This window comes from Paraburkholderia sp. EB58 (assembly GCF_050436665.1).
Lineage (GTDB): Bacteria > Pseudomonadota > Gammaproteobacteria > Burkholderiales > Burkholderiaceae > Paraburkholderia.
Genome location: NZ_JBNDMQ010000012.1, coordinates 1 through 115,343, shown reverse-complemented (window position 1 = coordinate 115,343; position 115,343 = coordinate 1). Strand labels below are relative to the sequence as shown.

General features: G+C 62.2%; 100 protein-coding genes and 3 tRNA genes (1 of these 103 running past the window's edge). 55 read left to right on the top strand and 48 right to left on the bottom strand.

What is annotated here, in order from left to right:
• Positions 1-800, top strand: partial view of a hypothetical protein gene (locus P3T40_RS19305; protein WP_429269330.1) — the 3' portion only. It extends 67 nt beyond the left edge of the window; the window shows 800 of its 867 coding nt (coding positions 68-867); the start codon falls outside the window, past its left edge; its stop codon occupies positions 798-800.
• 34 nt (positions 801-834) lie between these two features.
• Here the strand turns inward: P3T40_RS19305 and P3T40_RS19300 are convergent, their stop codons facing one another.
• From P3T40_RS19300 to P3T40_RS19275, 6 genes are all read right to left on the bottom strand, one after another.
• Positions 835-1,110: a hypothetical protein gene (locus P3T40_RS19300; protein WP_429269329.1), complete on the bottom strand. Its 276-nt coding sequence runs from the start codon at positions 1,108-1,110 to the stop codon at positions 835-837.
• A gap of 124 nt (positions 1,111-1,234) precedes the next feature.
• Positions 1,235-2,263, bottom strand: a complete 1,029-nt coding sequence (locus tag P3T40_RS19295; protein WP_429269328.1) for an alpha/beta hydrolase — start codon at positions 2,261-2,263, stop codon at positions 1,235-1,237.
• A gap of 34 nt (positions 2,264-2,297) precedes the next feature.
• On the bottom strand, positions 2,298-2,723 hold the full coding sequence (locus P3T40_RS19290) for an organic hydroperoxide resistance protein (RefSeq protein WP_429269327.1): 426 nt from the start codon (positions 2,721-2,723) through the stop codon (positions 2,298-2,300).
• Between the two features lie 174 nt (positions 2,724-2,897).
• Positions 2,898-3,470: a TetR/AcrR family transcriptional regulator gene (locus P3T40_RS19285; protein ID WP_429269326.1), complete on the bottom strand. Its 573-nt coding sequence runs from the start codon at positions 3,468-3,470 to the stop codon at positions 2,898-2,900.
• A 228-nt stretch (positions 3,471-3,698) separates the two neighbouring features.
• Positions 3,699-5,594, bottom strand: coding sequence for an ABC transporter ATP-binding protein (locus P3T40_RS19280; RefSeq protein ID WP_429269325.1), 1,896 nt, complete (start codon positions 5,592-5,594; stop codon positions 3,699-3,701).
• Between the two features lie 373 nt (positions 5,595-5,967).
• Positions 5,968-6,975, bottom strand: coding sequence for a zinc-binding alcohol dehydrogenase family protein (locus P3T40_RS19275; protein ID WP_429269324.1), 1,008 nt, complete (start codon positions 6,973-6,975; stop codon positions 5,968-5,970).
• Between the two features lie 126 nt (positions 6,976-7,101).
• Here P3T40_RS19275 and P3T40_RS19270 point away from each other — a divergent pair, with 126 nt between their 5' ends.
• From P3T40_RS19270 to P3T40_RS19260, 3 genes are all read left to right on the top strand, one after another.
• Positions 7,102-8,031 carry a LysR substrate-binding domain-containing protein gene (locus P3T40_RS19270; protein WP_429269323.1) on the top strand — a complete coding sequence of 310 codons (930 nt, stop codon included), beginning with the start codon at positions 7,102-7,104 and terminating at the stop codon, positions 8,029-8,031.
• Positions 8,032-8,070: 39 nt separating this feature from the next.
• Positions 8,071-8,256, top strand: a complete 186-nt coding sequence (locus tag P3T40_RS19265) for a tautomerase family protein (protein ID WP_429269322.1) — start codon at positions 8,071-8,073, stop codon at positions 8,254-8,256.
• Between the two features lie 129 nt (positions 8,257-8,385).
• Positions 8,386-9,333: an oxidoreductase gene (locus P3T40_RS19260; protein ID WP_429269321.1), complete on the top strand. Its 948-nt coding sequence runs from the start codon at positions 8,386-8,388 to the stop codon at positions 9,331-9,333.
• A gap of 109 nt (positions 9,334-9,442) precedes the next feature.
• Here the strand turns inward: P3T40_RS19260 and P3T40_RS19255 are convergent.
• From P3T40_RS19255 to P3T40_RS19240, 4 genes are all read right to left on the bottom strand, one after another.
• Positions 9,443-9,517: transfer RNA gene (locus P3T40_RS19255), tRNA-Val, on the bottom strand.
• A gap of 48 nt (positions 9,518-9,565) precedes the next feature.
• Complete coding sequence (dnaQ, locus tag P3T40_RS19250; protein ID WP_429269320.1) at positions 9,566-10,300, bottom strand: DNA polymerase III subunit epsilon; 735 nt, start codon at positions 10,298-10,300, stop codon at positions 9,566-9,568.
• A 93-nt stretch (positions 10,301-10,393) separates the two neighbouring features.
• Positions 10,394-10,840, bottom strand: a complete 447-nt coding sequence (rnhA, locus tag P3T40_RS19245) for a ribonuclease HI (RefSeq protein ID WP_429269319.1) — start codon at positions 10,838-10,840, stop codon at positions 10,394-10,396.
• A complete protein-coding gene (locus tag P3T40_RS19240; protein ID WP_429269318.1) occupies positions 10,837-11,652 on the bottom strand; it encodes a class I SAM-dependent methyltransferase in 816 nt (271 codons plus the stop codon). Before P3T40_RS19240 ends, rnhA begins: the two co-directional genes overlap by 4 nt.
• Positions 11,653-11,671: 19 nt before the next feature.
• Between P3T40_RS19240 and gloB the strand changes: the two genes are divergently transcribed.
• From gloB to P3T40_RS19205, 7 genes are all read left to right on the top strand, one after another.
• Positions 11,672-12,463, top strand: coding sequence for a hydroxyacylglutathione hydrolase (gloB, locus tag P3T40_RS19235; RefSeq protein WP_429269317.1), 792 nt, complete (start codon positions 11,672-11,674; stop codon positions 12,461-12,463).
• A gap of 155 nt (positions 12,464-12,618) precedes the next feature.
• Positions 12,619-14,325, top strand: a complete 1,707-nt coding sequence (locus P3T40_RS19230; protein WP_429269316.1) for a transglycosylase SLT domain-containing protein — start codon at positions 12,619-12,621, stop codon at positions 14,323-14,325.
• A 191-nt stretch (positions 14,326-14,516) separates the two neighbouring features.
• Entirely contained in the window at positions 14,517-15,758 is a 1,242-nt protein-coding gene (locus tag P3T40_RS19225) for an MFS transporter (RefSeq protein ID WP_429269315.1), read from the top strand.
• Between the two features lie 356 nt (positions 15,759-16,114).
• Positions 16,115-17,278 (top strand): glutamine-hydrolyzing carbamoyl-phosphate synthase small subunit, encoded by a 1,164-nt coding sequence (gene carA, locus P3T40_RS19220; RefSeq protein ID WP_429269314.1) that lies wholly within the window; start codon positions 16,115-16,117, stop codon positions 17,276-17,278.
• Between the two features lie 215 nt (positions 17,279-17,493).
• Positions 17,494-20,748, top strand: coding sequence for a carbamoyl-phosphate synthase large subunit (carB, locus tag P3T40_RS19215; protein WP_429269313.1), 3,255 nt, complete (start codon positions 17,494-17,496; stop codon positions 20,746-20,748).
• 152 nt (positions 20,749-20,900) lie between these two features.
• The gene (greA, locus tag P3T40_RS19210) at positions 20,901-21,377 is read left to right on the top strand and encodes a transcription elongation factor GreA (protein ID WP_429269312.1); all 477 of its coding nucleotides are present in this window, start codon (positions 20,901-20,903) and stop codon (positions 21,375-21,377) included.
• A gap of 32 nt (positions 21,378-21,409) precedes the next feature.
• Entirely contained in the window at positions 21,410-21,922 is a 513-nt protein-coding gene (locus tag P3T40_RS19205) for a DUF4149 domain-containing protein (protein WP_429269424.1), read from the top strand.
• Positions 21,923-22,000: 78 nt separating this feature from the next.
• Here P3T40_RS19205 and P3T40_RS19200 read toward each other — a convergent pair whose 3' ends face one another.
• The gene (locus tag P3T40_RS19200; protein ID WP_429269311.1) at positions 22,001-22,558 is read right to left on the bottom strand and encodes a YhbY family RNA-binding protein; all 558 of its coding nucleotides are present in this window, start codon (positions 22,556-22,558) and stop codon (positions 22,001-22,003) included.
• A 212-nt stretch (positions 22,559-22,770) separates the two neighbouring features.
• Here P3T40_RS19200 and P3T40_RS19195 point away from each other — a divergent pair, with 212 nt between their 5' ends.
• The 11 genes from P3T40_RS19195 (at position 22,771) to phoR (ending at position 35,066) form a co-directional block, all read left to right on the top strand.
• On the top strand, positions 22,771-23,433 hold the full coding sequence (locus tag P3T40_RS19195) for an RlmE family RNA methyltransferase (protein ID WP_429269310.1): 663 nt from the start codon (positions 22,771-22,773) through the stop codon (positions 23,431-23,433).
• A 193-nt stretch (positions 23,434-23,626) separates the two neighbouring features.
• Complete coding sequence (gene ftsH, locus P3T40_RS19190; RefSeq protein ID WP_429269309.1) at positions 23,627-25,516, top strand: ATP-dependent zinc metalloprotease FtsH; 1,890 nt, start codon at positions 23,627-23,629, stop codon at positions 25,514-25,516.
• Positions 25,517-25,594: 78 nt separating this feature from the next.
• A complete protein-coding gene (gene folP / locus P3T40_RS19185) occupies positions 25,595-26,494 on the top strand; it encodes a dihydropteroate synthase (protein WP_429269308.1) in 900 nt (299 codons plus the stop codon).
• Positions 26,495-26,524: 30 nt separating this feature from the next.
• A complete protein-coding gene (glmM, locus tag P3T40_RS19180) occupies positions 26,525-27,883 on the top strand; it encodes a phosphoglucosamine mutase (protein WP_429269307.1) in 1,359 nt (452 codons plus the stop codon).
• 375 nt (positions 27,884-28,258) lie between these two features.
• The gene (pstS, locus tag P3T40_RS19175) at positions 28,259-29,290 is read left to right on the top strand and encodes a phosphate ABC transporter substrate-binding protein PstS (RefSeq protein WP_429269306.1); all 1,032 of its coding nucleotides are present in this window, start codon (positions 28,259-28,261) and stop codon (positions 29,288-29,290) included.
• 111 nt (positions 29,291-29,401) lie between these two features.
• The gene (gene pstC, locus P3T40_RS19170) at positions 29,402-30,388 is read left to right on the top strand and encodes a phosphate ABC transporter permease PstC (protein WP_429269305.1); all 987 of its coding nucleotides are present in this window, start codon (positions 29,402-29,404) and stop codon (positions 30,386-30,388) included.
• On the top strand, positions 30,385-31,281 hold the full coding sequence (pstA, locus tag P3T40_RS19165) for a phosphate ABC transporter permease PstA (protein WP_429269304.1): 897 nt from the start codon (positions 30,385-30,387) through the stop codon (positions 31,279-31,281). Before pstC ends, pstA begins: the two co-directional genes overlap by 4 nt.
• Before the next feature lie 16 nt (positions 31,282-31,297).
• Positions 31,298-32,146 (top strand): phosphate ABC transporter ATP-binding protein PstB, encoded by an 849-nt coding sequence (gene pstB, locus P3T40_RS19160; protein WP_429269303.1) that lies wholly within the window; start codon positions 31,298-31,300, stop codon positions 32,144-32,146.
• A gap of 29 nt (positions 32,147-32,175) precedes the next feature.
• Positions 32,176-32,880 carry a phosphate signaling complex protein PhoU gene (gene phoU / locus P3T40_RS19155; RefSeq protein ID WP_074300240.1) on the top strand — a complete coding sequence of 235 codons (705 nt, stop codon included), beginning with the start codon at positions 32,176-32,178 and terminating at the stop codon, positions 32,878-32,880.
• Between the two features lie 28 nt (positions 32,881-32,908).
• A complete protein-coding gene (phoB, locus tag P3T40_RS19150; protein WP_006051991.1) occupies positions 32,909-33,610 on the top strand; it encodes a phosphate regulon transcriptional regulator PhoB in 702 nt (233 codons plus the stop codon).
• A 142-nt stretch (positions 33,611-33,752) separates the two neighbouring features.
• Positions 33,753-35,066, top strand: coding sequence for a phosphate regulon sensor histidine kinase PhoR (gene phoR / locus P3T40_RS19145; RefSeq protein ID WP_429269302.1), 1,314 nt, complete (start codon positions 33,753-33,755; stop codon positions 35,064-35,066).
• A gap of 119 nt (positions 35,067-35,185) precedes the next feature.
• Here phoR and ppk1 read toward each other — a convergent pair whose 3' ends face one another.
• Positions 35,186-37,249 carry a polyphosphate kinase 1 gene (gene ppk1, locus P3T40_RS19140; protein WP_429269301.1) on the bottom strand — a complete coding sequence of 688 codons (2,064 nt, stop codon included), beginning with the start codon at positions 37,247-37,249 and terminating at the stop codon, positions 35,186-35,188.
• A gap of 202 nt (positions 37,250-37,451) precedes the next feature.
• On the opposite strand from ppk1, the gene ppx reads away from it, so the two are divergent.
• Complete coding sequence (gene ppx, locus P3T40_RS19135) at positions 37,452-39,032, top strand: exopolyphosphatase (RefSeq protein ID WP_429269300.1); 1,581 nt, start codon at positions 37,452-37,454, stop codon at positions 39,030-39,032.
• A 138-nt stretch (positions 39,033-39,170) separates the two neighbouring features.
• On the opposite strand, the gene P3T40_RS19130 is transcribed toward ppx, so the two are convergent.
• The gene (locus P3T40_RS19130; protein ID WP_429269299.1) at positions 39,171-39,986 is read right to left on the bottom strand and encodes a GNAT family N-acetyltransferase; all 816 of its coding nucleotides are present in this window, start codon (positions 39,984-39,986) and stop codon (positions 39,171-39,173) included.
• A 134-nt stretch (positions 39,987-40,120) separates the two neighbouring features.
• A complete protein-coding gene (gene sixA / locus P3T40_RS19125) occupies positions 40,121-40,579 on the bottom strand; it encodes a phosphohistidine phosphatase SixA (protein WP_429269298.1) in 459 nt (152 codons plus the stop codon).
• Positions 40,580-41,359: 780 nt separating this feature from the next.
• Between sixA and P3T40_RS19120 the strand changes: the two genes are divergently transcribed.
• Together P3T40_RS19120 and P3T40_RS19115 are read left to right on the top strand one after the other, a co-directional pair.
• Positions 41,360-41,650, top strand: coding sequence for a DUF4148 domain-containing protein (locus P3T40_RS19120; RefSeq protein ID WP_429269297.1), 291 nt, complete (start codon positions 41,360-41,362; stop codon positions 41,648-41,650).
• Positions 41,651-42,031: 381 nt separating this feature from the next.
• The gene (locus P3T40_RS19115; RefSeq protein ID WP_429269296.1) at positions 42,032-42,190 is read left to right on the top strand and encodes a hypothetical protein; all 159 of its coding nucleotides are present in this window, start codon (positions 42,032-42,034) and stop codon (positions 42,188-42,190) included.
• A gap of 54 nt (positions 42,191-42,244) precedes the next feature.
• Here the strand turns inward: P3T40_RS19115 and P3T40_RS19110 are convergent, their stop codons facing one another.
• Positions 42,245-43,024: an SDR family NAD(P)-dependent oxidoreductase gene (locus P3T40_RS19110; RefSeq protein ID WP_429269295.1), complete on the bottom strand. Its 780-nt coding sequence runs from the start codon at positions 43,022-43,024 to the stop codon at positions 42,245-42,247.
• A gap of 171 nt (positions 43,025-43,195) precedes the next feature.
• Here P3T40_RS19110 and P3T40_RS19105 point away from each other — a divergent pair, with 171 nt between their 5' ends.
• From P3T40_RS19105 to P3T40_RS19095, 3 genes are all read left to right on the top strand, one after another.
• Positions 43,196-44,077 (top strand): AraC family transcriptional regulator N-terminal domain-containing protein, encoded by an 882-nt coding sequence (locus P3T40_RS19105; protein WP_429269294.1) that lies wholly within the window; start codon positions 43,196-43,198, stop codon positions 44,075-44,077.
• A gap of 180 nt (positions 44,078-44,257) precedes the next feature.
• Positions 44,258-44,578, top strand: coding sequence for a DUF4148 domain-containing protein (locus tag P3T40_RS19100; RefSeq protein ID WP_429269293.1), 321 nt, complete (start codon positions 44,258-44,260; stop codon positions 44,576-44,578).
• 189 nt (positions 44,579-44,767) lie between these two features.
• A complete protein-coding gene (locus tag P3T40_RS19095) occupies positions 44,768-45,268 on the top strand; it encodes a hypothetical protein (protein WP_429269292.1) in 501 nt (166 codons plus the stop codon).
• A 487-nt stretch (positions 45,269-45,755) separates the two neighbouring features.
• On the opposite strand, the gene P3T40_RS19090 is transcribed toward P3T40_RS19095, so the two are convergent.
• Positions 45,756-45,893 carry a hypothetical protein gene (locus P3T40_RS19090; protein ID WP_429269291.1) on the bottom strand — a complete coding sequence of 46 codons (138 nt, stop codon included), beginning with the start codon at positions 45,891-45,893 and terminating at the stop codon, positions 45,756-45,758.
• Between the two features lie 226 nt (positions 45,894-46,119).
• Here P3T40_RS19090 and P3T40_RS19085 point away from each other — a divergent pair, with 226 nt between their 5' ends.
• Positions 46,120-46,437 (top strand): DUF4148 domain-containing protein, encoded by a 318-nt coding sequence (locus P3T40_RS19085; protein WP_429269290.1) that lies wholly within the window; start codon positions 46,120-46,122, stop codon positions 46,435-46,437.
• A gap of 157 nt (positions 46,438-46,594) precedes the next feature.
• Here P3T40_RS19085 and P3T40_RS19080 read toward each other — a convergent pair whose 3' ends face one another.
• The gene (locus P3T40_RS19080) at positions 46,595-46,966 is read right to left on the bottom strand and encodes a Rap1a/Tai family immunity protein (RefSeq protein ID WP_429269289.1); all 372 of its coding nucleotides are present in this window, start codon (positions 46,964-46,966) and stop codon (positions 46,595-46,597) included.
• A 383-nt stretch (positions 46,967-47,349) separates the two neighbouring features.
• Between P3T40_RS19080 and P3T40_RS19075 the strand changes: the two genes are divergently transcribed.
• Positions 47,350-48,516 carry an acyltransferase family protein gene (locus P3T40_RS19075; protein WP_429269288.1) on the top strand — a complete coding sequence of 389 codons (1,167 nt, stop codon included), beginning with the start codon at positions 47,350-47,352 and terminating at the stop codon, positions 48,514-48,516.
• 130 nt (positions 48,517-48,646) lie between these two features.
• Here P3T40_RS19075 and P3T40_RS19070 read toward each other — a convergent pair whose 3' ends face one another.
• Together P3T40_RS19070 and P3T40_RS19065 are read right to left on the bottom strand one after the other, a co-directional pair.
• Entirely contained in the window at positions 48,647-49,123 is a 477-nt protein-coding gene (locus tag P3T40_RS19070) for a hypothetical protein (protein WP_429269287.1), read from the bottom strand.
• Between the two features lie 66 nt (positions 49,124-49,189).
• Positions 49,190-49,516 carry a hypothetical protein gene (locus P3T40_RS19065; RefSeq protein WP_429269286.1) on the bottom strand — a complete coding sequence of 109 codons (327 nt, stop codon included), beginning with the start codon at positions 49,514-49,516 and terminating at the stop codon, positions 49,190-49,192.
• 686 nt (positions 49,517-50,202) lie between these two features.
• Here P3T40_RS19065 and P3T40_RS19060 point away from each other — a divergent pair.
• Positions 50,203-52,230 (top strand): acyltransferase family protein, encoded by a 2,028-nt coding sequence (locus tag P3T40_RS19060; protein ID WP_429269285.1) that lies wholly within the window; start codon positions 50,203-50,205, stop codon positions 52,228-52,230.
• 73 nt (positions 52,231-52,303) lie between these two features.
• On the opposite strand, the gene P3T40_RS19055 is transcribed toward P3T40_RS19060, so the two are convergent.
• The 4 genes from P3T40_RS19055 to P3T40_RS19040 all read right to left on the bottom strand — a co-directional run bounded on the left by P3T40_RS19055 (position 52,304) and on the right by P3T40_RS19040 (position 54,697).
• Positions 52,304-52,501, bottom strand: coding sequence for a hypothetical protein (locus P3T40_RS19055; RefSeq protein WP_429269284.1), 198 nt, complete (start codon positions 52,499-52,501; stop codon positions 52,304-52,306).
• Positions 52,502-52,683: 182 nt separating this feature from the next.
• Positions 52,684-52,760: transfer RNA gene (locus tag P3T40_RS19050), tRNA-Pro, on the bottom strand.
• Positions 52,761-52,844: 84 nt separating this feature from the next.
• Complete coding sequence (locus P3T40_RS19045; protein ID WP_429269283.1) at positions 52,845-53,954, bottom strand: S-adenosylmethionine:tRNA ribosyltransferase-isomerase; 1,110 nt, start codon at positions 53,952-53,954, stop codon at positions 52,845-52,847.
• Positions 53,951-54,697 (bottom strand): SDR family NAD(P)-dependent oxidoreductase, encoded by a 747-nt coding sequence (locus P3T40_RS19040; protein ID WP_429269282.1) that lies wholly within the window; start codon positions 54,695-54,697, stop codon positions 53,951-53,953. The genes P3T40_RS19045 and P3T40_RS19040 overlap by 4 nt, the downstream gene beginning before the upstream one ends.
• Before the next feature lie 123 nt (positions 54,698-54,820).
• On the opposite strand from P3T40_RS19040, the gene P3T40_RS19035 reads away from it, so the two are divergent.
• Positions 54,821-55,426 (top strand): helix-turn-helix domain-containing protein, encoded by a 606-nt coding sequence (locus tag P3T40_RS19035; protein WP_429269281.1) that lies wholly within the window; start codon positions 54,821-54,823, stop codon positions 55,424-55,426.
• Between the two features lie 193 nt (positions 55,427-55,619).
• On the opposite strand, the gene P3T40_RS19030 is transcribed toward P3T40_RS19035, so the two are convergent.
• Together P3T40_RS19030 and P3T40_RS19025 are read right to left on the bottom strand one after the other, a co-directional pair.
• Positions 55,620-55,793, bottom strand: coding sequence for a hypothetical protein (locus tag P3T40_RS19030; protein WP_429269280.1), 174 nt, complete (start codon positions 55,791-55,793; stop codon positions 55,620-55,622).
• Positions 55,794-56,474: 681 nt separating this feature from the next.
• A complete protein-coding gene (locus P3T40_RS19025) occupies positions 56,475-56,783 on the bottom strand; it encodes a DUF2288 domain-containing protein (RefSeq protein ID WP_429269423.1) in 309 nt (102 codons plus the stop codon).
• Between the two features lie 184 nt (positions 56,784-56,967).
• Here P3T40_RS19025 and P3T40_RS19020 point away from each other — a divergent pair, with 184 nt between their 5' ends.
• Positions 56,968-57,678 (top strand): pentapeptide repeat-containing protein, encoded by a 711-nt coding sequence (locus P3T40_RS19020; RefSeq protein ID WP_429269279.1) that lies wholly within the window; start codon positions 56,968-56,970, stop codon positions 57,676-57,678.
• A 703-nt stretch (positions 57,679-58,381) separates the two neighbouring features.
• On the opposite strand, the gene P3T40_RS19015 is transcribed toward P3T40_RS19020, so the two are convergent.
• The 3 genes from P3T40_RS19015 to P3T40_RS19005 all read right to left on the bottom strand — a co-directional run bounded on the left by P3T40_RS19015 (position 58,382) and on the right by P3T40_RS19005 (position 60,670).
• Entirely contained in the window at positions 58,382-58,708 is a 327-nt protein-coding gene (locus tag P3T40_RS19015) for a hypothetical protein (protein ID WP_429269278.1), read from the bottom strand.
• A gap of 120 nt (positions 58,709-58,828) precedes the next feature.
• The gene (locus tag P3T40_RS19010) at positions 58,829-59,557 is read right to left on the bottom strand and encodes a peptidoglycan DD-metalloendopeptidase family protein (RefSeq protein WP_429269277.1); all 729 of its coding nucleotides are present in this window, start codon (positions 59,555-59,557) and stop codon (positions 58,829-58,831) included.
• A 180-nt stretch (positions 59,558-59,737) separates the two neighbouring features.
• Positions 59,738-60,670, bottom strand: a complete 933-nt coding sequence (locus tag P3T40_RS19005) for an aldose epimerase (protein WP_429269276.1) — start codon at positions 60,668-60,670, stop codon at positions 59,738-59,740.
• Positions 60,671-61,244: 574 nt separating this feature from the next.
• On the opposite strand from P3T40_RS19005, the gene P3T40_RS19000 reads away from it, so the two are divergent.
• The 3 genes from P3T40_RS19000 (at position 61,245) to P3T40_RS18990 (ending at position 62,769) form a co-directional block, all read left to right on the top strand.
• Positions 61,245-62,075 (top strand): undecaprenyl-diphosphate phosphatase, encoded by an 831-nt coding sequence (locus tag P3T40_RS19000; protein ID WP_429269275.1) that lies wholly within the window; start codon positions 61,245-61,247, stop codon positions 62,073-62,075.
• Between the two features lie 261 nt (positions 62,076-62,336).
• A tRNA-Arg gene (locus P3T40_RS18995) sits at positions 62,337-62,413 on the top strand.
• Positions 62,414-62,529: 116 nt separating this feature from the next.
• Positions 62,530-62,769: a hypothetical protein gene (locus tag P3T40_RS18990; protein WP_429269274.1), complete on the top strand. Its 240-nt coding sequence runs from the start codon at positions 62,530-62,532 to the stop codon at positions 62,767-62,769.
• On the opposite strand, the gene P3T40_RS18985 is transcribed toward P3T40_RS18990, so the two are convergent.
• Positions 62,725-63,273, bottom strand: coding sequence for a M48 metallopeptidase family protein (locus P3T40_RS18985; protein WP_429269273.1), 549 nt, complete (start codon positions 63,271-63,273; stop codon positions 62,725-62,727). The two genes, P3T40_RS18990 and P3T40_RS18985, sit on opposite strands and share 45 nt — an antisense overlap.
• Positions 63,274-63,413: 140 nt before the next feature.
• Positions 63,414-65,384 carry an AI-2E family transporter gene (locus P3T40_RS18980; protein ID WP_429269272.1) on the bottom strand — a complete coding sequence of 657 codons (1,971 nt, stop codon included), beginning with the start codon at positions 65,382-65,384 and terminating at the stop codon, positions 63,414-63,416.
• A 192-nt stretch (positions 65,385-65,576) separates the two neighbouring features.
• Between P3T40_RS18980 and P3T40_RS18975 the strand changes: the two genes are divergently transcribed.
• Both P3T40_RS18975 and P3T40_RS18970 read left to right on the top strand, forming a co-directional pair.
• The gene (locus P3T40_RS18975) at positions 65,577-66,068 is read left to right on the top strand and encodes a MarR family winged helix-turn-helix transcriptional regulator (RefSeq protein WP_429269271.1); all 492 of its coding nucleotides are present in this window, start codon (positions 65,577-65,579) and stop codon (positions 66,066-66,068) included.
• An 85-nt stretch (positions 66,069-66,153) separates the two neighbouring features.
• Positions 66,154-67,689 (top strand): MFS transporter, encoded by a 1,536-nt coding sequence (locus P3T40_RS18970; RefSeq protein WP_429269270.1) that lies wholly within the window; start codon positions 66,154-66,156, stop codon positions 67,687-67,689.
• Positions 67,690-67,699: 10 nt separating this feature from the next.
• Here the strand turns inward: P3T40_RS18970 and P3T40_RS18965 are convergent, their stop codons facing one another.
• Positions 67,700-68,323 (bottom strand): glutathione S-transferase family protein, encoded by a 624-nt coding sequence (locus tag P3T40_RS18965; protein WP_429269422.1) that lies wholly within the window; start codon positions 68,321-68,323, stop codon positions 67,700-67,702.
• Between the two features lie 139 nt (positions 68,324-68,462).
• Positions 68,463-68,693, bottom strand: coding sequence for a hypothetical protein (locus P3T40_RS18960; RefSeq protein ID WP_429269269.1), 231 nt, complete (start codon positions 68,691-68,693; stop codon positions 68,463-68,465).
• A 298-nt stretch (positions 68,694-68,991) separates the two neighbouring features.
• Here P3T40_RS18960 and P3T40_RS18955 point away from each other — a divergent pair, with 298 nt between their 5' ends.
• Positions 68,992-69,381, top strand: a complete 390-nt coding sequence (locus tag P3T40_RS18955; RefSeq protein WP_429269268.1) for an RT0821/Lpp0805 family surface protein — start codon at positions 68,992-68,994, stop codon at positions 69,379-69,381.
• 82 nt (positions 69,382-69,463) lie between these two features.
• A complete protein-coding gene (locus P3T40_RS18950) occupies positions 69,464-69,913 on the top strand; it encodes an NUDIX hydrolase (protein WP_429269267.1) in 450 nt (149 codons plus the stop codon).
• A gap of 117 nt (positions 69,914-70,030) precedes the next feature.
• Here the strand turns inward: P3T40_RS18950 and P3T40_RS18945 are convergent, their stop codons facing one another.
• Both P3T40_RS18945 and P3T40_RS18940 read right to left on the bottom strand, forming a co-directional pair.
• Complete coding sequence (locus tag P3T40_RS18945; RefSeq protein ID WP_429269421.1) at positions 70,031-70,942, bottom strand: transporter substrate-binding domain-containing protein; 912 nt, start codon at positions 70,940-70,942, stop codon at positions 70,031-70,033.
• A 151-nt stretch (positions 70,943-71,093) separates the two neighbouring features.
• On the bottom strand, positions 71,094-72,803 hold the full coding sequence (locus P3T40_RS18940) for a glutamine--tRNA ligase/YqeY domain fusion protein (protein WP_429269266.1): 1,710 nt from the start codon (positions 72,801-72,803) through the stop codon (positions 71,094-71,096).
• A 251-nt stretch (positions 72,804-73,054) separates the two neighbouring features.
• Here P3T40_RS18940 and ggt point away from each other — a divergent pair, with 251 nt between their 5' ends.
• On the top strand, positions 73,055-74,785 hold the full coding sequence (gene ggt / locus P3T40_RS18935; protein ID WP_429269265.1) for a gamma-glutamyltransferase: 1,731 nt from the start codon (positions 73,055-73,057) through the stop codon (positions 74,783-74,785).
• A gap of 37 nt (positions 74,786-74,822) precedes the next feature.
• Positions 74,823-75,386: an RBBP9/YdeN family alpha/beta hydrolase gene (locus tag P3T40_RS18930; protein WP_429269264.1), complete on the top strand. Its 564-nt coding sequence runs from the start codon at positions 74,823-74,825 to the stop codon at positions 75,384-75,386.
• A 143-nt stretch (positions 75,387-75,529) separates the two neighbouring features.
• Here P3T40_RS18930 and P3T40_RS18925 read toward each other — a convergent pair whose 3' ends face one another.
• Positions 75,530-76,750 (bottom strand): CaiB/BaiF CoA transferase family protein, encoded by a 1,221-nt coding sequence (locus tag P3T40_RS18925; RefSeq protein WP_429269263.1) that lies wholly within the window; start codon positions 76,748-76,750, stop codon positions 75,530-75,532.
• Positions 76,751-77,098: 348 nt separating this feature from the next.
• Between P3T40_RS18925 and alaS the strand changes: the two genes are divergently transcribed.
• Positions 77,099-79,723 carry an alanine--tRNA ligase gene (gene alaS / locus P3T40_RS18920; protein ID WP_429269262.1) on the top strand — a complete coding sequence of 875 codons (2,625 nt, stop codon included), beginning with the start codon at positions 77,099-77,101 and terminating at the stop codon, positions 79,721-79,723.
• 83 nt (positions 79,724-79,806) lie between these two features.
• On the opposite strand, the gene P3T40_RS18915 is transcribed toward alaS, so the two are convergent.
• Entirely contained in the window at positions 79,807-80,727 is a 921-nt protein-coding gene (locus tag P3T40_RS18915) for a LysR family transcriptional regulator (RefSeq protein ID WP_429269261.1), read from the bottom strand.
• Positions 80,728-80,878: 151 nt separating this feature from the next.
• Here P3T40_RS18915 and P3T40_RS18910 point away from each other — a divergent pair, with 151 nt between their 5' ends.
• The 5 genes from P3T40_RS18910 (at position 80,879) to P3T40_RS18890 (ending at position 85,668) form a co-directional block, all read left to right on the top strand.
• On the top strand, positions 80,879-82,123 hold the full coding sequence (locus tag P3T40_RS18910) for a YbfB/YjiJ family MFS transporter (protein ID WP_429269260.1): 1,245 nt from the start codon (positions 80,879-80,881) through the stop codon (positions 82,121-82,123).
• A gap of 95 nt (positions 82,124-82,218) precedes the next feature.
• Positions 82,219-83,250, top strand: coding sequence for a threonine aldolase family protein (locus tag P3T40_RS18905; RefSeq protein ID WP_429269259.1), 1,032 nt, complete (start codon positions 82,219-82,221; stop codon positions 83,248-83,250).
• Positions 83,251-83,371: 121 nt separating this feature from the next.
• On the top strand, positions 83,372-83,902 hold the full coding sequence (locus tag P3T40_RS18900) for an NUDIX domain-containing protein (RefSeq protein WP_429269258.1): 531 nt from the start codon (positions 83,372-83,374) through the stop codon (positions 83,900-83,902).
• Positions 83,903-84,037: 135 nt separating this feature from the next.
• The gene (locus P3T40_RS18895; protein ID WP_429269257.1) at positions 84,038-85,186 is read left to right on the top strand and encodes an iron-containing alcohol dehydrogenase; all 1,149 of its coding nucleotides are present in this window, start codon (positions 84,038-84,040) and stop codon (positions 85,184-85,186) included.
• A 38-nt stretch (positions 85,187-85,224) separates the two neighbouring features.
• Positions 85,225-85,668: an acyl-CoA thioesterase gene (locus tag P3T40_RS18890; protein WP_429269256.1), complete on the top strand. Its 444-nt coding sequence runs from the start codon at positions 85,225-85,227 to the stop codon at positions 85,666-85,668.
• 870 nt (positions 85,669-86,538) lie between these two features.
• Here P3T40_RS18890 and iolB read toward each other — a convergent pair.
• The 7 genes from iolB to P3T40_RS18855 form a co-directional block, all read right to left on the bottom strand.
• Positions 86,539-87,336, bottom strand: coding sequence for a 5-deoxy-glucuronate isomerase (gene iolB / locus P3T40_RS18885; RefSeq protein ID WP_429269255.1), 798 nt, complete (start codon positions 87,334-87,336; stop codon positions 86,539-86,541).
• Entirely contained in the window at positions 87,333-88,259 is a 927-nt protein-coding gene (gene iolE / locus P3T40_RS18880) for a myo-inosose-2 dehydratase (protein WP_429269254.1), read from the bottom strand. The genes iolB and iolE overlap by 4 nt, the downstream gene beginning before the upstream one ends.
• A gap of 10 nt (positions 88,260-88,269) precedes the next feature.
• Complete coding sequence (gene iolD, locus P3T40_RS18875; RefSeq protein WP_429269253.1) at positions 88,270-90,231, bottom strand: 3D-(3,5/4)-trihydroxycyclohexane-1,2-dione acylhydrolase (decyclizing); 1,962 nt, start codon at positions 90,229-90,231, stop codon at positions 88,270-88,272.
• Complete coding sequence (locus P3T40_RS18870) at positions 90,228-92,246, bottom strand: bifunctional 5-dehydro-2-deoxygluconokinase/5-dehydro-2-deoxyphosphogluconate aldolase (RefSeq protein WP_429269252.1); 2,019 nt, start codon at positions 92,244-92,246, stop codon at positions 90,228-90,230. Before P3T40_RS18870 ends, iolD begins: the two co-directional genes overlap by 4 nt.
• 93 nt (positions 92,247-92,339) lie before the next feature.
• Complete coding sequence (locus P3T40_RS18865) at positions 92,340-93,170, bottom strand: ATP-binding cassette domain-containing protein (protein WP_429269251.1); 831 nt, start codon at positions 93,168-93,170, stop codon at positions 92,340-92,342.
• A gap of 14 nt (positions 93,171-93,184) precedes the next feature.
• Positions 93,185-94,357 (bottom strand): ABC transporter permease, encoded by a 1,173-nt coding sequence (locus P3T40_RS18860; protein ID WP_429269250.1) that lies wholly within the window; start codon positions 94,355-94,357, stop codon positions 93,185-93,187.
• Between the two features lie 197 nt (positions 94,358-94,554).
• Positions 94,555-95,601, bottom strand: a complete 1,047-nt coding sequence (locus P3T40_RS18855; protein ID WP_429269249.1) for a sugar ABC transporter substrate-binding protein — start codon at positions 95,599-95,601, stop codon at positions 94,555-94,557.
• 280 nt (positions 95,602-95,881) lie between these two features.
• Between P3T40_RS18855 and P3T40_RS18850 the strand changes: the two genes are divergently transcribed.
• The 4 genes from P3T40_RS18850 (at position 95,882) to P3T40_RS18835 (ending at position 99,186) form a co-directional block, all read left to right on the top strand.
• The gene (locus tag P3T40_RS18850; RefSeq protein ID WP_429269248.1) at positions 95,882-96,763 is read left to right on the top strand and encodes a MurR/RpiR family transcriptional regulator; all 882 of its coding nucleotides are present in this window, start codon (positions 95,882-95,884) and stop codon (positions 96,761-96,763) included.
• Entirely contained in the window at positions 96,756-97,778 is a 1,023-nt protein-coding gene (iolG, locus tag P3T40_RS18845; protein ID WP_429269247.1) for an inositol 2-dehydrogenase, read from the top strand. The genes P3T40_RS18850 and iolG overlap by 8 nt, the downstream gene beginning before the upstream one ends.
• Positions 97,778-98,812 (top strand): Gfo/Idh/MocA family oxidoreductase, encoded by a 1,035-nt coding sequence (locus P3T40_RS18840; protein WP_429269246.1) that lies wholly within the window; start codon positions 97,778-97,780, stop codon positions 98,810-98,812. The genes iolG and P3T40_RS18840 overlap by 1 nt, the downstream gene beginning before the upstream one ends.
• 146 nt (positions 98,813-98,958) lie before the next feature.
• Positions 98,959-99,186, top strand: a complete 228-nt coding sequence (locus tag P3T40_RS18835) for a sulfurtransferase TusA family protein (RefSeq protein WP_074265982.1) — start codon at positions 98,959-98,961, stop codon at positions 99,184-99,186.
• Positions 99,187-99,205: 19 nt separating this feature from the next.
• On the opposite strand, the gene P3T40_RS18830 is transcribed toward P3T40_RS18835, so the two are convergent.
• From P3T40_RS18830 to P3T40_RS18820, 3 genes are all read right to left on the bottom strand, one after another.
• On the bottom strand, positions 99,206-101,554 hold the full coding sequence (locus P3T40_RS18830) for a PAS domain S-box protein (RefSeq protein ID WP_429269245.1): 2,349 nt from the start codon (positions 101,552-101,554) through the stop codon (positions 99,206-99,208).
• Positions 101,555-101,730: 176 nt separating this feature from the next.
• Positions 101,731-102,612 carry a UTP--glucose-1-phosphate uridylyltransferase GalU gene (galU, locus tag P3T40_RS18825; protein WP_429269244.1) on the bottom strand — a complete coding sequence of 294 codons (882 nt, stop codon included), beginning with the start codon at positions 102,610-102,612 and terminating at the stop codon, positions 101,731-101,733.
• A gap of 62 nt (positions 102,613-102,674) precedes the next feature.
• A complete protein-coding gene (locus P3T40_RS18820; protein ID WP_429269243.1) occupies positions 102,675-105,554 on the bottom strand; it encodes a valine--tRNA ligase in 2,880 nt (959 codons plus the stop codon).
• Between the two features lie 983 nt (positions 105,555-106,537).
• On the opposite strand from P3T40_RS18820, the gene P3T40_RS18815 reads away from it, so the two are divergent.
• Positions 106,538-108,889, top strand: coding sequence for a UvrD-helicase domain-containing protein (locus P3T40_RS18815; RefSeq protein ID WP_429269420.1), 2,352 nt, complete (start codon positions 106,538-106,540; stop codon positions 108,887-108,889).
• Positions 108,886-109,671: a 5'-methylthioadenosine/adenosylhomocysteine nucleosidase gene (locus P3T40_RS18810; RefSeq protein WP_429269242.1), complete on the top strand. Its 786-nt coding sequence runs from the start codon at positions 108,886-108,888 to the stop codon at positions 109,669-109,671. Before P3T40_RS18815 ends, P3T40_RS18810 begins: the two co-directional genes overlap by 4 nt.
• 36 nt (positions 109,672-109,707) lie before the next feature.
• Here P3T40_RS18810 and P3T40_RS18805 read toward each other — a convergent pair whose 3' ends face one another.
• Together P3T40_RS18805 and P3T40_RS18800 are read right to left on the bottom strand one after the other, a co-directional pair.
• Complete coding sequence (locus P3T40_RS18805; RefSeq protein WP_429269241.1) at positions 109,708-111,612, bottom strand: propionate--CoA ligase; 1,905 nt, start codon at positions 111,610-111,612, stop codon at positions 109,708-109,710.
• 223 nt (positions 111,613-111,835) lie between these two features.
• Positions 111,836-113,086 (bottom strand): MFS transporter, encoded by a 1,251-nt coding sequence (locus P3T40_RS18800; RefSeq protein ID WP_429269240.1) that lies wholly within the window; start codon positions 113,084-113,086, stop codon positions 111,836-111,838.
• Between the two features lie 424 nt (positions 113,087-113,510).
• Between P3T40_RS18800 and P3T40_RS18795 the strand changes: the two genes are divergently transcribed.
• Positions 113,511-115,181 carry a methyl-accepting chemotaxis protein gene (locus P3T40_RS18795; protein WP_429269239.1) on the top strand — a complete coding sequence of 557 codons (1,671 nt, stop codon included), beginning with the start codon at positions 113,511-113,513 and terminating at the stop codon, positions 115,179-115,181.
• The last annotated feature ends 162 nt before the right edge of the window (positions 115,182-115,343 follow it).

The window sequence follows — 115,343 nt, the reverse complement described above, 5'->3', positions numbered from 1 at the left end:
CCATCGGTCTCGTGATTCTGGCTCGGTGGCTGTTTTCGATGTCGGGAATGGACATCGTCTCATCGCTCTCCGCGATGGCCTCGTCGCCATGGGCCTGCATCAACCTGGTCTTTCTGTTCCTGCTGATTTTTTTGCCGGGCGCGCGCGCCCAGGCCGAGCGTCCGTTTCATCCGCTGCCGCAATGGCTGCGGCAGGCGTTGCGGCTGTTCGCTTTCCTTGGATTCCTGTTCGCGGTTTTTTCGGTGGGCGCCTTTGTCTGGAGCGCAGGCGGCCGGCGCGCGATTCATGCGGTGGCCGCCACCAACGGGTGGTTGGTGGCGGCGCCGGCCCTGTACGCGGCGGTGCTGTGGATCTGCCGTCCGCGTGCGCTGTGGCGCACCAACGTGGCGGCGCGCCGCTTCGCGATAGGCCGTTACGCGATTTCCGTCGACGTGGCGACGCGCACCGTGGTCGTCTGGGTGGAAAGCCGCAAGCTCGGTCAGTACGATGCCCGCGAACTGTCGGTGCACTGGCCGGATGGACAGGGCGATGCGAATGCGGCGCTGGTTGCAGCACCTGCGGCAGTGCTCGACACGGCGGAGGTGGTGACTGCGGCGAGTATCGGTTCGGCTTCGGCTGCGGCGGTGCCGGGGGCTGCGGCGCACGCCGGCTGGCTGCACCGGCGGCCCAAGGTGGAGTTGCATTGGGACTCCCCCGCGGCTGCGGGACATAACCATCAGACCGTATTTCGCGCGGCGCTTGTTACGGAGGGCGACCGTGTCGCTGCACGGGCGCTCGATACATCGCTGCGCCAGGCCTGATGTTCGAGCATCTGTTTCCGGTCAAGGGTGCCGCTTAGTGACGGGCGTAGTACGCTTGCCCGCTCACGCTCTGAGCGCGATTGCCCGACTCCGAAACTACACTCGCGACGCCGCCGTATGCGTTGCCATTCGCGCCGTACGCGGCCTGCTCAACTGCGACCGTCTGCACGCTCGGGCCACGTTGCGATGCCGGGGCGCCGGCGATCGGGTTATACGACGGTGCCGGGCCGTAGCCGCTGCTGGCAAATGCGGGGGCGGCCACTGCTGCGGTAACGGCGACCAGAAGGGTTGCGATGAGATTGCGGTTCATGAGGTTCACTCCAATGTAGATTAAATGTCTTGTGAGTCCGGCAGTTCTCCGTTGCGCGGAGACGGCGGCGCAGTGCTGCTCGGCGACTGCGCCGCTGTCGGACTAACAGGTTCTTGCAAGGGTCTTACTTCAGGCGCGACTGCAACTCGTTGGCGAGCTGTTTGATCGCGGCCTTTGTCGGTGCGTCTTCGGCGAGCGCGTTGAGCAAACCGAAGTCGTGGATCGTGCCGTTGTAGCGCACCGTGGTCGCTTCATCGCCCGCTTCGTCGAGCTTGTGGCCGTACGCTTCGCCTTCGTCGCGCAGCACATCGGACTGCGCCACCTGAATCAGCGCTGGCGGCAGGCCCTTCAACTCATCCAGAGAAGCACGCAACGGCGACGCGTAAATCTCGTTACGCTGTTTCGGGTCCTTGGTGTACGCGTCCCAGAACCACTTCATCATCGGGCGGGTCAGGAAGTGGCCTTCCGGATAGGCGTTGTACGAACCGTCATTGAAATTGTTGTCCGTGACGGGCCACATCAGACCTTGAAAGCGGATCGCGGGGCCTTGCTTGTCCTTCGCCATCAGCGAGACCACCGCGGCCATGTTGCCGCCCACGCTATTACCGACCACTGCGAGACGGCTGCCATCCACCCCGATCTCGTTACCATGCGCTGCGACCCATTTGGTGGCCGCGTACGCCTGGTTGATCGCCACCGGATAGCGCGCTTCGGGCGATGGCGTGTAGTTGACGAACACCGCCACCGCGCCGGATTGCACCACGAGGTCGCGAACGAGGCGCTCGTGAGTCGGGAAGTCGCCGAGGATCCAGCCGCCACCATGGAAGAACATGAAGACCGGCGGCGTACCCGTGATGCCTTGCGGCCGCACGATGGTGATCGGCACCGTGATGCCGTCCTGCTCGATGGTCTTGTTCGACACATCGATGCCCGACAGATCGACCTTGACGCTGTTCTGCGCACCTACCAGCACCGCCCGTGCTTGCGCCGGGGGCAAGGTGTTGATTGCCGGTCCCGTGCCGCTGTTGAGCGCCTGCAGGAAGTGGCTCGTCACCTGATCGGGCGTGGCGGGTGCCGCCGGGGTCGCGGCGGCGGCGAAGGTCGTGCTGGCGGCGAGAGCAGTGGCGAGCAGCAGGGGCTTGATGGTCTTCATGATGGCTTCGGTCTGTGTGGTTGACGTTTGGGACTTAGGCGATCGTCAGCGTGACGTCGATGTTGCCGCGGGTTGCGTTCGAGTACGGGCAGACGATGTGCGCCTTGTCGACGAGGGACTGCGCCGCTTCGCGCGCCATGCCGGGCAGCGAAATCTTCAGTTCGACTTCGATGCCGAAGCCGTTCGGAATCACGCCGATACCGACGCTGCCGTCAATCGAGACGTCCGCCGGAATGGCGATCTTGTCGCGTGCGGCGACGAACTTCATCGCGCCGAGGAAACACGCGCTGTAGCCGGCAGCAAACAGTTGTTCCGGATTCGCGCCTTCGCCGCCTGCGCCGCCGAGTTCTTTGGGCGTAGTCAGCTTGAAGTCGAGGTTGCCTGCAGGCACAACGGCACGACCGTCACGGCCGCCAGTGGCGTGGGCTTGGGCGCGATAGAGAACTTTTTCGAGGGACATGGTGAAGCTCCTTTAAGTAGGTTGGGTTGCCAGATTTGTGCTATCTACTACTAGATAGATTCAACTGCGAAAACAACAGCGACTTCTCTTTTACATCTATGTGTTATCTATCTACTCAAAGGTAGATAACACGGCCAAACAAAGAGGCGGACTAACCACCTCGTATTCAATGCCTTACCGTAACCGCGCAATTCTCACCGAAGCCTCGACATCTTCAAGCCGGGCCTTGGTGTGAAACAACCGGGCCGCCAACACGCTGCCCTGAAAAGACGCGAAGAGCGCGCGTGCCGCATTTTCCGGTTTGCCGTTCACCGCCAGCGTCCCTTCCTGCGCGCCTTGCGCGAGAACTTTCGCGAGCCAGTTTTCGTTTGCCTTGAAAAACGCCTGCACAGCTTGCCGGATGTTGTCGGGCAGTGACTCGATGTCTGCAGCCAGCATGCCGCACAGGCAGATCTGGTTGCCGTCACCGAGAGTCCTGCCGAACAGCTTCGCGTACTTGCTGAGCTTTGCATCGGCCGGCAACGAAGCGTCCACAGCGTGGAGGGCGTTGAGTACTTCCTTGCTGTACTCGTTGACCGCTTCCATTACCAGATCGTCTTTCGACGGGAAGTAGTAGTGGATGCTGGAGGTCTTTACGCCGACCAGACTGGACAGATCCCGGTAACTAAAACCGTTGTAACCGCGCAGCATGATGAGCGTGATTGCGTGGTCGAGAATCTGTTCGCGGACTGTCGTTGTCGTTTCCATGGAGTGAACTTTATCTACTGGTAGATAGATTGTCAAGCGTCGGTGCCCAAAATTTTTCGAGAACAAAGAGGGGAGGGTCTGCGGGGTAAAAAGGCCGGCGTATGGGCATACGCCGGCATGAGTGATTCCTGATGCTTGTGGATTGTGGCGGAACTCAAATCGGCGAAGCCGCCGGTTTCAGGAGCCTTCAGATGCGGGCGCCACGCGACCCCCGCATCCTCCGGCCGGTTACTCTCCTACCAGCATTTCCGAGTCGTCGATCTGCCTCGCGCTGGCGCTCACGCTTGCGTTAGCACCAAGCGCCGCACGCCTGACGTCCGGCTCGGACAGGCCCTTGATCAACTCGAGCGCCTGGCGTTCGAACAGCCGGCGGTACAAGCCTTTCTCGAGCTGGATCAGCGCTTCGTGACTGCCTTCTTCGATGACCTTGCCCTTGTCGAGCACCAGCAACCGGTCGAGCGCGCGCACGGTAGACAGCCGGTGCGCGACGACGAGCGTCGTACGACCCACCATCAGCCGTTCCATGGCCTGTTGGATCAGCACTTCACTTTCACTGTCGAGGCTCGAGGTGGCTTCGTCCAGAATCAGGATCGGGGCGTCAGCGAGGAACGCCCGCGCAATCGCGACCCGCTGGCGCTCGCCGCCCGAGAGCTTGACGCCGCGCTCACCCACCAGCGTGTCGTAGCCGCTAGGCAGCGTCACGATAAAGTCGTGGGCGCTGGCGAGCTTCGCCGCACGCTCGATCTCGGCGCGAGTGGCGCCGGGACGCGCATAGGCGATGTTCTCGGCCAGTGTGCGGTGAAACAGCACTGGCTCCTGCTGCACGATCGCGATCTGGCTGCGCAACGACGCCTGACTGACTAGAGCGATGTCTTGCCCATCGATCGTGATGCGGCCGCCCGAGACGTCATAGAGCCGCTGGATCAGCTTGATGAACGTCGTCTTGCCCGAGCCCGAATGCCCCACCAACCCGACGCGCTCACCCGGCGCAATACGAACGGAAAAGTTGTCGTAGAGCGGCGTAGCAAGCGAGCCATAGTGGAACGTCACATGCTCGAAGCGGATCTCGCCCTTACCGATGGCGATCGGACGAGCACCGGGCTTGTCCTCGATACCGAGCTGCTGCTTTTCGAGCGCCACCAGTTCTTCCATGTCGTTGACCGAGCGCTGCAGGTTGCGGATGTGCATGCCCACTTCGCGCAGGTAGCCCTGCAACATGAAGAACATCGTCAACGCGAACGTGATGTCGCCTACGCTCGCTTCGCCGCGCGCCCACAGGAGCAGCGCCGCGCCAAGGATCGAGGCCTGGATCAACACCAGCATGCCGCCTTGCACGCCGCCATTGAGCGTACCGCGCACCCACGTGCGTTTCGTGCGATGACGCCACTTGCTGATGATGCGGGCGAGCAGCACTTCTTCGCGCACTTCGGCACCAAACGCCTTGACGACCGTGTTGCAGCTCACGGCATCAGCCAGCGCGCCGCCCATCTTCGTGTCCCAGGCATTGGCGAGACGCGCAGCGGGCGCGACGAAGCCGAGCGACAGCATCGCCGTGACCGAGATGTAGATCAGCGAGCTGATGCCCACGACCGCACCCATCAGCGGCCAGCGCACGCCGAGCAGCACGGTGGAGCCCACCAGCATCACGAGCGACGGAAACAGCGCGATCAGCAGCGTGTCGTTGAGGATGTCGAGCGCCCACATGCCGCGCGTGATCTTGCGCACGGTCGAACCGGCGAAGCTATTGGCATGCCAGTCCGTCGAAAAGCGCTGCACCCGCTGAAACGCATTGGCGGCGATCTTGCTCATCATCTCGAGCGTCAGCGGGATGATGTTCATGAAGACGCCTTGACGTAGTAGCGTGGCGCCGAGTCCGAGTCCGGCCAGAATGCAGAACGCCGTGACGGCGGCGTGCCACGCGGCTGGGTTGCCGGCTGAGCCTGAGGCAATCGCGTCGACGAGGTGCCCTGCAAACATCGGCGTGAGCACGTCGGCCAATGCCGAGAGCAGCACCAGCGAGGTGACGGCGAAGATACGCCAGGGTTGTTCGCGCCAGTGGCGAAAGGTGAAGCCCAGGACGTCCTTAAAGGCTTGTCCGCGAAAGTCGAGTTTTTTAGTAGTCATTGGTCACGGCCTGGGGACGCAGAGACCCCGGGATTCCAGTCAGGAGCAATAGGAATAGACAGCCGCAGCGGGCCAGAATGAACTGGCGTACTGACTTTGGACCGTCTGGAAAATGCGCAGGCTTGCCAAAATGGCTGACCTGCGTAGGCGACTAGTTAAGGTCGCGAGGCCACGTAAAGAGTGGCAATGTGCACGCTGAACAACATGTGATGCCTCCCTTTAGTGTTGAGTGAAGTGAAGAAGATGTTGATCGGAGCTAATGTCCGAGGTTCGAATATATAGCGGGTTTATGGCGGTTGCAAGAGCGCGTTGCCTGGATGTGGTTGATTTGATACGAGGAATGAGGCGGGGCGTGTGGCCCCGCCTTGGCGACTCAAAACCCTTCGAGAACAATCTTGCCACGCGCGCGATTGCTTTCAATGAGCGCGTGGGCGCGCCGCAGGTTTTCCGCGTTGATCGTGCCGAAGTGCTCGCCAACCGTCGTGCGCAGCGTGCCGGCATCGACCAGCGCGGCAACGCGCTCGAGGATCTCGTGCTGGCGAATCATATCCGGCGTTTCGAATAAAGGCCGCGTGAACATGAGTTCCCAGTGCAGCGAAATCGCCTTCAACTTGAGCGGCATTGCGTCGAGCGTTTTCGGATCGTCGATGAGACCAAGCTTGCCTTGCGGCGCGAGCACCTCGATGATCTGGGCATAGCGCTCCTCGGTATGCGTGAGGCTCGCAACATAGCGCACCTGCGCAACGCCGATCCGGCGCAGTTCTTCTTGCAGCGGGCGGGTGTGGTCGATGACGTCGTGCGCTCCCAGATCGCGAACCCATTCTTGTGTCTCCGGTCGTGATGCCGTGCCGATCACGCGCAACTTCGTCAGCTGCCGCGCGAGCTGAACGAGAATCGAGCCGACGCCGCCAGCCGCGCCGATGACCAGCAGCGCATCGCCGTCGCCTCCGCCCTCGGCAACGCCGAGACGATCAAAGAGCAGCTCCCAGGCCGTGACTGAGGTGAGCGGCAACGCAGCGGCGTGCGCGTCATCGAGCGTGGTGGGTTGATGACCGGCGATACGCTCGTCGACGACGCCGTACTCAGCATAGGCGCCCGGACGGGTGACCGAGCCGGCGTAAAACACGTTGTCGCCAACCTTGAACAGCGTGACGGCCGCACCGACGGCCTCGACTATCCCCGCGGCATCCCAACCTAGCAGTTGCGGCGTCTCGCCGAACAGTCCCGCGCGGACTTTGGTGTCGACGGGGTTCACTGCGATGGCGCGGATTTTCACGAGCAGATCGTGCGGTCCCGGCGCGGGCTTCGGCAATTCCGTTTCGTAGAGTGCGCGCGGATTTTCGATCGGCAGCCCGATCTGGTCGTAAACGATGGTTTTCATCTATTTTGCTGGCGTGGTGTTCGGGACGAGCCGCTGTGGGCGACTCGGACAGCCTTCGATGATGCGCCGCACCAGCCACTCGAAAAACAGGGAGAATCGGGTAGAACTTTCACTACGGGAATGAAAATGATCCGGTTCGACGACCTGGCGCTGTTCGTGCGCACCGCCGCGCTCGGCAGCTTCTCGAACGCAGCCCGCGAAGCGGACCTGCTGCCGGGCCAGGTCAGCGCGGCAATTCAGAGGCTCGAGCGCGAACTCGACATACGTTTGTTCGCGCGCTCGACGCGCAGCCTGCGTCTGACTGCCCAGGGCGAGGAATATCTGCCGTACGCGAAGCAAGTGCTCGCGACCTTGCAGGAGGGGCGCGAGCGTCTGCGTGGTGAGGCGGACGCGCTGCAGGGGCTGCTACAGATTGCCGCGCCGTCGGATCTGGGTCGCAATGTTCTGCTGCCCTGGATCACGGCGTTTCGCGAGGCGCATCCGAAGCTGTCGGTGCGGCTGTTTCTGTCCGATCAGCTGACCGACATGTTTCGCGATCCGGTCGAGGTCGCCATCCGCTACGGGCGTGCCGAAAACGCGAGCTACGTCGCGTTGCCGCTTGCCAGCGACAACCGGCGTGTGCTCGTCGCGTCGCCCGCTTATCTGCAACGGCATGGGCGGCCGCGCACGCTGGACGAACTGGCAGCACACCACTGCCTGCTCTACGTGGTGGGCGGCCGCATCTACGATAAATGGGTATTTCCAGTGGCGGGCGAACTCCGCCAGGTCGCCGTCGCCGGGTCACTCGTTTGCGACGACGCGGACGTGGCACGACGCTGGGCGATCGAGGGGCAGGGGATTGCATATAAATCGTGGCTCGACGTGTGCGCCGACGTGCGGGCGGGCCGACTCGAAGTGCTGATGCCTGGGCAGCCCGGCGAGGCGGCACCTCTGAATCTGATCTGCACTCATCGAAAGCAGTTCTTTCCCGCGATCCGGCAGTTGCATGAAGTGCTGAAGGAGCGTATCGGGGCTTACGGTGCTGTTGCCAACGTAGAAACCTTGGCGCCGCTATGATTGCGGCTGCAAGTCCTTGCCAATCCGTTGGAGAACGTTATGCCGGAAGTCATTGTTTATGCAGTAGCAGGACGCTCAGCCGAGCAAAAGAAAGCGCTGATGACGGGGATCACCAAAGCGGTGGTCGACAGCTTTGGTGTCGAAGCAGAGCGGGTCGTCGTGCAGATTGTGGAGTCTTCACCAGACTCCAAGTCACGCGGCGGGATTCCGTTCAGCGAGCGCTAGCGCGCAAATCTTGAACCCGTATGGCGGACGCGGCTCTACTCATCCGGAGACGTTCGCCATGCGGCTGCTCAGGACCGTTTGTGGTGGTGGTCCGCCTATCGCCTTTACCCCTCACGACCGGCAACGAACATGAGCAAACCGTGGAGTCCCGACGACATCGCGCCCCAGACCGGCCGGCGCGTCGTCGTCACAGGCGCGAACAGCGGCATCGGCTATCACGCGGCCGCAATCCTGGCGAGCCATGGCGCTGAGGTTGTGTTCGCGTGTCGCGACGAACAACGTGGCGCAGAAGCACTCGCCCGCCTGCGGGCGCGAGTGCCTGAGGCCCGGGTGCGGCTTGCTCAGCTCGACCTGGCGAGCCTCGCCTCGGTGCGCGCCTTTGCCGATTGTGAGCTTGCCCTACGCCAGCCGCTCGACCTTCTCATCAATAACGCAGGCGTCATGGCGCCCCCGCGACGCCTCGAAACTGCCGACGGCTTCGAGCTGCAATTCGGCACCAACGTGCTTGGGCATTTTGCGCTGACCGGCCTCCTGCTGCCCGCGCTCGAGATGGCCGCGGACAGCTCGCCCGAACGACCTCGCGTGGTAACGGTCGCCTCAATCGCACACAAGCAGGGCAGGCTCGACTTCGACGACCTTCAGGCAACGCGACACTACGGACCGATGCCTTCCTACCGGCAGTCGAAACTGGCCAACCTCATGTTCGCGTTCGAACTCGACCGGCGTCTGCGCGCGGTCCGATCGCGGGTAATGTCGGTTGCCGCGCATCCTGGTGTCGCCAACACGAATCTGTTTCGCAGCGGCGACCATTCGGCGCTTAGCCGGGCTGCGCGGGCCGCCCTCAGCGGCTTCATCGGCGCCTTGCTGAACAGCGACCAGGCTGGCGCGCTGCCGACGCTCTACGCGGCGACCGCGCGCGATGTCGTCGACGGCGGTTACTACGGCCCGCTCGGCCTGTTCGAGATGCGTGGCGAGCAGGTGGGACCTGCAAAGGTCGCGTCTCAGGCAACGGACGAAGCCGATGCCCGGCGACTCTGGCAGATCTGCGAGACACTGACGGGAACGGCGTTCAGATAACTGCTCGTTGTCCCGGGTACGCAGGCCCGGGCAAGCTATGTTTGGTGCAAATAAAAAGGCCCTGAGACTTTCGTCTGAGGGCCTTTATCTCTTGCGGGTCACGCGAATCTGGTGGGTGGTACAGGGATTGAACCTGTGACCCCTGCCGTGTGAAGGCAGTGCTCTACCGCTGAGCTAACCACCCGAAGAGATTCGAATTATGTCAGAGGATCTTGGACTCGTAAAGTACTTTTTAAGCAGTTTGCTCATCGGCGGTTGCAACGGGTTGAAGACGCCAAACGCTCGTCCCTTTGACCGCCTTGTCGAGGCCATCGAGCACGGCCTGATGCGCAGCAATCTCCTCTTCGCTCGCGACGATCACCGGCAGTTCGAGCGAGTTGAGCGCCACACGCGGTGCACCTTCGTCACCACCCCGCGATGTCTCGCCCAGCATATCGATGACGAGGCTCTCCTGGCCGCGCGTCATCGCCAGATAAACTTCCGCGAGCAATTCCGAGTCAAGCAACGCGCCGTGCAGCGTACGGTGCGCATTGCTGATGCCGAAGCGGTCGCACAGCGCATCCAGTGAATTGCGCTTGCCAGGGAACATCGACTTGGCCCGCACCAGCGTATCGATCACTTCACCGCAATGCGAGCTGAACGGCGGCAGCCCAAGCAGTCCGAACTCGACGTCGAGAAAGCCGATATCGAACGGTGCGTTGTGGATGATCAGATCCGCGCCCTGGACGAAATCGCGCAACTCGTTGGCGATCTCCACGAACTTCGGCTTGTCGCTCAAAAATTCGGTGGTGAGCCCGTGGACGGCGAGTGCGCCCGGATCGCTGTCGCGTTCCGGATTGATATAGAAGTGCAGGTTGTTGCCCGTGAGCCGGCGGTTCACCAGCTCGACGCAGCCGATTTCAATAATGCGGTCGCCGGTGCGCGCATTCAGGCCGGTGGTTTCGGTATCGAGGATGAGTTGACGCATGTCGGATTAGCCCGCTCTAAAAATTGGCGTGGGGAAAACATAAAAGCATAAGCGCGGCAGCAGACTGCCAACGCGGGAGAGCACAAGCGCGCCTCAAATCTCCGCCAGCGACGCGACACCGCGATTGGCCAGCGCATCGGCGCGCTCGTTCTCGGGATGCCCCGCGTGACCTTTCACCCAGCGCCACTCGATCTCGTGCTGCTGGACGGCGATATCGAGCCGCTTCCACAGGTCGGCGTTCTTCACCGGCGTCTTCGCGGCAGTTATCCAGTTTTTCTTCTTCCAGCCGTGGATCCACTCGCTGATGCCTTTCTGAACATATTGCGAGTCGGTGTGCACGACAGCTTTGACCGGACGCTTCAACGCTTCGAGCGCGGCGATCACCGCCATCAGCTCCATGCGGTTGTTGGTGGTGTTGGGTTCGCCGCCGAACATTTCCTTTTCCTGCGCGCCGAAGCGCAGCAGTGCGCCCCAGCCGCCGGGGCCAGGGTTGCCCTTGCAGGCGCCGTCGGTATAAATCTCGATGAGTTCGGACGTCATTTTCTCTGATTGCGTGTGTTCGGGGTGGCGGCGGGGGCGAGGCCCGCTGCGAGGACGGGCTTTTTCACCTTCAGTGGCCCGATGAGACGCATGCCGCGCACGCGCTTGATCGCCTTCACCATGTAAGTGGCGCCGAAGATCGGCCACCAGCGGTCGCCGGCGGCTTCCATGAAGCCGTAGCGCGCGAGCCACTGGTCGCTCATGAGGGGCGGACGATAGCAGCCGAAGCGTCCGCGTTCAAGATCGAAGCCGAGCAGTTTAATCCAGTCCTTCAGGCGAGTGAACGCGATCAGGTCGTGCGTCGCCGGTACGAACGGGCGGCCCGTGACCTTGCCGACCGATTGCCGGGCGCCCCACAGCGATAGCGAATTAAAGCCGAGAATGATCAACTGGCCTTCCGGCATCAGCACGCGTTCGGCCTCGCGCAACAGCCGGTGCGGGTCGCGGGTGAATTCGAGCGTATGGGGCATGACGATCAGGTCGACGCTCTGCGCCTCGAACGGCAAGTCCAGCAAGTCGCACCATACCGCGCTGCGGCCCAGCGGTGCATGTTGTTCGGGCGTGGCAGCGCCTGCCGCGCGCGGAAAACGATACGGCGCGCTAGCTCCGCTGGCGGCGTCCAGCACCAGACCGCGGCATGGCATACGGTTCTCGCGCAGCGCGTCGAGCTGCGGCAGGCCGAGCTGCAGCGCGTGATAGCCGAACACGTCCGACACCACTCGGTCGAGCTGCGCCTGTTCCCACTCCAGCACGTAACGCCCGGGTGGCGAATGGGTCCAGGCGGGCCAGTCTATAATGGTTCGGTTAGACATATTAAAGATTGCGTCGCCTATGAATGCGCTCGAGTACGTACCCGTCCCGGCGTTTGAAGACAATTACATCTGGCTCGTGTCGGACGGTCACCATGCGGTGGTCGTCGATCCGGGTGAGGCCGCTCCGGTTCGCGCCTATCTAGCGAAACGGGGCTGGCAGTTGAGCGCTATTTTACTCACGCACCATCACCAAGACCACGTCGGCGGGGTGGCCGATCTGCTGAATGGCCAGGCCGTGCCCGTCTACGGTCCGGCCGGCGAGTCGATCGAGCATCTGACCTACCGCCTGAAGAGCGGCGATCACGTGAGCATCGCCGCGCCGGCGCTCGAGCTAAGCGTGCTCGACGTGCCCGGCCATACGAGCGGCCATATTGCCTACTTCCAGGCGGCCGATCCCGGCGGAACACCCCATGTGTTTTGCGGCGACACGCTGTTTGCGTGCGGCTGCGGCCGGCTGTTCGAGGGCACGCCGGCGCAGATGCTCAAGTCGCTGGACGAACTCGCCGCGCTGCCTGGCGCGACCCAGGTCCACTGTGCGCACGAGTACACGCTGTCGAACATCCGCTTCGCGCTGGCGTGCGAGCCGGACAATCCCGATCTGCAGGCGTGGCGCGATAAGGCGACGGCGCTGCGCGAGCGCGGCGTGCCGACCCTGCCCACGACGATCGAGCACGAGAGGGCGGTCAACCCGTTTTTGCGGGCAGACAGTCCGGCAATCCAGACTACGCTCGCCGAACAGTTGCATGAAACGACGTCCGATCGTTTGACAGCCTTCACACTGTTGCGAGAATGGAAGAATAGGTTCCGCTGACCCGCGGCTTCATGGGGCCATGTTCACCTTAAATTTCGGCAAAATCTGCCAAGCCTAAGATTTACCTAGGTTTTTCGTATATTTCCGATTGACGTAAACGTTTCGCTTTCGTACTATCGGCTGCAAATTCCAGCACTGTGGAAGCCGAGACGTTCATGAGATTTATCTTTAGTGCGTTGTTGGTCCTGATGCTCGCCGCGTGCGCGAGCCAGGGGCCGACGACGAGTAGCAATATCACCACTCCTAATCCTGCCAGCCAGCAAGCCGTAGCCGACGCCCTTCGCAATACAGCCGCTGCCAAAGAAACGATCGATGTCGATCAAGGTTCAGTCGATCAGTTGACGAGCCCGGACGCCGATCTGTGGGCACGGATTCGCCGTGGTTTTCAGATGCCTGACCTGCAAAGCGACCTCGTCGACATGCAGGCCAACTGGTACGCCCAGCGCCCGGAATACGTTCAGCGTATGACCGAGCGATCGCAAAAATACCTGTATCACATCGTCGAAGAACTCGAGCAGCGGCATATGCCGACCGAGCTCGCGTTGCTGCCGTTCATCGAGTCGGCCTACAACCCGCAGGCGCTGTCAGTCGCGAAGGCGGCCGGCATGTGGCAGTTCGTGCCGGACACGGGCCGTACCTACAACCTCAAGCAGAACATGTGGCAGGACGAGCGTCGCGACGTGCTCGCTTCCACCAGCGCCGCGCTCGACTATCTCTCGCGCCTGCACGACATGTTCGGCGACTGGCAGCTTGCGCTGGCGGCGTACAACTGGGGCGAGGGCAACGTGCAGCGCGCGATCGCGCGCAACGAAGCGGCGGGCTTGCCCACTGACTATCAGGACCTTCGCATGCCGAACGAGACGCGTAACTACGTCCCGAAGCTGCAGGCGGTCAAGAACATCGTGATGAATCCGCAGGCCTTTGGTCTGACGCTGCCGTCCATTCCGAACCACCCGTATTTCGTGACGGTAACTACCGCGCACGATATCGACGTGGAAGTGGCGGCCAAGCTCGCCAACATGACGCCTGACGAATTCCGTTCGCTCAACCCGTCGTTCAAGAAGCCGGTCATCCTGGGCGCGACGCAGCCGCAGATTCTGCTGCCGTTCGATAATGCGAGCGCTTTCGAACACAACCTGAAGGCCTACACCGGTAATCTGTCGTCGTGGACGACTTACACGGTGACCGAGCGCGCTGCGCCGGCGGCGATTGCGCAGAAGATTGGCGTCGACGCGGACACACTGATGGAAGTCAACAAGATTCCCGTCGGCATGCGCCTGAAGCCGGGTTCGACGATCGTCGTGCCGCGTAGTGACGACGGCAACGACGACGAAGACATCAGCGCCGACGTCGCCGAAAGCGCCGTCCTCGCGATGGAGCCGGACGTTCCCGACACACGCAAGATGCTGATTCGCGTGCGTCGCAAGCAGACCATGGCGGCGCTGGCGGTTCGCTACGGTGTATCGGTTGGGCAATTGAAGGGATGGAATCGCACGCATCGCGACCAGGTGAACCCGGGTCAGGTGATCGTGCTGCACGTGCCGGTTGGCAAGGCCATGCCGAGCGAACCCGGTCCGGAGCGGATCGCGACCAGCGTGCAGGGCGGCGGCGTCGAGCGGATCGGGACCCAGGTCACAGACACGAAGAACGATTCGCGCTACGATAAAAGATCAGGTCGTGGCCGCACCGCTGTCGTAAAGGTGTCGGATCCGGCGGGCAAGGCCAGCAAACCGTCAGCGTCGAGCGCCGCTCCCAAGGGCAAGATGGTGAAAGTGGCGGCGCCGGTCACGTCCAGCAAGGCGTCGAAGGCTGCGGCAGTAAGCCGCCCGAAGACTGCGGCCAAGACGAAGAAGGGAAATTAAAGCAAAGCGGCTCCCACGGAAGTGGCCACATGCGTTGCGGGGGCAGCGCATGAATTGCGCTCCGATCACTTCTCGTTTTTCAACGCCGTCACCTCTGGTGACGGCGTTTTCGTTTCAGGGTCTTTGTGCCCAGTCCTTGCGTTTTCCTTTATCGTTCCACCTTTCGTCTGACCTGAATCTGCTGCCCGCCTATGTCGCCCACCCAGCTTCGCGTGTTCCTGCTGTTTTCCGCGGGCTACTTCGTCTCGTACGTGTTTCGCGGCGTCAATCTGGGCTTTGCGCCGCTCATTACCCATGATCTGGGACTATCGGCGGCCGATCTCGGGCTGTTGACGAGTCTCTATTTCCTTGGTTTCGCGGGCGCGCAGCTTCCGGCGGGCGTACTGCTCGACCACTTCGGCTCGCGTCGCGTCACGGCCGGCACGCTGTTGTTTGCGGCCACGGGGATCTGGGTATTCGGGGCGGCGCACAGCATCGCCATGATGATGCTCGGGCGGCTGTTGATCGGTGTGGGCGTGTCGGTCTGTCTGGGCGCGGCGTTCAAGGCGCTGGCGCAGCATTTCGAAGCCGCCCGGCTGCCGTTGATGAACGGGTTCGTCATGGCGGTTGGCGGACTGGGCGGCGTAGCCGTGGGTTCGCCGCTGACCTGGGTGCTCACTTTCGCGAGCTGGCGGGCGGTGTGCGGTGCGCTCGGCGTGCTGACGATCCTTGTGGCGCTCGCCTTGTGGACGCTCGCGCCGGAGACCCGCGACAGTCACCGCCAGGCGAGCCTCGGCACGCAGTTCAAAGGCACGTGGCATATCCTCAAAAGCCCGGCGTTCTGGAAGATTGCGTCGTTTTCGGTGGTCACGCAGGGCGTGTTCTACGCCATGCAATCGCTGTGGGTGGGCGCGTGGATGCGCGATGTCATGGGCCTCGCGCCTCGCGAGGCGGCGGCTCAGGTGTCGATTCTCGGCTTTGCGATGATGGCCGGTTGTGTTGGTTTCGGCGCCGCGGCGCGCGGTCTGGAAAAGCGCGGCGTATCGCTATATGCCTTTTGCGGGATCGGGATGGCGCTTTTCGTCGTCACCCAGTTGCTCATCATGTTGGGCGCCCCGTTGCCTGCGGGACTGCTGTGGGCCGCGTACGGCGTCTTCGGCGGTACGGGCATCCTCAGCTACGCAGTGCTGGCGCGGCATTTCCCGGCGCATCTGATCGGCAGGGGCAACACCACGCTCACGCTGATTATCTTTCTCCTGATTTTCGGCTTCCAGATCGGCGTCGGCGCGGTGCTTTCGCTGTGGCCGGCGACGGCCGGCCACTATCCGGCCGCTGCACACCTCACCGCGTGGGGCATACTGGTCGCGTTACAGATTGCCAGCGCGATCTGGTACGTATTGCCAAGCCGAGTGCTGGCAAAACCCGTCCATCTTCAAACTGAGCATCATTCTTGATGCCGGCGGCGTGAGAGCCAAGCTGGCAAAGGCGCCGAGGCGTCGCGCGCGGTCTTGCACCCCGTTCTGCTGCCATCTCGGATTTGGAGAGAAGGGCATTTTCGGGCTATAATTACAAGGTTTGAGCTTATCAACCCGCACCCTAGCGCCTACCTCTCCCACACCGTTCATCCGCCGCGCGCCGCCGACGCACCGCACCCAGCCGATCAGTCCACACAATGGATCCATCGCGCCCTTGCGACGTCAGCCGCGGTACGCGAGCGAGCCTGCGCGCGCATCCACTGATGCGCCTCGCTGCGGCTCGCACGGCTCGGATAGACAGGTCGGCATCAGGGTGTTCCCCCAAGGAGTCTCCCGTGTTGCCGTCTTTTTCTCCCGCTCTGCTCGCGCTCGCCGACGGCACGGTCTTTCGTGGCTACTCGATCGGCGCCCCCGGCCATACGATTGGCGAAGTCGTTTTCAACACCGCTATCACCGGTTATCAGGAAATCCTGACTGACCCGAGCTACGCGCGTCAGATCGTGACCCTCACGTATCCGCACATCGGCAACGTCGGCGTGAACGCCGAAGATGTCGAAGCCACCAAAGTCCATGCCGCCGGCCTCATCATCCGCGACCTGCCGGTTCTCGCGTCGAACTTCCGCATGGAGCGCACGCTCTCCCAATACCTGCAGGACGAAGGCGTGGTCGCCATCGCCGGTCTGGACACCCGCAAGCTGACGCGCGTGCTGCGCGACAGGGGTGCGCAAAACGGCGCGATCCTGGCCGGCTCGGATGACCAAGCCCGTGCCATCGAACTCGCGCGCTCGTTCCCGGGCCTCGCCGGCATGGATCTGGCGAAGGTCGTGTCGACGAAAGAATCGTTCGAATGGACGCAGACCGAGTGGCGTCTGGGCGAAGGCTACGGCACGCAGAAAGCGCCGAAGTACCGCGTGGTCGCGTTCGATTACGGCGTCAAGTACAACATCCTGCGCATGCTGGCCGAACGCGGCTGCCACGTCACCGTGCTGCCGGCGCAAGCTACCGCGGCTGACGCGCTCGCGCTCAATCCGGACGGCGTGTTCCTGTCGAACGGCCCCGGCGACCCGGAGCCTTGCGACTACGCGATCGCGGCCACCAAGGAACTGATCGAGCGCGGCGTGCCGACCTTCGGCATTTGCCTCGGTCACCAGATCATGGGCCTCGCGGTGGGCGCGAAGACCATGAAGATGAAGACGGGCCATCACGGCGCGAACCATCCTGTGAAAGATCTGGACGACGGCCGTGTGGTGATCACGTCGCAGAACCACGGCTTCGCGGTCGACGCCGCCACGCTGCCTGCCAACGCGCGTGCCACGCACGTGTCGCTGTTCGACGGCACGCTGCAAGGCTTCGCGCTGACTGACAAGCCGGCCTTCTGCTTCCAGGGTCACCCGGAAGCGTCGCCTGGCCCGCACGACATCGCTTATCTGTTCGACCGCTTCACCGGCTTGATGGACCAGAAAAAGGCCGGTACGACGGCAGCCGCAGCGGCGGCTTAAGGCGTCAGCTTATGTGGTCGCCTAAGAAGGTGTCCACATATGACGCACACGCCAAGCGGAGCCCCGGAGGGTGTAACACCGGGCCGCTCGCGCAGGCGAACAGAACAGAGCGCGCCGCCGCAGGCGCATCGGGAGGCCACCAGCAGCAACGGCCCCGGCAGCAGCGGCGAAGCGCGCCAACGGAAAGAATTCAGGAATACATTAGCGAGAGCGTTATGCCCAAGCGGACAGACATTAAGAGCATCCTCATCATCGGCGCGGGTCCGATCATCATCGGCCAGGCGTGCGAGTTCGACTACTCGGGCGCACAGGCTTGCAAGGCGCTGCGTGAGGAAGGCTACAAGGTCATTCTCGTCAACAGCAATCCGGCGACGATCATGACCGACCCGAACACGGCTGACGTGACCTACATCGAGCCGATCACGTGGGAAGTGGTGGAGCGCATCATCGCCAAGGAGCGCCCGGACGCGATCCTGCCGACGATGGGCGGCCAGACCGCGCTGAACTGCGCGCTGGATCTCCACGCACACGGCGTGCTGGAAAAGTACAAGGTCGAGCTCATCGGCGCGTCGCCGGAAGCCATCGACAAGGCCGAAGACCGTCAGAAGTTCAAGGACGCGATGACCAAGATCGGTCTCGGTTCGGCTAAGTCGGGCACCGCGCATTCGATGGAAGAAGCGCTGCAGGTGCAGGCGCAGATCGCCGTCGAAACCGGTAGCGGCGGCTATCCGGTGGTAATCCGTCCGTCGTTCACGCTCGGCGGTTCGGGCGGCGGCATTGCGTATAACCGTGACGAATTCGAAGAGATCTGCAAGCGCGGCCTGGACCTGTCGCCTACGCGCGAACTGCTGATCGAAGAATCGCTGCTCGGCTGGAAAGAGTACGAGATGGAAGTGGTCCGCGACAAGAAGGACAACTGCATCATCGTCTGCTCGATCGAAAACCTGGACCCGATGGGCATCCACACCGGCGACTCGATCACCGTCGCACCGGCGCAGACGCTCACCGACAAGGAATACCAGATCCTTCGTAACGCATCGCTCGCGGTGCTGCGCGAGATCGGTGTGGACACGGGCGGCTCGAACGTGCAGTTCTCGATCAATCCGAAGGACGGCCGGATGATCGTGATCGAAATGAACCCTCGCGTGTCGCGTTCGTCGGCATTGGCCTCGAAGGCGACCGGCTTCCCGATCGCCAAGGTCGCGGCCAAGCTCGCCTGCGGCTACACGCTCGATGAGTTGAAGAACGAAATCACCGGCGGCCAGACCCCGGCATCGTTCGAACCGACGATCGACTACGTCGTCACCAAGATTCCGCGTTTCGCGTTCGAGAAGTTCCGCGAAGCCGATCCGCGTCTGACGACGCAGATGAAATCAGTGGGCGAAGTCATGGCCATTGGCCGCACCTTCCAGGAATCGTTCCAGAAGGCGCTGCGCGGTCTCGAAGTCGGCGTGGACGGTCTGGACGAAAAGACCACCAGCCGCGACGAGATCATCCGCGAGATCGGCGAAGCCGGTCCGGACCGCATCTGGTACGTGGGCGATGCATTCCGTATCGGCATGACCCAGCAGGAAATCTTCGAAGAGACCTCGATCGACCCGTGGTTCCTCGCGCAGATCGAGCAGATCGTGCTGAAGGAAAAGGCGCTGGCCGGTCGCACGCTCGCTAGCCTGTCGAAGGAAGAACTGAAGTATCTGAAGCAAAGCGGTTTCTCGGACCGGCGTCTCGCAAAGCTGCTGGGCGCGAAGCCGGATGAGGTGCGTGCTCGCCGTATCGAGCTGAACGTGCGCCCGGTCTACAAGCGCGTCGACACCTGCGCGGCCGAGTTCGCCACGAAAACCGCCTACATGTACTCGACCTACGAGGAAGAGTGCGAAGCGAACCCGACCAACAACAAGAAGATCATGGTGCTGGGCGGCGGCCCGAACCGGATCGGTCAGGGCATCGAGTTCGACTACTGCTGCGTGCACGCCGCGCTCGCCATGCGCGAAGACGGCTACGAAACGATCATGGTCAACTGCAACCCTGAAACTGTTTCGACCGACTACGACACGTCCGATCGTCTGTACTTCGAATCGCTGACGCTCGAAGATGTGCTGGAAATCGTCGACAAGGAAAAGCCGGTCGGTGTAATCGTTCAGTACGGCGGCCAGACGCCGCTGAAGCTCGCGCTCGATCTCGAAGCGAACGGTGTGCCGATCATCGGCACGTCGCCGGACATGATCGACGCCGCCGAAGACCGCGAGCGTTTCCAGAAGCTGCTGCAGGACCTCGGCCTGCGCCAGCCGCCGAACCGTACCGCACGCGCTGAAGACGAAGCGCTCAAGCTCGCTGAAGAAATCGGCTATCCGCTGGTGGTGCGTCCTTCATACGTGCTGGGCGGCCGCGCCATGGAAATCGTCCACGAGCCGCGCGATCTCGAGCGCTATATGCGCGAGGCCGTGAAGGTATCGAACGATTCGCCGGTGCTGCTCGACCGCTTCCTGAACGACGCAATCGAATGCGACGTGGATTGCATCTCCGATGGCGAAGCCGTATTTATCGGCGGCGTGATGGAGCACATCGAACAGGCGGGCGTGCACTCGGGCGACTCGGCGTGCTCGCTGCCGCCGTACTCGTTGTCGAAGGAAACCATCGCTGAACTGAAGCGTCAGACCGGCGCAATGGCCAAGGCGCTGAACGTGATCGGCCTGATGAACGTGCAGTTCGCAATCCAGCAAGTGCCGCAGGCAGATGGTTCGAAAGAGGATGTGATCTACGTGCTCGAAGTGAACCCGCGTGCTTCGCGTACGGTGCCGTACGTGTCGAAGGCGACCAGCCTGCCGCTCGCGAAGATCGCGGCGCGTGCGATGGTCGGCCAGACCCTGGCGCAGCAGGGCGTGACCAAGGAAATCGATCCGCCGTACTTCAGCGTGAAGGAAGCGGTGTTCCCGTTCGTCAAGTTCCCGACCGTCGACCCAGTGCTCGGACCTGAAATGCGTTCGACCGGCGAAGTGATGGGCGTGGGCCAAACCTTTGGCGAAGCGCTGTTCAAGTCACAGCTTGCCGCAGGTTCGCGTCTGCCGGAGTCGGGCACAGTGCTTTTGACCGTGATGGACGCCGACAAGCCGAAGGCTGTCGAAGTCGCCCGCATGCTGCACGAACTGGGCTATCCGATCGTCGCGACCAAGGGCACGGCTGCCGCAATCGAAGCGGCCGGCGTGCCGGTGAAGGTGGTCAACAAGGTGAAGGACGGTCGTCCGCACATTGTCGACATGATCAAGAACGGCGAAATTGCCCTGGTCTTCACGACCGTCGACGAAACCCGGGCTGCGATCGCCGATTCGCGTTCGATCCGCATGAGCGCTCAGGCCAACAAGGTCACGTATTACACGACCATGTCGGGCGCGCGTGCCGCGGTGGAAGGTCTGCGCTATTTGAAGGACCTGGAAGTCTATGATTTACAAGGACTCCACGCTCGCCTAAACTAAGGCTTCGAATACCTGTCCGAGATGTAAGTGCCGCGGTTAAGCGGCGTCCCCCAAGGTACCGGCACGGGCTTTGCCCGGGTTCAGGCACCAGCGGGGATGCACTTAACCGCGGTGATTTTTTTTACGGCCGTTTTTTGCCACTAGAGCTGTTTATGAGCACTATTCCATTGACGACGCGTGGCGCCAAGAAGCTGCGCGATGAATTACAGCACCTGAAATCGGTTGAACGTCCGGCGGTCGTCAACTCGATCGCCGAAGCGCGTGCCCAGGGCGATCTGTCGGAAAACGCCGAATACGACGCTGCGAAAGAAAAGCAGGGTTTTATCGAGGGCCGCATTGCGGAAATCGAGTCGAAGCTGGCCGGCGCACAGATTATCGATCCCGCCGCAGTGGACGCGGACGGCCGCATCGTGTTCGGCGCGACCGTTGAGCTGGAAGACCTTAAATCGGGCGCTTCGGTCAAGTATCAGATCGTCGGCGACGACGAAGCGGACCTCGAGCACGGCCTGATCTCGATCAGCTCGCCGATCGCGCGGGCATTGATCGGCAAGTCGGAAGGCGACGTAGCATCGGTGCAGGCACCGGGCGGCGTGCGCGAGTACGAAATCATCGCCGTCAGCTACATCTGAAGGGTACACCGGTGTCTACTCAGGCTTCCCCCGTGCCGCATAGGGTGTTCCGGCTGCTGACCGTAGTGTGGGTCGGTAGTTTGCTGACCATCGGTTATGCGGTTGCACCCGTGTTGTTTACGGCGCTTGACCGGATGACGGCCGGCGCGGTCGCCGCGCAACTGTTTCGCATCGAAGGCTTGCTGGGCGTGGTGTGCGGGGTCTTGCTGCTTGGGCTTGCCAATGTGCTGGTCCGTCGCGGTAACGACGCCTATCGCCGCCTGCGCTGGCTGATTGTCGGGATGCTGGTATGCGTGCTGCTCGGTTACTTTGCGCTGCAGCCGTTCATGAATGCGATTCGCATGGCTGCGCTCGAGGCCGGCACGGATGTCGCGCATTCGCCTGATGCGACGCGCTTCGGCGTACTGCACGGCGTGTCGAGCCTGTTTTATCTGATCGAGAGCTTGCTGGCTATCGCTCTGGTGTGGAAGCTGCCCACCGCGGCGAGCGCAACACTGGCTGGGCAAGACACCCGAGGTGCGGCAGGGAAGGGCTTAACGGGTTAAACAGCGGGGTTAAACAGAGCGCGGTTACCCGCCCAACCTGCAAGGCCGCGGGCAGGGCGCCCGCAGCTGCAACACAGCTTACTTCACCGACTGATGCGGCCGCTTCGCGCTGGTTTGGCGCTTCTTGGCGCGCTTGATATTGCCGCCCGCTGTGACGCGTTCGTTGCCGCGTACCACAACTTTTTTGGGCTTCGGCTTGCGCATCGGGATCTCAGAAGGCTTGATCACCGTCACCACGCGCGGGGCGCGGCCTTTGCCCGGCTTGGCATCTTCAGCCGCCGCTTGACGGGCGCTCGGCAGTTCGCCACGTTTGATGCTCGGCGTCTCACCACGTTTCGCGTGGGTTGACGGTTTGGCCGCCGCTTCCGGCTTCCAGATCACCAGCAGCTTGCCGATATGCTGGATGGGCGCAGCGTTGAGGGTGTCGCAGATCTGTTCGTAGATCGCCAGACGTTCTTCGCGTTCGTCGCCGAATACGCGGATCTTGATCAGTTGATGCGCGCCCAGGTGGACCTTGATCTCGGCCAGCACGGCGTCGGTCAGCCCCTCGGCGCCGATGAGCACCACCGGTTTGAGCGCATGTGCCTGGGAGCGCAACTCGGCGCGTTGGTCGGAAGAGACTTTAAGGGCTGGCATGGAAAGTGAGAGACTCGACTAAAATGGCGGCGCCTGCAGTTTCGAGCGATTTGGTCGCTCATTGGCTCGATCAAGCAGGGCGGCGCGTCAGAACAACAGAGAATCGCGGTTGATGGCCCCGGGGTTCATGACCCATTGGGCGGCAGCCGCGCGAATTAAACGCGTATTATCCGCTAAAAGCGCTGCATTAAGCAGCAAGAGTTCAACGTTTAATGGCAAAAAACAAGTTCAACACGTCGTGGCTGCACGATCACATCAACGATCCCTACGTGAAATTGGCGCAGCGGGAGGGCTATCGTGCCCGCGCAGCCTACAAGCTGAAGGAAATCGACGAACAGGACAAGCTGATCCGTCCCGGCCAGGTCATTGTCGACCTGGGCTCGGCGCCCGGTAGCTGGAGCCAGTACGCCCGCAACAAGCTGGCGCAGGGTTCGAAGCGCGACGCGACGCGGGAAGGCGGGATCGACGGAACAATCATCGCGCTCGACCTGCTGCCCATGGAGCCGATTGCCGACGTCATCTTCATTCAGGGCGACTTCCGCGAGGACACCGTTCTGCACCAACTCGAAGATTTGGTCGGAGCGCGTCAGGTCGACCTTGTAATTTCGGATATGGCGCCCAACCTGTCGGGAGTGGCGCTGGCGGATGCCGCGCGGATCGAGCATGTATGCGATCTCGCGCTGGAATTTTCGCAGAATCACCTGAAGCCGGATGGAGCCCTTTTAGTCAAATGTTTTCACGGCAGCGGCTACAGCCAGATTGTGGAAAAGTTCAAGCAGCAGTTTAAGACGGTGGCAGCCCGCAAGCCGAAGGCGTCGCGGGACAAATCGTCGGAAACTTTTATTTTGGGAAAGCATCTGAAACGGCCCGCTTAGTTGGGTTGCCCGGCGGGCGTTCCGCGATTTTTTTGAGTCCCATATTTGCCGGAAAAGCGGCACTGGGACAGCCTCCTGCACTATTTCTGTGGTAGAGAATGGTTATGGCAGGGGTCTGCGGTCTGGATTAGAATGCTTTAGTGGTGCCGCAAGGCAAATGTAGGCGCCCGTCTATGAGTGAAGGAGTGGTGCTTTGAACAACAATATGTTTTCGAAGGCAGCAGTGTGGCTGGTTATCGCACTGGTGCTGTTTACGGTGTTCAAGCAGTTCGATAAGCCCCGTGTCCAGGAAGGCGTTTCCTATTCGCAGTTCATGGATGACGCAAAGAACGGCAAGGTCAAGAACGTCATCGTTCAGGGGCGTAACCTCACGGTCACTCCAGCAGACGGCCAGAAGTACCAGATCGTGTCGCCAGGCGACATCTGGATGGTCGGCGACCTGATGAAGTATGGCGTTCAGGTGAGCGGTAAGGCCGATGACGAACCGAACGCGCTTGTGTCCGCGCTGTATTACCTCGGACCGACAATCCTGATTATCGGGTTCTGGTTCTACATGATGAGGCAGATGCAGGGGGGCGGGAAAGGCGGTGCGTTCTCGTTCGGCAAGTCCCGCGCACGCCTGATCGATGAGAACAACAACGCAATCAATTTCACTGACGTCGCCGGTTGCGACGAAGCCAAGGAAGAAGTCTCCGAACTGGTCGACTTCCTGCGCGATCCGCAGAAGTTCCAGAAGCTCGGGGGGCGCATACCACGCGGCGTGCTGCTGGTCGGGCCACCGGGAACGGGTAAAACGCTGCTTGCGCGCGCCATTGCCGGCGAAGCGAAAGTGCCGTTCTTCAGCATTTCGGGTTCGGACTTCGTGGAAATGTTCGTGGGTGTCGGCGCGGCTCGTGTGCGCGACATGTTTGAACAGGCCAAGAAGCATGCACCGTGCATCGTGTTCATCGACGAAATCGACGCGGTTGGTCGCCATCGCGGCGCCGGCATGGGCGGCGGTAACGACGAACGCGAACAGACGCTGAATCAGATGCTGGTCGAGATGGACGGCTTCGAAGCGAACTCGGGCGTGATCGTGATTGCTGCTACGAACCGTTCGGATGTGCTCGACAAGGCGCTGCTGCGTCCGGGCCGTTTCGACCGCCAGGTGTATGTTGGCCTGCCGGACATCCGCGGCCGCGAACACATCATGAAGGTCCACCTGCGCAAGGTGCCGATTTCGAACGACGTCGACGCAGCGGTGATCGCACGCGGCACGCCGGGCTTCTCTGGCGCTGACCTTGCGAACCTCGTGAACGAAGCGGCGCTGTTTGCGGCTCGTCGCGGCAAGCGCATCGTCGAAATGATTGACTTCGAAGATGCCAAGGACAAGATCTTCATGGGTCCGGAGCGCAAGTCGGCCGTGATCCGCGAAGAATCGAAGCGTGCCACGGCGTACCACGAGTCGGGCCATGCGGTGATTGCCAAGCTGTTGCCGAAGGCCGATCCGGTGCACAAGGTCACGATCATCCCGCGCGGTCGCGCACTGGGTGTCACGTGGCAGTTGCCGGAGCACGACAACGAAACGTATTCGAAGGACTATCTGCTGGATCGTCTGGCGATTCTGTTTGGTGGCCGGGTGGCGGAAGAGTTGTTCCTGAACCTGATCAGCACGGGCGCCTCGGACGACTTCAACAAGGCAACGGCTACGGCCCGCGCCATGGTGGCCCGCTTCGGCATGACGGATGCGCTCGGACCGATGGTCTACGTTGACGACGAAAACGACGCTACGCCGTTTGGCCGCGGTTTCACGCGGACCATTTCGGAAGCGACGCAGCAGAAGGTCGACGCGGAAATCCGCCGCATGCTGGACGAGCAGTACAACCTCGCCAAGCGCCTCCTGGACGAAAACCGCGACAAGGTCGAAGCGATGACCGCGGCCCTGATGGAGTGGGAAACGATCGACGCCGATCAGATCAACGACATCATGGCGGGTCGTCCGCCGCGTGCACCGAAGAGCTCGCCGCCGTCGGCAAGCGATGCATCGTCGGGTGGCAGCACGGGTACCGAGGTGAAGCCGGGCAGCGCGACCGCGCCGGCCTGATCGAAGCCAAGTCCAAAGCACGGGCCGGTGTGATTCCACACCGGCCCGTTTTGCATTGATCTCCATTTGCCCGCCTGTATGGCCCGTTACGTCTTGAACACCGCGTTACCTGTTATCTCCCCGCCTGAGCCGCTGCAATGCGGCCGCTTCACGTTGACCTTTGAGCGCCCGTTGGTGATGGGCATTCTCAATGTCACGCCCGATTCCTTCTCCGATGGCGGCAAGTTCGCGGTGCGCGGCGACGCGCTGCGCCAGGCCGAGCGGATGATGCTCGACGGCGCAGACATCATCGACATCGGTGGCGAGTCGACCCGCCCTGGCGCGCCGCCGGTGCCGCTCGACGAGGAACTGGAACGGGTGATTCCGCTCATCGAACAGTTGCGTGGTGCCGAGGTGCCGCTTTCCGTCGATACCTACAAGCCCGAAGTCATGCGCCACGCGTTGGCGGCCGGTGCGGACCTCGTCAACGATATCTGGGGCTTTCGCATGCCCGGGGCTATCGACGCCGTGCGCGATAGTCAATGTGGTCTATGCGTGATGCATATGCTCGGCGAGCCGCAGACCATGCAGGTAGGCGCGCCGGCCTATCAGGATGTGGTAAGCGAAGTGCGGGCGTTTCTGGAGGAGCGGGTGGCGGCGCTGGCCGAGGCGGGTGTCGCAAAACGGCGTATCAGTGTCGATCCCGGTTTTGGTTTCGGCAAGGCAACGGTCGAACATAATTACGCCTTGCTGGCCCACCTGCCGGACACGGCGCCGCGCGGCGAGCCGTCGTTTCCGATATTGGCGGGCATGTCGCGCAAGTCGATGCTGGGGGCGGTCACGGGCCGTGCCGCGTCTGAAAGGCTGGCCGCAAGTATCGCGGCTGCCGTATGTGCCGCTGAGCGCGGTGCTGCCATACTGCGCGTGCATGATGTCGCGCAAACCGTTGATGCATTAAAAGTTTGGGCAGCGATGCGTGACGCGACGCGTCGCGGCTGACCCTTCCAAAAGAGAGAGGAAAACTACACGATGGCACGTCGCTTTTTCGGTACCGATGGCATCCGGGGTAAGGTCGGCGAGGGGCCGATTACGCCCGATTTCGTATTGCGGCTCGGTTATGCCGCAGGCAAGGTGTTGGCCGGCGGCAATGGCTGGGCCAATACCGGCCAGCGTCCCACCGTCCTGATCGGCAAGGACACGCGGGTCTCGGGCTACATGCTCGAAGCCGCGCTCGAGTCGGGCTTTTCCGCTGCGGGCGTCGACGTCATGCTGGCGGGTCCGATGCCCACTCCGGGCATCGCCTACCTGACGCGCGCGCTGCGGCTCGCCGCCGGCGTGGTGATCAGCGCGTCGCACAATCCGTACTACGACAACGGTATCAAGTTCTTCTCGGCCCAGGGCGACAAGCTGCCCGACGAGGTCGAACTGAAGATCGAGGAGCAATTGGATCAGCCGCTCGCCTGCGCGGCGTCCGAGCAGCTTGGCAAGGCACGCCGCCTCGACGACGCGGCCGGCCGCTATATCGAGTTCTGCAAGAGCACCTTTCCGGCCGCGTTCGATCTGCGCGGCATGAGGCTGGTAGTCGATTGCGCGCACGGCGCAGCGTATGACATCGCGCCGCATGTGTTCCATGAGCTCGGGGCCGACGTCATCCCGATCGGTGTCGCACCGAACGGCTTCAACATCAACGACGGCGTGGGCGCCACCGCGCCCGACGCACTGGTGCGCGCAGTGCGGGCGAATCATGCGGATCTCGGCATCGCGCTCGACGGCGACGCCGACCGTCTGCAGGTGGTCGACGCCGCGGGCCGCCTCTACAACGGTGACGAACTGCTATACGTGCTGGTCAAGGACCGCATCGAGACCGAAGGCAGGGTGGAAGGCGCGGTCGGTACCTTGATGAGCAATATGGCCGTGGAAGTCGCGTTGCAGCGCGCCGGTGTGCAGTTCGTGCGTGCTGCGGTCGGCGACCGCTACGTGCTCGAACAACTGCGCGAGCACGGCTGGCAGCTTGGCGCCGAGGGCTCGGGGCACATCCTCTCGCTCGACCGCCATTCGACCGGCGACGGCATTGTCTCGTCGCTGCTGGTGCTGGCGGCGATGAAGCGCAGCGGCAAGTCGCTGGCGCAACTGCTCGAAGGCGTGACGCTGTTCCCGCAAAAGCTAATCAATGTGCGCATGCAACCGGGTGCCGACTGGAAGAGCAGCGACGCGATCCGCCGCGCGATCAGCGCAGCTGAGGCGGCTCTCGATGGCCACGGCCGCGTGCTGATCCGCGCGTCCGGGACCGAGCCGGTGCTACGTGTGATGGTCGAGGCGCAGAGCGTGGATGACGCCGTTCATCATGCTGAGACGATCGCAGGTGTGGTGAAGCAGGAGACTGCCTGATCAGGATCGGGACACAAAGTGGGTAGCGAGCTTCGCCGCGGCAATTAGCCGCGGCGAAGCTCGCTTAATCGCAGTTCGCGAAGCACACGACCTTCGCACCGTCATCGCGCCCATCGCACTTACGAAGTTCTTTCATTTCTCTGGAATCCCTTCCAGAAGCCCCTCATCTGCGCGCAAATGCTCCCGCCGCGCATTTTTCGCCCAATCTCTACAGAGGTGGCGAAGACACCGTTCACGTAACTTTCACCCGCCCACTCAGCCTTTCACGGCTGTAACCTTATTGTCACGCTTCATTCACGGTTCGTCACGTGACTGTCACAAAGAGACCCTATCCTTCGCGGTGTCGTGTAATCCGCTCACACCACTGGAGGTCTCATGAAATTGATGCAAACTGCGTTCGCTGGCTTGGCTGGCGCGCTCTTCGCGATCGCAGCGCAAGCCGCCGACATCACCGGCGCAGGCAGCACCTTTGCAGCACCCATCTATACGAAGTGGGCTGACGCTTATCAAAAGTCGGGCGGCGGTAAGGTCAACTATCAAGGTATCGGTTCGTCGGGCGGCGTCAAGCAGATCATCGCCAAGACGGTCGATTTCGCAGGTTCGGACGCTCCGCTGAAGGACGACGAACTGGCCAAGGACGGCCTGTTCCAGTTCCCGACGGTGGTCGGCGGCGTGGTACCGGTCGTGAACCTGCCGGGCGTGACCCCGGGCCAACTGGTGCTGTCGGGCGAAGTGCTCGGCGACATCTACCTGGGCAAGATCAAGAAGTGGAACGATCCGGCGATCGCTGCACTGAATCCGAAGGCAAAGCTGCCGGATACGGATATCGCTGTGGTGCGCCGTGCTGACGGTTCGGGCACCAGCTTCATCTGGACGAACTATCTGTCGAAGGTCAACGCAGACTGGAAGTCGAAGGTCGGTGAAGGCGCAACGGTCAGCTGGCCGACGGGCACGGGCGGCAAGGGCAACGACGGCGTCGCAGCCTTCGTGCAACGCCTGCCGGGCGCAATCGGTTATGTCGAATGGGCGTACGCGAAGCAGAACAAGATGGTCTACGTCGACCTGAAGAACTCGGCAGGCAACGTGGTTGAGCCGAAGACGGAAACGTTCAAGGCAGCGGCTGCCGGCGCGGATTGGTCGAAGTCGTTCTACCAGATCCTGACGAACGAACCGGGCAAGGACGCATGGCCGGTCGTCGGCGCAACGTTCGTGCTGCTGCACACGACGCAGGACAAGGCACCGCAAGGCGCCGAAACGCTGAAGTTCTTCGACTGGGCGTTCAAAAACGGTACGTCGGCCGCTGACAGCCTCGACTACATCTCGCTGCCGGAATCGGTTGTGACGCAAATCAAGTCGCAATGGAAAGACAAGGTGAAGGACGCTTCGGGCAAGTCGGTCGCCGAGTAAGCGTTAGCAAGCAGCAACAAGCCGCCCAGCCTCATGTGAGGCTGGGCGGCTGTAGTACTGGTTGCATGGCGTCGTGTCATGCAGCATATGGTCACAGGTGCATAGGTTCCCATGTCCGACATCCCTCTCGTGTCGAGCACGTCCGGCAGCGCGTCGCAGCAGAAAGCGCCTAGTCGCGCCGGCGATGTTATTTTCGGCGGTCTCGCGCGCCTCGCCGCGATCGTCACGCTCCTGCTGCTCGGCGGCATCATCGTCTCGCTGATCGTCGCCTCGCTGCCGTCGATCAAGCAATTCGGTCTGAGCTTTTTGTGGACCGCCGACTGGGATCCACCCAGCCAGAAATTCGGCGCGCTGGTGCCGATCTACGGCACGATCGCCACGTCGATCATTGCTCTCGTTATCGCGGTGCCGGTCAGCTTCGGCATCGCACTGTTCCTCACTGAACTGGCGCCCGCGTGGCTGCGCCGGCCGCTCGGCGTTGCCATCGAGCTGCTGGCTGCGATCCCTTCGATCGTCTACGGTATGTGGGGCCTGCTGGTGTTCGCGCCGATCTTCGCGACGTGGTTCGAAAAGCCGCTCGGTACCGTGCTCGGCGGCATTCCGTTTATCGGCGCGTTTTTCCAGGGCCCGCCCATCGGCATCGGCATCCTGTGCGCCGGGGTCATTCTTGCGATCATGATCATTCCGTACATCGCCTCGGTGATGCGCGATGTCTTCGAAGTCACACCGGTTCTGCTGAAGGAATCGGCTTACGGGATCGGCTGCACGACCTGGGAAGTGATGTGGAAGATCGTCCTGCCGTTCACCAAGAGCGGCGTGATCGGTGGCGTCATGCTGGGTCTGGGCCGCGCGCTCGGCGAGACGATGGCCGTCACCTTCGTGATCGGCAACACCAATCTGCTCAATAACGTTTCGCTGTTTTCGCCCGGCAACAGTATTACGTCGGCGCTGGCCAACGAGTTCGCGGAAGCGGATCCGGGCCTGCACACCTCCGCGCTGATGGAACTCGGCCTGATCCTGTTTGTGATTACTTTCATCGTGCTCGCGATCTCGAAGATCATGCTGCTTCGTCTCGAAAAAGGGGAGGGCGCGAAATGAGCCAGTCCTCATTGAATATTCCCGGTTCGCACGACGCCGCCGTTCTGGAGGCGATGCGCACCAAGCTGCAGGGGCGCCGGCGCGTGAAGAACGCGATTGCGTTGACGCTCTCGCTCGCGGCGATGGCCTTCGGTCTCATCTGGCTCGTGTGGATTCTTTATACGACGCTGCGTCTTGGTATCAGCGGTCTGTCGATCGAACTGTTCACGCAGTCGACGCCGCCGCCGAACACCGATGGCGGCGGGCTCGCCAACGCCATCGTCGGCAGCCTGATGCTGATCGGGCTGGCGACATTCGTCGGCACTCCGATCGGCATTCTCGCCGGCGTGTATCTCGCTGAATACGGCCAGAAGGGCTGGCTTGCCAGCGTCACGCGCTTTATCAACGACATCCTGTTGTCGGCGCCGTCGATCGTGGTGGGCCTGTTCGTCTACGCGCTCTTCGTGGCGAAGATGGGACACTTCAGCGGCTGGGCCGGCGTGTTCGCGCTCGCGCTGCTGCAGATTCCGATTGTGATCCGCACCACCGAAAACATGCTGAAGCTGGTGCCGAACGCCTTGCGTGAAGCCGCATTCGCACTCGGCACGCCGAAGTGGAAGATGGTGATGTCGATTACGCTGAAGGCGTCGGTGGCGGGCATCATCACCGGCGTGCTGCTCGGTGTGGCGCGAATTGCCGGTGAAACGGCACCGCTGCTGTTCACCGCGATGTCGAATCAGTTCTTCTCGTGGAACATGAATCAGCCGGTCGCCAACCTGCCGGTCACGATCTATCAGTTTGCGATGAGCGCCTTCCCGCAGTGGCAATCGCTTGCCTGGGCCGGCGTCTTCCTGATCACGCTCGGGGTGCTGGGATTGAATATCCTCGCGCGTACGATCTTTTCGAAAAAGTAAGGGCGGAGCACATCCGATGAACATGGCAGAAACTCAATTCAATCCGATTGCGCGTCCCACCGCGCCCGCCGGTTTCGACCCCGCCCAGGGCAACAGTGCCCAAGCGTCGGCGCAGCCGAAGATCGAGGTCAACGACCTCAACTTCTTCTACGGCAAGTACCACGCGTTGAAGAACATCAACCTGCGCATTCCCGAAGGCAAGGTGACCGCGTTCATCGGCCCGTCGGGCTGTGGCAAGTCCACGCTGCTGCGCACCTTCAACAAGATGTACGCGCTCTATCCGGAGCAGCGCGCCGAAGGCGAGATCCTGATGGACGGCGAAAACCTGCTGACCTCCAAGCGCGATATTTCGCTGTTGCGCGCGCGGATCGGCATGGTGTTCCAGAAGCCGACTCCGTTCCCGATGTCGATCTACGACAACATCGCGTTCGGCGTGAAAATGTTTGAAACGCTGCCGCGCTCGGAAATGGACGACCGCGTCGAATGGGCGCTGACCAAAGCGGCGCTGTGGAACGAAGTGAAGGACAAGCTCGGTCAGAGCGGCTACGGCCTCTCGGGCGGCCAGCAGCAGCGCCTGTGCATTGCACGCGGCATTGCGATCCGCCCGGAAGTGCTGCTGCTCGACGAACCGTGCTCGGCGCTCGACCCGATTTCCACGGGACGTATCGAAGAACTGATCGCCGAACTGAAGAGCGACTACACCGTGGTGATCGTTACCCACAACATGCAACAGGCCGCACGGTGTTCGGACTACACTGCCTACATGTACCTCGGCGAGCTGATCGAATTCGGTGACACCGAAAAGATCTTTATCAAGCCGGTCCGCAAGGAAACCGAGGACTACATTACCGGCCGCTTCGGTTAAATCCGGCGAGCACAATAAGGGAGCACGACATGTCCGACAAACACCTCTCCAGCCAGTTCGACGCCGACCTCAATCTCGTTTCCTCGAAGGTCCTCGAAATGGGCGGCCTCGTTGAATCGCAGATTGTCAATGCGATGAACGCGCTCAATAACTTCGATCTGGATATGTGCGAGCAGGTGATCACTGCCGAGGATCGCCTGAACAAGATGGAAGTCGATATCGACGAAGAGTGCAGCAACATCATCGCGCGCCGTCAACCGGCCGCGCGGGACCTGCGCCTCCTGATCGCGATCTCGAAGACCATTACGAATCTCGAGCGCGCCGGCGACGAAGCCGAGAAGATTGCGAAACGCACCAAGCGTCTGATGGAAGACGGCGCGTCGCGCACCATCAATATCGCCGAGATCAAGCTGTCCGGCGAGATGGCGGTGTCGATCCTGCGCCGTGCGCTCGACGCGTTCGCGCGTCTCGATACCGTGGCGGCCGCGCAGATCGTGCGCGACGACAAGGCGATCGACGAGGAATTCCGTGCCTTCGTGCGCAAGCTGATTTCGTACATGACGGAAGATCCGCGTTCGATCTCGGTGGGCCTCGACTTCCTCTTCATCGCCAAGGCGATCGAGCGGATCGGCGACCACGCAAAGAACATTGCTGAATTCATCATCTACATCGTCAAGGGCACCGACGTGCGGCACAAGTCGCGCGACGCGCTCGAACGCGAAGCACTCAGTTAACCCACCGTATAAAGGTCAAGAGGTGCCGATGCCCAGCAGCATTCTCGTCATCGAAGATGAGCCCGCGATTTCCGAACTGATTTCGGTCAATCTTCAGCACGCGGGCCATTGCCCGATCCGCGCCTATAACGCGGAGCAGGCGCAGAACCTGATCAGCGATGTGCTGCCCGACCTCGTCCTGCTCGACTGGATGCTGCCGGGCAAGTCAGGCATTGCGTTCGCCCGCGATCTGCGCAACAACGAGCGGACCAAGCACATTCCGATCATCATGCTCACCGCGCGTGGCGATGAGCAGGACAAGGTGCTCGGCCTCGAGATCGGCGCGGACGACTACGTCACCAAGCCGTTCTCGCCGAAGGAACTGATGGCGCGGATCAAGGCGGTGCTGCGCCGCCGTGCGCCGCAGCTAACCGAGGACGTGGTCGCGATCAACGGTCTGAAGCTCGATCCGGCAACGCATCGCGTGGCGGCGCATGCGGAAGGCAGCGAGATCAAGCTCGATCTCGGGCCGACAGAGTTCCGTCTGCTGCACTTCTTCATGACCCATCCGGAGCGCGTGCATAGCCGCACGCAACTGCTCGATCAGGTATGGGGCGACCACGTGTTCGTCGAAGAGCGCACGGTGGACGTCCATATCAAGCGCCTGCGTGCCGCGCTCAAGCCGGCAGGGTGCGATGCTATGATTGAGACGGTGCGGGGCAGCGGTTACCGGCTCGCGAAGAGCGCGTAATACCCGCTTGTACCGTTTCTACCGTTTGACCGGTTCGGCAGGTTTGAGGGGCTTAAGGCTGAACGACGGTTAGCGCCGTTTGCACTCCCGCGCCGCGCGATTTAATCGCGGCGCGTATCGTCTTCTCTTCGATCGCTAGAACATGAACATCATCTGGGCGCGTTCCATTGTGTCGGTCGTGCTGCTTGCTGTTCTGTGCGCGTTGCTTGGCGTGTTCGTCAGCGTCAGGACTGCACTGATCGTCGCGATCGTCGTGCTGATCGCGCAGAGCGTCTTTAGCACCTTCCATAAACAGCGTCTGTGGCGTCTGCTCGATGCGCCGGTCTACGGCGAAGTGCCGAGCGCGCCCGGTGTCTGGGGCGAAATCTACTACCGGCTGCATAAACTCGCGAAGCGCTGGCATGCCCAGGTGCGCCAGGTCGAGCAGCAGCATTCGCGTTTCATTCAGGCCATCCAGGCTTCGCCGAACGGCGTGGCGATGCTCGACGATCACGATCAGATCGAGTGGTGCAACGCAATCTCCGAGGTGCACTTCGGCCTTGATGCGAAGCGCGACCTGCGCCAGCACATCACGCACCTCGTGCGCCAGCCCGACTTCGTCCGCTACCTGAACTCGCATCATTACGAAGAGATGCTGATCATGCGCGGGATGGGCGAGAAGCGCCAGAACGTGCTGTCGGTGCAGGTGTTTCCGTACGGCGAAAACCGCAAGCTGGTGCTGTCGCAGGACATTACCGAACTCGAACGTACTGACGCGATGCGGCGCGACTTCGTGGCCAACGTCTCGCATGAACTGAAGACGCCGCTCACTGTGCTGTCCGGCTTTCTGGAGACGATGCGCGAGTTGCCGCTAGGCGAAGCTGAACGCGCGCGCTACCTCGAGTTGATGGAGCAACAGGCGGCGCGCATGCGGCATATCGTCGACGATTTGCTGGTGCTCGCGAAACTCGAAGGCGACAACAAGTCGCCGAGCGACCAGATGATCGATATGCGCGCGGTGCTGCGGCATCTGCGCGACGATGCGGCAAGCTTGTCGAGCGATCACCATCACATCACCTTCGACGCGGACGAAGGGCTCACCGTGACCGGCGTCGAAACCGAGATTCTGAGCGCGCTCGGCAACCTCGTGACCAATGCGATCCGCTACACTCCGGACGGCGGAAAAATTAATGTGACGTGGCAGGCCAACGGCGGCAGTGCGGTCTTTTCCGTGACCGATAGCGGCCTGGGTATTCCCGCCGCGGATATTCCCAGGCTCACCGAACGATTTTACCGGGTGGACCGCAGCCGCTCGCGTGACACCGGCGGCACGGGCCTCGGTCTCGCGATCGTCAAACACGTGCTGCAACGGCACGATGCGCAACTCGAAGTGAAGAGCGAAGAAGGGCGCGGCAGCACCTTCACCGTGCGTTTCCCGGTGTTCCGCACGGCGCGGCGGCAGCCCGCTCCGGCTTGATGGGTTGATGGCCTGAAGGCTTCTCGAAGGCCCAATAAAAAACCGCCTGTTCAGGCGGTTTTTTTACGACTCCTGCGGCGAGCCGCAATGTTGGCGGCTCGCTTCGCCTCGCGCGAGGCTCAGGAACAGAACTTCCCAAGCAGACTCATCTGCGCATTGCGCGACGACTTGCCCGGCCTGCGACGGCGATAGTGTCCGTCGCTTTGCATGAGCCACGCCGACTGGTTGTCGCCGAGGAACGCCGACAGGCCCTCAGCGATCACACGGCGTTTCAGGCGGCGGTTGTTGATCGGAAACGCCACTTCGACACGCCGGAAGAAATTGCGGTCCATCCAGTCGGCGCTCGACAGATACACGTCCTCTTTACCTTCGTTGTAGAAGTAGAAGATCCGATGGTGCTCGAGGAAGCGCCCGACGATCGAGCGTACCGTAATATTCTCCGACAGCCCCGGTACACCCGGTTGCAACGAACACACGCCGCGCACGATCAGATCGATTTTCACGCCAGCCATCGATGCTTCGTACAGCTCGGCAATCACGGTCGGCTCGAGCAGCGCATTCATCTTGGCGACGATGCGTGCCTTCTTGCCGGCGCGTGCATGCTCCGCCTCGGCGCGAATCGCCTCGACGAGCTTCGGATGCAGCGTGAACGGCGACTGCCACAGCTCGTGCAGCTTCAGCTCACCGCCGATGCCAGTGAGCTGCTGGAACACGTGATGCACGTCTTCGCAGATCTTCTGGTCGGCCGTCATCAGGCCGAAGTCGCTATACAGACGTGCGGTACGCGGGTGATAGTTGCCGGTGCCGAGGTGCGCATAACGCTTGAGCGTCATCTTGCCGTTGTGCGACACGCGGCGCACGATCAGCATCATCTTCGCGTGGCACTTATGGCCCACCACGCCGTAGACGACGTGCGCGCCCACGGCTTCAAGCTGCGCCGCCCAGTTGATATTGGTTTCTTCGTCGAAGCGCGCGAGCAGCTCCACCACCACGGTGACTTCCTTGCCGTTGCGCGCGGCCTGCATCAGCGCGTCCATCAGCGGCGAATCGGTGCCGGTACGATAGATGGTCTGCTTGATCGCCATCACGTTCTGGTCTTTGGCCGCCTGCAACAGCAGTTCGAGCACGGGCTGGAAGCTTTCGTACGGGTGATGCAGCAGCACATCGCCCTGATCGATCACATCGAACAGGCTCGCACTATTGGCGATCTGCGGCGGGATCGACGGAATATGCGGGACGAATTTCAAATCGGGGCGGTCCACCATCTCCGGCAACTGCATCAGCCGCACCAGATTGACGGGGCCGTCTACGAAGTAGCAGTCCTTGTCCGACAGATCGCTCTCGTCGAGCAGGCGCCGCACCAGATGCGCGGGCGTCTCCGCCGACACTTCGAGGCGCACGGCGTTGCCGAGGTGGCGCGCCGGCAGTTCACCTTGCAGCGCGACGCGCAAGTTGGTGATTTCGTCTTCGTCGACGAACAGTTCGCTGTTGCGCGTGATGCGGAACTGATTGCAGCTACGCACCACCAGATTCGGGAACAGCTCGCCCACGAAACGCTGCAGCAGCGAGCTCAGCAGCACGAAGCCGTGCGGATAGCCCGACAGTTCCTGCGGCATGCGGACGAGCCGCGGCAACGCACGCGGCGCCTGCACGATGCCCATCAGCGCCTGGCGGCCGAATGCATCTTTGCCTTCGAGTTCGACGACAAAGTTCAGGCTTTTATTGAGCACGCGCGGAAACGGATGCGCGGGATCGAGGCCGATCGGCGTCAGGACGGGCAGCAGTTCGTCGAAAAAGTAGTTCCGCGCCCATTCGGTCTGCGCTTCATTCCATGCTTCCGTGCCGTGAAAATAAATGCCTTCCTGTTCGAGCGCAGAGAGTACTGTGTCGTGCAGCATGCGGTACTGGCGGTGCACGAGCTTCTGTGCCCGCTCGACCACGAGGTCGTAGACGTGCTGCAGCGACATGCCGTCCGGCGAGAGCGCTCCAGGGTTATCGCGCATCTGCTCCTGCAGCCCGGCCATACGGACTTCGAAGAATTCGTCGAGATTGCTGCTGGTGATGCAGATAAAACGTAGGCGTTCGAGCAGGGGCACGGCGGGATCGGCGGCTTGCGCCAGCACGCGCTCGTTAAAACCCAGGATGCCCAGTTCGCGGTTCAGCAGGGGGTAGCGGGTGGACATCGGAAGCGAGAATGGAAGGTCGGGTAGGGAAGGCGAAAGACGCTCGGAAATTCTCACAGTATGATGACGCTCTTATGACAATCGATTGATTATAAACTTTACGCTGTATTGGCCTTGTGTCGTAAATATGACGCAATGAATATGGGACCATAACGCAGGCAATCACCCTGAAGGTTACATCGTGAGGTCCGGTACGCTTAAAATGGTGGCTTTGAACGGCGGGGCCGGCAACAAGCAGGCTGCGCTTGCGCGTATGGAGTCCGCTCAATCGATGGTCAACACTCCACAACTTCTCGCTGCCGTCGACCTTGGCTCGAACAGCTTTCGTCTGATCGTGGGCCGGGTCGAAGAAACCGATGCCGGCAGCCAGATCTACCAGGTCGATGCGCTACGCGAGCCCGTGCGGCTCGCTGCGGGCCTGTCGAGCGACAAGATGCTCGACCGCGCCTCGCAGGTGCGCGGCTGGGACGCACTCAAACGCTTCGGCGAACGGCTGCGCGATTTCCACCCTGACCACGTGCGTGCGGTCGCTACCAACACGCTGCGCATTGCCAAGAACGCCGGCGAGTTCCTAGGCGAGGCGCAGGCTGCACTGGGTTTCCCGATCGAGGTGATTGCCGGGCGCGAAGAGGCTCGTCTGATTTATGCGGGCGCAGCACACTCGGTGCCGGCAAGCCCGGGTAAGCGCCTCGTGGTCGATATCGGCGGCGGTTCGACCGAGTTCATCATCGGCTCGCACTACACGCCGATCAAGATGGAAAGCCTGTATATCGGCTGCGTGAGCCATAGCCGTGCCTTCTTCCCGGCGGGCAACGTCGACGAGTACACGATGCGCCAGGCCGAGCTCGCGGCCGGCCGCGAAATTCAGATCATTTCCAACGAGTACAAGAAAACCGGCTGGGAGCAGGCAATCGGCTCGTCGGGCACGGCACGCGCACTCGCGGAACTGGTCGAAGCGAACGGCTTCAACGACCCGGGCATAACCCACGGCATTTCGCGCGGCGGCCTCGAACGCCTGAAGCGCGCGTTGATCAAGGCGGAGAACGTCAATCGCTTGAAACTGGTGGCGCTGAAGAGCGACCGGATTCCGGTGCTCGCAGGTGGCCTGTCGATCATGCTGGCGGTGTTCGACGAACTGGGCGTCGATTACGTCGACACCACCGACGGCGCCTTGCGTCTGGGCGTGCTGTACGACCTGCTCGGCCGTTCGCAGCACGAAGACATGCGTACGGTCACGGTGGAAGGCTTCATGCGCCGCTATGGGGTGGATCGCGCGCAAGCGGTGCGCATCGGCGAACTGGCGGTGAGCTTCTACGATCAATTCGGCGAACCGGATACGGAGCGGCGCGTCGAAAATCGCATGTTCCTGAGCTGGGCGGCCTCGCTGCACGAGATCGGGCTGTCGATCTCGCATAGCGCGTATCACAAGCACTCGGCCTATATCGCGAGCAACGCCGACATGCCGGGTTTTTCGCGCACCGACCAGGCGCGCCTTGCCGCGCTCGTGCTGGGTCATGCGGGCAAGCTCGGCAAGCTGTCGCAAACGCGTGAAGTGGAATGGCCGTTGCTGTTCTGCTTGCGCCTCGCCGCGCTGCTGTGCCGGCGCCGTGCGGATGTCGGCCTGCCGGGTATTGCAGTGTCCCGTGCGAACAATGGCTACGAAGTGCGCTTGCCGAAGGAGTGGGTGGCCAACAACCCGCTGACCGATTACAGCCTGATTCAGGAAGCGGCCGAGTGGGAGAAGGTTGGCATCCCGTATCGGGTTGTTTATACGGATGACTGACGATACGCAACAACCGATGAGGCCCGATGTCCTGGTGTTTGTATAGGGCGTCTGGATCGGCAAATGGAACAGCAAACAGCCCGGCGAGCACCTGCTCTGCCGGGCTGTTTTATTTGCACCTACCCCGTAGCGTTTGACTTAGCCCGGCAATGCATCGCCAAGGAAGTGGCGTGCATATCGCGCGTTGATTTCGGACAGACGCAGCAGCGTCAGAAAGTCGGCCGTATTGAAGTCGGGATCCCAGGCCGGTGCGCCACAGATTTTCGCGCCGAGCCGCAGATAACCTTTGACGAGCGGCGGCGGTGCGACATCCGCGCCCGTTTGCAGTTCGTCGACAGGCAGCGGCGTGTGCGGAAAAGCGCGGTACTCTTGCGCGGTCATCGCGCTGTCGCGTAGCGCGCAGTACAGATTCGCCGCGTAGTGGCCACCATCGGCCATCGCCACGCTCGCGCAACCGAGCATCGTTTCGTAGCCGTTATGCAACATATACGACGCGAGGCCGCCCCACAGCGACATGATCACTGCGCCGCTGCGATAGTCCGCATGCACGCACGAGCGGCCCACTTCGACCATCTTCGGGCGCAGGTGCGTGAGACGCGAGACGTCGAACTCGCTTTCCGCATACAGGCGGCCGATGCGTGCCGCCTGATGCGGCGGCAGGGCGCGATAGGTGCCGACCACTTTCAGCGTGTCGAGATCGCGCACCAGCAGGTGGTCGCAGTAGTGATCGAAGGCGTCGACGTCGAGACCCGCGGGGCCGGTCAGGCGTGCACCCATTTCGTCGGCGAAGACCCGGTAGCGCAGATGCTGCGCTTCACGAAGCTCTTCCTCGGTACGCGCCCAGGCCACCTGCAGCCGGTGTTGTGCGGTGACCGTTTCCTCGGCGCGCGGCAATCGACGGCGCGTCTCGAGGGTCGAAGCGAGCGGCAGGGAAGACGTCGGCAGATCTTGCATGTGGCGTTCCTTGTCGAAAAAGAAGAATTTCGCTTTTTCGCCAATGTAGTAACGCCCGGTGACGCTCGCATGGCAAGGTCGTGACCTTTAGATGACGGTCCGTAAGGTCGCCGCTTATTTTCGGTTTCGTTGTTTTACAAAAGATCGGGGCTGATCGCCGCGCGCAGGAGCACCTGCTCGTCGCCGTCGCGCTCGCGGCTTGCAATCCACCATACGCCGGCCTTCTTGAGCGGCCAGCTGGCGTTGCTCTGGGCGAGCAACTGCGCTGCGACGTGACCGAGGGTGGGCTGATGACCGACGACCAGCACCGTCGGTGCAATACCTTCTGGCCAGCCGGCGGCGTCGAGGACGTCAGCCGCGCTGGCGCCTGGTGCGAGTTCACGCACCACGCGATACTGATCGGTCAGGCTTTCGACGGTCTGGATGGTGCGCACGGCGGGACTTGCGAGGATCACGGCGTCGTCGTCGAGCCGTGCGCGCAGCCACTTCGCCACGGCTTGCGCCTGTTTGCGACCGCGTACGGTCAACTGACGGGCCAGGTCGGTCGGGGCGATGTCTTCGGCTTCGGCGTGGCGCCAGAGGATCAGATTCATGTTTTGTCTCCATGGCTCTCTAGCGACGCAAAGGGCGCGACGCTGTGTTGTACCACTGTCGCACGGGTGGGCGCGTGACAGCAAGGCGGTGTGCCAGAGGAGGGGGCGGTGGCTCGAACGCCGTCGTCGCACGCAGAGGCGAGCGCCGCGACGGCGGAACACTGCGTGATGGGACGTAGGGAGGCTTCGGGGGGACGCGATGGTCGGTGGTGATGACACATGCGCGGGTGGGAGGCGGGCGAGTCCGTGACAACGCGTGTCACGGACCGCTTACCTGCGTCGTAAAACCCGCTCTGATCGGGATTCGATCAGGAGAGAGTCAGATTCACGACGCAACACATGACGAGCAGCAATAAGGCGTAGGTAACGGCGATATCAAACGGATAGCGCATAGCGTGACTCGACAGAATTTTTCCAGCAGTCATCTTAGGTAGCCACTTCTCAGGGCAACGTTACCAAGCGAACAGTTCGCAAAAAGACGTGCGCCGCTCGGGACGTTTTCTGTCGTGTGACGCGTGCCGTGGAGATATCCATTGACATGAACGATCGATTCGCGGCCTCCGCGCGCCACAAACATCACCGCGTCAGGGTCTGCTGTTTGCCGGCAAGGCGGGCGTGACCGACCGCGCGCGCCGTATCCCGTTATTGTCACGGTTTTGACAACAGTGTTTTCATAATCTAGGTATTTACCCTAGGTCGTCCTGACCCTACACTGTGCTGATCGGTCGCATACCAAGTGGTTGCAGGGCCGCACAAAACAAATTCCCGGAGGTAGTAATCATGAAGTCGCTTTTCGAAGCTGCTGTTATTGCCGCGCTGATCACCGCTCCGCTCGCCGCGTTTGCGCAGTCGAGCCAACCGCTGACCCGCGCAGAAGTGCGCGCCGAGCTTGTTCAGGTCGAGAAGGCTGGCTACAACCCGAACGACTGGATTCACTACCCGGAAAACATTCAGGCTGCTGAAGCCCGCGTCGCCGCTGAAAAGGGCGGCGCGCAGGCTGAAACGACCAGCTACGGCTCGGGCAGCAACGGCTCGTCGCAAGTGGGTCAGCGCGCCACTTCGGCACAGTGAGCACGTACTCCGCAGCGGTAGCGATTTACGGTCACTAAGCTGCGGGTAGCGCGGCGCGGATAGCGTCGCGCGGACAGCGTGGCGGGAAGGTTGCCGTGAGTTGTCCTTCGGGGCGCTAGCCGGTAACAGGCAGGTCGGCTCTCGCAAGAGATGCTGGCCTGTTTTGCCAAGCGGGCCTGGCTGTTAGATGTATCGCACGGACGTACCTGTTACGGGTCTGTCGGTTGCCGTGGTAGTGGCGGCCACGCCCAGCCTTCCTGGCTGGGCGAGTTTCACCGCCGCTGGCCGGGACGTCCCGGCTTGTGGCGCGCAGGTTGCTGTGGATGTGAGCAGTAATTGAACGCCGCTGCGGCTTAGCGCAGCACCTGACAAGAGGCCGCCATGGACGCGACTGTTTTGGCCACCGCAGTGGGATTTTCGGTTTTGCTGTTCGCAGTGATTTTCGCGGTCGGCCACTATCGGCGTGAGTCCGCGCGCAAGCGCGTGATTGGCGAGATGCAACGCCGTCGTCTCTATGAGTTTAGCCAGCCGAAACGTTGATCCGGTTGGCAAGCACGATAGGGGCGGTACGCGCCCGCAGTTCTTTTTTGACGTCTAGATAGCCATGCCGCCCGAGACTTCGATACGCTGGGCATTGACCCAGCGGTTGTCTTCGGCAAGAAGCGACGCGATCATTGGGCCGATGTCGTCGGGCAAACCTGCACGACCGAGCGCCGTAAACTCCGCCACGCGTTTGTTGATTTCCGGATTGTCGCGCACCATACCGCCACTGAAATCGGTCTCAACTGCGCCCGGAGCGACGGTGTTGACGCGGATCTGGCGCGGCCCGAGTTCCTTCGCGAGATAGCGAGTCAGAACCTCAACGGCGCCTTTCATCGACGCATACGACGCACTACCCGGAATGGCGACGCGTGTCAGCCCCGACGAAATATTCACGATGCGGCCACCGTCGCGGATGAGCGGCAGAAGTTTCTGGGTCAGGAAAAACACGCCCTTGAAATGGACGTTGTAGAGACCGTCCAGTTCTTCCTCGGTGGTCTGCTCGATCGGCGTGTGATTCGAAGTACCGGCGTTGTTGACGAGGTAGTCGAAGCGCTCAGCGCCTAACTGCGCAAGCGATTCCCACACCCGTTTCACGAACGGATCAAACTCGCTTACCTTGCCGGTATCGAGCGGCAGTGCAATGGCTTGTTGACCTTGCTCTTCTACAAGACCGACAACCTTCCCGGCTTCTGCCTGATTCGTGCGGTAGGTGAAGATGGAACTGACACCGCGCTTCGCTAGGTGGACCACCGTATTGCGTCCCAAGCCACGGCTGCCTCCGGTGACAATCGCGATCTTCGTGGTGGTACCTGCTGATTTTCCTGCTGTCATGCTGCACTCCGCGTTAGCTGTGGAGAGGCAAGCTTATGCCGGCAGATCCCGCCACTGAATGCCCGAACTGCCTCACTTCTTGCCTGATCCTGCCTCTACGCCCACCGCTCGCCACAAGCGGCGGTAACATGCAGGAAAGCGGATGTGGAGGAAATTCCTATGTCAAATGCCTTGCTCGAAGCCGTCAAACGCTATACCGACGAGCATGGCGGGCAGCAAAACCCCTTCGTGACTGCCATTGAGGGGATGGCCATCCTTCGCGCGGATCATGAGAAAGCGCCGTCTCATCTGATCATGAGACCGGCCCTCTGTGTCGTCGTCCAGGGCGCCAAATGGACCACATTCGGTGACAGGCGGTATGACTACAGGGCAGGGCAAGCGCTGGTCGTCAGCGTCGAGATGCCGGCGCTGAGCCGGGTGGCAAAAGCCAGCCCGTCCGAGCCATTCCTCGGCGTGGTGATCGAGTTCGATCTGGCGGTCATGCGCGATGTCATGGAGCGCCTCGACACGCCACCCACGCCAGAAGACCCGTTCGGACACGGCGTATTTGTCGCCAACTTTGACGGCCCGCTGGCCGACTGCGTGCTGCGCATGGTGCGGCTCCTCGATACGCCTCAAGCTATTCCGATTCTCGCGCCGATGATCATGCGGGAAATCTGCTACTGGTTGCTAAGCGGTCCTGATGGAAGTGAGGTCGCGCGAGTCGTGCTGGCAAATAGCCACGCGCAGCGAGTCGTGAACGCGATCCATGCCCTGCGGGACCAGTTCACCGAAACGGTACGTATCGAGGAACTGGCCGCCGTCGCGCAGATGAGTCCGTCGACATTTCATAGGCAGTTCAAGGCGCTGACTTCGATGACCCCGCTGCAATATCAGAAGCAGCTTCGCTTGCTCGAAGCTCGCAACTTGATGGTGGCAGGCGAGGCAAACGCTGAAGCGGCTGCCTATCAGGTGGGTTATGAAAGTCCATCGCAATTCAGCCGCGAATACGCCCGCATGTTTGGCGCGCCACCCCGGCGCGACATTGCCACGTTGAAAACTGCCGTCGCCTAGTCGAAACGTCCCTCGTCGCCGAGGGGGAGTCAGGCCAGTATTTGGATTGTGAGATTTACGAGAATAGTGATTTCATGACTTAGGTATTTACCCTAGGTTCGTCGCTCTCTAGACTGTCTTTACCGGCTGCACACAACGTTGTTTGCAGCGCCGTTAAAACAATCACTGGAGGTAGTCATCATGAAATCGCTTATCAAGGCTGTTGCTCTCGCCGTTGTTCTCGCCGCTCCGGTTGTTTCATTCGCCCAGTCGAATCAGCCGCTGACGCGTGCCGAAGTCCGTAACCAACTGGTCCAGCTCGAAAAGGCAGGCTACAACCCGAGCGTCTCGGACGACGCTACGTATCCCGCGGACATCCAGGCAGCGGAAGCACGTGTTGCTGCCGAAAATGGCTCGACGAGTGGCGTCGGCGGTGCGGTCAGCGGCTCGTCGGATTCGGGCGCTCGCGCTTCTGCGGCCTCGGCATTTACCGGCTCGCGTTCGATTTACGCTGGTCACTAAAGCGGTGCCGCAGTGGTGCGCTCGTGGCGTTAAGCCGGGGCGTCAGCAGCTTGTGCGGATTGGATGGCCCGCTACTGCGCACATGCGCGGTAGCGGGCCAATTTGCTTATGGGGCGTGCACCAAAGTGACCGCGAATATATCGGGCAGCCGTTACAATCGTCCGATCGAATTTTCACGGGAGTGACTGGATGGCCAGCATATCGACCATTGCCCGCCTGTCCTTCAATGACGTTTTGCCCACGACACTGAATACCGCAGATTCAGATTCGCCACAGCATTCGATCAGGTACTCGCTCCGGCTCGTAGGAGCGCTGCTTTTCTCGCTGCATTGCGCGCCTGCACTCGCCGGCGATATTGCACGAGACACCCCTGCCGCTTCAATGGCACTCGCGCAAGGCCTGTATGCGACACCTGGGCCATCTGCGTCAGTATCGACCGTGGCTACGCCAACAGTCACGGCATCTCCACTTCCGTCGGCATCACCGCCGTTGGCATCGCCGCCGGAGATCGTCTGGGCAGCCGCTCCTTCGCTGGTCGCAACAGCACCGCCCGCCAAGGCACCTCAGGCAGACTGGATGAATTATGTTGCCGTCATTGCGGGCATCGTGGGCGCGATTGCGGGTATCGCGGGCGCCATCATGGGCGGACTCAGTCTTCGCCGGGTCAATCGTCAAGAGCGGCGATATTGATCAGGCACGCCTCGCGCCCGGTCTGCCCGGCGCGTTGCGGTTCCCGTCATTACGCACCTCAGTGTCAAACGCCTGGCGTGCGAAAGCCTGCCCAATGCGGGCTGCTATGAATCAACACGGGAACGGCTTAACGCGGAGACGGCCGCTCAGCTATATCTCGCTGTTCGACAACCGCTCGTCGAACGGCTTCCAACAGGTCTGGGCGTGCTTCAGACGGGGCAGTTTCGATCAACTTGCGCGGAGGAGTCTTGACGCGAGGCTTCAGCGTCACACCGTAAAGTTTTTGCGGCGCAGTCATGCTTGACCTCCACAGTTTGCTTGCGCATACGGTTGGGTAATGCGTGCGGAGAAAGTGTAGGACTTTTTGCGCCGCTTGTCTCGAACGCCTTGGTGCAGATCAGTGATTAGAGGTTGCGGCGATGCTCGCCGCAACCTCTGCGAACGACGACCCTTATTGAATCCAGGGTGTCGCCAAATGCGCTACATGTTAGTGGCAGACATGCACGTGGTGGTGGTGATGCCACTCCCAATGGCAATGATGATGATGGTACTCGTCGGCGAACGCCGGCGCGGTCGCGCATAGCGTTGTCATAGCAACAACCACAGCGATGCAGATCTTCTTCATAGTTTGCTCCGCAAAAAGATACCGACAGAAAAGCAGCAGTATTCGTACCTGATGAGATGCCTGCGTCAATGGCGGACCCTATACCCCTCGATTGTGAGGTTTGCCAGAACAGTGATTTCATAACTTAGGTATTTACCCTAGGTCTCCAGCTTTCTACACTGTGATCACTGGCTGCACACAAACGCGTTTGCAGCGCCGTTCAAAACAATGTCTGGAGGTAGTTATCATGAACTCGCTTATCAAGGCTGTTGCTATTGCTCTCGTTCTCTCCGCTCCGGTGGCTTCGTTTGCTCAGTCGAATCAGCCGCTGACACGCGCCGAAGTCCGTAGCCAACTGGTCCAGCTCGAAAACGCCGGCTATCGCCCGGGTGGCGATCACGCCAGCTACCCGGATCAGATTGAGGCCGCTGAAGCGCGTGTGGCTGCGCAGAATAGCTCGACCAGCGGTGTCGGTGGTGCAGTGAGCGGCTCGTCGGAATCAGGCGCTCCTGCTCTTCCGGTCTCGACATTTACCGGCTCGCATTCGCTTTACTCTGGTCACTAACCAGTCAGATTGGCGAGTCGTTAGCGATTCATCCGGTCGCTAACATCACCAACTGAGCGCGCAGTACCTCTGCGCGCGCTAGTTTGCCAAATTGTCCCGCTATCGCCGCAATATACGGTAGCGGGACAATTTCATTATTGGATGATCCGCCGTCCCTTCAATCGATCGCCATCCCGTGAGTCGCGCAAGCCTGCCGCATTGCGCGCAGGACAATCGGTTGCATCTTCTCATTCCACGACTCAGGGTGCGCATCCAGATACTGATCGACGATGGTGCCGACTTGCCGGGTGTTGGCATTCATCGCTCCGATACAGCGTCGCAGTTTCTCGATCTTCGAATCCGGCGCGCCGAATACAGTCGCGTAGGAGAAGCCGTCGAGGATGCCAATGACATAGGCGGCACGCATCGATTGGCTTCCACCGCGAAAGAAGGTACCTGTGAGAAACCCGTCGTTGACGTCTGACGGTGGACTTGCCTGCGCGGTGGAACACAGTGCGATGAGTGCCAGCGCGGCCATTGATTTTTTCATCTGATGTTGGCTCAAAGGAATGAGGTGCGCCATTGTGTGCCGCCATTGTGACGATTGCTGCAGCGGCCTTCTAAATGCGTGTCCAATAGCCTTCCTTCGAACCGTCTGACGCGTGCACCGACAGATCTCGCGGTGGCAATATCACCGCTGCTGAGTAACGCCCATTCGCGACTCGTCGAATAAGATCAGATCACATTACCAAATAATTACGCATATATATCAAATCGATTTCAACACGTTCTTTAATCGGCAACGTGACTGATATCACGTTCTCCACCGCACATAGTCATTGTTATAGCGCTGCTAGAGTCCCAGAACGGTTGTGGCGAAGCAAGCGGTTCGGGGCTCCGCATTCTGTTATAAAAACGTAATGTGAGAGTGGGATGACTACAACAGACAATAGATACGATGCACTCGACGGCTTGAGAGGCGTCGCAGCCATCGCAGTGATGTTTTCGCATTTCACCCAGGAAAGCGTGTTCAAGAACGCGTATGTGGCAGTCGATCTGTTTTTTATGTTAAGTGGCTTTGTCATTGCCCACTCTTACGGTACCCGACTCCTTGCAGGAATGACGGCGGTCGAATATATAAAAAGACGCATTATTCGCCTGTATCCGATGCTTCTACTATCGCTGCTGATCGGTCTGCCTGTATTGATCGAGGCGGGAACGGTGGGCATATCCACCTATCCGATGCGAAATGTTATATCCGCAACCATCTATAATCTGTTCTTTACTCCGTATATGGCCAGTTTCGGCACCGTAAACATGGCAACCGTGAACGCCGTTACTGCTATCGATCCCACCATAGGCGAGATATTCCCATCGAACCCGCCTGCATGGTCACTTTTCTTCGAGATGGTGGCGAGTATCGCGTTCGTGGTCATCGTGCGATTAAATAAGAATGCATTGCTTAAGATCATTGCCGTCAGTGGAATTATGTTTGTGATAACAGGTTTGCTGGCGAGCTTTGATGGCCACGGACATTCAATAATAGATTTTGAGCAAGGTTGGTCTTGCGGCAGGGTTGATGGTGGGTTCTATCGCGTTTCATTCGGGTTCGTTGTCGGCGTTCTCCTGTACAACATAAATAATTCGAATGCTCAGGTTCGCGCGGCAGAAATTCCGAAGTGGGTGTTTCGAAATTCTTATTGCCTGTATGCTCTGGCGCTCGCGTTGTTTCTGTTTCCGTACGCGGTTCGTGGCTTGTACCCGCTGCTCATTATTTTCTGCGTTGCGCCATGCCTTGTTATGGTCGGGGCGAACCTGTCCCGTTTGTCGGCCTTCGAGAAGAAAGTAGCGCGCTTTCTCGGCTGGCTTTCGTACCCGATTTATCTCCTTCATTTCCCAATCGGGCGAGCCGTGTTCATGTTCGTGGGAAAGCCCAACGGGTCTACGGCAGTTCCGTTATTCGTCGCATGCGCTGTTACGCTCCTAAGCGCGATTGTTTTGACGAAATATGTTGAGGAGCCGGCACGCGCTTTCCTGTCAAGGCGTTTTGCAAGGTCATCCGCGACTCGTGCTGGTCTGACAGATCGGAGCCCTGTTTGATGACAGCCGGGCGCAACGTCCCTATCGATACCGCAAATACCGGGGTCGACGAGCGCGGTTTTCCCGTGCCCGCCGCCGAGTCGGTGAAGGCTGAAGCGAGATTGCAATGAGCCGGCTATCGCGGGCCGCCTCAGCGCGGCATTTTTGCTGTCGTGTCAGGCAATGCACTGCGAACCCCGGCTGAATCATCAACCTCATCGTTGGGGCTTTTGGTGGCGTGAGCAAGCGATTCCGCTTTTTGCGCGTCTTTACGCTTACGGTAGTTCTTACGCGCCAGCTCCCTTATCCGTTCCGCATGTTCAGGCGATGCTGCATATTTCTTCGCATATTTCCTGATATTTTCTCTGACGATTGGATCGGCAGACCGCGCCTTCCTGTACTCCGCTCTCCGGGCAGCGACCCTTACGGAATATTCCTTCCAATATTGCTTCACACATTCGATGCAGCGGGAATCTTTTCCATCTCCGCTGGTTCGGTTGTTGTAGAAGTCATCAAAGGGTTTGTATTCCTTGCAACTACTGCAGCGCTTGCGTATCAGCTCATCGGGATTGTTGATCGACTCAGGGCCAGTATATACGGGCGGATTCTTTGTCTTCTTATCCGTCATTTTCCAACTCCGTTAGGGCATATGGTCATCTCGTGCAGCCAGAAACGTGCCAGCAGGGGACGAACTTCATGTTACCCCTAACCGGTGAACGGCGAACGTGATTGCAATAAATTGTAATCGTGGGCCACCAGCAGATGGCCCTTTTATTACGGGTCTTTTCAACCGGAAAAAAACGCGGCCGCGGTGTGTACGGTAAAAGATGCTAGCTTGTTTCGGCGGCCAGCTCGCGTAGATAAAGGAAATCGTCTTTTGGGTTCTTGATTTTGTCGGAAAGTCGGTGCGCCTCAATAACTCGATGATCAGCGCTGCGACCGGGCAGGCTGCGGCTTTGCTACTTCCAGCGTTTTCGCAATATCCATGTTCGCGTATTGAGACGGTTTTATTGAATGCCATGCCAGTCCCCTTGAGCGCGGAGTAATGCTGGCATGGAGGCTTCAAGAACGGCTTCGAGCGTCGGCCGATGCAATCCATCCGATTGCCTTGCACGCGCATGCATATGCATTGTTCAGCGCATCTTCGGGTCGGCTCTGCGGAGCGTTCTCGTCCGGAAGCGGCCGGATATCGATCCGCACATCCGCCGCGGACCGCTGAAGGGAAATTCGCTGGACACAATAGAGGCCATCGCCGGTGGAGGAGGCAAGGGCGTGAACTGTGTATCCCATGTAGACCCAAAGACGCTCAAACATCGGTTCCTCCGCTCGATGAGCAAAACGTTCTCACGAACGAGCGTCGGCTTCTGTGCGGAACCATACCGACATTTATCTACCCGCCTCACTGTAATCAAAGTGACAGGAAAAGATTGCTGGTGAAGCGGTTCCACAAGCGGGGCGACGAGAAGCGATCCGTTGTGATCGGGCCGCCGGCAGCGTTCAGCACGCGTCGTGTCCACCGGGCACGGTGAGCGATCGCGCGTACTCCTCGTGCGTTAGCGTACTCACTAGCATTGTTTTTTTGGAAAGCAGGCAGGCGACGCGGTTATTGTTTTAGTGGAATTTCCAGGGGGCGCGGTTGCCGTCACGGGATTGGGCGCTCGCCCCTTGCACGTGTCTTCGAAGCCCCACTTCGAGGGGCTGAAACCCATGCAAAGAATAAAATTTGTCGGTGAGCGGGGTTTTGCCGACGCTCAACGCACGGAGCACGCTGTCCGCTCAGCGTTCCGCTACGACATCAACGGCCTGCGTGCGTGGGCGGTGCTGCCAGTCGTGCTCTTCCACTTCGGGATTCCGGGCTTTTCCGGAGGGTTCGTCGGTGTCGACGTGTTCTTCGTTATCTCAGGATTCCTGATGACTGGAATTGTCGTCTCGGCGCTCGAGCGCGACCGGTTCTCGCTGCTCGATTTCTATCTGTCGCGTGCGGTGCGCATCGTGCCGGCGCTTCTCGCGCTGTGTGCCGTGCTGCTCGCAGTCGGCTGGTTCTGGCTCGTGAGCATCGAATATCGGACGCTCTCGCTCAATGTGGTGTCCGCGCTGACGTTCGTCTCCAACGTCCAGTTCTGGAGAGGCTCTGGCTACTTCGATACGGCGTCGCATGAGAAGTGGCTCCTGCACACGTGGTCGTTGTCCGTGGAGTGGCAGTTCTACCTACTGTTGCCGCTTGCGGCGGCGTTCGCCTGGCGCTGGCGGCGCAGGGCCGGCGTGTGCGCGCTGTTAGCCGTTGTGTGCGTCGCGTCGCTGGCCTGCTCGGTGTACGCTTCCGGGCGTTGGCCAGCCGCCGCGTTCTATTTGTTGCCAAGTCGTGCGTGGGAATTGCTGGTGGGCGGAATGGTCTGGCTCTTCACCGGACGGCGCCAGTTGCCCGCTGCGCTTGCGGGCGCGCTCGAAGGCGTCGGACTTGCGCTAATCGCACTGGCCGTGGTGCGCTTCGACTCCGGGCTGAGGTGGCCTGGCGGCTTCGCAATCGTGCCGGTGCTCGGCGCGGCGCTAGTGATTGCAGTATCGAGGCAGCGCTCGCCATTCACCGGCAACAGTGTCGCGCAATGGCTCGGCACCCGTTCGTATTCGCTCTACCTCTGGCACTGGCCAGTGGCGGTGTTGCTGGTCTACTCCGATCGGCAGCACGATCCCGTGAGCGTGGCTAGCGGGATTGCCGCAGCGCTGCTACTCGGCGAAGCGTCATATCAGTTCGTCGAACGGCCGTCGCGCGGGCATCTCTCACGGTTTGCGAAGCCTGTGCGCCTGCTGTGTCTCGGCGCGGCGCTGGGGGGCTTGACGCTCGGTGCGGTTGCCGCCCGGTATCAGCACGTGCCGAACCGGGTGCCGCCGCAATGGGACATGGCCGCCGACGAGCAACTCGACTACAGCCCGGTGCGCGACCAGTGCCTACCCACATCCGGCGGCACATCGCCCGCGTGCCTGTTCGGCAGTGGTCCGCTGCGGGCGGTTGTACTCGGCGACAGCCACGCGGACGCAATGGTGAGCGCCGTCCAGCAAGCATTGTCCGCCGGCGCGGTCATGGAGTTGAGCTACTCGGGTTGCCCGACGCTGTATGGCGAGCACGCGGTTCCTGGCTCGCAAGATGCTGATCAGCAATGTGCCGACTTCAATGATCGGGCATTGCGCAAGCTGGCTTCGCTCGACCCGGCGATTCCAGTGTTCATCGTCAACCGTACGTCGGACTACGCGTTCGGGCCGATCGATGGCAGCGCACTCAGTCACCATCCGCTGATCTACTTTTCCCGCGTGTACGATTCTCCGACGCCCGCGTTCCTCGCGGAGTTTGCGCAGCATCTGGTCGCATCGGCCTGCCTGATCGCAAAGTCCCGCCCGGTGTATCTGGTGCAGCCGGTGCCGGAAATGCCATTCGATGTCCCGCAGGCGATGGCGCGCCAGTTGATGTTCAGGCGGGGCAATGCCGACCTGTCTATTTCGCTCGCCGACTACAACAGGCGTAACGCGTTCGTGCGGACGGCACAGGAGGCCGCGGCCGCACAGTGCGGCGTGAAGGTACTCGATCCCGAGCGCTGGCTGTGCGACCGCGGGCGTTGCTGGGCAAGCCAGCAACTCAGGCCGTTGTACTACGACGCGGATCACCTCAGCGAATTCGGCAACAAGCGGCTGGTACCGATGTTCCGCGAGGCGTTTGCTCAACCCGAGGTGGCGCTGAAATAGAGCGCTGGGCCGCGCGAGATTGAGTGGCCGTTATCGAGAAGGTTGAAGCTCGGACCGTTGCAAGGCCAGCGGGTCAGACGTAGTTTCCACGATGATGCGGCGGCGGGCGGCGATGATGATGGCGCGGCGGCGGCACCGGCCGGCAGCGGCGCACCAGATGGCCGCGATACCAGACGCGTTTGCACACTACACGGGGATGCGCCTCGGCACTGACGGGCGCGAATGCTCCGGCGAATGCCGCAAGCAGGATGAGCGATACGAATTTACGCACGGATCGATCCTCGAACAGAGTTGGACATACGTCACCATCCGACCACGAATGAACCTGACGAGCAGAGTCCGACGTTGACTGAATCCGGTTACGCACGGGTGACACGGGGGTTACGCGGTGTCTACACGGAAACAGGAAAAGAAAAAGGGTTACACGCCGAAGCGTGTAACCCTTTGATTCTATGGTCGGAGCGATAGGATTCGAACCTACGACCCTCTGATCCCAAATCAGATGCGCTACCAGGCTGCGCTACGCTCCGACGAATCAAAGATCATATCTTGTCATACCTATCGGCGTCAATCTCGAAATGAAAAAAACTAAAACATGTTCACGCGTGCCGCATTCAACACGTGACGCATCGCTCCCGCTCTCGCGCATCGACGGGACGCTTCTGTCCATCGCGCAGCACGCACGCACGCCGTTCGATCCAGACCGAATCGCCGAATTCATGCGTGCGATAGCGATGCGCCTCGAGCTCCTCGCTCGCCCCCAACAACGTCAAGGTATCGGTGAAGGCGCGCAATAAGGCGTAGTGGCTCGTCTCCGGTTCGTGCGTGCCGGAGACGATCACGTCGGCGATGCGTAACCGGGTCTGCGGCCCGATCCGCTGCGTCGCGAGGCCGTCACCCGCATGCACGACGCCATCGCGGCTCGCCGCGTGTTCCAGCGCCCGCACTACCGTCGTGCCGATCGCCACGACGCGCCCTTGCCGTGCACGGGTTGCCGCGATCAATGCAGCAGTTGCCGCGGGAATGCGATAAGGCTCGTCGAACGGCAGGCGCTGATCGAGCGCCGTATCGCCCGTGGATGACAGGCCTGCTGCGTGCGTGAGCGTCGCAAACGGAATCCCGCGAGCATGCAGTGCATCGACGTTCTGCCAGTCGAGCACGAAGCTCGCCGACGGTGGTTCGAACGCCACCGGCTGCGCGGCGATTGGTGTCCATACGTCCCACAAGGCGAGCGGATCGTGCAGATGCGAGTACTGAACCGGCTTGCCTTGTTCTGCCAGCGCGCGCCAGATGTGGGTCGCATCGCCGTCGAATTGCAGTTCGACGAGACGCGGATGATCCAGCAAGCGCACGATGGTTGCGCTGAGGATTCCGAGCGTCAGCCGGTCGCCGGACGCGAGGGCAGGCGGGGCGATACGCGCTTCGGTCGGCGTGCGGAAGTCTCCTGCGCCGAACACCACAGCGGTAAAGCGTTTGACGTCTTTGGGATCGAGCGACACGCGTCCCGCAAGGCGGATTTCGATCTGCGCGCCGCTGCGACGATGGATACCTTGCAGGCTGGCGGGCAGGGTGGCCGCGTCGTTCGCTATGACGCAATCGCCGGGGCGCAGCAAGGTTGCGAACGCGCTGCGTGGACGATGCTCGATGTGCCCGCGCGAATCGATCACCAGCAGCCGCGCATCATGAGGGCGTTGGAGAGGCAAGGTGGCAGCTCGCATTGTCATGCTCGTACTCCCTCAGTAGTGACGGTCTCGGTGGTGGATTGCCGCAGCGCCTGCAACGCCGTTTCGATGGCATCCGCGAACTCACGGGCTGCGTCAGCAGGGCGCTTCAACGTTGCGGGGTCATCGCCAGGCGCGGCAAGTGCGTGGAGCGGCGTGTCCATGTCTCCTGGATCGAGCGACAGCACGCGCACGTGCTGGGCAGCCAACTCCTTGTCCCAGATGCGGCTCAGATGGCGCAGCGCGGCCTTGCTGGCGCCGTATGCGCCCCACGTGGGATACGGCTCGATGGCCGCATCGCTCGAGACGTTCAGCACGACTGCGCCGCCTCGTTCGCGGGCCGCGGCGGTGAGCGAGCCGAGCAAAGCGCGCGTGAGGCGGAATGGTCCGAGCAGATTGGTTGCGAGCGCCGTCTCGAAGTCTTCGCACGCTGTGTCGGCAAGCAGCGCGAGCGGCACGGGTCCGAGCGCCGACGCATTGTTGACCAGCACGTCGACGCCGCCCAGCAGGCCGCTGATCTGCATCGCAAGGGGATAGATGTCTTCCTTGTCCGCGATGTCGCCGACGATACCGGCCACCCGCGAGCGCGACGCCGCCACCTCGGCCAGGCGCCGCTGGTGGCGCGCGACGAAGGCGACACTCGCCCCGCGCGCCAGCAGTTCGTCCATCAATGCGAGGCCGAGTCCCGAGGTGCCGCCTGTGAGCGCAACACGGATGCCATGCAGGGTCTTGTGGTTTGTTTTCATGCGGGTTCTCCGGTTCAGGACGAGACGATCGCTTCACCTGCGCTGTCTCGATGGCCCGATAATAGGAACCCCACGCCGCACGGCCGAGTGCGATGTCCAACTCCTTGTCAGAAAGTCGATACGATGGACGAGACCGCTTACGAACCCGCTCGCGAGACCTCACCCGACACGGCTCACGCGGCCCATCATCTGGCGCGCAATCTGGTGGCGTTACGGCATGCCCGCTCGCTCACGCAGGAGGGGCTCGCGAAGGCGTCGGGCGTGCCGCGCTCGACGGTCGCGAATCTGGAGTCGGGCGAGGGCAATCCGTCGCTGGCGGTGCTGATGAAGGTGGCGGGTGCGCTCGGTGCGCCGCTCGACGAGTTGCTCGCCTCGCCGCGTGCGAAGGTGCGCAAATGGTCCGTCGACGATATCTCCGCGCAAAATCGCGGCAACGGTTTGACGATCCGCCCGCTGGTCCCGGAACCAATGCCGGATGGCATTCTCGAGACGATGGCCTTCGCGCCCGGCGCCTATATGCGCGGCACGCCGCATCTGCCCGGCACGCGCGAGTATTTCACCTGCATGGCAGGGCGGGTCGCGATTTTCGTGGCGGGAGAACGGCATGGACTCGAGACGGGCGATGTACTCGCTTTTCCCGGACATGTGCCGCATTCGTATCGCAATGAGGATACGCAGAACGAGGCGCTAGGGGTGTCGATCGTGGTGCTGGCGAAGGCCGGCGTATAAGCGCGGCGCACCTGCAGCGGCTATTTTCCAGCGCATGATTGGGAGCGGGGCCGCACGCACGAACCCCCAGACGCGTTAATGCAGATAGCAACACCAAACCTTGCCGCCCAGGCTCGCTGCCTGGCAGCAGGGTCAGTTGCAATTCCAGATGCTTACGGGTTGCGCGGCCTGGTTGCCGCGACGGCGATATGGCTTAGTGTCTACGCCGTATCCGGCTGAGCATGTGATGCTCGGACAACCAGTGGTGCATCATCCCTTCACCGTTGTGTTCGCGCCGGTAGGTCCGCGATTCGAAAATCGACAAGCCTATCAGCACGGCCAGGCCCACCCCGAGCCCGATGAAACCCGCGATCGATTCGGTGTCCATGGCAGCCTCCTTCGACGATTGCAGCCATGCGTACATAGTAGTCCAGACTTCGCGAAAACGGGGGCGTGCGCAGTGCATGACCCTGCGTCGCAGGGAGCGCCGCTGCAGCGGCCAGGTCTTTGCAGGTAGACTCTCGGCGCGCCTGCGTTATTGTGTTCAATTTTGAGAGTCTATGAATCGCGTCTTTTTGATTGTCTTAGCTGCGGCGGCCCTCGCGGCCTGTTCGAACGATCCTGCCTCCGGCCACCATGGTCCGCCCCCGAAAGACCCGCCTGATTACCACGGCGTGCCCACGGACGACCGCCCGCCATCCATGCTGGATACGCCGGATACGTCGCAACCTGCGCCGAAGCAAGCCGCGCCGCAATAACCTGCTGATTGGTGGCGGGGTGACGGTGGTCCGACACGCTTGTGCATGCCTCATGGGCCGGGCCGTCGAATGTGGAGGCGAAGTGCCGGCGCGGGCACGCCGACACCTCTGACCCGAGCAGACTGTTCGCGCGGAGAGCACGGGCTGACCCAATTCTAGGGCGAGCGGCCCGCGTGATATGTATGCGCTTGTTTCAACCCGTAACTGGAATTCGCAGAGCGGCGCGCACTCGCCCCCAGCCGGCTCGCTGCGATGGCGAGACGCGGCACGTGGCGCGTGGCAAAAGCCGTATCAGCGTGGCGCCGCCCCGTTCACTCCCGTTCCTGCACGCAGACCCAAGGCGAGACCACCACCGCCCAGAGGTTTGGATCGCGCGCGGCGAAATCGGCGGCCGTCTCAGCCTGGATCCGCTCGAGCAGCCCCGATGAGAGCCACTGGGTGACTTGCGTTGTATCGTCGCTGGCGATGGCTTCGGCGACGCTCACCAGATCGAGGTCGCGCGCGACGTGCAGCAGGATGCCGCGGGCAAAGAAGCGCTCGAGTTCCGGCCAGCCGATCTGCGCGGTTTCCGCGAGCAGCGAGAGGTAGAGTGGGCTGTGGGCGGCTTCGTTCGAGGTCATCGGAGTAGAGGGGTAGGGACTGGCGGGCGTTACTATAAACCATCGTAGCGCGTCCGCCATGGCCACCGCAGGTTCCGGTACGCTTGGCATTTTGCGCCTGATCGGCGCTCGGGGTTTTGCTTTTACTTCATCGGACTATCACGGTCCTTGGGTCCGGCACGCACCGGACAGGAACAGTTTTTTCATGTCGATTAATTCTACGACGCCGGACACCGGCATTCATACCGTCACCGACGCGACGCTTGCACGCGAAGACGTGCAGCAGTTGATCGGCGCCAACCGGCAGCCGCTGCGCTTCGAAGACTGCGATTTCGAAGGCGCGGACCTGTCGCGGCTCGACCTTCGCAGCGCCGAATTCCATCGGTGCACCATTATCGAGAGTTCGTTTTTCGGCGCGGCGTTGACGCAAAGCCGCTGGCTGCGCTGCCGCGGACGGCAGGCGGATTTCGCCTCCGCGGACCTCGTCGAGGCAACGTTTCAGTCCAGCGACCTCAACAACACGAGCTGGCGCCGCGCCAAGCTTGCCTCGGCCAGCTACAGCGGTTGTAAGCTGACCGGCGCAAATTTCGAAGATTGCAGCGCGCTGGGTCTGAGTTTTGTCGAAACGCTGCTGATCGGTGCCTATCTGCGCGGCCTGTCGTTTCGCAAAGCCACGCTGCAGGAACTCGATTTCTCCGATGCCGATCTGTCCGGCGCCGATTTTCGCGAGGCGATCTTCGAAGGCGGCAGCCTCAAGGACGCCAGTCTCAAGGGTGCCCGCTTCGATGGCGCGGACTTGCGCCTCGTCGACCTGAGCGGCGTGCGGCTCGTCGACGCGGGACTCTTTAAGGGCGCGACAATTTCGCATCAGCAGGCCGCCGTGCTGGTAACCGAACTGGGTTTGCGCGTGCTCTGATCCGGCCGCGACGGGTCGGCGAATGATGTGCGGCACCGTTTTTTTTGCGCGAACCAGCAATTCCGGGCCGTGTCGATTGCGAATGTGCGGAATCGCTCATTCAACGGTTTATCTCGACATATTTAACCGATAAAATGCTCCGCACGATGCGAATAAATCCAAAAAATATGATGAAAGCAGATGCCGTAATGAAGAGGGTTTGTGATTAAGTTCGCTGAAAGGTGCGCTTTCGCACCAAGAGGCGCAAGTCGCGGTAATCGGAATTGGCGCGTTTTAAAATTTGACGTCTTTATCCGGGACCAGCTAAATTCATGCGGTGCAGCATTACCTTATGAGGCAAGACCAGCAAGGGTTTGGCGTTGTTTGAATGGCATCTTTTCTAGTCTGTTTGAGGCTGCCGCCTCGTTTCATTTGACTCGTTTTATTCAGTTATCTCTTTATTTTCTGTTCGCGGAATGTGTATTCCGTGCGCAGACTCACATTTTTTGCAAAATTAATCGATTGCATGAGGGTGGATGCGTTGATAGATTCCGTATTGGCGCATGGTGAACCGGTCCTTTGCCGATATGCGCCGAACCCCCGTTCGCCCGGCCCTCGAGCCGGGCTTTTTTTTTCGGGCGTTTATAGATATTGCATTTGATGCGGTTTATTCCGGTTTAATTGACATCGAGCGCGAGGTTGCACGCTCATGCGTCTCCTGCGGCTACTGCTTGCAGCGGACCACCATCGAGCGGTTCTTGACATTCGCGCCGAAGATGCCGCCGACCGTCCCGCCGGAAGTGGCGCCATTGTCGACATCCTTCGAGATCACGTCGTAGCCGTACGCGCCGCATACTTCCCCTGCGCGTTTGTAGCATTCGGCCCAGCTCTCGCTGGCGTCGCTGCCACTGCAATTGATGGCGAAGCCGGTGTCGCCGCTAGGCAGGTAGGTCATTTTGGTCGAACTGGCGCAGCCGCCGAGGCTCGCGAGCGTCAGGGCGGCGCAGCTCGCCACCACGGCGACGGCCGTTGCGGTCCAGCCAGATTTCATTGGAAGCTCCTCTTAGACGGGGTGAAGGACGCGGCGACTCGCCGTGTCCGATATCAGATGGAGCGTCGCACGGGAGCCGAGGTTCCCGTACGGGCAACGTTCAGCCTGCGAAATACGCAATTAATGTGCCGGTAGCGCGCGCGACGGATCGATCGAGCGACCCTGATAGCGCAATTCGAAGTGAAGCATCACGCGATCCGTGTCAGTGTCGCCCATTTCGGCGATCTTCTCGCCTTGCGTCACGCTTTGGCCTTCCTTCACCAGCAGCACGCGATTATGCGCATACGCGGTCAGATAGTCCGCATTGTGCTTGAGAATCAGCAGGTTACCGTAGCCGCGCAGACCATTTCCGGCGTACACCACGCTGCCGGCGGCGGCCGCGACGACTGGCGTGCCCGCGCTGGCGGCGATGTCGATGCCTTTCGAGTTCGAACCGTCGAAGCGGCGGATCACCGTGCCGTTGACCGGCCAGATGAGCGCAATCGAGGTTGCCGGCGCCGCGGCTGGCGACACGTCGTCTGGAGCGCTGCGCGGTGCCGGCGTGGCAGCGGCGCTGCCACGGCTGCCGCTTCGCGCGCCGCTGCTTGCGGTCGCGGCCGTGACCGGCGCCAAACCGCCAGGCGGCGCGATGCGCAGCACCTGGCCGACCTCGATGCTGTCCGGATTCGACAGGTTGTTCCAGCGCACGATGCTCTGGACCGACTGCCGGTTGCTGCGGGCAATCTTCAACAACGTATCGCCCCGTTCGACGCGATAGAACCCCGGACCGACTGGCGCTGACCCGCACGCGGCGAGCACGGCCAGCAACGACACGCAAGCGAGCCGTTTCATTCTTCTTGTTCCCAACATTGGACCTCGCAAAGCGCTGCCGCGCGCCGATCCCGATCACGCGACAGAGGGGCAAAAACGTCCGATTCTAACGGTTTTGCAGCGCAGCATGCGAAACGGAACGGCGTCGCGCGAGCGGCATGGCGGACACCCCAAGGCCGCACCGCACCGCAGCGCGGAGGCGGCCTTATGCGTGGCGAATCAGCGCAGGGCGCCGACGGTGATGCGCAGTGCCGCGGACTCGGTTTGCCCCGGCTCGAGCCAGCGCAGGCCGAGGCCATTGTGGATCGCATCGGGCAGGCCGAGCCAGGGCTCGATGCAATAGAAGTCCGACTCCGCAGCTTCGGTCCATGTCGTGACCGCGTACCAGGGCACCGAACCCGGTCGTTGCAGGTCGATCGTGATGGCGCGGTTCAGGCCGGGTGCCACGAGCCGCACCGGCAGGTCCGGCGCACCGTCAAGACAGTGGAAGCGGTCGAGAATGCCTGCGTCGTCGAGCGTGTAGCGCGGCTCGCCCGGCTCGGCGGCGCTGATCGAGCCGTCGGCCTGCTGAAAGCGGCGCTGGGTGCGCGGCAGCTCCAGCACGGTCTCGCTACGTTGCGCGTGGGGCAACGAGAAGTAGAAGTGATGGCCGGCGTAGTAGGGCAGTGGCGCGGTGCCGGTGTTGGTGGTCGTCAGCTCGACGTCGAGCGTGTGATCGTCGGCAAGACGATAAACCGCCTCGAAGCGGAAGCCGAACGGATAGCCAGTGCGGGTCGCGTCGCTGTCGGTAAGCGTCATGCGCAACGTGGCGCTTTCACCGGCGCCAGCGGCAGCTGCGGTGGGTTCGACGGTGGCCGCAAACGGCAGGTCGCGCGCGAAGCCGTGCATCGGCAAATCGCGCACCGTGCCGGAGGCGTCGCGCCAGCGGCCGATCTGGCCGTCGACACGATGGCGCCCGAGAAACGGAAACAGCAGCGGATTGCCGCCGCGGATTCTCGCGGGTTGGCTCCAGTCGGCCACGTCGGGCCAGTGGATCATCGGCTGTCCGTCGATATGCCACGACAGGAGCCGGCCGCCGGCTTGCGGCGCGAAGCGCAAGAGCGATGCGCCTTGTGCAATCTCAATGATGTCCTGATGCTGGAATTGGGCCATGTTGGACGGTCTGGTTGGAAGCAGTCTGGAAGCGGTGGATTCACGGCCGCGCCAAAAAAAGCGCGGCACGAGGCCGATTTTGCGCTGCTTTGAGCTACGGGGAAACCCTTCTCGGGCAATTACGGGTTCGCGCCACCGGGAAGGGTGACCATAATCCGGCAGATCGCCCGGTCGTTTCAAGCGCCGGGCCTGACCGGATTCCGGAGGTGTCATGGATCTCGCAATGGCAATGGCTGTCGCCCTGTTCGGCATGTTTGCCGTCAGCACGGTGTACTTCTTCCACCAGCTCGAACGCTAGCGTCGATGTCCTGATGCCCGCCGCGCCGCCTCCTGCGACGCGGATCCGCCCCGTTCGTCACCTCGCGCAGCTTCGCCGCGAGGGCGTCCCCCGAATGGCTTGCGGCGGCGTAACAACCGTTTCGAGTTGTGTCGCAACGCATCAAAATTTCCCCAAACGTGGCTCAAACGCTTGGCGCTGACATAGCGGCCAGGCATAATCGGTGCGCTTCCAGACGTCGGTTCCACCAGGCCGGCGTGCTGCTCCTTATTCTTCACTCACTAAAAGGACCGCCGCGTGAGCTTGTTGTTTCTGATTTTTCTGAGCGTGCTGCAGGGCGTCACGGAACTGTTCCCCGTCAGCAGCCTCGGTCACACCCTGCTCGTGCCCGCGCTGTTCGGCATGCATATCGACGAGCATGCGCCGCAGTTGCTGCCGTTCCTCGTCGCGCTGCATCTCGGCACGGCGCTCGCGCTGCTGTGGTACTTCCGCAAGCGTTGGGTCGCGCTGATCGGCGGCTTCTTCGCCTCGCTCGGTGGGCGCCGCAACGACGACGGCCACATGATGTGGGCGTTGATCATCGGCACGATTCCGGCCGGTCTGGTCGGTCTGGTGCTCGAAAAGCGCCTCGAGCGGCTGTTCCACGATCTGCGCATCGTGGCGATCGCGCTGATCGTCAACGGGGTGCTGTTGTGGTTCGGCGACCGCCTGCAGCGCGCGCGTGTGCATCAGGCGCCGGAGAAGTTGACGTTTCGTCAGGCGTTCTTTGTCGGGCTGGCGCAGATCGGCGCGCTGATTCCGGGTTTTTCGCGCAGCGGTCTGACGATGATCGCCGGCAATGCGGCGGGCCTGAGCGCGGAGAAGGCGGCGGAGTTTTCGTTCCTGCTCGGCACGCCGATCATTTTTGCGGCCGGCATACTCGAACTGCCGAAGCTATTTCATGCGCCCGGCCAACTGGGCGACGCGCTGCTCGGTGGCGTGCTGACTGCCATCGCCGCGTATCTGAGCGTGCGCTTTCTGATGCGTTATTTCGAGGGGCGCGGGCGCCTCGCGAGCTTCGGCGTGTACTGCGTGATCGCGGGTATCGTCTGTCTTGGCTGGTTCATGCTGCACGCGCAGCCGGCCTGAGCGCGCAGCGGCCGTGATGCGGGGAGGGCCGTGCCAGCCGGGCTCGCTGGCGTGGCCTGCCGGGCAGGTTCGGTTATAATCCGGCCCCTGCAATGGCTGCTGAGCGTGGCCGGCTGTTGGCTTCTTGCCGTCGCGAGGTAGGTACTCGCTTGCGGCAGCGGCCGGGCAGGCCGTGGCGGTCGTATCGACACTGACCGCTTATTGATCAGCCGAGGCGTTTGTTGCCCGGTCGGTTAAAATTTCGCTGTCGCCTCGTATTTTCCGCCCTTAGCTCAGACGGATAGAGCAACGGCCTTCTAAGCCGTAGGTCACACGTTCGAATCGTGTAGGGCGGGCCACCCATTCCTCGTCGCAGAGATTGAGCTGCGTCCGCTGCCTTACCGTCTCTTCCCCAAGCTCAAGCTTGATGCGTCGTCGACGTTATCCCGTGTGGCACCCCACACCGGAGGCTCGTATGTCCGCAGCAACGCCTGATCAGATTGCACAGAAAGTGCGTATCAACCCGATCGTGATTGTCATTGGCAGCGGCGAGACCACGCGATCCCTGCGTTACCGCGGCAAACATACGTTGCACGCGGTGCTCGGTTTTCTGCGCAACCAGCGCGAATCTCGTGCGCTCGTGTACAGCCACAGGACGAACGGGAAGATGCTATGGATCGACGTCCAGACCGGGGCGTTTTGCGACCTGCATTGAGATGGACTGCTCGCGCACGAGCTCACGATGCGTCAGATAGAGACGCAAGTCGAACTCGGTCTGATGATAGCCGGGCTGCATGAACTCACAGAGCCGGTAGAACGCCTTGTTGTGATCGCTTTCTTTCAGGTGCGCGAGTTCGTGCACGACGATCATCTGTAGGAACTCGGGTGCGCCCTCCTTGAACAACGAGGCAATGCGAATCTCTTTCTTCGCCTTCAGCTTGCCGCCTTGCACGCGCGAGATGGTCGTGTGGAGGCCCAGGGCGTGCCGCAGCACGTCGAGCTTGCTGTCGTAGACGACCTTGTCGATGGCGGGGCCGCTGCGCAGGAATTCACGTCGCAGATCGGCGACGTATTCGTACAGCGCGCGGTCGGTTTGCACCGTGTGCCTGCGCGGATATTTATCGGCGAGATATGCGCCCAGTTGCTGTTCGGCGATCAGTCGACGAACCTTGTCCTGGAGCGCAGCCGGATACGCGCTGAGGTATTTCAGATGCTGCATGGCGGGGTCGAGCGTTCGGTGGAGGCCTGGAACGTATTGTACCGGCGGCGCCTCGGCGGTTATTTTGGCCGTTGTTTGGCGGCGTCCGCGCAACGATCCCGCCGCGCAGTGGCGCCGGATCCGCGCGAACGACAGCTTGCTTAAGCGGCTCCTTGAGGGGCCCCTTGAACTTGTTCCTGCCGTGGCTGTTCAGGACGCGGCGTCGCGAGCGAAGCCGCGAGGCACTCTTCGATCAGGCCGCGAAACGTCGTGGCGTTGCGGGTGTTGGCCGGCGTTGCGTCATCCACCGCGCTTTCCGACAGGCCGCCGAAGCCGACTATCACCGTCATGGGTTTGGGTTGATTGCGGATGCGTCTGAGCAGGTTGCGCAAATACGGTGGCGACTCGGCGGCGTCGAGCGACACAACGCAGAGAGTCGTCGCGCTGTCGATTTTCCGCGCTTCGCTGCGCGTACTGCGGAATTGCTCGTAGGTCGTCGCGACAGTCGTGATGTTTCGCCGGCCGAGCAATTGCACGGCAATTGCCGCGGCCACTTCGTCGAACGCGCCGCGTCCCGAGATGCACAGCACCATGGCGTTGCCCATGCCGTGCGGCTGCGCGTCCGCACTTGCGATGCCGCCGCCGTAATGCGGCTCGGTTCGGCCGTGATCGTGATCGTGGCCGTGCGTCGCATCGGCCGCCTCTGACTTCACGATCCCGTCCGCCAGGCCGTCGACCGTTTCGAGGTTCTCGATGATATCGACCACCGCCTCGTTAAAGCGCGCGAGTTGCTCTGAAGTCAGCACGCCGCGCAGCGCGTCGTTACGCGCGAGCCGCAGCCCTTCGAGTACGACCTGATCGTAGTAATCGGTTACCGACATCTCGCTGAGCAGTCGGTCGGCCTGCACGATGGCTTCATGCGGATCGTCCGCCAGCAGCCGTTGATAGAACGTCTGCGCGGGCGTCAGCGCCGGCTGGTCGCCGAGCAGGATGGTCAGGAAGTTGAGCCGGTCGGCATAGCGTCCGAGGGTGACGAGGCACAGTGTGAGTGGGGTCGACAGCACGAGCCCGACGGGGCCCCACAGCCAGCTCCAGAAAATCGCGGCAACCACCACGGCGAGCGGCGAGAGGCCCGAGCGGCGGCCGTACAGATACGGCTCGGCCACTTGGCCTGCCACGAGATCGACAACCACGAACAGGATGAAGGTCCACACGGCCATGGTCCACTGCGGCTGAATGGCAGCGCCAAGGCACGTTGCGAGCAACGCGGCAATCCAGATGCCGATGTACGGCACGAAGCGCAGCAGCGCCGCGACGACACCGAATAGCAGCGCGCCCGGAACGCCGATGCCCGCGAGACCGACGGCGATCACCGCGCCCACGCTGAGGTTCAGGCCCAGTTGCGCGACGAAGTAGCGGCTCAGACGGCTCGCGGCGTCGTTGATGGCGGTGGTGGTGCGATGCAGGTCGCGCGAGCCGAACAGGCTGATCAGGCGGTCGCGCAGATCCTCACGTTGCAACAGGATAAAGATGGTCACGACCAGCACGATGAAGGTCGTCTCAAGCGGCGCGATGGCTGGCGAAAACGCTCGTTGTGCCAGTTGCATCGGCGTGAGCGCCGGTTCGTGCACTTCGACGGGCATGGGTGGCTGCGGGGCGTTCCGGCTCGCTCTGCCGAAACTGCGCGGCGCCGCCGGGCGCGACGGCGCGACCCGCTGCAGCGTCAACGCGGCTTTGCCCAGCAGGACATCGGCGCGGCCGACAGTCTTTTCCTGCACGGTCTCAATCTTCTGTTCGATGGCGACCTGATATTGCGGCAGATCGGCCGCGAGCTGGACGATCTGTGCCGTGATGAGCGCGCCCGCGCCCAGCACGATGGCGAGCGCGAAGAACACCGCAATGAAAATCGACGGCAACTGCCCCATGCGCAGACGCCGCAGCGTCGCTACCAGCGGCGCGAGCAGGAAGCTGAGCAGCACCGACAGCGTGATCGGAATCAGGACGGCGCGGCCGAAATACAGCCCGCACACCACGACGACACCGGTAATCACCGACGCGAGGCCGTGCAGGCTGGGCGAGCCCGGCGGATACACGCGGTTGGACCGTCCGTGGGGCGGCAACGAAAGTTTCATTTTGGCGACAGTCTGGTTGGCGGGGCAGGCACAGGCTCCTCAGGACCTCGAGGATACAACTGCGAGCATAGCAATTCACACGCCCGAGGCGCAGTTTCGGGCCCACGCGTCGGGGCAGCGATTTTGCAGCAAGCTTGCCAGTTCGCGACATTGCGGTAGAATACAGGTATATACCTGTAATTTGAGTGCGCCATGAAGACTGGTCGAGCTGCTGCGCAACCGCATCACGGAAGCCCAAGCGTCTGCGTCAACGCGGCAATCCGCCGGGCTGCGCGCCGTATGGGACAGATCTACGACGATGCCTTCGAGTCATGCGGGCTGCGCGCAACGCAGTATTCGTTGCTGGTGCAGATCGATCGTGTCGGCACCCCCACCATGCGTGTGCTGGCCGACAACCTGGTGATGGACCTGTCGGCCCTCGGTCATACGTTGAAGCCGTTGATCCGCGATGGTCTCGTGGAACTGGTGGTGGACGAAGAAGACCGCCGCAGCCGCCGTGTTCACCTCACGAAAGACGGCCGCCACAAGCTGGAGGAAGCGCGGGTGATCTGGAAGAAAGTGCAGATCAGCTTCGACGATGCCTTCGGCAAGCCGGCCGCAGCGCAACTGCGGGCCACGCTCGATCTGATCGCGTCGCCGGATTTTTCGGAGCGCATGACTGCGCTGCTCGAATCGATGTCGTAAGTGGTCCCGTCCGCAGCCGGCGTGGCGTGGCCGCATGGCGGCATGGCTTGCTGCAGTACCCCGATGTATTCCACAGGTGGTCGAAATGCAAAACAGGTTGCTGCTCTTGCTGTGCGTGTCTGTGCCGTCGTTCATGATCAACCTCGATGCCAACATCGTCGCGGTCTCGCTGACGTCGATCGCGCGCTCCTTGCACGCGGATTTCGCGGCGATCGAATGGGTGATCAGCGCCTACACGCTGGCTTTCGCCACTCTCGTCATGCCGGCGGGGGCGCTGGCCGATCGCTTCGGGCGCAAGCGCATGCTGGTGGTGGGGCTGGCCATCTTTACGCTTGCTTCTGGCATCTGCGGCGCGGCGACTTCTACGACGCTGCTCAACTACGCCCGCGCCTTGCAGGGGGTGGGCGCGGCGCTCCAGTTGAGCGCCGCGCTGGCAATCCTGGCGCATGGTTTTCAGGGCCGCGAGCGCGCTAGCGCATTCGCGTTCTGGGGTTCGGTGATTGGCGTTGCCATCATGCTTGGGCCGGTGGCGGGCGGCTTGATCACGCAACTGTTCGGCTGGCAGTGGGCCTTCTACGTCAACCTGCCCGTCGGTGCCGCGATGATCGCGCTGACGCTCTATGCGGTGAAGGAGTCGAAAGACCCGCATGCCATGCGCGTCGATATCGCTGGCGTCCTGACCTTTAGCGGCTTTCTCGGGCTGACTACGCTCGCACTGATTTCCGGCAACCGGGCCGGCTGGCTAAGCAAGCCGATTCTCGTCGAGCTGGGTGTTGCCGCCGCCATGCTGATCGCCTTCGTGTTGGTCGAGACGGTACAGTCCCGACCGATGGTCGATCTGAAGTACTTTTTGCGCCGCACCTATCTTGGCGCGAACATTGCGGGTGTCGCTTATGCCGTTGCGTTCCTGACGATGCTGACGTATCTGCCGTTTTTCTTCCAGAGCGCGCTGGGTTATGCGCCGCTCACAGCCGGGCTCTTGATGTTGCCGCTTGCCGTGCCGCTGTTCGTCGTGCCGCGCATCGTCGCGCTCTATCTCGACCGGCGATTGTCTGGCCGCGCACTGCTCGTGATCGGACTGGTCTGCGTCGGCACCGGGCTCCTGCTCACGGCGTTGCGAATCACGCTATTTCACTACTCGGCGATTTTCGAAAGCATGCTGATCGCTTCGATGGGTGCCGGCATTCTGAACGGACAGATTGCCAAAGTCGGCATGACCGTGATTCCCGTCGAGCGCGCAGGCATGGCATCGGGCGTATCCGGGACGATGCGCTTTAGCGGAATCGTGGTCGGCTTCGCGGCTCTGGGGGCCATCCTGTTCGCGCGGATTGGCGGGAGCGTTGCCGATGCCTTGCCCAATCTGGCCGGCACAGACCGGCTGGCGATCACGCATGCGATCGCCAACGGCAATCTTGCCTCGGCCACGGCGCTGCTTCAGGCGCATGACGGCGCCACGTCCATTGCGCGGAGTAGTCTCGGCTACGGTTACGAAGGCGTGTTGCTGGCGGCGGGCATCATTGCGCTAAGTGCAGCCGCACTGTGCTGGTGGCTCGTGAGCGCAGAGGAAACCGCGCCGCATGAAGCCGCGGCGGCCCAGGTGATGGAATTGTCTGTGGACTGATCGCGGGGGATCATGGCGTGCCGTTTCGGCAATAGGCGACGAAGCCTGGCCGATCGGCCAGCCGCTCGAAATAGTCGGACACCGCAGGAAAATGCGGATGGGCCAGCGGCGTGTTAAACCAGCGGTTGAGCGACAGTCCAATCGGGATATCCGCGAGAGAGAAATCCCGCCCTGCGATAAACGCGCCCGTCGAATCGAGCTGTCTGTCGAGTATTCCAATATGCTTCGCCCAATTGGCGGATGATGCCTTGATCGCTTCGGCATCCTGATGATCGGGTGACTTTCTGACAAGGGCGAGGAAAGCGTAGCTCCACGACCGGTTCAGCTCCGACGCTTGCCAGTCTATCCACTGATCGATACGCGCTCGCGCTTGCGGATCGGCGGGGTAGATCTGCGCGCCGCCGTAGCGGGACGCCAGATAGCGAATAATCGAATTGGATTCCCAGAGCACGAAGTCGCCATCCTTGATGACGGGCACCATGGCATTGGGATTGAGCGCGAGAAAGTCTGCGGTATCGGTTGACCGGAAACCGGATCCCCAATCTTCCTGTTCAAACGGCAATTGCAACTCCGCGCAGGTCCAAAGCACCTTGCGGACGTTGATCGATGTGATTTTCCCGAGTAGTTGCAGCATGCTCAGTCCAGTGAGTGGCGGCATGCGTGATTCTAGGGGAGACGGGTAAGGGCGGACAGATACAGTTCAGGGAGGGACGGACGGTGCACTCAGGCCGCTTAGGAGGGGCGATTCAGGCCGCTGTGAGGTTGCTTGGGCGTTAGCCCTTGATCAGCAAATAGCAGCCGCCGACCAGCAGCACAAACGATGCGAGCAGCGTGACGGTACCCGCGCGGGTCACAAGGCTTGGCCACTTTGGGCGCGGCAGTGCCTCGATGCTGATGATGCTCGGCACCGGCGCGGGGTCGCGCCGCACGAAGAACGGCACAAGTGCGATGCAAAAGAGCACGAGCACAAACGAGAAAAACTTGAGAGCGAACGAGAGTTCCATGAGAGCGACGGACGGTAATGCGCGCATAGGTTTTGCGCTGAACAGCCAATCTTATGAATTCCTTGCGACAACGAATATGAGACGAGTCCGAAAACACCGCTAATGAGATGAGTTACCTGCGTAGGTTAGCGTTGTGCATCGCTCGGATACTGGCGTGGAAGGCCGCGCGCCATTGCACGAATCCGGTGTCAAGGTGACGCGCCGAGTCACTCGCACACGGGCGGCATGCTATCCTTTTCAGGTCCAGATCACGAACCGCTTCGTGACCGCCCGAACGATCTCTCGAGGAGAACACTCAATGTCGATGCGAACCCGTGCCCTGTTTCATGTCACCGTGGGCGGACTGCTGCTGGCTGCAACAGTTGGCGCTTACGCAGCGAACCTCGGCTTCCTTGGCGACACCCCGATCGCCTACATGAAGCAGCGTGACGTCGACTCGGTGAAGACTGCTGTGTTCAGCGCGCTCGACTCGAAACAGGATGGCGAAGCCGCCACCTGGGTCAACGATGGTACGGGCAACAGCGTACACATTGACGCAACGATCACCCCGCAGAGCACCGCAAAGGACGGCGATCGCACCTGTCGCGACGTGGCGGTGGTGCTGAACGCGAAAGGGCAGTCGATGACACTGCGTCCGCAGTTCTGCCGGGAAGGCAGTGGCACGTGGCACCTTCAGAAGAAGCATTGAGCGGGCGTAGAAGCAGCGCTGCCGTGACGCCCTGGCCGCTTGAAGTTTTCCTGGCGCCGCGGCCCCGCGGCGGCGTCACGCAGTGAGCGCGCGCGTCGTCTCCTGCGGCGTCGTTCTGCTCGATCCGCATGGACGCGTGTTGCTCGCGCATGCCACCGAGACGTCCCATTGGGATATCCCGAAAGGGCATGGCGAGGAGGGCGAGGCGCCGCACGTCACGGCGCTGCGCGAGATGGTCGAGGAGACCGGCATCGTGATCGCGGCCGAGCGCCTGAAAGATCTCGGCCTGTTCGTCTACCGGCGTGACAAGGATCTGCATCTGTTCGCGGCACGTGCTCATGACGACGAGCTCGATCTGACAGATTGCGTCTGCACTTCGATGTTTCCACGCCGCTCGGACGGCACGCTCATTCCCGAAATGGACGCTTATCGCTGGGCCGCGCCGGAGGAAGTCGAACGGTATGCGAGCCGCAGTCTGTCGCGTCTGTTCCAGACGACGTTGTCGCTGGCAGAACTGCATCGCAGCTTCTGAATGTAGGCGCGGCAGGAAACCAGGCTTCTCCCGCAAGCAGGGCCCGGCCAACGGTCTGCTACAAGCCGGGTCAAGCCACCGCACCCACCTCAAGCGGGATGCGAGCGCGAGGCGCGCTCAGTCGAGCGCGCGATCGTTCGGATGCGCGAACAACGCGCGCATCGCCGCCGACAGCGGGAAATTGAGATTGATACCGTGGGGCGGAATCGGCTGCGTGAACCACACGTTGTAGAGACGCTCCGCTTCGCCGGACGTCTGCATCCGCTCAATCACGCCATTCACAAGCTCGCGCATCGGCGCGTCGCCTTTGCGGAACATGCACGCGTAGACCTCATAGCCGAGCGGCGTACCTGTTATCAGGAAGTCGTCCGGGTGCGGGTCGGTGGCCTTGAAGCCATAGATGATCGGTTCGTCCATCACGAAGGCCACCGCACGGTCCTCCTTGAGCGCGGCAAACGCGTCCGAGTGATCGCGCACGCTGGTAATGCGCATATTGAGATGCTTATCCGCGTTCAGCTCACGAAGCAACCGCTCATCGGACGTGCCTGCTGTGGTCACCACGGCCTTACCGGCCAGGTCCGGAAAATCGCTGATGCCGCTACTGCGGCGCACGATCATTCGGACCGCATACTGGAAGAAGCTATCGGAAAAGGCCGCTTCGCTTTCGCGCTCACGCGTGTGCGTGGTCGAGCCGCATTCCAGATCGATCTGGCTGTTCTGCAGCATTGGGATGCGGTTCGACGAGGTCACTGCAACTTCGCGCACCTTGAGATCGGGCAGGCCAAGCGTCTTCTTGAGCTGGTCGACGATCGCAAGCGCAATGGTTTGCGAATAGCCCACCGTGCCGTGGCCGTCGAAGTAGGAGAAGGGGATGGAGGCTTCGCGCACGCCGAGCAGGACGATCCCATCGTCGTGGACTTTCTTGAGCGTGCCGGTGAGTTCCTGCGCGTGCGCGGAGCATGCGAGCCATGCCGTAACCAGCGCGACCAGTGTGGCGCGCGTACGTGACGGACGGCGGGCTGCAAACATCATCGTTCCTCCCGGAGCGGTGCGCGCACCGTCACTCTAGCTGAACCGTTGTGCGACGAACGGACCGGACCCCGTGGAAATTGCGGACACCCACGCGGTCCGGCGAAAACGCGCTGCGGCTGCAGTCAGCCGCCTGGTCAGCAGGCCCAGCTTACGCTGGCTTGCCCCAACTGTCGCGCAGAGTGACGATGCGATTGAATACAGGTTTGCCCGGCTTGGAATCGACGCGGTCGGCGACGAAGTAACCATGCCGCTCAAACTGATAGCGTTGCTCCGGCAGCGCATCGCGCGCGCCCGGTTCCAGGTAGGCCTGTACCACCCGCTTCGAGTCCGGATTGAGCGCCTCGAGGTAATCGCGGCCGCCTGCATCCGGCTGCGGTTCCTTGAACAGGCGGTCGTAGATCCGCACTTCGGCTGGGACAGCGCCCGCGGCGCTGACCCAGTGGATGTTGCCCTTGACCTTGTAGTTGTTCGCGCCTTCGGTGCCCGATCTGCTGTCCGGGAAGTAATTGCAGTGGACGGCGACGACGTTGCCGTTCTCGTCCTTGTCCGCACCCGTGCACTCGATCACGTAGCCGTAGCGCAGGCGCACCTTGTTGCCCGGGAACAGACGGAAGTAGCCCTTGGGCGGCGTTTCGGTGAAGTCGTCGCGTTCGATCCACAGCTCGCGCGAGATGGGGAAGAGGCGCGTGCCGTGCTCCGGATGATGCGGGTGCACCGGCGCGTTGCATTCTTCGGTGAGACCTTCAGGGAAGTTGTCGATGATCAGCTTCACCGGATCCAGCACGGCGGCCGTGCGTGGTGCCTTGTCGTCGAGGTCGTCGCGCAGCGCGCCCTCGAACACGCTCATGTCGATCCACGAATCGACCTTCGTCACGCCGATGCGGTCGCAGAACAACTGGATCGCCTCCGGTGTGAAGCCGCGCCGGCGCACCCCTACGATGGTGGGCATGCGCGGGTCGTCCCAACCGTCCACATGACCTTCGGTGACGAGTTGCAGCAGCTTGCGCTTGCTGGTGATTGCGTACGTCAGGTTCAGGCGCGAAAACTCGATTTGCTGCGGCAGCGGGCGGGTGAACACGCCGGCGTCGGCCAGTTCGTTCAGGATCCAGTCGTACAGCGGCCGGTGGTCTTCGAACTCCAGCGTGCACAGCGAATGCGTGATGTTTTCCAGCGCGTCCGAAATGCAGTGCGTGTAGTCGTACATAGGATACACGCACCACGTGTCGCCGGTGCGGTAGTGATGGGCGAAACGGATCCGGTAGATGACCGGATCGCGCATGTTGAAGTTCGGCGATGCCATGTCGATCTTCGCGCGCAGCACATGCTCGCCTTCCTTGAACTCGCCGGCCTTCATGCGGCGGAACAGATCGAGGTTCTCCTCTACCGAACGTTCGCGGAACGGCGAGAGCGTGCCGACTTCCGTAGCCGAGCCGCGATTGGCGCGCATTTCCTCGGCCGACTGGCTGTCTACATAGGCCTTGCCGCGTTGGACCAGCAGTTCGGCGAACTCGTACAGCTTGTCGTAGTAGTCGCTTGCGTAGTAAAGATGTTCGTTATCGTCCTTCTTCCATTCGAAACCGAGCCACTTCACGGCGTCGATGATCGACTCGACGTACTCGACGCTTTCCTTTTCCGGATTGGTATCGTCAAAACGCAGATGGCAAATGCCGCCGTAGCTGCCGGCCACGCCGAAGTTCAGGCAGATGCTCTTCGCATGGCCAATGTGCAGATAGCCGTTCGGCTCAGGCGGGAAGCGCGTTTCCACACGCTGGCCCCACTTCCCGGAGCGGTTGTCTTCGTCAATGATGTTGCGAATGAAATTGGATGCCGCTGGCGCGTCGTTGCGTTCGGTATTCATGCGAAAAGAAGAAGGTCGGTCGAGGGCGCGTGGTGCGCTCACTTATCTGTCAATTCTACCTGACGAGTACCCTTCTGGCAGACCGAGTGCGGCGTCCAGCCAACGGTTGGAGGTTTTTCGGGCGCCGTTGCACGCTGTAACAGGACGTAAATCGCTTTGTTCGCGCACGAGCGGCCACCTTAGGATGCGACCGTCGCGGCGCCGTACTGATCGCCTGGCAGCACCTGAAACTCGTCTGAAAGGAATCCATCATGAGCCACGCCACCACCATCGCGCTGAAACTGACCGCGGCCGCCGTGCTGTTTGCCGTCTGCGTTGCGGGTCTCGTCACGACCCCGCCGGCGCTGGCGAAAACGGCCCCGAAGCCGGTTCTGGACGGCTCGGCCGTGGCGGTGCCCGATCAGTACAGTGCCGACACGGCGCAGCAGATCTTTGCCGAAGGCGGTAACGCGGTGGATGCCGCCGTGGCGATTGCCTTCACCCTCGCCGTAACCTATCCCGACGCGGGCAATCTCGGCGGCGGCGGCTTCATGACGCTATATGTGGACGGCAAGCCGTATTTCCTAGACTACCTGGAACGCGCGCCGCAGACGGCGACGCGCGACATGTACCTCGACGACAAGGGCAAGCCCATCCCGGGCATGAGCGAGATCGGCGCTCGCGCCGTGGGCGTGCCGGGCACGGTCGATGGCCTGTGGGAGGCACAGCGGCGCTTCGGCAAGCTGAAGTGGAAACAGGTGCTGGCGCCGGCCATCCACTATGCAACAGATGGGTTCAAGGTCGATTCACGGCTGCAGAAGACCCATGACGATGCCGCGTCGGGTTTCGCCGGCAAGACCAACTTCGATGCGTACTTCTCCAACCTGAAGGCGGGCGTCAATTTTCGGCAGCCCGAGTTGGCGCAGACACTCGGGCGCATCGCCAGTGACGGCGGGCGTGAGTTCTACGAGGGGCACACGGCTGATCTGATCACGAACCAGATGTACGGCCACGGGCTCGTCACCAAACAGGATCTGCTGCAGTACAAGGCGATCTGGCGTCAACCTTTGAGCGCCGACTGGAACGGCTACCAGATTGTCACGGCGCCGCCGCCAAGCTCGGGCGGCATTGGACTGATCCAGATGCTCAAGATGAAGGCCGATCTGAAGCAGGCGTTCGGCGGCCTCGACCTGAATTCCGCCCCGTATATCCACCTGATCGCGCAGATCGAGGACCGGGTGTTTGCCGACCGCCAGCAATACCTGGATGACCCGGATGCGACGCCAGTGCCGGTCGACAAGCTGATCGACGACGCGTATCTCACACAACGTGCCGACGAAGTGAGCCCTGACGAAGTGCCGGGCGCGGCGGCCGTCAAACCGGGTCTCGCCGATGCGACGGCCGAAAAGCCGCAGACGACGCACTTCTCGGTGGTCGACAAATGGGGCAACGCGGTTTCGAACACCTATACGCTCGACGGCTCATTTGGTTCGGGCGTGGTGGTAGACGGCGGCGGTTTTCTGCTCAACGACGAGATGGACGATTTCGTCACCACGCCCCGTGCCGCGAACTCTCCGGGCGCGAGCGGCGCCTCGGCCGATGAGCTGAACACGATTGCGCCGGGCCGGCGGCCGCTGTCGTCGATGACTCCAACCCTCCTGCTCAAGGACGGCAAGGTGGCCCTCGCGATCGGCACACCGGGCGGCTCGCGGATCTTCACGACGATTTTCCAGGTGATGACGGATATATACGATTTCGGCATGTCGCCGGCCGACGCGTTGGCCGCGATGCGCTTTCACCATCAGTTGCTGCCGCAGAAGACGATCTATTCGGAGCCGTATCATCCGATTACGGGCGATCTGGCCGAGCAACTGAAGGCCAAGGGTTATACGCTGGAGGAGCAGTCGTTCAACGGCGATGTGCAGTTGATCCGGGTGGACGGCACGACGCCGCAACCGTCCGCCGACCCGCGCGGCGTGGGCGTGGCGCGGGTATTCCAATGAGCGGCGAGCCGTAATCACATAGCGACGGGGCAGTGCGATGATCGAGCAGACGGTGTTGGTGTTGCCGGGTTACATGAACTCGGGCGAGGGTCATTGGCAAACGCGTTGGGAAACCTTGCATGCGGGTTTTGAGCGCGTGCAGATGCCGGATTGGGATCATCCGGTGCGCGATGCCTGGTGCCGTACGCTCGAGGCGGCGGTGGTTGCGTCGGCGCGGCCGGTTGCTTTTGCCGCGCATAGTCTGGGTTGTCTCACCGTGGCTTTTTGGGCCGCGCAATACGCGAGCGCCCGGAGCCTCTCGAAAGTGGCGGGCGCGCTGCTGGTTGCGTTGCCCGATCCGTCCGGCGCGGCGTTTCCGCCGGACGCGAGCGGTTTTGCGCCGGTGCCGCTGGCAGCGTTGCCCTTCCCCACTGTGGTGGTGGCCAGTACGGACGATCCGTATGGCGGCATTCCGTTTTCGCAGGAATGCGCGGCGGCGTGGGGCAGTAGCTGGCGCGAGATCGGTGCGCGTGGGCATATCAACGCCGACAGTGGTCTCGGCGACTGGGATGAGGGGCGGCAGTGGCTGGCGTCGCTCGCGCGGGGGGCGGCGGGTGGGTGAGGGCCGGCGCGGTGGGCTGTGCGTCGCGGCCCCGCTCGGCGTGAGTTGACGCTGGACGCAGGTTCGCGTTCAGGGCCGGCCCAAGCTATGGTCCGGTAAAGCGATATCTCAGCCCGCGCATTCCGCGACGCTTCGCCACGGCTTCAAATAACCGACTTTCCGCGCAACTGCGCAATTCGCTCGTCGTCGTACCCCAGTACCTCGCGCAGGACGCTGTCGGTATGCTCGCCGAGCGTCGGCGGATGAGCGAGTGCCTGCGGAGGCGTCCCGCTCATGTTGATCGGATTGCGTACCAGCTTCACCGTACCGCCGGACGGATGCGGCAGATCGACCTGCATCCCTCGCGCGACGACCTGCTCGTTCTCGAACACCTCCGCCAGATCGTTGATCGGGCCGCAGGGCACGCCGGCGGCTTCGAGCGCGGAAATCCATTGCTGCTTGCCGAGCGTGCGGACCATCTCTGCGAGGATCGGCACCAGCGTGTCGCGATTGCGCACGCGCTCCGGGTTGGTGGCGAAACGCTCGTCGTCAGCGAGTTCGGGCCGCCCCCCCGCTTCGACGAATTTCCGGAACTGCCCGTCGTTGCCCACGGCGACGATGATCCAGCCGTCGCTGGTCTGAAAAGTCTGATACGGCACGATGTTCGGGTGCGCGTTGCCCCAACGCACCGGCGGCTGGCCGCTTGCGAGGAAGTTCGAATTCATGTTCGCCAGCATCGCGACCTGCACGTCGAGCAGCGCCATGTCGATGTACTGGCCTTCGCCCGTGCGGTCGCGGTGGGTGAGGGCGGTAAGCACGGCAATGGTCGAATACATGCCGGTCATCAGATCCGCGATCGCCACGCCTGCCTTTTGCGGACCGCCCCCGGGCAAGCCGTCGCGCTCCCCAGTGATGCTCATGAAGCCGCCGATTCCCTGCACGATAAAGTCATAGCCTGCCCGCTGCGCATACGGTCCGGTCTGACCGAAGCCGGTGACCGAGCAGTAGACGATGTCCGGCTTGACCTCTTTCAGCGACGCGTAGTCGAGCCCGTATTTCTTCAACTGGCCGACCTTGTAGTTTTCCAGCACCACGTCGCTTTGCGCGGCCAGTTCACGGATGATGCGCTGGCCTTCGGGCGTGGCGATGTCCACGGTTACCGAGCGCTTGTTGCGGTTCGCCGCGAGGTAGTAGGCGGCTTCGTGCGTATCCGCGCCGTCCGGCGTTTTCAGGTACGGGGGACCCCAGTGGCGGGTGTCGTCCCCGACTTCCGGGCGTTCGACTTTGATGACGTCTGCACCGAAATCGGCGAGTGTCTGTGCGCACCACGGACCGGCGAGTACGCGGGTGAGGTCCAGTACGCGGATATGACTGAGAGCGCCCATATTCTTTCGATGTCTCCTTGTTGGCCGAGCGGTGAGGCCAGCGCGCCCCAGGCGCGCGCTGTGGCGATAATGCACATGTCGTCGCAGTGGCAATGTGCAGAATCTTAAGCGATTCCTGCTTGCCGGCCCATTCAGCCGGATGGCATAGGACGAATGACATGCCCCTAAACGCGGCAGCCGGGGCCAAAACCTGGCCAAACGGCTAATCCTGCCCACGAGGCGGTGCGCGCCGCCGCCTAAGGGCCCCGATCCCGTATAATCAGTCGTTTAAGCAGCACTCGGTTGGCGCATCCCAGATGTCACCCTCGGATGTCGCCAGATCCAGCCAGGACCGTCCCCCAGTACGCTATGAAAGCCGCCGAAATCCGCGAGAAATTCCTCAAGTTCTTCGAATCGAAGGGCCATACGATCGTTCGCTCGTCGAGCCTTGTGCCCGGCAACGACCCCACGCTGCTCTTCACCAATTCGGGGATGGTGCAGTTCAAAGATGTGTTCCTCGGCGCGGAATCGCGTCCGTACTCACGCGCCACGACCGCGCAGCGCAGCGTGCGCGCCGGCGGCAAGCACAACGATCTGGAGAACGTCGGTTACACGGCGCGTCACCACACGTTCTTCGAGATGCTCGGTAACTTCTCGTTCGGCGACTACTTCAAGCGCGACGCGATCCACTACGCGTGGGAGTTGCTGACGGGCGTCTACCAGTTGCCTAAAGACAAGCTGTGGGTGACCGTCTATCAGGAAGACGACGAGGCGTACGACATCTGGGCCAAGGAAGTGGGCGTGCCGACCGAGCGCATCATCCGCATCGGCGACAACAAGGGCGCGCGCTACGCGTCGGACAACTTCTGGCAGATGGCCGACGTCGGCCCATGCGGTCCGTGCTCGGAAATTTTCTACGACCACGGCCCGGAAGTGTGGGGCGGCCCGCCGGGATCGCCTGAGGAAGACGGCGACCGCTACATCGAGATCTGGAATCTCGTGTTCATGCAGTTCAGCCGCGACGCGCAAGGCAACATGACGCCGCTGCCCAAGCAGTGCGTCGACACCGGTATGGGTCTGGAGCGTATCGCAGCCGTGCTGCAGCACGTGCACAGCAACTACGAGATCGACCTGTTCCAGGCACTGATCAAGGCGGCTGGCCGTGAAACCGGCGTGGCCGATCTGACCAACAACTCGCTGAAGGTGATCGCCGATCACATCCGCGCGTGCTCGTTCCTGATCGTCGACGGCGTGATCCCGGGCAACGAAGGCCGCGGCTACGTGCTGCGCCGCATCGTGCGCCGCGCCATCCGTCACGGTTACAAGCTGGGCAAGAAGGGTTCGTTTTTCCATCGTCTGGTGGCGGATCTGGTCGCGCAGATGGGCGAGGCGTATCCGGAGCTGAAGCAAGCGGAACAACGCGTGACGGACGTGCTGCGTCAGGAAGAAGAGCGCTTCTTCGAGACCATCGAACACGGCATGTCGATCCTCGAAAGCGCGCTGGCCGATCTGGAAGCGAAGGGCGGCAAGACGCTCGATGGCGAACTGGCATTCAAGCTGCACGACACCTACGGCTTCCCGCTGGATCTCACGGCGGACGTGTGCCGCGAACGTGAAGTGACGGTGGACGAAGCTGCCTTCGACGAAGCCATGGCGCGCCAGCGCGACCAGGCGCGCGCGGCCGGCAAGTTCAAGATGGCGCAAGGCCTCGAATACTCGGGCGCGAAGACCACGTTCCACGGCTACGAAGAAATCGTCTTCGACGACGCGAAGGTCATCGCCCTGTACGTGGATGGCGCTTCGGTCAAGGAAGTGACGCAGGGCCAGCAGGCCGTGGTCGTGCTGGATCACACGCCGTTCTACGCGGAATCGGGCGGCCAGGTCGGCGACGCAGGCGTGCTCGCCAACGCGAGCGTGCGCTTTGCGGTCGCCGACACACTGAAGGTGCAAGCCGATGTGGTCGGCCACCACGGCACGCTCGAGCAGGGGCTGCTTAAGGTCGGCGACGTCGTGAAGGCGGAAATCGACGCAGTGCGTCGTGCCCGCACCGAGCGCAACCACTCGGCCACCCACCTGATGCACAAGGCTTTGCGTGAAGTCCTCGGCTCGCACGTGCAACAGAAGGGTTCGCTCGTGGATCCGGACAAGACCCGTTTCGACTTCGCGCACAATGCGCCGATGACGGAGGAGCAGATCCGCCAGGTCGAGGCCATCGTGAACGCGGAAGTGCTGGCGAACGCGCCGGGCATCGTGCGCGTGATGCCGTTCGACGAAGCGGTGAAGGGCGGCGCCATGGCGCTGTTCGGCGAGAAGTACGGCGACGAAGTGCGCGTGCTGGATCTGGGCTTCTCGCGCGAACTGTGCGGCGGTACGCACGTGCGTCGCAGTGGCGATATCGGCTTCTTCAAGATCGTGATGGAAGGCGGCGTTGCAGCCGGCATCCGTCGTGTGGAAGCGATCACCGGCGACAACGCGGTGCGCTACGTGCAGGAACTCGATTCACGCATCAACGCGGCAGCCGCTGCGCTGAAGGCACAGCCGTCGGAACTCACGCAGCGCATCGTCCAGGTGCAGGATCAGGTGAAGGCGCTGGAAAAGGAACTCGGCGCGCTCAAGTCGAAGATGGCTTCGAGCCAGGGCGACGAACTGGCCGGCCAGTCGATCGAAGTCGCGGGCGTGCACGTGCTGGCGGCTATGCTGGACGGCGCGGACGTGAAGACGCTGCGCGAAACGGTCGACAAGCTGAAGGACAAGCTGAAGAGCGCGGCCATCGTGCTGGCTTCGGTGGAAGGCGGCAAGGTTAGCCTGATCGCGGGCGTGACGCCGGATGCGAGCAAGAAGGTGAAGGCTGGCGAACTGGTCAACTTCGTGGCGCAGCAGGTGGGCGGCAAGGGCGGTGGCCGTCCCGACATGGCCCAAGCCGGCGGCACTGAGCCGGCCAATCTGCCGGCGGCGCTGGCAGGCGTGAAGGGCTGGGTCGAAGCGCAGTTGTAAGTCACTGGGATTGCCGCGCTTCTGAAGCGCGGCGGCTAAAAACAAAAAGAGCCGCGAGCGTAAAAACTCGTGGCTCTTTTGCTTTACACGGTCTCCAATCCCACCTCGCTCTTGCCCATCGCAGGCGGCACGAGATTACTGTTCGCCAGCAAGGTCTCACGCAACGCCTTGAGCGCCGACGAGAAATGCCCACGCCGCCAAACCAGCAGCGTGTCGATCGTGCCCAGGTCGGCTAGCGAATGAATCGCGATGTTGTTCATGTCGTGCTGCAATTCGAGCACCGAGCGCGGCGCGACGGCCACACCCGCCCCGGCGGCCACGCACGCCACGATCGCGTGGTACGAGCCGAGCTCCAGTACCCGCGCCGGGCGGATGCCATGCTCCATATACCACTTCTCGACATAGATGCGATACGCACAGCCTCGCTCGAACGCGATCAGCGTCGAGAGGGCGATATCGCGCGCCTCGCGAATCGGGCGATGGCCGCGCGGCGTCAGCATCACCAGCTCCTCGCGAAACACGGGCACGGCCTCGAACAGATCGCCGGCCCAGCCCGGGTCGGGCTGGGTCGCGATCAGCGCAGCGTCCACCTCGAACTCCCGTACCCGTTCGATCAGGCGGCCGGTCGTCCCGGTTTCCAGTTCGAGCTCCACCTCGGGCCAGTTCTGGTGGTAGTGCGCGAGCAGGCCGGGTAGGCGGCTCGCGGCCGCGCTTTCCATCGTGCCGAGGCGCAACCGGCCGCTCGGGCGGCTCTCGCTCAGCGCGTGGCGGGCCTCGTCGGCGAGCGCGAGCAGGCGCTCGGCATACGGCAGCAAGGTCTCGCCGGCGGGGGTGAGCACCAGCCGGCGGCCATCGCGGATGAACAGTTCCGTGCCGAGTTGCTCTTCGAGTTGCTTGATACGCGTGGTCACGTTCGACTGCACGCGGTTCAGCTTCGCGGCGGCACGCGTGACGCCGTTTTCGCGCACTACCGCGCGAAAAATCGTAAGGGCGGCCAGATCCATGATTCTCTCTGAGTGATTGTTTCTATCTGTATTATTCATTTTTCGTGATCGAACCGTCAAGTTACGATGACTACGAAAGCTTGTGGCACAGGAGTGCCGGCTTCCCACCTTGCCATCGTTTTCCCACCATCTTTGCCAAATTTGACGCCGTATGGACGATCTCGCCGCACCTCATAACTTCGTCGCCCCCACCGGCCCCCACCCGGCGCGCCAGGCGGCCATTGCTTGCATGGTTACGCTGGCCGTGGTGCTGGGGATTGGGCGCTTTGCATTTACCCCACTCTTGCCGCTGATGCTGCATGGGGGCGGGCTCGATATTCGCCACGGCGGCTGGCTGGCTTCGTTCAACTACGCGGGCTATTTCGCCGGAGCGGTGACATGCGCCGCGTTGCGCGTCGAACCGGCGCGGATGGTCCGTACGGGGCTGCTGCTCACCGTGCTTTTGACCCTGGCGATGGGCCTGACCAGCCAATTCTGGATCTGGGCGATCGTGCGTTTCGTCGCGGGCGCCGTCAGCGCGTGGACGTTCGTGTTCGCCTCGCAATGGGGGCTGCGGCGGCTTGCCGAGCTGGACGCGCATGGGTGGAGCGGTGTGATCTATGCTGGCCCCGGAGCGGGAATCGTCGCCACCGGGCTGTTCGTAAGCGTCGCGGGCGGCTGGGGGGCAACCGCGGGCTGGCTGGGCTTCGGGCTGGCGGCGGCGGTGTTGTCAGCGCTGGTCTGGCGGGTGTTCGTCGCCGGACACGTCACCGACTCCGCGGCGCCTTCGCCTCACGCCGCCCCGGCACCCTCAGCCCACCCCAACGCAGCATCTCCAACCGGCCGCGACCCCCACCGCGCCGACGCGTTCTGGCTCGTCCTGCTCTACGGTGTGCCGGGCTTCGGCTACATCATCACCGCGACTTTCCTGCCCGTGATTGCGCGCCATGCGTTGCCGGGTTCGGCGTGGCCCGACCTGTTCTGGCCGATGTTTGGCGTTGCGCTGATCGTCGGCGCGTTGGGGGCAGCGCGCCTGCCGCACCACTGGGACAACCGCACCCTACTCGCAGGCTGCTACGTGTTGCAGGCCGCCGGCGTGGCCTTGGGCATCGTCTGGCCGACCGCGGGCGGCTTTGGGCTCGGCAGCGTGCTGATCGGGCTACCGTTCACCGCGATCACGCTGTTCGCGATGCGCGAGGCGCGCCGTCTGCGCGGCAATCACGCGGCCGGCCTGATGGGCTACGCGACCGCGGCCTATGGCGTCGGGCAGATCATCGGGCCGCTGGTGGCCGCACCGATTGCTGTCCATACGGGCTCGTTCTCGCTTGCGCTGTGGCTGGCGGCGGGCGCCTTGCTCCTCGGTGCGCTGGGTCTGACAGGGGTTGCGCACCTGCCGCGCAAGCAACGCCCGCTTTAATCTGACGAGGCAAAAACAATTTCCTGGCTGGCGCACTAAAATGACCGCTTTCCCGTCATTCTCTCTAGCGCCCGTCGCCGGGCGCGTCGCCAGCCATGCAACATTTCGCGTCTGACAACTACGCGGGCATCTGTCCCGAAGCGCTCAATGCGCTGATCGCCGCCAATAACAGCGGCCACGAACCCGCGTACGGCGACGACTCCTGGACCCAGCAGGTCTGCGATCGTCTGCGCGACCTGTTCCAGACCGACTGCGAAGCATTCTTCGTCTTCAATGGCACGGCGGCCAATTCGCTCGCGCTCGCTTCGCTGTGCCAGTCGTATCACTCGGTGATCTGTCATGAACTCGCGCACATCGAAACCGACGAGTGCGGCGGTCCGGAATTCTTCTCGAACGGCTCGAAACTGCTGACGGCACCCGGCGTCGGCGGCAAGCTGACGCCCGATGCGATCGAAGCCGTCGTGACGCGTCGCGCCGACATCCACTATCCGAAGCCCAAGGTCGTGACGCTCACGCAGTCGACCGAAGTCGGCACCGTCTATAGCGTCGAGGAAGTGCGCGCGATTGCCGCGATTGCGAAACGCCGCCATCTGAAGGTCCATATGGACGGCGCGCGCTTTGCGAACGCGGTGGCCGCGCTCGACGTGCATCCGTCCGAGATCACCTGGCGCGCGGGCGTCGACGTGCTGTGCTTCGGCGGTACCAAGAACGGCTTGCCGGTGGGTGAAGTGGTGGTGTTCTTCGACCGCGCGCTCGCCGACGATTTCGCTTACCGCCTCAAGCAGGCCGGACAACTGGCGTCGAAGATGCGTTTCATCTCGGCGCCATGGCTGGGTTTGCTCGACGGCGATGTGTGGCTGCGCAATGCGCGCCATGCGAACTCCATGGCGAAACTGCTCGAAACGCGCCTCGCGGAGATTCCGGGGGTGAGCATCATGTTCCCGACGGAATCGAACGCGGTGTTCGCGCAATTGCCCACCCACGTGGCGAAGGCTATGCGAGCAAAGGGTTGGAAGTTCTACGAGTTCATCGGCGCCGGCGGTTGCCGCCTGATGTGCGCGTGGGATACGCAACCGGAGACCGTCGCGCGCTTTGCGGCCGAGGTGAGGGAACTGTGCGCGGCGTGAGGGCCAACCTGGCTCGCTGCTCACCAAGCGTCATGACATGAAGCCCGGTGGGAGCCTAGCCACCCAATCCGCGCATTAATGCACACACTACAACGACACACCGAGACAATCCCCGCCTGCCATGAGTGACTACCGATTCTGCCCCCGCTGCGCTACGCCGCTCGCCGAACGCATCGACCCCGAACATGAAGGCGGCCGCGTACGCCAAATCTGCCCCGATGAGACCTGCGGCTATGTTCACTGGAACAATCCGTTGCCGGTGGTGGCCGCGATTGTCGAATACGAAGGCAAGATTCTGCTTGCGCGCAATGCCGCGTGGCCCGAAGGCATGTTCGCGCTGATCACCGGCTTTCTGGAGAATGGCGAGACGCCGGAGCAGGGCATCGCGCGCGAAGTCCGTGAAGAGACCTCGCTGCAGGCCGAGACGATTGAACTGATCGGCGTCTATGAGTTCATCAGGAAGAACGAACTGATCATCGCGTATCACGTGCGGGCGTACGGCACGATCGCGTTGTCACCGGAACTGCTCGAGTATCGGCTCGTCGAGCCGGCCAAACTGCGGCCGTGGCGCGCCGGCACAGGGCATGCGCTCGCTGAGTGGATGCGCCGGCGCGGCTTGCCGTTCGAGTTCGTCGAGCGACCTGGGCAATAGTGAGATAGGACGCGATCGCTTGCGGGCAGAATCGATCGCGCGTGCACGATGTGTGCACTACGCAGGCACGTGTCGCCGGGCGGAGCATCCGCCGGCGATGCGCTTCTTTCCCCTCATCCGGAATGCACCTCTGATATGGCCTATATCTACTATCTGACCCACATCCATCTGGGCTACGACGCCCTGGCGCAACTGCCCTCGGAATGCGCGCGCATCGGCATCAAGCGGCCGCTCGTGATTACCGACAAGGGCGTGGTGGCGGCCGGCGTCGCGCAGCGCGCACTCGATGCGCTGCAACTCGGCACGGTGCCGGTCTTCGACGACACGCCATCCAACCCGACTGAAGCCATGGTGATGGCTGCCGCGGCGCGCTATAAGGAAGAAGGCTGCGACGGTTTGATCGCGGTGGGCGGTGGATCTTCCATTGACCTCGCGAAGGGCGTCGCGATTGCGGCCACCCACCCAGGGACGTTGACCGAATACGCCACCATCGAAGGCGGCAGCGGCAAGATCACCGACGCCGCCGCGCCACTGATCGCGATTCCGACCACCTCGGGCACCGGCAGCGAAGTGGCACGTGGCGCAATTGTGATCCTCAACGATGGCCGCAAGCTTGGTTTCCACTCGTGGCATCTGCTGCCGAAATCGGCAATCTGCGATCCGGGCCTGACTCTCGGCCTGCCATCGCTCCTGACCGCCGCCACTGGCATGGATGCCATCGCGCACTGCATAGAAACCTTCCTCGCGCCGGCCTTCAATCCGCCCGCCGACGGTATTGCGCTCGACGGTCTGGAGCGCGGCTGGGCCCAGATCGAACGCGCGACCCGGGACGGCAGCGATCGCGATGCGCGTCTGCACATGATGAGCGCGTCGATGCAAGGCGCGATGGCGTTCCAGAAGGGGCTCGGCTGCGTGCATTCGCTGTCGCATCCGCTGGGCGGCGTGCCGGTGAACGGACGCACGTCGCTGCATCACGGCACGCTCAACGCGGTCGTGCTGCCCGCGGTGCTGCGTTTTAACGAGCACGCGGACACGGTGGTAGCGAATCGCCGCTACGCACGCATGCGGCGCGTGATGGGTCTCGCGGAAAACGCCGACCTCGCGCAGGCGTTGTTCGACATGACCGCACGCCTTGGCCTGCCGACCGGTCTGAGGCAGATGGGCGTCGACGAAAGCGTGTTCGACAAAGTGATCAAAGGCGCGCTCGCCGATCACTGCCACAAGACGAACCCGCGCGAAGCGACCGCAGACGACTACCGCCGCATGTTGATCGAATCGCTCTGACAACGCCTCTTCACTCAACGACACGCACACTTCTGACGATGACCAAACACGTTCCCTCGCCGCGTACGGCGTACCGTCACTTCCTTCCGATCACGACCCGCTGGATGGATAACGATGTCTACGGCCACGTGAACAACGTCGTCTATTACAGCTATTTCGACACGGTCGTGAACGAGTATCTGATTCGTGCCGGCGTGCTCGATGTCGAACACGGCGCAACGATCGGGCTGGTGGTCGAAACGCAGTGCAAGTACTTCGCGCCGCTGGTGTTTCCTGAGCGTGTCGAAGCCGGTCTGCGAGTGACGCGGCTCGGTACGACGAGCGTGCGCTACGAGGTGGGTCTATTCAAGGACGGTGACGTGCAGCCAGCTGCAGAAGGTCACTTTGTGCATGTCTATGTGGACCGCGCCACGCGCAGGCCGGTCGCGCTGCCTGCCGAATTGCGCGCCGCACTCGAATCGCTCGTCGTCAACGCGGACTAGCGCGTGTGCGGCCGGTGGTCATCAATCTGCTGATCGAACAGTGACTGGCGATCGCACATGAACTGGCAAGGCGGGTCGCGGAAGTGGCCCCTTTCGCCAAGGCAATTCTTCCTGTTTGAATCCGAATTCAGCAAACACGGTGTTTCCTGCTCCGGTGTTGCAGGGGCATCTGGCGAGTGCCACGGTCACGGATGAGGGGTTGGTGTTGAAGTTTCGGCGCGAGAATGGGGGCGTTGTTGCGCATCCGCCTGCGGGGGCTGGGGGGAGTTATGTCTGGATCGAGTCTGGTGCCGCCGCAAAGAAAGTAGGCAAAGGAAGCGGGCTGCAACCGCCAGCCGGTAGTGAGCCATCTCGGTCTTCGGCCGGGAACGGCCCAAGACGAGACCCGCCCTCGCACCACACACCTTCGTGATAAGGCAGTCATCCGTTCCAGCGTTGCGCTGCGCGCCCCGCCGTTGGGTACAACCCCTCCACAAAGTCTGTAGGAAAACTAAGTGTTGGCCCCCGCATTCCCCGGCAAACCCATCCGCGACGCACGTAGTGCGGAGTGGGGTGGATGAGCCCTGTGTCACTACCGCGAGCGGCGCGAGGGACGGTCTTGTCTCGGACCACTCTGGGTTCGCTCAAGTGATGGACACCTACAGGCTGGCGGTGTGAGCCCGTTTTCTTTGCCTACTTTCTTTGCGGCGGCAAAGAAAGTAGGTGCCGCCCCGCACAGGGGCGAAGCTAATAGACCGATAAGAACGCAAGGAGAGGCCAACGCCGTAGGAAAACAGCCAAAAGCAAACCTGACCAGACCGATAACAAAGCGAGGAAAGGCCAACACCGCAAGAACAACAACCAAAACCAAGGCGCCGCAGGCAACCCCCCTCACTCCTTATTAACAATCCACTCATGCGCCGGATCATTCTTAAAATGCCAAACCCGCTGCTTCCCAGCCATAACATTCAAGTAGTACGAATCATACCCATAGGGAACAATAACAGGATGATACCCACGCGGCACCATAACAACATCATGATCCTCAACAGCCATAGACTCGTCGATGTCCCGTGAATCTGTATAAACCCGCTGAAAAGCAAACCCCTGCGGCGGGTTAAGCCGATGATAATAAGTCTCTTCGAGCGAACTCTCGACCGGCACATTATCAGTGTCATGCTTATGCGGCGGATAACTCGAAGCATGTCCACCCGGCGTGCGAACCTCAACAACCAATAAAGACTCCGCAGCCTCAGTCTGCGGCAAGATATCGCATACGTACCGCGTATTGAGCCCCTTGCCGCGCGTCGAGCGGTTCATCTGCGAAGGCTCAATCAGCCGTGCCGGAAACCCGCCCTTGGCCGGCGCGCTAGCCACTCCCACTTCCGCGTCACGCAGCGCCCGCACCGTAGTCCGTACACCCGGCGGCAGATACACCGCATACGGCGCTGCATCCTCGAACACACTATCGCGCGAGCCAAGACTGCTCCATTTATGATCCGCCGTCTCCACATCCACGGCGCCCGCCAGCACCACAATGCACACCTCACGTGCCGGCTCGAACACATGCACGACTTCGTCCGTGCCCATGCGGTAAGCCGCGAAACCCACATAACGCCATGCCGCCGTTTCCGGCGTGACCCGCGCGATCGTCTGGCCCTCGCGCTGTGCCTTCACCAGCAAACTCATGCTGCCTCCTTCGTCGCAGATGTACCAGCATCGAGCGGCGCATCTACCAGCGCCCGCAACGTCCGGTACCCTTTATCTGCATAAGCATACGATTGCGCGATCACCGGATCCTGTTCGGCTTCCACCACCAGCCAGCCGCGATACCCGTGTCGTTTCAAGCGTTCGATAATCGCCGGAAAATCGACCGCACCGTCGCCCGGAACCGTGAACGCTCCGTTGATCACCGAGTCCAGAAAACTCCAGTTTCGGTTGCGCGCGAGTTTCATCACCGCCGGCCGCACGTCCTTGCAATGGACGTGACAGACCCGTCCGATATGCTTGTCGAGCACCGTCAACGGATCGCCCCCGGCAAACGTAATGTGGCCCGCGTCGAACAATAAGCCCACGGCATCGCTCGTGCGCGCCATGAGATTGTCGACGTCGGCCGGTGTTTCCACATAAGCCCCCATATGATGGTGGTACGCGAGCCGCACGCCGCGGCTTAACGTATAACGGGCGAACTCATCGACACGCGCCGCATACGCGTCCCACTGCGCTTCGCTAAAGAACCGCGGGCGTTGGTAGAGCGGTTGAGGTGCGCCCTGGATCGAATCGGCTACCTCGCCGTACACCATCACCGTCGAGCCGTTGCGCGACAGCAGTTCCAGGTGCGCGTCTACCGACGCGATCTCTTCCTTGACGCTCCCTCGCGCGAGCCGCCCTGAATACCAGCCGGAGACGAGTGCCAGGTCGTATTGCGCGAGCAGCGCTTTCAGAGCCAACGGTTCGCGCGGAAACTTGTTGCCGAGTTCGAACCCGTCATAGCCGATCTGGCGTCCTTCAGTCAGCGCGACTTCGAGTGGTGTTTCGCCGCCCAGCGACGGCAGGTCGTCGTTCATCCACGACAGCGGGTTGATGCCGATGCGTACTTCGAACTGAGTCATGCGAGCGTCCTCAATCTTTGTCGGTGTCGCCGGCGGCCTGGGCGCGCACGGCAATCTGAGCTTCGTATTGCGCACGCGCAGCGCGCACGCCTTCGCGCGCCGACACTTCCGGCACGGCCACTTCCCACCACCAGCCGCCGTCGTCTGTCGTGCGGGCCGGATCGGTGTCGATACTGATCAGATACGTGCGGTCGGCGGTGCGCGCGCGTTGCAGCGCGGCTTCGAGTTCGGCGACATTCGCAACGTGCTCGGCTTGCGCACCCAGCGCGCGCGCGTGCGCGGCGAAATCGATCGGCGGTGCGCCGAGCGGTCCCTGCTCGCAATCGTCGAACATGTTGTTGAACGGTGCGCCGCCGCAGGCCTGCTGCAGGCGGTTGATGCAGCCGTAGCCGCGATTGTCGAGCACGACAATGATCAGCTTCGCGCCGAGCATCACCGATGTGGCAATCTCGCTGTTCATCATCAGATAACTGCCGTCGCCGACCATCACGATGACGTCGCGCTCGGGACGTGCCAGCTTTGCCCCGAGCCCGCCGGCGATCTCGTAGCCCATGCACGAATAGCCATATTCGACGTGATACGCACCGGGACGGCCCGCGCGCCACAGCTTGTGCAACTCCGCGGGCAGGGTACCCGCCGCGCACACGACGATATCGTCAGTCGTAGATGTGGCGCTTGAGCGCTGTACCGCTCCAATCACGTCCGCGTCATACGGCAGCACCGTTTCGTGTTGCGGCGCATGCGTGATCTTGCCGACAGCGTCGCGCCAGCCCGCAGCAAGTTTCTGGGCCCGCGCGGTCCATGCGCGGTCGGCGTGCCAGCCGCCTAGTTCTGCGGCGAGCGCAGCGAGGGCGAGGCGGGCATCCGCCTCAACCACGAGACCGCGATGTTTGAGACCATCGAATGCGTTCGCATTGATGCCGATAACGTCGGCCTGCGTGAACAGCGTGTTCGACCCGGTTGTGAAGTCCTGCAGACGGGTGCCGATTGCCAGCACGCAGTCGGCGTCGTGCGCGAGTGCGTTCGCTGCGGGCGATCCGGTCACACCCAATGCGCCGGTGTTGAGCGGATCGTTCCACGCAAGCGAGCCTTTGCCGGCCTGCGTTTCGGCAACGGGGATGCCGTGCGCGGCGGCGAACGCGTGCAGTGCATCCGTTGCCCGGCCGTACAGCACGCCACCGCCGGCGACGATCATCGGCCGTTTCGCCTGGCGCAAACGCTCGACCGCGGCGCTGATTTCTTCCGCAACCGGTGCAGGCGTATGAAAACCGACGACGCGCGGCTCGAAGAACCCCGCCGGGTAATCCCATGCGGTGGCCTGCACATCCTGCGGCAGGGCGAGCGTGACCGGTCCGCACAGCGCGGCATCGGTCAGCACACGCAGTGCGCGGGGCAGGGCCGTCAACAATTGCGCGGGATGCATGATCCGGTCGAAGTAGCGCGATACGGGCTTGAATGCATCGTTCGCGGAAATGCCGCCGTCGTGAAAGTCCTCGACCTGCTGCAATACCGGATCCGGCGCGCGCGAGACGAACACGTCGCCGGGCAGCAGCAGCACGGGCAAACGGTTCACGTGCGCGAGCGCCGCGGCGGTCAGCAGATTCGTGGCGCCAGGGCCAATGGAGGTGGTGACCGCCATCATCCGGCGCCGGAAATGCGCCTTCGCATACGCAATCGCACTATGTGCCATCGCCTGCTCGTTGTGCGCCCGCAGCGTCGGCAACTCATGACGATGCTGGTACAGCGCTTCGCCCATTCCCGCGACGTTGCCGTGCCCGAAGATCGCGAAGACGCCGCCGAACAGCGGCTCGGTTCCGGTGCCGTCCTCGGTCCTGACGCGCTGCGCCGCGAGGTAGCGGACCAGCGCCTGCGCCGTGGTAAGCCGCACCGTGCCAGTTGCCGGCGCAGTCGATGACGTCGCGGATTCATGGTGGGCGGGGGACGTATCTTGATGCAAGATGCGCTGGTTCATGCAGCCTGCTCCTGGTGAACGTGATGCGGCGCGGCGTTGCCGCGCGCGGCGCGCCACGAATCGATCAGCGTTTCGAAGGTTTGTCGCACGCGGGCGATCAGTTCGTCGTCGCCAATCGAGCCTGCGAGCCACGCATGGCTCGGCTCATGGAAAATCGTCCGGCCGACGGTGAAGCCACGGCAGGTAGCCGATTGCGCCGCCGCGCGAAAGCCCTCGTTGAGCTGTTCGACGGCGGCCGACAGACCGAGCAGCACCACGCCGCGGCAGTACGGATCGCGCTCGGCAATCAGCGCATCAATAGCCTGCCATTGCGCGGCTTCCATCGGTTCCAGCTTCCACCACTCCGGATAGATGCCGATGTTGTACAGGCGCTTCAGCGCACGGTAGACGATATCGGACCCGCCCGGCAGATGCGCGTGCTTCGGCGGAATCACTTCGAGCAGCAGTTCATGGCCGCTCGCCTGGGTGGCGTCGTAGAGCGCGCGCAATTGCGCTTCCTGTTCGAGCCGTTGCTCGATGGGCTCGTCAGGATGGAATTGCACCAGGCACTTCACCACGTGTTCCTGGGGCCAACCGGTGAGCGTGGTGCCGATCGAGCGGCCGTGATCGAACACGAGCGGCACCGAGCCCGGCAGCTCCAACGGGCGGCCAATCCACCAGCCACGGCCGGTGGCGGCGTTCAGCGCGTCCTGGCCGTAGCGGTCGTCGATCAGGACGCCGATACGTCCTTGCAAGCCAAGCGCGTTTTCGGTCTGCGCGACGGCATCGACAAACAGACTCTTCAGGCGTGCGATACGTGCTTCGTCCGCGCCGGTCTGCTGGGCCAGATCGAAGAACTGGTTGCGGTGATCGAACGCGAAGCCGAGCACTTCGTCCCATTGCTTACGGGCAGGGGAGACGCGGTGCAGTCGCGCGAGCTTCGCATCGCGGTCGGGGCGGCGCATGCGCTGCGGATCGGCTTTCGCTTCGGCGAGGAAATAGTCTAGTTCGGCGGGCGTCGGCATCGCCGGGGCGCAACCGTGGCGTGATACGACCAGCGCGCCGCTCGCATTCGCCGCACGGGCACACGCTTCGAGCGGCTCGTCGCGCAGCCAGCCGGACAGGAAACCGGAGGCGAACGCGTCGCCCGCGCCGAGCACGTTCAATACTTCGACTTCGACGCCACCGTGAATCGGCGCATCGTCGAGCGATGCAGGCACGTCACCGTCGATGATCTGGCAGCCGAGCGGGCCCCGCTTGACGACGAGCGTGGCCGGCGTGACTGCACGCACCATCGCGAGGGCGTCGATCAGGTCGGTCTTGCCACCGGCAATACGGAATTCTTCTTCGGTGCCGATCACCAGATCGATCAACGGCAGGATGCGCTGCAGATGCGCCGTGACGTCTTCACTGGCGACGAAACGGGTCTCGCCATCGGCCTTGCCGGTGAGTCCCCACAGCACGGGACGGTAGTCGATATCGAGTACGGTGCGCACGCCGTTGCGACGCGCATAATCGAGCGCGCGGCGGCTCGTACGGTTGACCTGTTCGGTGGAGAAGTGGGTGCCGGTGATCAGCAGTGCTTTCGATGACGCAATGAACGCCTCATCGAAGTCGGCTTCGTCCACCGCCATATCGGCGCAGTTTTCGCGGTAGAAAATCAGCGGGAACGTATCGCGATCCTTCAGGCCGAGTATCACGAGCGCGGTCAGGCGCTCCTGATCGACGCGTACATGGCTGACGTCGCAACCTTCCTTGATGAGCGTTTCGGTGAGGAAACGGCCCATGTGGTCATTGCCGACGCGCGCGAGCATCGACGAGGCGAGTCCGAGGCGCGCGCAGCCGAAGGCGATATTGGCCGACGACCCGCCTAGATACTTCGCAAAGCTCGACACATCTTCGAGACGGGCGCCGACCTGTTGTGCGTAAAGATCCACCGCGAGCCGGCCAAGGCAGATGATGTCGCGGCTGCGGCCCGGCGCAAAGCGGCTGGCGGTGCTGGCAACGGACGGCGTGGGTGTGCTGGTGAGAGCCATGGAATTTCCTGTATGTCTTAGCGCTTGACTTGACGCCAAGGGTGGCACGCAGCGGACGCAGGGCAACGCCATGCGGTCGCCGCGTGGCGCAAATCAGATCGTCGCGCCTTCGAGTTCGCCGATCATCTTCTGCATCTCGGCGCCGCCGGCCATCATGTCGAGCACTTCGTCCTTGCTGATGGTGTCTTTGGTGAAAGTGCCGAGCGATTTGCCGCGATTGAGCAGCGTGAACGAATCGCCGATCGGATACGCGTGATGCACGTTGTGCGTGATGAAGATCACCGAAATGCCTTTGGCACGAGCGGTGTGGATCAGCTTCAGCACATTGAAGCTCTGCTTCACGCCAAGCGCTGCAGTCGGCTCGTCGAGAATCAGCACGCGTGCACCGAAGTGAATGGCCCGCGCGATCGCGAGACACTGCTTCTCGCCGCCCGACATCGTGCCGATCGGCTGATGCGCGTCACGCACGTTGATGCCCATTTCCGCGAGCTTGTCGCGCGAGGCGGTCGCGCAATGGTCGAGATCCATCACGTTGATAAAGCCGAACAGCTTTTTCTGCGGCTCGCGTCCCATGAAGAAGTTGCGCGCCACCGAAAGCAGCGGCACCAGTGCGAGATCCTGATAGACCGTGGCAATGCCAAGATCGAGTGCGTCTTTGGGCGAGGTGAAACGCACCGGTTTGCCGTCGACGAGGTAGGTGCCTTCGCTCGGCTGGTGCACGCCGGCGAGCGTCTTGATCAGCGTGGATTTGCCGGCGCCGTTGTCGCCCAGCAGGCAATGCACCTCGCCGCGTTTTAACCGCAGTGTGATGTCCTTCAGCGCAATTACGTTGCCGAAATAGCGGCTAACGTTTTCGAGCGCGAGGATGTAGTCCGCATCCGCTAGTTGCGTCGTACCCGCTGTTGTGTTCAATCGAGTGTTCATCGTGGACTCCTCGTTTAGCGGGCTGCCGCAACGCGGCTGCGCACGTAGTGGTTAAAGAGCACTGCGAACAACAACATCGCGCCGAGGAACACACGGAACCAATCTGAATCGATATTCGTGTAGGTGATGCCGATCTGTACGACGCCGAAGATCAGCGCACCGAACGATGCGCCCACCACCGAACCATAGCCGCCGGTCAGCAACGTGCCGCCGATCACCGCGGCAATGATGGCTTCGAATTCCGCCTGCAGGCCGCGGTCGGCGGCGGCCGATCCGATGTCGCACACTTGCAGTACGGAGTAGAGGCACGAGCAGAAGGCCGTCAACACGAACAGCGAGATCTTCACGCGGCGCACCGGCACACCGACGTTCTTCGCCGCATTGGCGTCGCCGCCCACAGCGAAGATCCAGTTGCCGAATCGGGTCTTGGCAAGGACGAATGCGCAGACTGCGGCAAGCGCGAACCACCACAGGATGACTTTCGGAATCCCAGGCACGAGCGGCAGGCCGTTGTCGAGCAGCTTGACGACACCGATATGTCCGAGCCACACAAACAGGCCCTTGAATGCGACGCCCTGGAACAGGGCATGCGCGAGCCAGTCCTTGGCGGCGACGTCGCCGACACCGGAAATAATGGTGCGGTCGGCAAACATCACCGAGAGCGCGAGCGTGAGGCCGCGCAGGATAAACAGGAACGCCAGCGTCACGATGAAGGAGGGCAGCCGGGTGCGCATCACGAGATACCCGTTCAGCGCGCCGAGCAGCATCGAACCGGCAAACGCGAACACGATCGAGAGCGCGATCGGCCAGTGGAAGTACATGGTGGGCAGCGCGACCATCATGCCGGAAAAGCCGATCATCGAGCCGATCGAGAGGTCGAACTCGCCGGCGATCATCAAGAGGCATGCGCCCACCGCGATGATGCCGAGATACGCAGCAACCTGCGACCAGTTCATCACGCCGTCGAGGTTGAACATGCCGGAGTTTCCGGCGGAGAGCCCGAACACCAGGAACACCATCACGGTGCCGGCGAGCGCGGCGAATTCCGGGCGGCTCAGCAGGTGTTTGAACCACGATTCGCGACGCACGCGCTCGTCTGCTGCCGCAGCGGTGCCGGAGGCCGCGGCTGCTGCGGCGTCCTGCTCGGAAGGGGGATGTTTGGCGTGGAAGGGGTTGGCGACGCCCATTGAAGCTCTCCTTGATGCGCCGGCGGATGGCGTCGTGGCGACGCTTCGCTTAAAGGCGCTTAATGCAAGTGAAGTGCAAATGAAACCCTGCGAAGGGAAGCGCGTGCGGCTGCGGCCAGGGGTGGCTGGCGGCACGCGCTCCCTTCATGCCTGCTGGGACGGTTGTTATCCCGTTCCCGGACTCAATGCAACATTAATTAGCGGTACTGACCTGCGTACTTGATCACCTTGTCGATGTTCTCCTTGGTAATGAAGCCCGGGCCCGAGCCGATATTGCGCGGCCCATAGGAGGGGGCGAGACCGTAGGTGGACAGACGTGCCTGGAACTTCGGGTTGGCCTGAAGGATCTGGCGGATCTTTACGGGGTCGGTGGTGTGGTCGTGCTTAACGATGGCCAGCACGGCAACTGCGATGTAGCCCTGCAGGTACGGTTGCTGATCGATGGCGAACTGGATCGTGCCGTCCTTGATGGCCTTGGCGATGTCGTCGTCAAAGTCGAAGGTGGCGAACCAGATCTTGCCGGCGAGACCCATCTGCTGCAGCGCCTTGATGGTCGGGGCGGCCGAGAGCGGCCCGAGCGCGAGCACGCCGCCGGTGTCCGGATGATTGCGCAGATACGCGCTCACCTTCGACTGGATGCCGGTCGGGTCCGTGCCGGCGTCGAGCGTGGAGCTCTTGAAGTCGACGCCGAGCGCTTCGGCAAAGCCGCGGCAACGTTCGAACGACGCCGGGTTGGTCGCGTAGTGGTTTACGCACAGGAACGATTTGACACCTGCGGCTTTGGCCTTTTCGCCCGCGGCTTTGCCGGCAGTATATTCAGGCTGGCCGATGTGCATGATCGCACCTAGGTCGGCGCTCTGCTGCTCGGTGCCCGAGTTGATCGTCACCAAAGGAATGTGCTTTTCGGTGACCTTGGAAATCGCGCTCTTCAGCACGTCGTAGTCGGCGATGGTGACGATCACGCCGTCGTAGTTGCGTGCCGCTGCCTGTTCGATCAGGCGGGCCATGTCGGCGATGTCGCCGTTAGGCGGGTTGCGGTAGTCGGTCTCGACGTTGAAGTCCTCGTCGGCCTGTTTGATGGCGTTCTTGATGGTGTTCCACCAGGAATCGGAATCCGGTGCGTGGCTGATCAACACGAAGTGCGCATCGGCCGCGCGGGCCGCGGTTGTGGCGGCCAATCCCGCCGTCAGCGCTAGTGCTGCCACCAGAATCCTCAGCGTTGCATTGCCATTGCAAAGTCTCATTGTCTCCACCTTTCTCGGTCTTCGTTATTGAAGGGAACGTCTGGTGTTTCGTCATACCTGCGAACCCTCTTGGCGTTTACACGCAGTTCGCAACACCATCGCTCAGAACCAAGATTAGGCCAACTTCTGCCGTCTTGCAATGAAAATTTCATGACAAAGAAAAATGGAAAATATGTTCCATTTGATGGTGGTGCTGCCTATAATCGGCAACGTCAGCGCGGTGCTTAGCGCCTTTGCGGACGCCGTTTTTGCAGCGCAATAGAGCAGTAAAGGAACAGCCATGGCGGAAGAGAGCACAGAAGAATTGCCGAGCGTCGAAGATTTGATGCAGCGCATCGCAGAAAACTACGAGTCATTGCCGCGCCAGCTGAAGAGTGTCGCGACCTATATCGAGCAGCATCGCTCCAGCGTAATGGTGGATCGCACCAGCGATATTGCCGCGAGTTGCGGCGTGCATCCGTCGGCGGTCGTGCGTTTTGCGCAGCGCTTTGGTTTCTCGGGTTTCTCAGATCTGCAGGCAGTGTTTCGTCAGGCGTATACCGGCCAGGGCACGTCGTCGCCGAGCTATCAGCAGCGCATTCGCAAGCTGATCGACGAAAAGCCGGGGGCGCTGTCGGGCGGCTCGGTGGCGCGCGAATTCATCGCGGCTTCGCGCGGCGGACTCGAAGAACTTGAGGCGGGTCTCGACGACAAGGAGTTCGACGCCGCCGTGAAGATGCTGCAGCAGGCCGACAATATCTACGTGGTCGGTGTGCGCCGTTCGTTTCCGGTGGCGAGCTATATCGTCTATGCGTTGCAGCACACCCCCAAGCGCGTGCATCTGGTTTCGGGTTTCGGCGGCATGTATCGCGAGCAGATCCGCAGCGTCAGAAAGGGCGACGTGGTGATCGCGATCAGTTTCGCGCCCTACGGAAAGGAAACGCAGTACTGCTTACGTGTGGCGCATCACCATCAGGCGAAGACGCTCGTAATCACAGACAGTCAGTTGTCACCGCTTGCGCGCTACGCCACCACGCAACTTTATGTGAAGGAGGGGAGCGCATTTGCGTTCCGCTCGCTGACCAGCACGATCTGTTTGTGCCAGGCGCTGTTCATTGCGCTTGCGTACAAGCTCGAATTGAACGTTGAAGAATCGAAAGACACTGGAGGATACGATGACTGACATGGCAGGCGGCAAGACAATCGACGTAGCAGTGTTCGGTGCGGGTCGCATCGGCCGGATTCATGCGGCGAATCTGGCGCGGCAACCGGGCGTGCGGCTCAAGTATGTGGTGGACGTGAACAAGGATGCGGCGGCGTCGCTGGCCGCCTTGCACGGCGCGCAGGTCGCGGATATTGACGGCGCCATGGGCGACGCATCGATCGGCGCGACGGTGATCTGTTCGAGCACGGACACGCACTCGGATCTGATTTTGAAATCCGCTGCGCAGAAGAAGCACATCTTCTGCGAGAAGCCCGTAGACCTCACGCTCGAACGTGCGCGTGCCTGTGCGGACGCGGTGGCAAAAGCGGATGTCGTGTGCATGATCGGCTTTCAGCGCCGTTTCGATCCGACCTTTGCCGCGTTGAAGGCGCGCATCGACGCGGGAGAAATCGGCACGCCGGAAATGTTGATCGTCACGAGCCGCGATCCGGGCGCGCCGCCGGTTGAGTACATCAAGCACTCGGGCGGCATCTTCAAGGACATGCTGATCCACGACTTCGATATCTTCCGCTGGATTCTCGACGACGAAGCCGAGACGCTGCATGCCACCGGCAGTTGTCTGAGCGACCCGGCGATCGCCGAGGCGGGCGATATTGATGCGACGGCGGTGACGATCCGCACGAAGAGCGGGCGCTTGTGCCAGATCAACACGGCGCGGCGCGCGGCCTACGGCTACGATCAGCGCTTCGAAGTGCTCGGCAGCACCGGCATGCTGCAGGCCGGCAATGTGCGGCCCACGGAGGTGGTGGCGTATTCGAAGACGGAAGTCTCGAGCGACGTGCCCGAAGCGTTTTTCCTCGAACGTTACCGGGCTGCGTACGCCGCGGAAATCGCTCACTTCTTCGAAGCGGTCACGCAAGGCAAACCGGTGCGCACCACCGTGGCAGACGGGCTAAAGGCGCTTGAACTGGCCGAGGCCGCGACTCGTTCGTGGCGCGAAGGGCGGCCGGTGCGGCTGGGTGAGGGGGCATGATGACGACGGCTTCTAACCGCCAGCCGGTGCGTGTGGGTGTGGTCGGTCTCGGGAGGCTCGGCAAGCGTCACGCGGAGAACCTGGCATGGCGTGTGCCGGGCGCGGCGCTCGTCGCCGCCTGCAGTCCAGTGGAAGACGAGCGTGCATGGGCGACAGAGGCGTTGCCGGCTCCGCGCCTGTACAAAGACTATGCCGCTTTGCTGGAGAACCGGGAAGTCGACGCCGTGTGGCTCGTTACGCCTTCGGCGCTCCACGCGCAACAGATTGTCGATGCGCTGCGCGCCGGCAAGCACGTGTTCTGCGAGAAACCGTTATCGCTGGATCTGACGGAGTGCGAGCGCGTGCTCGCGGAAGCCGAGCGGCATCCGCATCTGCAGGCGACCATCGGCTTCATGCGCCGGTTCGATCCGAGCTATCGCGACGCGTTCGAGAAGATTGAGGCCGGCGCGATAGGACGGCCGTTTATGGTGCGTTCGCAGACCACCGACAAGAACGATCCCGACGGCTTCTTCGTGCGCTTCGCGCCGACCTCGGGCGGGATTTTTCTCGATTGCACGGTGCACGACATCGACGTCGCGCGCTGGCTCCTCGGCAAGCCGCGCGCGAAACGCGTGTTTGCCAGCGGCACGATTGCGCTGCACGAAGGACTGCGCGAATTCGGCGACGTCGACAACGGCGTGGCGATCTGCGAGTTCGAAGATGGGCGCCTCGCGATGTTCTACGCCTCGCGCACCATGGCGCACGGCAACGACACCAGCAGCGAGGTGATCGGCACGGCAGGCGCGTTGGCGATCGGTCACAACCCGCGTTTGAACCGCGTGGAGATCAGCGACGCAAGCGGCATCCGCAATGAATGTACGCCGACCTTCTTCGATCGTTTCGAAGACGCCTTCTTGTACGAGGCGCGGGCGTTCGTCGCGGCGGTGCAGGGCGGGGCGTCCGCGGGCGCGACGCTCGCCGACGCGCTGGAGGCGACGCGCATCGGCAGCGCGCTGCGGCAGTCGATGCAGACCGGGCAGGCGGTGACGCTGTAAGGGGCTGCGAAGGGGCTCGAAGCCGGTTCTGTGATAGCCGCCATATCCGCGCCGTGTCCGGCGTGGATATGGCGGCTGCGGTAGAATTTGACGCTCTGTCCAGCGTCGTTCACGGCGCCTCACCCCGAAGGTCATCGTCGATGCAAATTCAGGTTCACAAGGAAGTCGATGCGCGCGGGCTGAACTGTCCGCTCCCCATTTTGCGTGCGAAGAAGGCGCTTGCCGACATGGAAAGCGGCCAGATTCTCAAGGTGCTCGCCACCGATCCCGGCTCGCAACGCGATTTCGCCGCGTTCGCCAAGCAGACCGGCAATGAAATCGTCGAAGTTTCGACCCAGGACAAGGTGTTCGTGTTTCTGATGCGGCGCCGCTAACTGCGAGACGGGCTTTCTATCAAGGCCGGGAGCTCTCCAGCACGTTGGCCAGTTCGTCTAACGTATAGGGCTTGCGTAATGCCCTCCAGCAGAAAGTCAGCGCCGGCGAGTCTGGCATCTCGTTGCCCGAGGCGAAAATCACGCGCAACGCCGGCTGTAATTGCACCGCTTTTTCTGCGAGTTCGATACCCGACTTGCCCGGAATGGCGAGATCGGCGAGCAAGACGTCGAATGTGCGCTCGCCAAGCCAGCGCAACGCTTCGTCCGGCGAGCAGGTGATCACCGCATGGTGACCGAGCATTGTGATCAATTCGCTCGTGGCTTCCAGCAAATCACGATCGTCGTCGACCAGCAGCACGCGCAGACCTCTCGCGCCGGCGTTCGTTGCAGTTAGCGGTGTATCCTGGCTGACGTCGGTCGCGCCGGCCGGCCGCAGCATGTGGCGGATCTTGGAGGCGAGTTGTTCCCGGCTGTATGGCTTGCTCAACAGCTCGACGCCTGGGTCCAGCCGTCCGCCGTGAACAATTGCGTTCTGCGTATAACCCGAAGTAAACAGCACCTTCAGGCGCGGCAGAAGCTGCACCGCCTGGGCGGCCATTTCGGGACTGCGCGGCAACCCCGGCATGACCACGTCGGTGAACAGCAGATCAAGGTGGACGCCGCTTCGGATGACCGTCAGCGCCTCCTCGGTGCTATCCGCCTTCAGTACGTGGTAGCCGAGGCCACAGAGCGTGTCGACCACGGTGGATTGCACCTTCTGGTCATCTTCCACCACGAGGATCGTTTCGGTTCCGCCCTGCAGCTTGACGCTCGGTCGCGGCGGGGGCTCAACTGCGGTTTCGGTCGAGCGGGGCAGGTAGATCCTGACCGTCGTTCCGTATCCCACCTCGCTATAGATTCGGGCGTGTCCGCCACTTTGCCTCACGAAGCCATATGCCGTGCTTAAACCCAGTCCGGTCCCCTGGCCTTCCACCTTCGTTGTGAAAAACGGCTCGAAGGCCCGTTCGACCACATCAGGCGGCATGCCCGTGCCGGTGTCGGTCACGGCCAACATGACGTACTGACCTGCGGCCACGTCGGGCACGCCGGCAACGTATTGGTCGTCGAGCATGGCGTTGGCCAGTTCCATGGTCAGCTTTCCGCCCTCCGGCATCGCATCGCGCGCGTTGATCGCCAGATTCAGGATGACGTTCTCGAGCTGGTGGATGTCCACAAACGTGTTCCACAGACCGCCGGCCACCACCGTTTCCACCTCAATGGTCTCGCCCAGGGCGCGCCGAAGCAGGTCGTCCATGCCGCGAATCGCGGATGCGAGGTTGATCACAACCGGTTGCAACGGTTGTTGGCGGCCGAAGGCGAGCAGTTGCGAGGCGAGCTTCGCACCGCGTTCCACGGCATCGATCGCCTTCTCCAGCCGCTCGCGTGTCCAGCTGTCACTGGAATGACGCCTGTCCAGCAGTTCGAGGTTGCCGCGCAAGACCTGCAGGACGTTGTTGAAGTCGTGCGCCACGCCGCCTGTCAGCTTGCCGATCGCCTCCATCTTTTGCGACTGGAACAACGCCTTTCTTGCATCCTCAAGAAGCCGGTTCGATTCCATCCGCTCGGTGATGTCGCGGGTGATCTTGGCAAATCCCGCCAGCGTGCCATCGTCTTCCCGGATCGCGTCGATCACAACGTGCGCCCAAAAACGCGTGCCATCTTTCCTGACCCGCCAGCCTTCCGCTTCAAAACGGCCGTCCCTGGCGGCAGCATCCAGCCCACGCTGTGGCAGCCCGGTCGCAGCGTCTTCAGGCATGTAAAAGCGCGAAAAATGCGAGCCGATGATTTCTTCTGCCGTGTAGCCCTTGATGCGGCGGGCGCCGGAGTTCCAGTTGGTGACGAGGCCCTCCGGCGAGAGCATGAAGATCGCGTAGTCGGTGACGCCGTGAACCAGCATGCGGAAGCGCCGCTCGCTTTCGAGCACGGCGTCGTGCGCGGCCTTTTTATCGGTCATGTCGCGCACGATTTTCACGAAACCGGCAAGCTGCCCATCTTCGTCATGCAATGCGTTAATGACGACGCTGGCCCAAAACGCCGTGCCGTCCTTGCGGATCCGCCACCCTTCGGTGTCGTGACGGCCTGTGCGTCGAGCGATCCCGAGGCCGCCAGCAGGCACCCCTTTTTGCCGGTCGTCGTCGGTATAGAGAACGTCCAGCGGCTGGCCGATGATCTCCTCCGCCTGGTATCCGTGGATGGCCTTGGCGCCTGGATTCCAGCTCAGAATCCGGCCGTCCGGCGAAATCGCAAAAATTGAATAGTCTGAGACAGAGGCAACCCACTTGTCGGTCCAATGCTGGATCGTATTGCTTGAGTGCCGTTCATTCGGCATATCCGACTCCCGATTTGACTGTCTTTGGAGCTTGTTCACTTCGCAAGCGCGTGCTGCGCTCTCGCCAAAACAAAAGGCGCTGTTGCCCGGCATGCAGGGCAACAGCGCCTTTCCAGGTCCAACGGCGCGCCGTCCCGTACTTTTCGCCGCGCTTCTACTTCAATCTTTCCAACTGCTTAGCCTTCCAGCACCGGCGAACGCGTGCGCAGATACTCTTCGAAGTCCGCAGCCACTTCCGGGTGGCGCAGCGCGAACTCGACCGTTGCCTTCAGGTAACCGAGCTTGCTGCCGCAGTCGAAACGCGTGCCGTGATACTTGTACGCGAGGACCTGCTCATCGGCAAGCAGCGACTGGATGGCGTCCGTCAACTGCAGTTCCCCGCCGGCGCCGGGCTTCAGCGAGCGCAGATGTTCGAAAATCCGCGGCTTGAGCACGTATCGGCCCACCACGCCGAGGTTGGACGGCGCGACTTCCGGCGCCGGCTTTTCAACGATACCCGACATCTTGATGATCGAATCTTCCCATTCCTTGCCGTCGACGATGCCGTACGACTTCGTCTCCGAATGCGGGATCTCTTCGACGCCGATCACCGAGCTGTGATAGTGGTCAAATACCTCGATCATCTGCGCCATCACGGGTGGCTTGCCGTACAGCAAGTCGTCCGCGAGGATCACGGCGAACGGGTTGTCGCCAACCAGCTTTTCGGCGCACATCACCGCATGGCCGAGGCCGAGTGCTTCGGGCTGGCGCACGTAGAAGCAGTCCACATGGCTCGGCTTGATGCTGCGCACCAGTTCCAGCAGCTTGTCCTTGCCGCGCGCTTCGAGCTCGGCTTCGATTTCGTATGACTTGTCGAAGTGATCCTCAATGGCGCGCTTGCTGCGGCCCGTGACGAAGATCATTTCGGTGATGCCGGCGGCCATCGCCTCTTCGACCGCGTACTGGATCAGCGGCTTGTCGACAATGGGCAGCATTTCCTTCGGGCTCGCCTTGGTGGCGGGGAGGAACCGGGTGCCAAGACCTGCTACCGGAAATACGGCTTTTGTAACTTTTAGCATGTAATTACCCCTGAATCCTCTAGTGGCTACGCCTGTGCGCCGGCACAGGCGTGGAGCATCAATCAGGCTGGCAGGCGCGCAAGTTGCGCGCTCAGCTTGCCAATAGTCGTTTCGTATTCTGCCAGCCTTTTCTGCTCCTGCTCAACGACTGCGGGCGGGGCTTTCGCAACAAAGCTTTCATTTTGCAGCTTGGCGTTGCATTTCGTCACTTCGGCGCCCAGTCTCGCAATCTCTTTTGACAAGCGTTCGCGTTCGGCTGCGACGTCGATTTCCACCTTCAGCACCAGCTTGTCATTGCCTACGATAGCAATTGGCGCGCCATGTGCCTGGGCATCGAGGGTGGCCTCGTCCGCAATAATCTGCACTTCCGACAGCCGTGCCAGCGCCTGGGCGAACGGCGCGAAGGTGCGCAGGCGCTCGGCGTTGCCGGTGGCGAGCAGCGGCACCTTCGTCGCCGGCGACAGGTTCATCTCCCCGCGCAGGTTGCGGCAGGCGTCGATGACGGCTTTCAGGTCGGTCACCCATTGCTCGGCGGCTTCGTCCAGCTTGCTGAGATCCGCTACCGGATAAGCCTGCACCATGATGGAAGCTTCGCCCTCGGCCTTACCTTGCGGGTAACGGTCGGCAAGCGGTGCCACCTTCTGCCACAGCGCTTCGGTGATGAACGGAATTACAGGATGCGCGAGGCGCAGGACCGTTTCAAGCACGCGCAGCAAGGTGCGGCGGGTGGCACGCTGCTGTTCCGGCGCGCCGTTCTGGATCTGCACCTTGGCGAGTTCGAGATACCAGTCACAGTATTCGTCCCATACGAACTTGTATAGGGCGTTGGCCACATTGTCAAAACGGTAGTCGGCAAAGCCCTTGGCCACTTCGGCTTCGACGCGCTGCAGATGCGACACGATCCAGCGGTCGGCCTGCGAGAAGTCGAGGTAAGCGCCCGGGCCACAATTGCCTTCGCCATTCGGACCGCAAGCATCAGCGGGCTTGCCGAAGCCGCAGTCGTGGCCTTCGCAGTTCATCAGCACGAAGCGTGTGGCGTTCCACAGCTTGTTGCAGAAGTTGCGATAGCCCTCGCAGCGCGCGAGGTCGAAATTGACGTTGCGGCCGAGCGTGGCCATCGACGCCATCGTGAAACGCAGCGCGTCGGTGCCGAACGCGGGGATGCCCTCGGGGAATTCCTTGCGGGTCTTTTTCTCGATCGACGCAGCCTGCTTCGGGTTCATCAGACCGGTGGTGCGCTTGGCGACCAGCGAGTCGAGGTCGATGCCGTCGACGATATCGATCGGGTCGAGCGTGTTGCCCTTGCTCTTCGACATCTTCTGACCTTCGGCGTCACGCACGAGACCGTGCACATAGACGGTGTCGAAAGGCACCTTGCCGGTGAAATGGGTGGTCATCATGACCATCCGCGCGACCCAGAAGAAGATGATGTCGAAGCCGGTGACGAGCACCGACGACGGCAGGAAAGCTTCCAGTTCCTTGGTCTCGTTCGGCCACCCGAGCGATGAGAACGGTACCAGCGCCGAGGAGAACCACGTGTCGAGCACGTCTTCGTCGCGTTTCAGGGCGCCGGTATAACCCGTGGCGGTGGCCTGTGCGCGGGCTTCTTCTTCAGTCTTGGCGACGAAGATTTCGCCGTTTTCGCCATACCATGCCGGAATCTGATGGCCCCACCAGAGCTGGCGCGAGATACACCAGTCCTGGATGTTTTCGAGCCACTGATAGTAGGTGGTGGTCCAGTTTTCCGGCACGAACTTGATCTGGCCGTTGCGGACCACGTCGAGCGCGGCTTCGGCGATCGACTTGCCGGGATTGTAAGTACCGTCGGGGGCCGGCTTGCTCATGGCGACGAACCATTGATCCGTGAGCATTGGCTCGAGCACGACGCCCGTGCGGTCGCCGCGCGGCACCATCAGCTTGTGCGGCTTGACTGACTCGAGCAGACCGATGGCTTCCAGGTCGGCGACCACCTGCTTGCGCGCTTCGAAGCGGTCGAGACCACGGTACTTCCCGGGCGCGTTTTCATTGATCTTCGCGTCGAGCGTGAGGATTTCGATTTGCGGCAGGCCGTGACGCTGGCCGACCTGATAGTCGTTCAGGTCGTGCGCGGGGGTGACCTTGACGACACCGGTGCCGAATTCGCGGTCGACGTAATCGTCGGCGATAATGGGGATTTCGCGGTCGGCGAGCGGCAGCTTGACCGTCTTGCCGATCAGGTGCGCGTAGCGCTCATCTTCCGGATGAACCATGACGGCGACATCGCCGAGCATGGTTTCCGGCCGGGTGGTGGCGACGGTCAGATGGCCCGAGCCGTCGGTGAGCGGGTACTGGATGTGCCACAGATGGCCGTTCTCTTCTTCGCTGGCGACTTCGAGGTCGGAGACGGCGGTCATGAGGACCGGATCCCAGTTGACGAGGCGCTTGCCGCGATAGATCAGACCCTGTTCATACAGACGGACGAACACGTCGCGCACGGCGGCGGACATTTTGTCGTCCATGGTGAAGTATTCGCGCGACCAGTCGATGGACGCACCGAGGCGCCGGACCTGGCCGGTGATGGTCGAGCCGGACTGCTGCTTCCAGTCCCAGACACGTTCGACGAACTTTTCGCGGCCGAGGTCGTGGCGCGAGACACCTTGGGCGTCGAGTTGGCGTTCGACGACGATCTGGGTGGCGATACCGGCGTGATCGGTGCCGGGGACCCAGAGGGTGTTTTCGCCGAGCATGCGATGGTAGCGGGTGAGGCCGTCCATGATCGTCTGGTTGAAGGCGTGGCCCATGTGGAGGGTGCCTGTGACGTTCGGCGGCGGGAGCTGGATGGAGAAGTTCTTCTGGTTCTCGAGGAACGCTGGCGCGGCGTAGGCGCGTTTTTCCCACTCCGGGCCCCACTGGGCTTCGATGTTGTGGGGCTCGAAACTCTTGGCAAGCGTGGTGTCGCTCATTGTTCGTCGTCTGCTGGGGTGCAATGGAATCTTTCATTATAAGGGGTTGGGGGCGGTTGCCAGCGGGGCGCTATGGTTGTTTGCCTGCGGCGCCTTGGTTTTGGTTGTTGTTCTTGGGGTGTTGGGCTTTCCTTGATTTGTTATCGGTCTGGTCAGGTTTGGTTTTGGCTGTTTGCCTACGGCGTTGGCCTCTCCTTGCTTTGTTATCGGTCTATTAGCTTCGCCCCTGTGCGGGGCGGCACCTACTTTTCTTTGCCGGCCGCAAAGAAAAGTAGGCAAAAGAAAGCGGGCTTACACCGCCAGCCCGTAGGTGTCCATCTCGGTCCTCAACCGGGAACGGCCCAAGACAAGACGTGCCTTCGCATTTTCCGCGCTAGTGACAAAGCGCTCATCCATCCCACTCCGCACTACGTGCGTCGCGGACGGGTCTGCACGGGAAGGCCGGTGACCCTCCAGACGGAGACCAGCAGTTGGGCTGCGAAGTGTGCTGGCGCGGTACGGCGCCCGGAGCGGGGCGGCACGCCGACACGGTTGTTCCACCTTCGGGGGCCGAAGGGAGGGGCATGCCCGACGGCGGGGCGCGCAGCGCAACGCTGGAACGGATGACAGCCTTGTCACCGGCGTGTGCGGCGCGGGGGCAGGTCTCGTGTTGGGCCGTTCCCGCTAGCAGACCGGGATGGCTTACTACAGGCTGGCGGTGTGAGCCCGCTTTCTTTTGCCTACTTTTCTTTGCGGCCGGCAAAGAAAAGTAGGTGCCGCCCCGCACAGGGGCGAAGCTAATAGACCGATGGCAATGCAAGGAAAGGCCAACGCCGTAGGCACACAACCTAGAGCAAGGCGCCGCAGGCAATGCGTCCAGCCTACGGAGAGAGCCAAGAAAAACCGAACGCCGTAGGCCCACACCCAAAGCGCCGCGCAGGCAAAAACCAAACCACCCCCTGAACCTTATAATGACGAACGAACCGCCGCCGACCCCCTGGAAAATGCCCGAACTCCTGAATAACCTCAACCCCGAACAACACGCCGCGGTAACGCTCCCTAACGAACCGGCACTGATTCTGGCCGGCGCGGGCAGCGGCAAAACCCGCGTCCTTATCACCCGCATCGCCTGGCTCATCCAGCAAGGGCTGGCATCGCCAGCAACCATCCTCGCGGTAACCTTCACCAACAAAGCTGCCCGCGAAATGATGGCGCGCCTGCAAGCCCTCCTGCCCATCGACACAAGAGGCATGTGGATCGGCACCTTCCACGGCCTCTGCAACCGCATGCTGCGCGCCCATCACCGCGACGCCGGCCTTCCCGCTACCTTCCAGATTCTCGATACCGCCGACCAGCTCTCCGCGATCAAGCGTCTGATGAAGGGCCTGAACATCGATGACGAAAAGTATCCGGCGAAAAATCTCCAGTACTTCATCAACAACGCCAAAGAGCAGGGCCTGCGCCCCAAAGACGTCGACGCCACCGATAACTTCAACCGCAAATTCGTCGAACTCTACGAAGCCTACGACCAGCAGTGCCAGCGTGAAGGCGTCGTCGATTTTCCCGAACTGCTGCTGCGCTGCTTCGAACTGCTCGCCCATAATCCACCGCTTCGCGCCCACTATCAGGCGCGTTTTCGCGACATCCTCGTCGACGAGTTCCAGGACACCAACAAGCTCCAGTACGCCTGGCTCAAACTGCTCGCCGGACAAACCAATTCGATCTTCGCCGTCGGTGACGACGACCAGTCGATCTACGCGTTCCGGGGCGCGAATGTCGGCAACATGCGCGACTTCGAACAGGAGTTCAACGTTCAGCATCTGATCAAGCTCGAGCAGAACTATCGCTCGCACGGCCACATCCTCGATGCGGCCAATCAGCTGATCGCCAATAACTCGCGGCGTTTGGGCAAGAATCTGCGCACCGATGCGGGTCACGGCGAGCCCGTGCGCGTCTACGAGGCCGCCACCGATACGCAGGAAGCCGGCTGGATCGTCGAGGAAATCAAGGCGCTCATCAGCACCGGCACCTCGCGCAGCGAAGTCGCCGTGCTGTACCGGAGCAACGCGCAGTCGCGCACTATCGAACACACGCTCGTCAACGCGGGCATCGCGTATCGCGTGTACGGCGGTCTGCGCTTCTTCGAGCGTCAGGAAATCAAGCACGCGCTCGCTTATCTGCGCCTGATTGACAACCCGAACGACGACACCGCGTTTTCGCGCGTCGTCAACTTCCCGACCCGTGGCATCGGCGCGCGTTCGATCGAACAGCTCGCGGACGCCGCGCGGCTCTACAACTGTTCGATGGCCGCGGCGATTCCGTATGTCGCCGGCAAGGCGGGGTCGAGTCTCGCCAGCTTCGCGAATCTGGTCGGCAAGATGCGCGCGGAAACGCAGCAGATGAGCTTGCCCGAAACGGTCGAATACGTGGTGCGCGCGAGCGGTCTGTCAGAGTTTTATCAGACCGAGCGTGAAGGTCAGGACCGCCTCGAGAACTTGCAGGAACTGGTCAACGCGGCGGCGGCCTTCGTCAGCGAAGAAGGCTACGGACTCGACACACCCGCGCGTTCCATTCCGCTGCGCCCCGGTGCGACCGCCGCGCCGGAACTGGTGACGGCCACCGACGACCCCAACACCGTCGTCCTCGATGCGCCGAACCTGACCGACCCGGCGCAGAACCCTGACACCATGACGCCGCTGGCCGGCTTCCTCTCGCACGCCTCGCTCGAAGCGGGCGATAACCAGGCGCAGGCCGGCCAGGAAGCGGTGCAATTGATGACCGTCCACGCGGCAAAGGGACTCGAATTCACCGCCGTGTTCATCACTGGTCTCGAAGAGGGGCTCTTCCCGCATGAGAACAGCGCGATGGAAACCGACGGCCTGGAAGAAGAGCGTCGTCTGATGTACGTCGCGATCACGCGCGCCAAGGAGCGGCTGTATCTGTCGTTTGCGCAGAGCCGGATGCTGCACGGCCAGACTCGCTACAACATCCGCTCGCGCTTCTTTGACGAGCTGCCGCAGGAAACCCTCAAGTGGCTCACGCCCAAGGTCGAAGCAGGCGCGCGCTGGGGCGGCCGTTCCGATAACGCCGGCTATGGCCGCGACTGGTTCGCGCGGCCGGGTTATACGGGGCCGTCGTCGTCGACCTCGGCGCCGCTGCCGGCTTTCGCGAACGAACAGCGTGCAGCCGAAAGCGGCTTCCGGGTTGGCCAGCAAGTGTTCCACACCAAGTTCGGCGAAGGCACGATCACCGCACTGGAAGGCGGCGGTGCGGATGCCAAGGCACAGGTCAAGTTCAAGCGGCACGGCGAGAAATGGCTCGCACTCGCGGTCGCCAAACTGCAGGCGGTTGAATGAGCACCGCGCACAGCACGGCTGCGGGCGCTCGCCGTCCGCTAGGGGTCATGGCGGCGTTGCCGCAGGAACTCGGTGATCTGGTCGAGGCCATGCGCGCCGCGTCCGGTGTGCGCACGGTCACGCATGGGCGCCGCGACTATCACCTCGGCACCGTGCATGGCGCGCCGTGCGTCGTGACGCTCGCGCGCATCGGCAAGGTGGCCGCGGCGGCGACGGTCAGCGCGCTGATTCATGCGTTCGATGTCGAGGCGGTCGTGTTCACCGGTGTCGCTGGCGGGGTCGGACGTGAGGTGCGGATTGGCGATGTCGTCGTCGCCGATACCTTGACGCAACACGACCTCGACGCGTCGCCACTGTTTCCGCGCTTCGAGGTTCCGCTGCTCGGCATTGGGCGCTTCGCTGCTGACAAGGCGCTCGCGGATCAACTCGCGGTGGCTACCGAGCGCTTCGTCGCGGAAGAGGGGCCTGCGTTGGCGGCGCGTTTCGGCACGCTTTTGCCACGGGTGCATCGGGGGCTCATCATCAGCGGCGATCAGTTCGTCGCCAGTGCGGCGGCTGTCGAGGCGTTGCGCGAGGCGTTGCCCGACGCGCTTGCCGTCGAAATGGAAGGGGCAGCAATTGCCCAGGTCTGTCACGAATACGGCGTGCCGTGCGCGATCGTGCGAACGATTTCGGACACGGCCGATGCGCATGCGCCGGCGTCGTTCACGTCCTTTCTGACGGAGATCGCCGGCACGTATTCGAACGGTATCCTGAAGCGGTTTTTGCAGGCGCGCGCCTGAGCGGTTAGCCGGCGGGGCGTCTCGCCCCGCGCTCCGTTAACCTTTTGCACCCGCCGCCAGCGCGTCGCGCACCTGCTGCAACGCGCTCGCATCTTCGATGGTCGGCAGATCGCCCGGATCGCGGCCCTCTGCCAGCGCCGCAATCGCGCGACGCAGCAGCTTGCCGGAGCGTGTCTTCGGCAGCATCGACACCACATGGACCCGCGCCGGCCGCGCAATCGCCCCGAGTTGCCGGTCCACCGTTGCAATCAGGTCAGCCTCCAGTTTGACGCGAGCCTCGTCAGCCGCGTAACGGTCCGCATCGCGCAGCACCGCGAAGGCCATCGCCACCTGGCCCTTCAGCGGATCGGCCACGCCCACCACCGCGACTTCAGCTACCGCTTTATGGCTCGACAGCGCTTCTTCGATTTCCCGCGTGCCGAGACGATGGCCTGCGATGTTGATGACATCGTCGGTGCGGCCGAGGATCGTCACGTAACCGTCGGCATCCTGAATACCCCAGTCGAAGGTCGAATAGAGGTCGTGGTCCGGCACGCTCGACCAGTAGGTGCTGACGAAGCGCCGGTCGTCGCCCCACACGGTCGACATGCAGCCCGGCGGCAGCGGATAGGCCAGCGTGATCACGCCTTTCTCACCCGGCGCGCACACTTCGCCGGTCTGCTCGTTGCGTAGTGTCAGGTTATAGCCGTAGACCGGCACGCCGGGCGAACCCAGCTTCTGCGGTAACGCTTCGACGCCACGCTGGATTGCGAGCATCGGCCAGCCGGTTTCCGTCTGCCAGTAGTTGTCGACCACCGGTTTGCCGAGCGCGTCGGCGATCCACGATGCGGTCGGTTCGTCGAGCGGCTCGCCGGCAAGAAACAGCGTGCGCAAGCTCGATAGATCGGACTTCTTCAGGAGCGCCGGGTCCTGTTTCTTGAGTACGCGCAAGGCAGTCGGCGCGGTGAACATCAGGTTGATCCGATGCTGCTCGACGAGCCGCCACCAGATGCCGCCGTCCGGGCGGATGGGGGTGCCTTCGTACATGAAGGTGGTGAGACCCGCGATCAGCGGCGCGTAGATGATGTAGCTGTGGCCGACCACCCAGCCGATATCCGACGCGGTGAACATCGTGTCGCCCGCGCGGCCCTCGAAGATGTATTCCATGGACGCAGCCAGCGCCACCGCATAGCCGCCTACATCGCGCACCACGCCTTTTGGCCGTCCGGTCGTGCCCGAGGTGTAGAGGACATACGAAGGCTCGTTGGATTCGAGCCATTCGCACGGCACATGGGCGTCGAAAAACTGTTCGCGCAGCGGCTCGTAGTCGACGAGGTAACTGGCGTTCAGGCGCTCGGGCGCGAGCTGCCGGTCGATCCGCAGCACATGCGGCGGCTTGTGTTGCGCACGGGCGAGCGCTTCGTCGACGAGCGGCGTGTAGTCGATCACCTTGCCGCCGCGCGCGCCGGCATCGGCGGTGACGATCAGCGCCGGTTTCGCGTCGTCGATGCGCGCGGCGAGGCTCGGCGCCGCGAAGCCGCCGAACACCACCGAGTGAATCGCGCCGAGCCGCGCGCAGGCGAGCATCGCGAACACCGCTTCGGGGATCATCGGCAAGTAGATCAGCACGCGGTCGCCGCGTTTGACGCCGAGCGAGCGCATCACCGCAGCCATCCGGTTGATCTCCGCGTACAGCTCGGCGTAGGTGTAGCGTCGCTCGATACCGGTTTCCGTCGAGACATACACCAGCGCGTTCTGCTGTGCCCGCTCCGCCAGATGCCGGTCGACGGCGTTATGGCACAGATTGGTCCGCCCGCCGACGAACCAGCGCGCGAACGGCGGATTCGAGCGGTCGAGGACGGTCTCGAACGGCGTTTCCCAATGAATGCGTCGCGCTTCGTCGCGCCAGAAGTCTTCGGGAGCTTCGATGGAACGGCGGTGGAACTCGCGGTAACGGGTCATCGGCGATCCTTCCTGCAGCTTGGGGTGAGCGGGCGTTCGAAGCACGCTTCGCACGCTGGGCGATCAACGGGATCGGGCTTCGACCGGCTCAGCGTGGGTGTGCCTTTGCGCACAGCATAGAGCAGGCCTGCCAGCGCGGACAACGCGGGTTCACCATAGGGCAGGTGCCCAATGAAAAAAGGCGCCGCAGCGCCTTTTCCCTTCATACCCGCTTTGAGGCCGTTCAGGCTTTCGCGCGCTTGCCTTCGATGTTCGGCAGGAGCACGGTCAGAATCCCGATCAGCGGCAGGAACGAGCAGACCTTGTAGACATAGGTGATGCTGGTTGCATCGGCCAGTTGACCGAGCACTGCTGCGCCGATCCCGCCCAGCCCGAACGCGAAGCCGAAGAACAGCCCTGCAACCATCCCGACCTTGCCCGGAATCAGTTCCTGCGCGTAGACGAGGATCGCCGAGAATGCCGACGCCAGCACCACGCCGATTACCACGGTCAGCACGCCGGTCCAGAAAAGGTTGGCGTACGGCAGCAGCAGCGTGAACGGCGCGACGCCGAGGATGGACACCCAGATCACATACTTGCGGCCGATCCGGTCACCGATCGGACCACCAATGATCGTGCCCGCTGCGACCGCGGCGAGAAACACGAACAGGTGGACCTGAGCGGCCTGCACCGGCAGATGGAACTTGTCGATCAGATAGAACGTGAAGTAGCTGTTGATGCTGGCAAGGTAGAAGTACTTCGAGAACACCAGCAGCACGAGCACGCCCATTGCGAACAACACCTGGCTGCGCGACAGCGTCGCATGACCGGCCTGGGCACCACGCGCCTTCTTCGTAGCCGGATGGCGCTTGTACCAGCGGCCGATTTGCGTGAGCACGAAGATCGCCACCAGCGCCGCCACCGACACCCACGCAATGCTGCGCTGGCCGTGCGGGATGATGATCAGCGCGGCGAGCAGCGGCCCGAGCGACGAACCGGCGTTGCCGCCCACCTGGAAGAGCGACTGGGCGAGGCCGTGCTGGCCGCCCGAGGCCATCCGCGCGACCCGCGACGACTCAGGATGGAACACCGACGATCCGCAGCCGACCAACGCCGCCGCGACCAGCAGGATGCCGAAGTTGGGCGCAACCGACATCAACAGCAGGCCGGCGAGCGTAAAACCCATGCCGACGGGCAGGGAATACGGCTTCGGATGCTTGTCGGTATAGATGCCGATCAGCGGCTGCAACAGCGACGCGGTGATCTGGTAGGTCAACGTGATCAGGCCGATCTGCCCGAACGACAGCGAAAAATTGTCCTTCAGCATCGGGTAGATCGCGAGGATCAGCGACTGGATCATGTCGTTGATCAGGTGCGAGAAGCTGATCGCGCCAAGCACCGAGTAGACCGTGCGCTGGGCTTTGGTGGCGAGAGGGGGCGCAACAGGGCCAGTTGAGGCGCCGGCCATACCGTTTTTGTCGAGGCTCGTTTCCATACGCGTGAGAGAAGGAGAGAAAGGTGAGCGAGGGCCGGATCAGCCTTCTGTGGCATTTCGACACAGCAACCGGCGTTTTACATCTTTCACGAAGTGTAATGTGGCTCGCGTGAAATGTTCAGCCAACTTTTGTCGCGAATGAGACATTGATCGGGCTAAAGACGGCACCGCCATGGGGCAAGCGAGCGCGTGCCTGCCATGACCGCGGCGAGTATGCAAGTTTGTCGGGGACGCTGCCGGGCCGAATTTTGTCCATGTATAAAGCGGGTCGCAGGGGGCATTTCTCACATAGTGGATGCACCCACGGGGGAGCGCTACGGATCGACGACATTAAAGATTGCTGCCGGAGATGCCGTAGACCGGATGAGATAAAGAGCATTGCCGGAACGGACTTTTCCGGCAGGTCATACGTGGGGACCAAGATATGAAAGCAGTTTCGCTGGGCAGCCAGCCGGGGGTGGGGTTCGTGGCGGGTGGCGAGCCGGCAGGCGGTTCGTCGCCTTCACGTAAGCCGGTTGGACGGTTCAAGGGGCTGTCCGTCAAGGGGATGCTGCGCCTCGCTTTTGCGGTGCTGCTGATCGGCACGCTCGCGATCGGGGTGTTTTCGCTGACCCAGGTCAGCCGGCTCAACGCCTCGGCGCAATCGATCTATGACCAGGGACACGTGGCGAGCCGGGCGGCTGAGGAAGCGCGCGGCTACGTGCTGCGGGCGAGCCGTGCGCAAAAGATGCTGCTGACCGCGACGACGGCCAAGGAGCGCGACGAACTCGGCGCGGACATCGATAAAGGTCTCTCAGGCATTTCCACGCAGATGACCACGCTGCAACAGTACGTGGACACATCCGACGCCGCTCAGGTCGAGCAGCAGAAGAAATTCGCCGCCGCGGTGGCGACCTGGAGCGGCCACCTGCGCGATTTCGTGACCCTGGTAAAGGCACAGCCGCTCGACCTGTCGCAGATGAACTGGCAGGTCGGCATGCAGGACGTGTCGTTGCTGGTGGAGACCGATAAGCTCGAGAAGATGGTCGACGCGCTGGTCGAGCAGCGCAGCGTTGCCGCGAAGGCGACTATCGAGGCGTCGGCGTTCATTTACCACTCGTCGTTTGTGATGATGGCCACGATGACGATCGGCCTGATCGTGCTGGCGTTTGCCATCAGCGAATGGGTGGTGCGGCGCCTCGCGCGGCAACTGGGCGGCGAGCCGGTGTATGCCAAGGAGATTGCGAGCCGGATTGCGGCGGGCGATCTGTCGAACCGGATTGCGCTGGCGCGCAACGATAGCTCGAGCATGTTGTCGGCGCTGCATGACATGCAAAGCGGACTGTCGACGACGGTATCGGACATTGCCGCGAGTGCTGACGCGATTGCGACGGCCTCCGGAGAGATTTCGATGGGCAACCTGGACCTGTCGCAGCGCACTGAGCAGCAGGCGATGGCGCTGGAGCGCACGGCGAGCAGCATGGAGCAGTTGACCTCGACGGTGCGGCAAAACGCCGACAACGCGAAGCAGGCGAGCACGCTGGCCAACAACGCCTCGGAGATTGCGGAGAAGGGCGGCGCAGTGGTGGGGCGTGTGGTGGCGACGATGAACGAGATCAATGCCAGCGCGAAGAGCATTGGCGACATCATTGGCGTGATTGAGGGGATTGCCTTCCAGACCAACATCCTGGCGCTGAACGCGGCGGTCGAGGCGGCGCGTGCAGGGGAGGAGGGGCGTGGCTTTTCGGTGGTGGCCGCGGAAGTGCGCAATCTCGCTCAGCGCAGCGCTGGAGCCGCCAAGGAGATCAAGGGGTTGATCAGTACTTCTGTCGAGCGCGTGAGCAATGGTTCGACGTTGGCGCAGGACGCGGGTCAGACCATGGATGAGGTCGTTAAGGCGGTGAAGCGCGTCACCGACATCATGGGGGAGATTTCGGCTGCTTCTGCTGAGCAGAGTTCTGGGATCGAGGAGATTAACCTCGCGGTCACGCAGATGGATGCTGGGACTCAGCAGAATGCAGCGTTGGTTGAGCAGGCTACTGCGGCTGCTCGGTCGCTGGATGATCAGGCTAAGGCGCTGAAGGTTATGGTGGGGAAGTTTAGATTACACGTGTGAGTTTTTTTGCCTGCGCGGCGCTTTGGTTGGCGTTCTTGTGGCGTTGGCCTTTCCTTGCATTGCTATCGGTCTATTAGGCAGTATGACTCCCGTGAGGCAAAGGCTGGCCTGCCGTGAGGAATCAAACGCGGGTTAGCATTGCCAGAGCCGCACGGTGTGGAC

Coding starts and splice junctions, on each gene's coding strand:
- P3T40_RS19295 (WP_429269328.1), bottom strand. CDS start 2,263: ATGAAGACCATCAAGCCCCTGCTGCTCGCCACTGCTCTCGCCGCCAGC.
- P3T40_RS18980 (WP_429269272.1), bottom strand. CDS start 65,384: ATGAAACTTTCGTTGCCGCCCCACGGACGGTCCAACCGCGTGTATCCG.
- P3T40_RS18870 (WP_429269252.1), bottom strand. CDS start 92,246: ATGGCTCTCACCAGCACACCCACGCCGTCCGTTGCCAGCACCGCCAGC.
- P3T40_RS18955 (WP_429269268.1), top strand. CDS start 68,992: ATGTCGATGCGAACCCGTGCCCTGTTTCATGTCACCGTGGGCGGACTG.
- P3T40_RS18985 (WP_429269273.1), bottom strand. CDS start 63,273: ATGCAGCATCTGAAATACCTCAGCGCGTATCCGGCTGCGCTCCAGGAC.
- alaS (WP_429269262.1), top strand. CDS start 77,099: ATGAAAGCCGCCGAAATCCGCGAGAAATTCCTCAAGTTCTTCGAATCG.
- ppk1 (WP_429269301.1), bottom strand. CDS start 37,249: ATGTCCACCCGCTACCCCCTGCTGAACCGCGAACTGGGCATCCTGGGT.
- gloB (WP_429269317.1), top strand. CDS start 11,672: ATGAATGCGCTCGAGTACGTACCCGTCCCGGCGTTTGAAGACAATTAC.
- P3T40_RS18905 (WP_429269259.1), top strand. CDS start 82,219: ATGCAACATTTCGCGTCTGACAACTACGCGGGCATCTGTCCCGAAGCG.
- rnhA (WP_429269319.1), bottom strand. CDS start 10,840: ATGACGTCCGAACTCATCGAGATTTATACCGACGGCGCCTGCAAGGGC.
- P3T40_RS18960 (WP_429269269.1), bottom strand. CDS start 68,693: ATGGAACTCTCGTTCGCTCTCAAGTTTTTCTCGTTTGTGCTCGTGCTC.
- P3T40_RS19290 (WP_429269327.1), bottom strand. CDS start 2,723: ATGTCCCTCGAAAAAGTTCTCTATCGCGCCCAAGCCCACGCCACTGGC.
- P3T40_RS18805 (WP_429269241.1), bottom strand. CDS start 111,612: ATGACCCGTTACCGCGAGTTCCACCGCCGTTCCATCGAAGCTCCCGAA.
- dnaQ (WP_429269320.1), bottom strand. CDS start 10,300: ATGCGTCAACTCATCCTCGATACCGAAACCACCGGCCTGAATGCGCGC.
- P3T40_RS19275 (WP_429269324.1), bottom strand. CDS start 6,975: ATGAAAACCATCGTTTACGACCAGATCGGGCTGCCGATCGAAAATCCG.
- P3T40_RS19095 (WP_429269292.1), top strand. CDS start 44,768: ATGGCCAGCATATCGACCATTGCCCGCCTGTCCTTCAATGACGTTTTG.
- sixA (WP_429269298.1), bottom strand. CDS start 40,579: ATGAATCTGATCCTCTGGCGCCACGCCGAAGCCGAAGACATCGCCCCG.
- P3T40_RS18840 (WP_429269246.1), top strand. CDS start 97,778: ATGACGACGGCTTCTAACCGCCAGCCGGTGCGTGTGGGTGTGGTCGGT.
- iolB (WP_429269255.1), bottom strand. CDS start 87,336: ATGAGTTTGCTGGTGAAGGCACAGCGCGAGGGCCAGACGATCGCGCGG.
- phoB (WP_006051991.1), top strand. CDS start 32,909: ATGCCCAGCAGCATTCTCGTCATCGAAGATGAGCCCGCGATTTCCGAA.
- P3T40_RS18830 (WP_429269245.1), bottom strand. CDS start 101,554: ATGCCGAATGAACGGCACTCAAGCAATACGATCCAGCATTGGACCGAC.
- ggt (WP_429269265.1), top strand. CDS start 73,055: ATGAGCCACGCCACCACCATCGCGCTGAAACTGACCGCGGCCGCCGTG.
- P3T40_RS19080 (WP_429269289.1), bottom strand. CDS start 46,966: ATGAAAAAATCAATGGCCGCGCTGGCACTCATCGCACTGTGTTCCACC.
- P3T40_RS18970 (WP_429269270.1), top strand. CDS start 66,154: ATGCAAAACAGGTTGCTGCTCTTGCTGTGCGTGTCTGTGCCGTCGTTC.
- carB (WP_429269313.1), top strand. CDS start 17,494: ATGCCCAAGCGGACAGACATTAAGAGCATCCTCATCATCGGCGCGGGT.
- P3T40_RS19230 (WP_429269316.1), top strand. CDS start 12,619: ATGAGATTTATCTTTAGTGCGTTGTTGGTCCTGATGCTCGCCGCGTGC.
- P3T40_RS19040 (WP_429269282.1), bottom strand. CDS start 54,697: ATGAAAACAAACCACAAGACCCTGCATGGCATCCGTGTTGCGCTCACA.
- P3T40_RS19240 (WP_429269318.1), bottom strand. CDS start 11,652: ATGTCTAACCGAACCATTATAGACTGGCCCGCCTGGACCCATTCGCCA.
- P3T40_RS18990 (WP_429269274.1), top strand. CDS start 62,530: ATGTCCGCAGCAACGCCTGATCAGATTGCACAGAAAGTGCGTATCAAC.
- P3T40_RS19060 (WP_429269285.1), top strand. CDS start 50,203: ATGCAAAGAATAAAATTTGTCGGTGAGCGGGGTTTTGCCGACGCTCAA.
- P3T40_RS18925 (WP_429269263.1), bottom strand. CDS start 76,750: ATGGGCGCTCTCAGTCATATCCGCGTACTGGACCTCACCCGCGTACTC.
- P3T40_RS19120 (WP_429269297.1), top strand. CDS start 41,360: ATGAAGTCGCTTTTCGAAGCTGCTGTTATTGCCGCGCTGATCACCGCT.
- P3T40_RS18820 (WP_429269243.1), bottom strand. CDS start 105,554: ATGAGCGACACCACGCTTGCCAAGAGTTTCGAGCCCCACAACATCGAA.
- P3T40_RS18810 (WP_429269242.1), top strand. CDS start 108,886: ATGAGCACCGCGCACAGCACGGCTGCGGGCGCTCGCCGTCCGCTAGGG.
- P3T40_RS19270 (WP_429269323.1), top strand. CDS start 7,102: ATGATCCGGTTCGACGACCTGGCGCTGTTCGTGCGCACCGCCGCGCTC.
- ppx (WP_429269300.1), top strand. CDS start 37,452: ATGGTGGCTTTGAACGGCGGGGCCGGCAACAAGCAGGCTGCGCTTGCG.
- P3T40_RS18965 (WP_429269422.1), bottom strand. CDS start 68,323: ATGCTGCAACTACTCGGGAAAATCACATCGATCAACGTCCGCAAGGTG.
- P3T40_RS18940 (WP_429269266.1), bottom strand. CDS start 72,803: ATGAATACCGAACGCAACGACGCGCCAGCGGCATCCAATTTCATTCGC.
- P3T40_RS19065 (WP_429269286.1), bottom strand. CDS start 49,516: ATGGCATTCAATAAAACCGTCTCAATACGCGAACATGGATATTGCGAA.
- P3T40_RS19090 (WP_429269291.1), bottom strand. CDS start 45,893: ATGAAGAAGATCTGCATCGCTGTGGTTGTTGCTATGACAACGCTATGC.
- iolG (WP_429269247.1), top strand. CDS start 96,756: ATGACTGACATGGCAGGCGGCAAGACAATCGACGTAGCAGTGTTCGGT.
- P3T40_RS19115 (WP_429269296.1), top strand. CDS start 42,032: ATGGACGCGACTGTTTTGGCCACCGCAGTGGGATTTTCGGTTTTGCTG.
- iolE (WP_429269254.1), bottom strand. CDS start 88,259: ATGACTCAGTTCGAAGTACGCATCGGCATCAACCCGCTGTCGTGGATG.
- P3T40_RS19100 (WP_429269293.1), top strand. CDS start 44,258: ATGAAATCGCTTATCAAGGCTGTTGCTCTCGCCGTTGTTCTCGCCGCT.
- folP (WP_429269308.1), top strand. CDS start 25,595: ATGGCCCGTTACGTCTTGAACACCGCGTTACCTGTTATCTCCCCGCCT.
- P3T40_RS19020 (WP_429269279.1), top strand. CDS start 56,968: ATGTCGATTAATTCTACGACGCCGGACACCGGCATTCATACCGTCACC.
- P3T40_RS19005 (WP_429269276.1), bottom strand. CDS start 60,670: ATGGCCCAATTCCAGCATCAGGACATCATTGAGATTGCACAAGGCGCA.
- P3T40_RS19010 (WP_429269277.1), bottom strand. CDS start 59,557: ATGTTGGGAACAAGAAGAATGAAACGGCTCGCTTGCGTGTCGTTGCTG.
- pstC (WP_429269305.1), top strand. CDS start 29,402: ATGTCCGACATCCCTCTCGTGTCGAGCACGTCCGGCAGCGCGTCGCAG.
- P3T40_RS18910 (WP_429269260.1), top strand. CDS start 80,879: ATGGACGATCTCGCCGCACCTCATAACTTCGTCGCCCCCACCGGCCCC.
- phoR (WP_429269302.1), top strand. CDS start 33,753: ATGAACATCATCTGGGCGCGTTCCATTGTGTCGGTCGTGCTGCTTGCT.
- P3T40_RS18945 (WP_429269421.1), bottom strand. CDS start 70,942: ATGTTTGCAGCCCGCCGTCCGTCACGTACGCGCGCCACACTGGTCGCG.
- P3T40_RS18915 (WP_429269261.1), bottom strand. CDS start 80,727: ATGGATCTGGCCGCCCTTACGATTTTTCGCGCGGTAGTGCGCGAAAAC.
- glmM (WP_429269307.1), top strand. CDS start 26,525: ATGGCACGTCGCTTTTTCGGTACCGATGGCATCCGGGGTAAGGTCGGC.
- P3T40_RS19075 (WP_429269288.1), top strand. CDS start 47,350: ATGACTACAACAGACAATAGATACGATGCACTCGACGGCTTGAGAGGC.
- P3T40_RS18815 (WP_429269420.1), top strand. CDS start 106,538: ATGCCCGAACTCCTGAATAACCTCAACCCCGAACAACACGCCGCGGTA.
- P3T40_RS18975 (WP_429269271.1), top strand. CDS start 65,577: ATGAAGACTGGTCGAGCTGCTGCGCAACCGCATCACGGAAGCCCAAGC.
- P3T40_RS18865 (WP_429269251.1), bottom strand. CDS start 93,170: ATGAACACTCGATTGAACACAACAGCGGGTACGACGCAACTAGCGGAT.
- P3T40_RS18930 (WP_429269264.1), top strand. CDS start 74,823: ATGATCGAGCAGACGGTGTTGGTGTTGCCGGGTTACATGAACTCGGGC.
- phoU (WP_074300240.1), top strand. CDS start 32,176: ATGTCCGACAAACACCTCTCCAGCCAGTTCGACGCCGACCTCAATCTC.
- P3T40_RS19045 (WP_429269283.1), bottom strand. CDS start 53,954: ATGACAATGCGAGCTGCCACCTTGCCTCTCCAACGCCCTCATGATGCG.
- P3T40_RS19015 (WP_429269278.1), bottom strand. CDS start 58,708: ATGAAATCTGGCTGGACCGCAACGGCCGTCGCCGTGGTGGCGAGCTGC.
- pstS (WP_429269306.1), top strand. CDS start 28,259: ATGAAATTGATGCAAACTGCGTTCGCTGGCTTGGCTGGCGCGCTCTTC.
- P3T40_RS18850 (WP_429269248.1), top strand. CDS start 95,882: ATGGCGGAAGAGAGCACAGAAGAATTGCCGAGCGTCGAAGATTTGATG.
- P3T40_RS19130 (WP_429269299.1), bottom strand. CDS start 39,986: ATGCAAGATCTGCCGACGTCTTCCCTGCCGCTCGCTTCGACCCTCGAG.
- P3T40_RS19265 (WP_429269322.1), top strand. CDS start 8,071: ATGCCGGAAGTCATTGTTTATGCAGTAGCAGGACGCTCAGCCGAGCAA.
- P3T40_RS19195 (WP_429269310.1), top strand. CDS start 22,771: ATGGCAAAAAACAAGTTCAACACGTCGTGGCTGCACGATCACATCAAC.
- P3T40_RS18800 (WP_429269240.1), bottom strand. CDS start 113,086: ATGGAAACGAGCCTCGACAAAAACGGTATGGCCGGCGCCTCAACTGGC.
- P3T40_RS18795 (WP_429269239.1), top strand. CDS start 113,511: ATGAAAGCAGTTTCGCTGGGCAGCCAGCCGGGGGTGGGGTTCGTGGCG.
- P3T40_RS18895 (WP_429269257.1), top strand. CDS start 84,038: ATGGCCTATATCTACTATCTGACCCACATCCATCTGGGCTACGACGCC.
- P3T40_RS19285 (WP_429269326.1), bottom strand. CDS start 3,470: ATGGAAACGACAACGACAGTCCGCGAACAGATTCTCGACCACGCAATC.
- greA (WP_429269312.1), top strand. CDS start 20,901: ATGAGCACTATTCCATTGACGACGCGTGGCGCCAAGAAGCTGCGCGAT.
- iolD (WP_429269253.1), bottom strand. CDS start 90,231: ATGAACCAGCGCATCTTGCATCAAGATACGTCCCCCGCCCACCATGAA.
- P3T40_RS19030 (WP_429269280.1), bottom strand. CDS start 55,793: ATGGACACCGAATCGATCGCGGGTTTCATCGGGCTCGGGGTGGGCCTG.
- P3T40_RS19280 (WP_429269325.1), bottom strand. CDS start 5,594: ATGACTACTAAAAAACTCGACTTTCGCGGACAAGCCTTTAAGGACGTC.
- P3T40_RS19110 (WP_429269295.1), bottom strand. CDS start 43,024: ATGACAGCAGGAAAATCAGCAGGTACCACCACGAAGATCGCGATTGTC.
- pstB (WP_429269303.1), top strand. CDS start 31,298: ATGAACATGGCAGAAACTCAATTCAATCCGATTGCGCGTCCCACCGCG.
- P3T40_RS18900 (WP_429269258.1), top strand. CDS start 83,372: ATGAGTGACTACCGATTCTGCCCCCGCTGCGCTACGCCGCTCGCCGAA.
- galU (WP_429269244.1), bottom strand. CDS start 102,612: ATGCTAAAAGTTACAAAAGCCGTATTTCCGGTAGCAGGTCTTGGCACC.
- P3T40_RS18855 (WP_429269249.1), bottom strand. CDS start 95,601: ATGAGACTTTGCAATGGCAATGCAACGCTGAGGATTCTGGTGGCAGCA.
- P3T40_RS18860 (WP_429269250.1), bottom strand. CDS start 94,357: ATGGGCGTCGCCAACCCCTTCCACGCCAAACATCCCCCTTCCGAGCAG.
- P3T40_RS19025 (WP_429269423.1), bottom strand. CDS start 56,783: ATGACCTCGAACGAAGCCGCCCACAGCCCACTCTACCTCTCGCTGCTC.
- pstA (WP_429269304.1), top strand. CDS start 30,385: ATGAGCCAGTCCTCATTGAATATTCCCGGTTCGCACGACGCCGCCGTT.
- P3T40_RS19070 (WP_429269287.1), bottom strand. CDS start 49,123: ATGACGGATAAGAAGACAAAGAATCCGCCCGTATATACTGGCCCTGAG.
- P3T40_RS19085 (WP_429269290.1), top strand. CDS start 46,120: ATGAACTCGCTTATCAAGGCTGTTGCTATTGCTCTCGTTCTCTCCGCT.
- P3T40_RS19300 (WP_429269329.1), bottom strand. CDS start 1,110: ATGAACCGCAATCTCATCGCAACCCTTCTGGTCGCCGTTACCGCAGCA.
- P3T40_RS18890 (WP_429269256.1), top strand. CDS start 85,225: ATGACCAAACACGTTCCCTCGCCGCGTACGGCGTACCGTCACTTCCTT.
- P3T40_RS19225 (WP_429269315.1), top strand. CDS start 14,517: ATGTCGCCCACCCAGCTTCGCGTGTTCCTGCTGTTTTCCGCGGGCTAC.
- P3T40_RS19260 (WP_429269321.1), top strand. CDS start 8,386: ATGAGCAAACCGTGGAGTCCCGACGACATCGCGCCCCAGACCGGCCGG.
- P3T40_RS19035 (WP_429269281.1), top strand. CDS start 54,821: ATGGACGAGACCGCTTACGAACCCGCTCGCGAGACCTCACCCGACACG.
- P3T40_RS19200 (WP_429269311.1), bottom strand. CDS start 22,558: ATGCCAGCCCTTAAAGTCTCTTCCGACCAACGCGCCGAGTTGCGCTCC.